A 113337-nucleotide genomic window follows, 5' to 3' on the forward strand; every position below is an offset into this window, starting at 1 on the left:
CTACCTGCGGCTGCGCACCCGATAGCAGTCGACGGAACCGGCTCACGCCCTGCAAAAGCCGATCCGGTTCCGCCGACCTCCACCAACAGCCCCGAAAGGACGTGGCTGCCATGAAGGCTACCCACAACCCCACCACCGCAGCATCGGTCACACCCGCTGACCTGCTGCGGATGGCTGCCCTCTACCTACGCCGGCACGGCTGGCACCAGGGCACCTACTACCCCCACACCACCGACACCCCCACCCCGCCGGCCTGCGCCGTCGGAGCCATCGGCATGGCCTGCACCGGACACCCCGTGCACCACTGGTACGACCTCGACACCGACGAGCGGATCACCTACCTCGCCGCCATCGCCGCGTTCGTCGACTACCTCGACGACTTCGCGCCGGTCTTCCACATCGACGAAGACGGCTACCTGCTCGACGAGCACATCTCCCCCTACTCCTGGAACGACGAGCCCGGCCGCACCGCCGAGCAGGTCATCACCGCCCTTGAGAACGCCGCTGAGGAGTGGGACCGCCTCCACACCGACGGAGGCGAGCCGCGATGAACACCGCCAAGAAGCCCTTGACGCCGCGCATCCCGTCGCAGCGTCGCCGGGACGTCGTCGAGAACGACGCCTTCGCCGCCTTCGCCCGGCGCATCATCCGCGCCCACGGCCGCCGCGTCGCTGACGGCGACGTCGAAGCCCTCCGCGACGTCGTCGCCCTCTCCGCCGACCTGGACCGCGCCATCGGGGAAGCCGTCATCGGCCTACGCCAGTTCGGCTACTCCTGGGCCGAAATCGGTCAGCGTCTCGGCATCTCCCGCCAGGCCGCCCAGCAGCGCTGGGGAGACCAGTCATGACCGACCTGCGCTCCTCGGAGCTGGAGCAGCTAGCCGACCGCACCGGCATCCGGGTCGAGTTCTACGACCCGACCGGCACCCGCTACGGGTTCCCCACCTTCCCCTTCCACACCGCCCCGGCAGGTTTGGCCACCCGCCGACAGTTGCGCGCAGCCGGTCTCCGTCCCGGCGGACACGACCCCGTCGCTCAGATCCTCTGGCGACACCGCACCCACCGCCGGGTCGCCTACCTCTACCGCCTCGACCTCGCCGCGCCCAAACGCATCGCTACCCCCGCGCAGCGGGAGGCGATTGCCAAAGCCCTGCTCGCCCGGCGCACCTGCCGCGACTGCGGCCAGATCAAGCCCTACTACATCCCCCGCCGCTACGGCTGCTGCCTCGACTGCCACGGAGGCCACTGATGACCACCACCGCCGTCAACTTCGCCGCCCATGAGCGGATGACCCCGGACGACTACGTCGTCACCGCCATCGCCCGCGACTTCGCCGCCCGAAGCGAACTGTCCTTCGAACGGTTCCTGTCCGGCTACTACGCCGAAAGCCTGCGCATCATCCACGACGCCCACCTCACCCAGTGCACCGCCGGACCCGAGCAGCACTGCCCCACCTGCAACGGCATCCGCGTTGGCCTCGCCGGACTCGCCGCCGAACAACGCGCCGTCACCACCGGGCAGGTCCCCCATGACCACTGACCGACCCACCACCACCGGATCCCGTGTTGAGGGCCTGGTCCTGGTGCTCATCCTCATCGCGGTCGCCGGGTTCGCCGGGGCCGCCTCCTTCACCCACGTCAAAGACTGGACCCTCGCCAACTCCCCTGCCGGGACGGGCGCGTGGTTCGGCTGGGCCAACGCCGTCATCTCCGAGCTGGTTCCCATTGCCTGTCTGCTGACCATCCGCCGACGCCGCCGCACCGGCGCTCCCATCGGCTACCCGCTGTTCCTGCTCATCGCCGCCGCCAGCCTGTCCCTCGCGGCCCAGTTGGCGGTCGCCAAGCCGGGCATCTCAGGGTGGCTGTTGTCCGCTGTTCCGGCTCTGGCGTTCATGGCCCTGGTGAAGCTTGTCCTTGCCCCGGCCCCGGCACCGGCACCGGCACCGGCACCGGCACAACCCACCACCGCGCCGGCTACTCCGGCCGAACCCATCCGGGTGCAGGTGGCCGAGCAGGTCACCACCGAGCCGGTACCACCGGCTGCCATCACCCCAACCCCGACCCCGGCGGTCGAGCCGGAACCCGTCACCATCCCGGCTGTCGCGCCGGAGTCCGTCGCCGCACCGGCCGAGCCGGTCGACGTTCCCACTCATCTGCTGCCGATGGCGCGTTTCGCGGCGGTGCAGCATGAACAGGCCACCGGCCAGCCCATCACCCCGGCCGAGCTGGCCGACCGTCTCGACGTCACCGCACCCGTCGCCGGGCAACTCCTGGCCAGCATCGGTGGTGGTGCCCGATGAGCATCCACACGGTTGACGTCGTGCAGCTCCTGCACACCTGCCCGGCCGAGCCGGAGCCCCACCCCTACGACATCCGCCGGACCGTCATCGACGTCATCGACGGCGGACCCTGCCGCAACCCGGTCACCATCCGCTGCGGCACCACCACGCAGATCCCCTGCGGGCGGCACGAACCGTCCAAGCGCCAGTGCAGCGCCTGCCGGGTCATCGTCATCGAACGCACCATCACCAACCTGCACCCCACTGCTGGGGTGGCCGGTTGATGGCCTCGACGCTGGACCTCACCCCCCGCGCCTCCACGGCCCGGGGGGTGGGCTCGAACGCCGACACCATTGTCTACGGCTGGACTGCTACCGGGGCCGCGTTCGAACGCGCCACCCGACCCGACTACTACGGCTGGCTCGAACACGTTCGCGCCGCCGCCGGCTGCACCCGGCCCATCCGGCTGTCCGGTCAGATCCTCACCGTCGACGCCTCGACCGGTCGTGTCTTGGATGCTCGGCACACCGACGCGATGCCCGACGCCGCGATCTACACCGCCTGCGGTAACCGCCGCGCCACGGTCTGCCCCGCCTGCGCGCAGACCTACCAACGGGACGCCTTCCAACTCCTCCGCGCCGGCCTCGTCGGCGGCAAGGGCGTGCCGGAGTCGGTCGCGAAGCATCCGGCGGTGTTCGCGACGTTCACCGCGCCGTCGTTCGGCACCGTCCACGCCCGGAAGGTGAAGCGGCACACCTGCCGCAACCGCCGCCGCTGCGACTGCCGCGCCGAACCCTGCCACGCCCGCCGCGACACCGGCCAGTGCGAGCATGGCCGTCCCGCTGTCTGCTGGGCGAGGCACGAGCAGGGTGATGCGGTGCTCGGGCATCCGCTGTGCCTGGACTGCTACGACCACGACCACCAGGTCGTCTGGAACATCTTCTCCGGCGAACTCTGGCACCGCACGAAGCAAGCCGCGGAACGATGGCTGGCGAAACTCGCCCAACGCCGCGGCATCCCTCGGGCCGACATCCGCACCGCCTCTGGCAAGACGCGGAAAGTCGCTCCGGTGCGGCTGTCGCCCGGGAAGGTCGCCGAACTGCAAGCGCGGGGAGCGGTGCACTTCCACGCCATCGCCCGCCTCGACGGCGTCGACCCCACCGACCCCGACAACATCGTCCCCCCACCGCCTGGATTCACCGTCGACGACCTCGTCGACGCGCTGCGCCACGCCGCCCGGCAGATCGCCTTCCACACCCCGCCCCACCCGGACCGGCCCGACGGATGGCCGATCGCCTGGGGTGAGCAGGTCGATCTGGAACCGATCGCCACCGACGGCTCAGGGGAGGTCACCGACGGCATGGTCGCGGGATACCTTGCCAAGTACGCCACCAAAAGCACCGAGGCCACCGGGCACACCTCCACCCGCCTGACCGCCGACAGCATCGGGGACTACGCCGACCCCGACGGCGACCACACCGCCCGCCTCATCGACGCCTGCTGGCGCATCGGCCGACCCGTCCACACCTCGCCCCCACTCTCAAAGCGGTCCCGGGAACCCCGGCCACGGCCCGGCTTCGTCGACCGCTGGGAATGCCCCGACTGCGGCACCCACACCCGCTATGCCGCCTGCCCCGTCTGCGTCGCCGCGCGTCAAGCCGCCCTTGACAGCGAACCGACGAAACCAGCAACCACCAACCCGTACGCCCGGCTACGCCGGTGGGCGCACATGCTCGGCTACGGCGGCCACTTCCTCACCAAAGCCCGGCGTTACTCCGTGACCTTCCGGCACCTGCGCGACACCCGCGTCCAGTACCGGCGCCACGAGCACCAGGACCACCAACACACCGCCGCCGGCGGTCCACCCGCCGAGCAGGTCGATGAGGACACCACGCTCATCGTCGGCACGCTCACCTTCGCCGGAGTCGGCTGGCACACCACCGGAGACGCACTCCTCGCCAACACCGCCGCCGCCATGGCACGCGAGCGACGAACCACCGGCCGCGAAGAACTTGCCCATGCACTCGGCAGCGCCGCCTTCGCCGCTGCCGCCTAACTCCCTCGGACAGAAAGGAAAAGGATGGACAAGCTCTGCTACACCCCGACCGAAGCAGCGGCACTGCTCGGCGTAGGTCGCACGAAGGTCTACGAACTCATGTCCAGCGGCCAGATTGCCTCGATACGGATCGGTCGATCTCGCCGCATCCCCGCCAACGCGCTTCGGGCCTTCGTCGAGGCGTGCCAGCAGGAGGCAGCATGACCGGTAAACGGCGTGGCCACGGTGAAGGCTCCATCTACCAACTGCCGGATGGGCGCTTCCGAGCAGCTATCGACCTCGGATGGAGCAACGGGAAACGACGCCGCAAGTACGTCACGCGACGCACTCGCGCCGAGGTGGTCAAGGCGCTCAAGGAGATGACCGTTCTCGCCGAGACTGGTCGGCTTTCCACCCAGCGGGTGCCCACCCTTGCGCAGTGGATGGATACCTACCTGTCGGAGGTCGCTTCGGCCAAAGTTCGGCCATCGACGCTGCACCGATATCGCGAAGAGGTCGAGCACCACATCGGGCCGATGCTGGGCCGGCACCGACTCGACAAGCTGACTCCGGGGCACCTGACTTCCTTCTACCGAGACCGGACCACGGTGCTGTCCGTCGGCAGCGTCCGACGCATGCACGCCAACCTTCGCCGGGCGCTCAACGTGGCGGTGCGTTGGCAACTGATCCACGTCAACCCGGCCGCTCTGGTGGAGCCTCCCTCGCTGCCCCATGTTGAGGTGCGGCCATACTCGCTCGTCGAAGCGCGACGCTTCCTCAGGGCCGTTGAAGGTCTCCGGCTGGAAGCGCGGTGGCTCATCGGGATCGCGCTCGGGCTCCGCCAAGGTGAAGTCCTTGGATTGCGGTGGGATGACGTCGACCTGGGCTCTGGGACGCTGCGTGTGCGGGGGCAGTTGCAGCGCAATCCCGACACGGGGGACTTGGTCTTTGTGGAGACGAAGACTGCCCGGTCTCGTCGAACTCTCCCGCTGCCGCCTACTGTGCTAGAGGCACTCCGTCGCCACCAGGAACGCCAAGCGGCGGAACGGTTCGACGCTGACAGCTGGGCTGATCCGGCTCTGGTCTTCGCGACAGCCGTTGGCACGCCCATCCACCCTCGCAACGACTACCGGTCGTTCCGGGAGATCATCCGGCGGGCGGGCTTACGGCAGGTTCGTCTTCACGACTTGCGGCACACAGCGGCAAGCGTCCTACTCGCCCAGGGCGTGCCCGCCCGCGTGGTCATGGAGATCCTCGGACACTCGCAGATCAGCGTCACCCTCAACATCTACGCCCACGTGGCTCCGGAGATCGCACGGGAAGCGGCTTCGCGGCTGGAGGGGGCGCTGTGGTCGGGTGAATAGGTTGGCTGCTCGCTTGGCTGCTCAGCCCTGCGACGGTAGGCGAAAGGCCCAGGTCATGATCGGCGATCAAGCCGGTGACCTGGGCCTTTCCGTGGAGCCGCCTGACGGAATCGAACCGTCGACCTACGCATTACGAGTGCGTCGCTCTAGCCGACTGAGCTAAGGCGGCAACGACCGCCAAGTGTACGGCACGCCCGACCGGAAGCCGAACCGGATCCCCCGACTCCGAAGCCGGACACCCGACCACATCCGCCCCGGTACGGGAGAGACTTCGCGCCCGGTCCGGACTACCCTGCGGCGGGTGACCGACGAACCGCCGCGACCACCGGCTCCCGAGGCGCGTCCCGGCGAGCGTGCCACCCGCCGCCCCCGCAGCATCGACCCCCGGGAGCTGGGTTTCACCCCCCGCCGGCCGGTGCCCTGGCTCGCGCCGCTGCTCCTGATCAGCACCGGCCTGCGTACGTTGCTGGCCATGCTGTTCGGGGCGTACCTGGACAAGCGCGAGTTGCAGAACGCGTTCAGCGACGGCACGTTCCGGCAGGTCGGGCCGGACGGTGGGCTCTGGCTCGACTACGTGGCCGACCTGGGTGACGGCTTCGACGCCACGTACTCGGTGGCGTACCTGCTCGCCCAGCCGGAGCTGACAGTGGACGGGCACACCCTTCCCCGCGCGCAGACGCTGGTGATGGGCGGCGACCAGGTCTATCCGGCGGCGGGCTACGAGGCGTACGAGGACCGGTGCAAGGGTCCGTACCAGGCGGCGCTGCCTGTTGCCCCGCCGGAGCAGCCGAAGCTGTTCGCGGTGCCCGGCAACCACGACTGGTACGACGGCCTGACCGCGTTCCTGCGCCTGTTCGTGCGTACCCGGGACCGGCACTTCGGCGGCTGGGGCACCGGCCAGTCCCGCTCGTACTTCGCCGTCGAGCTGCCGGCCGGCTGGTGGCTGCTCGGCCTCGACGACCAGTCCGGGTCGTACCTGGACGACCCGCAGCTCACCTACTTCGACGAGGTGGCCCGCAAGCTCACCCCGGAATCCAAGGTGATCCTGGCGGTGCCGGCGCCGACGTGGGTCAAGGCCGTCGACCACCCCAACGCGTACGACTCGATCGACTACTTCATCCGTACCCTCGTCGCGCCGACCGGGGCGCAGGTACGGGTGCTGGTCTCCGGCGACCTGCACCACTACGCCCGCTATGCCGGGACGGACCGGCAGCTCATCACGTGCGGCGGCGGCGGCGCCTACCTCTACCCCACGCACCGGCTGCCGGAGAAGCTGGAGGTGCCGCCGCGTGACACGCTGACCCGGCGGGCCAGCAACACCCGGGAGTACGACCTGGCTGCGCGCTATCCGGACAAGGCGCGCTCCCGCCGGTACGGCTGGGGGATCTTCGCCCGGCTGCCGTTCCGCAATCCGGGCTTCACGACGCTGCTCGGCACGCTGCACACGCTGCTGATGCTGGCCATGGCCGGGGTGGCGGTGCAGCAGGTGGGCACCACCGAGCAGCGGCTGTTCAGCGTGCCGCTGGCGATCATGCTGGTGGTGGCGATGATGGGCGCGGTGTTCTTCGCCAAGCCGCCCACGGCGGGCGGGAAACGGCACGCCCGGCACTGGATCCTCGGGGTGGCGCACGGGCTGGCCCAGGTGGCGCTCGCCGCCGGGGGCACGTGGGTCTGGTTGCAGCTGCCGTTCTACGACTGGCCGTGGCCGCTGCCGGCGGTCGCCGCGGTGGTGCTCTACGGGCCGCTGAGCGGGCTGGTCGCCAGCCAGCTCGTGGCGCTCTACCTGCTGGTGGCGGGCGCGTTCGGGGTGAACCTGAACGAGTTGTTCGCGGCGCAGGGCATCGAGGACTCGAAGGCGTTCCTGCGGTTCCGGATCGACCCGGACGGCACGCTGACGATCTACCCGATCGCCGTGGACAAGGTGTCGCACGACTGGCAGTTGAACCCCGACCAGTCCCCCACCGCCCCCTGGCTGACCCCGAAGACCCCGCTGACCCCCCGCCTGGCCGAACCCCCCATCGTCATCCGCTGACCCCGGCCCCACCCCGTCGATCATGAAGTTGACGGCGAATTCGATCACCATTTCGACCGCTAACTTCATGATCAACGGGGAAACGGTGGGAGAGGGAGGGAGGGTCAGGGCTGGGGGTAGTGCTGGTCGTGGGCCTGCCTCGGGCCGCACACCGACGCGCGGGAGCACATCGAGCGGGAGCCGTCGGCGTCCAGCCGGACCGTCACCGCGTCGCGCGGGACACTGTGGCCGACCACCTTGCCCTCGCCCTGCGGAGTGGACACCCGGCTGCCGACCGCCGGGGCCGACTCCTGGAACTTCTGGTACAGCGGGTGCTCGTACTTCAGGCAGCACATCAGCCGCCCGCACGCCCCGGAGATGCGCAGCGGGTTGAGCGGCAGGTCCTGGTCCTTCGCCATCCGGATGGTCACCGGCTCGAAGTCGGTCAGGAACGTGGCGCAGCACAGATCGCGCCCGCAGGAGCCGATGCCGCCCTGCACCCGGGCGGAGTCCCGGGCGGACAGCTGCCGCAGCTCGACCCGGCAGTGCAGCGTGGCGCCCAGGTCGCGGACCAGCGAGCGGAAGTCGACGCGGTGCGGCGCGGTGAAATAGATGGTGGTGCGGTCACTGCCGTTCTCCGGCGTGGCCAGGACGTGGTCGACGGCGACCACCTTCATCGGCAGACCGTGTTCGCGGATCAGCCGCTTGGCGGCGACCTTCGCCTCGGCCTTGCGCCGGCGCAGCATCTCGTCGCGGCGCAGGTCGTCGTCGCCGGCGATCCCGGCGAGTTTCGGGAAGCTGTCGGTGTCCTCGCTGACCCACTGCGCGGCCCAGACGCACTCGGCCACCTCGGGCCCCTCGTCGGTGGGCACCAGCACCCGGTCGCCCACCTGCGGGCGCAGCTCGCCCGGGTCCAGGTAGTAGAGGCGCCCGTACCGGTTGAAGCTGACCGCGCAGAGCATGCCCATACGCCACACCCTACGCGGACCGACGCCCGCCGCACGGCGCACCTGTCGCCGCCCGGTCACCCACCGCAGCGATCATCGTCGTCGACCCGGCCGAACCGGCCCCATCGCCTCGCCCGGACGGCTGAATCTCCGGCGGGCCCCTGACAAACACCGCCCGGGCGCGTTGAGTGAAGGCATACCTGCGGGGGGTGCAGGGGAAGGCCACGGCGCCGCCGCCGTCACCCGGCCACGGCCGGTCCGGTGCGCGGCGCCGTGGACCGTCAGTAGCCGATCCGGGTGGTGCCGCCGTAGCGCGGAGCGGTGGTGGCGCGGTCCCGCCACGGCGTCTCGGCCAGGCTCGGCCCCCACTGGCGCAGCAGCGTCTCCGCGCCGTCGTAGGCCACCCCGAGTACACCCAGGACCCTCGTGGCGATCTCGGCCGCGGCCGCCGCCCCGGCCCGTCCGGCCTCGGCGCCGGGCCGCGTCGCCGCGTGCACCGCGACCGCCTCGGCCGAGCCCAGCACCTCGGCCAGCGCCCGGGCCAGCGCCGCCCGGCTGCCCTCCACCCAGCCGGCCAGCGCGTCGGCGTAGCCCGCTGTCGACTCCAGCCGCCCGACCAGGCTGTCCGGCCCCTCGTCCAGGTGCCGCAGCAGGGCGGCACGTGCCTCGTCGTACGCCGACGCGGCAGCGCCGGACCAGGCGACCTGGTCGGCCAGCAGGGCGCAGGTGTCGTCGTACCCCCGGACGAGCCGGCGCACCGCGTGGCCGGCGCCGGTCAGCGGCGCGGGATGCAGGTCGAGGAACTCGCGCACGGCCGCGCCGGGAAGCACCTGCATGCGGCGCAGCAGCGGCCAGAGCCGGTGCCCCTCGGGCGCGCCGGCGGCCAGCAGCGTGTCGACGCGGGCGAGCAGGTCGAGCCCCGGCTCGGCGAGGCGGTCGAGCGCGTCCATCAGGCCTCCCGGGCCAGCCGCCGGGCGACCGCGTCGTCGGCGGCGGCGTAACGGTCGGCGGCGCTGCGCAGCGCCGCCGCGGCGGCGGCCAGCCGGACGGCGGCGGCCTGCGCCTCGCGCGCCCGGTCGGCGGTGGCCACTGTCCACTGGCGGTGCAGCGCACGGCCCACCTCACCGGGGCGGCCGGCGGCGTGCGCGCCGAACGCGGGATGCGGCGGGTCGGTGGCGGTCACCGTGCGGGAGAGGGTGGCGAGGGTCGCGCCGGCCTCGTCGAGACGGGCGGCCAGGGCACGCAGCGTCTCCATGTCAGGCCCCCGCCAGCGGCCGGTACGCCGCGAACGTCTCGTTGTGCAGCTTCTCCCGCGCCCACTGCGCCGCGTCGGCGGCGGCGGTGACGGCGGCCTGCACCGAACCGGCCACGTCGCGCGGGCTGCGGTGGTGCAGCGGGCCGAGGAAACGCACGTCGGTGATGCGCCCGCCGGCGGTCACCACCACCTCGACGAGCCCGTCGGGTGAGCGGACGGTGACCTCGACCGTCGCGACCGCCTGGTCGAACTCGGCCTGCAGGTTCTCGATCCGGCGGTAGCGCCGCACCGCCTCCTCGATCCAGGCCTCGTCGATCTCGCCCCGCGGCATCGGCGGACTCCTCCCGGCCGGTCGGCCCGACCCTCACTGAGCGTGCCGCCTCGGTCACCGCGGCATCACCGGACCGTACCGCACGCCAATCGCGCGTGTCGATGCCCTGTGGACAGTGCGGAAAGCGCCCGGCTCAGCCGCGCCAGAGGGCCAGCATCATCGCCTCCACCGCGATCCGCGGCTTGACGTTGGCCTCGATCGCCGCGCGGCACTCCAGCACCGCCTCCAGGCGGCGCAGCGAGCCCTCGGCGTCCCACTTCTGCGCGCCCGCACCGGCGAGCGACGCGGTGTCGGTGTGCACCGGGGCGACCGGCGCCCGCCACGCCATGGTGAGCGCGTCCCGGTAGAACCCGGCCAGGTCGACCAGGGCGCGGTCGAGTGCGTCCCGCTGGGCACGGGTGGCCCGCGACTTCTGCCGCTTCTCCAGATCCTTGAGCTGACCGGCCGCCCCGCGCATGGCGCCGGCCGCGCCCCGGCCGGTGCCGCCCGCGCCGAGCGCGGTCTGCAACGCCGTACGCTCCGCCTCGTCGATCTCCGCGACGGACGCGGCGGCCTCCGCCTCGGCGGCCTCGATCAGCGCCGAGGCCGCGTCGAACGCCGCGCCCACGCCGGTCAGCCGACGCGGTACGGCGAGCACCGCGTCACGCCGCTGCCGGGCCTCCGGGTCGCGGGCCAGCCGCCGGGCCCGGCCCACGTGCCCCTGCGCCGCCGCGGCGGCCCACTCGGCCACGTCCGGCGCGACGCCGTCGCGGCGGACCAGCACCTCGGCCACCGCTGCCGGCGGCGGCTGCCGCAGGGGTACGACGCGGCAGCGCGACCGGATGGTCACGGAGATGTCGTCCGGGTGGGTGGACGGGGCGCAGAGCAGGAAGACGGTACGCGGCGGCGGCTCCTCGATCGCCTTGAGCAGCGCGTTGCCGGCGGCCTCGGTGAGCCGGTCGGCGTCCTCGATGATCACGATCTGCCACCGGCCGCCGGACGGCGCGCTGGCCGCCCGCAGCACCAGCGCGCGCATCTCGTTGACGCCGATGGACAGGCCCTCGGGCACCACGAGACGGACGTCCGCGTGGGTGCCGGCGAGCGTGGTGTGGCAGCCGGGGCAGGTGCCGCACCCGGTGCCGTGCACGCACTCCAGCGCGGCGGCGAACGCGCGGGCCGCCACCGAGCGGCCCGATCCGGGCGGCCCGGTGAAGATCCAGGCGTGGGTCATGCCGCCGCCCGGGTCGGCCGGCGCAACCGGGCCCGGGTCGCCGTCGTGCTCCTCGGCGAGCGCGTCGAGGTCGTCGTGCCCGCCCGCGGGGGACGTCACCGGCGCGCGCAGCAGGGCGGCGGCCGAGGCGGCGGCCCGCCGCAGCATGGCCACCGCCTCGTCCTGCCCGACCAGATCGCCGAAGACGTCGGTCATCGTCGGGGTTGCTCCATCGTCACCAGCTCCGCGTCGGATAACTCGGGCTGGACCGAGGTGTCCGGGCCCTGCGCCGGACGGGGGTGCACGATGCCGGCCGGGTCGGCGAGCAGCTCGCCCACCCGGCGGGCGACCGCGTCGGCGGTCTCGTCGATCGGGCGGGACGCGTCGAGCACCAGGTAGCGCTTCGGGTCACCGGCGGCGAGGTCGAGGAAGGCGTACCGGACCCGCTCGTGGAACGTCAGCGACTCGGCCTCCAGCCGGTCGGTGCCCTCGGCGCGGTCCTCGACCCGGCTCAGGCCGGTACGCGGCTCGACGTCGAGCAGCACCACCAGGTCGGGCTTGAGGCCGCCGGTGGCCCAGGAGGAGAGCCAGGACACCTCGTCCACCGGAAGCGTCCGGCCGGCGCCCTGGTAGGCGAGCGACGAGTCGACGTACCGGTCGCTGATCACCACAGCGCCGCGCACGAGCGCCGGGCGGACGACGGTGGCTACGTGGTGCGCCCGGTCGGCGGCGTAGAGCAGCGCCTCGGCGCGCGGCGACGGCGCCTCGCCGGGCGTGGTGCCGAGCACCAGGGAGCGGATCCGTTCGCCGACCGGCGTGGCGCCCGGCTCGCGGGTGACCACCACGTCGCGGCCCTGCGCGCGCAGCCGCTCGGCCAGCTCGGCGAGCTGGGTGGACTTGCCGGCCCCCTCACCGCCCTCGAAGACCACGAACAGGCCGCTGGAGACGAACGGCTCGGCCGGCATCAGCGGGCGGCCCCGGATCGAGCCCCACAGGTCGGCGAGGACCGGTACGCCCTTCTTGTCGTCCATCTGGCCGAACGCGCTGATGCCCGCGATGATGCCGGCCGCGCCGGCGGCGAGCAGCAGCAGGCGGGTGGAGGAGATGGAGATGCCCAGGTCGGCGATGGTGAGCTGGCGGGAGCCGCCGACGCCGACCAGGAGGCTGCTGAGCGCGATGGCCAGGATCAGCACCAGCCGGGTGCCGATCTGCACCACCGCGAAGACCCGGCCGCGCACCTCGTCGGCCACCTCGCCGCCGAGCAGCGTGGTGCCGGCCAGGAACGCCATGCCCGCGCCCGCGCCGACCAGGATCGCGCCGAGGATGGCCATGGACAGGTGGATGGCGAACGCGAGCACCAGCACGGAGGCGCTGGCGAGCACGATGCTCATGCCGAACCAGCGGCGGCGGGACATGTCCCGCACGATCATCGGCCCGAGACCGATGCCGAGCGCCAGGCCGACGAAGATCGCGCCGAAGAGCAGCGAGAACGCGGCGTCACCGGCGCCGAGCGAGTTGGCGAAGAACTTGGCCGTGCCGACCACGATGCCGCCGCCGGCGAACGCGCCGAAGATGCCCAGCACGAGGCCGCGGACGAGCGGGGTCTGGCCGATGTATTTCCAGCCCTCGGAGAACTGCCGGAACATGCTCTGCTCGGAGCGCTCGGCCTCGCCGCGCTGGGCGTGACTGATCTCCTTGATCCCGAACGCCACCACGAGCGCGGTGGCCAGCCGGGAGAAGGCGTTGAACCAGAGCGCGAGCTGGGCCGGTTCGGCCCAGCCGGGCAGGTCGCCGCCGACCGCGCCGCGGACGCCGCGGTCCAGCACGGCGAGCGCGACGGCCGCGGCCACCGGCGTGAGGCCGTACGTGGTGATCAGCGTGAGCTGGTTCGCCGCCTCCAGCCGGGTACGCGGGATGAGGTTGGGGACCGCCGCCTCCTTGGCCGGGATCCACATCAACGTGATCGACTCGATCAGGAAGGTGGCGATCAGCGCCCAGCCGACCACCAGCCCGCCCGCGGCGCCGGTGAGCGCGTACAGCGGGATCGAGGCGAACAGCACGAAGCGCAGCAGGTCGCAGATGACCATGGTCCACCGGCGGTCGAACCGGTCGGCGAACACACCGGCCACCGGGCCGAGCACCAGCGCCGGGAGCAGCCGGATCGCCGTCACACCGCCGAACGCGGCACCCTGGGCGGTGCTGCCGGAGACCTGGGACGCGGCGAACAGCGCGGTGGCGAGCAGGCCGAGCCAGTCGCCGAACGAGGCGGCGCTGAGGACGATCCACAGCCTGCGGAACGGCCGGATGCGCAGCACCGAGCGGATGGCGGCGACGCCGGAGTGGTCGGCGGCTGTCCCGGGCGACGACACGCCGGGCGACTCGCCGTTGTTCTGGCTTTCGATGGCCGTACCTCCACGTGCCGGCCCAGGTCTGGGCATCCCCGGTGGAACACTCTAGTCGCGCAGGAAGGGTCGTCCCCCGCGACATTCACCTGCTCGCCGAGCCTAGGCCGCCGGGACCACCGCCCGCAGCCCGGACAGACGCGAGGGTATTTCGCATTGCCGTCCAGACAGTTAGCGTGCAGACGTGGCCATCGACCGTGACAAAACTCGCGATCGTCTCGACCGGGCGACCGCTCACCTCGACCCGCCGTACGCGGTGGTCGACCTCACCGCGTTCGACGCCAACGCCGAGGCGCTCGCCGGCCGGTCCGGCGGCAAGCCGCTGCGCGTGGCGAGCAAGTCGGTACGCGTCCGCGAGCTGCTGACCCGGGCGCTCAAGCGGCCCGGATGGCACGGCGTGATGGCCTTCACGCTGCCCGAGGCGCTGTGGCTGGTCCGCTCCGGGGTCAGCGACGACGTGCTCGTGGCGTACCCGACGGCCCACCGGGGCGGCCTCGCCGAACTGGCCGCCGACCCGGCGCTCGCCGACGCGGTGACCTTGATGATCGACGACACCGCACAGCTCGACCTGATCGACCGGGTGTGCCCGCCCGCACGCCGCCCCGCGCTGCGGATCTGCCTCGACCTGGACGCCTCCTGGCGCCCGCTGGGCGGCCGGGTGCACGTCGGCGTGCGCCGCTCCCCGGTGCACAGCGCCACGGCGGCCGGCGCGCTCGCCGCCGCCGTCGCCGGGCGGCCGGGCTTCCGTCTGGTCGGCCTGATGTCGTACGAGGCACAGATCGCCGGCCTCGGCGACGCGCCGCCCGGACAGGCGATGCTCGGCTCGGCGATCCGGGTCGCGCAGCGCGGCTCGTACCGGGAACTGCTGGCACGCCGCTCGGCCGCGGTCGGTGCGGTACGCGAGCACGCCGACCTGGAGTTCGTCAACGGCGGCGGCACCGGCAGCGTGGCCGCCACCAGCGCGGACCCCGCCGTCACCGAGGTCACCGCGGGCTCCGGCCTGTACGGGCCGACGCTGTTCGACGCGTACCGTGCCTGGCAGCCGACCCCGGCGGCGTTCTTCGCCTGCGCGGTGGTCCGCCGCCCGGCGCCCGGGCTGGCGACGGTGCTCGGCGGCGGCTGGATCGCCTCCGGCCCGGCGGCGGACAGTCGGCTGCCGCGGCCGTGGCTGCCGGACGGGTTGAAGCTGCTCGGCGCGGAGGGCGCCGGCGAGGTGCAGACCCCGCTGGCCGGAAAGGCCGCCGACGGCCTGCGCGTCGGCGACCGGGTGTGGTTCCGCCACGCCAAGGCGGGCGAGCTGTGCGAGCACGTCAACGAGGTGCACCTGGTCGAGGGCGACGCGGTGGTCGCCACCGTGCCGACCTACCGGGGCGAGGGGCACGCCTTCCTCTGAGCCGCCCCGCGGCTCTGCCCCACCGCGTGACGACGGCGGGCCCCGGCGCACTCTCAGAACCCGCCGTTCAACGTGCCGCTCAACCCTGGTGGACGGCCTCCGTGGGGGCGTTCACCTGCCGGTGCAGGTACTCCCGGATGAGCGCCTTCGCCTCGACCAGCACCCGCTCGTCGCCGTCGGTGCGGCGACGGAAGGCCAGCTTGATCAGGGCATCAGCGGCCTCCACCGCGACCTCCAGGTGGAACCGCAGGTCGGGCACCCCGGCCAGGCCGAAACGCTCGGTGAGTACGCGGGCGAGCTGCTCCGCGATGACTCCGTTGTTGTCCCGCTGGTCGTCCAGCAGGTGCAGGTCGACCACGTCGCCGAAGTGCAGGGTACGGAAGCCGGGAACGGTGCGGTGCATCGAGATGTACTCGTCGATCGCCGCGTCGACGCCGTCCCACCAGTGGGTCAGGTCGTCCGAGGAGAACCGCTCGTCGAGCCGCTGGAGGTAGGACTCCATGGTGCGCAGGGTCAGCGCCTGCACGATCGCCCGTTTGTCCGGAAAGAACTGGTAGACCGACCCGATCGCCACCTCGGCACGCTCGGCGAGCAGGGTCGTGGTCAGCCCTTCGTACCCCACCTCGTCGACGAGCTCGGCGCAGGCGTCCAGCATCCGCTGGACCCGCGCGACACTTCGACCCTGCACCGGTACCCGACGCAGCGGCCCGGTCGTGGCGGCTGGTGTGGACACTCGGCGCCACCCCCCTTCGACGGATGAACATATCTGCACGTCACGAGTCTGTGACTACCGGTACAACGAGCCGGGCTCGATTGCGGTATTTACCAGGCACAACGTTCCTGATATGAATTCAGTTCATATTCATGTCGAGGAGTGGCCGCGATGACCGGTACCACCGCCACCTGGTCCAACTGGGCCGGCAACCAGCACAGCACCGCGCTCCTCACCGTGCGCCCGCATAGCGTCTCCGACGTGGCCGAGGCGGTGCGCCAGGCCGCCGCGGCGGGCCGGACCGTCCGGGCCACCGGCAGCGGCCACTCCTTCACCGCCACCGCCGTCGCCGACGGGCACCGGATCGACCTCGCCGCGCTGGAGACGGACGTCACAGTCGATGTGGCGCGCCGCCTGGTCACCGTACCGGCCGGGATGACGTTGCACACGCTCAACGAACTGCTCGCCGGGCACGGCCTCGCCATGCCGAACCTGGGCGACATCGACGCCCAGACCATCGCCGGTGCGCTGTCGACAGGCACCCACGGCACCGGGGCGAAACTGGGCTGCCTGTCCACCTTCGTGGTCGGGCTGACGCTCGTCACCGGCACCGGCGAGGTGCTGCGCTGCTCGGCCGAGGAGAACCGCGACGTATTCGACGCCGCCCGGGTCGGGCTCGGCGCGGTCGGCGTGCTGGTCGAGGTCACGCTGCGCTGCGTGGACGCCTTCGTGCTGCGCGCGCACGAACGCCCGGCCCCGCTCGCCGAGGTACTCGACGACCTGCCCGGCCTGTACGACGCGCACGACCACGCCGAGTTCTACTGGTTCCCGTACACCGACCGGGTGCAGGTCAAGACAAACGACCGGGTACCCGCCGACGACCGGCCGCTGCCACGCTGGCGCGGCTGGCTGGACGACGAGTTCCTCTCCAACACCGTCTTCGCCGGCGCCTGCCGCCTCGGCCGCGCCGTACCCGCCCTCGCACCCCGGATCAGCGCCGTCTCCGCCCGCGCGCTCACCGAACGCACCTACACCGGCCGCTCCGACCGGGTGTTCTGCACACCGCGCCGGGTCCGCTTCGTGGAGATGGAGTACGGCCTGCCACGCGAGGCGCTGCCCACCGCGCTGGCCGAGCTGCGCCGGATCGTGGACCGGCTGCCGTTCAAGGTGCTGTTCCCGGTCGAGGTGCGGTTCACCGCCGCCGACGACATCTGGCTGTCCCACTCGTACGGGCGGGACTCGGCGTACATCGCCGTGCACCAGTACGTGGGCATGCCGTACGAGCCGTACTTCCGCGCGTTCGAGCAGGTGGCGACCGAGTTGGGCGGCCGGCCGCACTGGGGCAAGCTGCACTGGCGCACCGCCGAGTCCCTCGCGAGCGCCTACCCGAGATTCGCCGACTTCCAGTCCGTCCGCGCCCGCCTCGACCCCCACAACCTTTTCCAGAACCCCTACTTGACCCAGGTCCTGGGCGCTTGAGGATCTTGGTACGAGGACGCCCCTTGAGGGGCGTTTCCGTACCAAGATCTCGACGGCTGTCCACAGGGGCAGCAGGGACGACGGGACAGCGGGTGGGATTCATGTGTGGAGATGCCGGGGGATGACGCCGACGAGTTGAGCTGGTTGCTGTTCCATCAGGAACGGGTGCTCGAAGCGACGCAGGCTCGACGGTTCCTGTCCGAGAAGGCGATCCGGCACCGGCTGGGCAGCGGGCGCTGGCGGCAGGCGCACCGGCGCGTCTACGTCACCCACAACGGGCCGGTGGGTCCGAAAGAGTGGCGTTGGGTGGCGGTGCTCGCGGCGGGACCGGCAGCGACGCTGGGTGGACTCACCGCGGCTCAGGCATGGGGCCTACGGCGCTACGAGAGCCGGCTGGTGCATCTGCTGCTGCCGGCCCGGCATCAGACGCGAACCCTGCCACCGGCTGTGCGGATCCATCGCACCACCGCACTTCCGCCGGAGGACGTGCTCACCGTCGGCCGGCCCCGCCGGACCATGCCGGCCCGCTCGCTCGTCGACGCGGCGCAGTGGGCGGCGACGGACGAGGAGGCACGGGCCGTCATCGCGGCGGGCTTCCAGCAACGCCTGGTCTGGGGCGACGACCTGCACCGGGTGCTGGAACGGCTTCCCCGGGCGCGCCGCCGTCGCCTGATCCTGGCAACCGCCACGGACGCGGCGGGCGGAGCCCACTCCCTCGCCGAACTCGACTTCCTCGATCTCGTCCGTCGGGCCGGGCTGCCCGAACCGTCCCTCCAGGTCGTGCGGCGGGACGCCACCGGGCGGCGGCGCTACCTGGACGTCTGGTTCGAGCGGTGGCGTGTGCACGTCGAGATCGACGGCGGGCAGCACCTCGACCCGAGGACCGCCTGGGCGGACATGCAGCGGCAGAACGACGTCTGGGCCACCGGTGACCGGGTGCTCCGCTTCCCCGCCTGGGCGGTCCGCAACGACCCCACCCGCGTCGTGACCCAGTTGCGTGCCGCCCTGCGATCCGCAGGCTGGCCCGGCTGAGATCTTGGTACGGCCCCGCCCCTGGAAGGGCGTTTCCGTACCAAGATCACTCGTTCGGGGTTGAGGTCGCCTTCTTGGGGGCGGCCTTCTTCGCGGGAGCCTTCTTGGCGGCCGTGGTCTTCTTGGCCGCCGTGGTCTTCTTCGCCGCCGTCGTCTTCTTCGCCGGGGCGGCCTTCTTCGCGGCCTTCTTCTTCGGCGCCGGGCCCTTCGCGCGCTTCTCGGCCAGCATCTCCGACGCCTGCTCCAGCGTCAGCTCCTCCGGCGTCTGCCCGCGCCGCAGCGACGCGTTGAACTCGCCGTCGGTCACGTACGGCCCGAAGCGCCCGTCCTTGATCACCAGCGGCTTCTCGGTGAGCGGGTCGTTGCCCATCTCCCGCAGCGGCGGCGCGGCGGCCCGGCGCTGACGCGTCTTCGGGGCGGCGAGCAACGCCAGCGCCTCGTCCAGCGTGACTGTGAACATCTTGTCTTCCGAGTCCAGCGAGCGGAACTCGTCACCGCGCTTGACGTACGGGCCGTAGCGGCCGTTGTTGGCGAACACCTCGACGCCGTCCGGGGCCACGCCGATCAGCCGGGGCAGGCGCAGCAGCTGCAACGCCTGCTCCAGGGTCAGGCTGTCCGGCGTCTGCGAGCGCAGCAGCGACGACTTGCGCTCGCCGCTGGCCACGTACGGGCCGAACCGGCCGGACTTGAGCACGATCGGCTCGCCGGTCGACGGGTCGTCGCCGAGCTTGCGCTCACCGCCGCCGCCGAGGAACAGCTCGTGCACCTTCTCCGGGGTCAGCTCGTCCGGCGCCAGGCCCTCCGGGATCGGTGCCCGGTCGCCCTGCGAGCCGCTCTCCTCGCCCTCACCCGAGGCCGCCGGCGTCGGCGCCTGCTGCTCGCCGGGCAGCGCCCGCTGGAGGTACGGCCCGTACCGGCCGACCCGGACGACGACCTCGCGGCCCTCGTCGTCGGTGAACAGCGGGATGGAGTTGACGCTGCGCGCGTCGATCTCGCTGAGGTTCTCCGTGACCAGCTTCTTGAGCCCGCCCGCGTGGGCGATGGCCTGGTCGCCGGTGCCGTTGGTGCTGCCGAAGTAGAAGGAGGTGAGGAAGTCGACGGCGGCGTGGTCACCACCGGCGATCTCGTCCAGCTCGTTCTCCATGCTGGCGGTGAAGTCGTAGTCGATCAGTCGCGGGTAGTGCCGCTCCATCAGCCCGATCACCGCGAACGCCAGGAACGACGGGATCATGGCCTGGCCGCGCTTCACCACGTACCCGCGGTCCTGGATCGTCTGCATGATCGACGCGTACGTGGAGGGCCGGCCGATGCCCAGCTCTTCGAGGGCCTTGACCAGCGACGCCTCGGTGTAGCGGGCGGGCGGCTGGGTGTGGTGGCCCTGCGCGGCCAGCTCGTCGGCGGTCAGCGGCTGGTCCTTGACCAGCGTGGGCAGCCGCCGCTCGGCGTCCTCGGCCTCGGCGTTCTCGTCGTCGCTCGACTCGACGTACGCGCGCAGGAAGCCCGGGTCGGTGATGGTCTTGCCGGTCGCGCCGAAGTCGGCCTCCTCCTGGGCGGAGGAGACGGCGCGGATGCGCACCGACACGCTGGAGCCGACCGCGTCGGTCATCTGCGAGGCGATGGTGCGCCGCCAGATCAGCTCGTAGAGCTTGAACTCCTCGGCGGACAGCTCCTTGGCCACCTCGCCCGGGGTGCGGAAGTTGTCGCCGGCGGGGCGGATCGCCTCGTGCGCCTCCTGGGCGTTCTTCACCTTGCCGGTGTAGCGGCGCGGCTCCGGCGGCACGCTGCGCTCGCCGTACAGCTCGACGATCTGCCGGCGGGCCGCCGTGATGGCCGTCTCGGACAGGTTCACCGAGTCGGTACGCATGTAGGTGATGTAGCCGTTCTCGTACAGGCGCTGCGCGGTGCGCATCGTCTGCTGCGACGAGAACCGCATCTTGCGGGCCGCCTCCTGCTGGAGCGTGGAGGTGATGAACGGCGCGTACGGGCGGCGGCGGTAGGGCTTCTCCTCGACCCGGGTGACGGTGAACGGCTGGTCGGCCAGGCGGGCCGCCAGCCCTCGGGCCCCGCCCTCGTCGAGGTGGACGACACCCGCACCGGCGCGAACGCGACCCGTGGTCGGCTCGAAGTCCTTGCCGGTGGCGATCCGGTCACCGTTGAGCGCGACGAGCGTGGCGTTGAACGTCCGCGGGCCCTCGCCCGGCTTCGCCACGGCGAGCGTGGCCAGGATGTCCCAGTACTCGGCGGTGCGGAACGCCATCCGCTGGCGCTCCCGCTCGACCACGATCCGCGTCGCCACCGACTGCACCCGGCCCGCCGACAGCTTCGGCATGACCTTCTTCCACAGCACGGGCGAGACCTCGTAGCCGTAGAGGCGGTCGAGGATGCGCCGCGCCTCCTGGGCGTCGACCAGGTCGCGGTCGATCTCCCGGGGGTTCGCCACGGCGGCCTGGATGGCCGGCTTGGTGATCTCGTGGAAGACCATCCGCTTGACCGGCACCTTGGGCTTGAGCGTCTCCACCAGGTGCCAGGCGATGGCCTCGCCCTCGCGGTCCTCATCCGTCGCCAGGAAGATCTCGTCGACCTCCTTGGCCAGCTTCACCAGCTTGCTGATCTGCTGCTTACGGTCGGGCGACACAACGTAGAGGGCGTGGAAGCCGTTGTCGACGTCGACGCCGAGGCGCGCCCAGGGCTCACCCTTGTACTTCGCCGGGACGTCGGCGGCGTTGCGGGGCAGGTCCCGGACGTGGCCGAAGCTGGCCTCCACGACGTACCCCGGGCCGAGGTAGCCCGAGATCGTCTTGGCCTTCGCCGGTGACTCGACGATGACCAGACGGGTGGTTCCAGCGTTGCTCGGCACGTCTCTCCCCGACCTCACTCCTACGCCATGCCCGCTTCGGGCCGTGTTGCGCCACCCGGACCACAGGCGGTCCGGATGTCCAACGTAACGCGCCGTCCGCGTTCCGGGTTTCGTGGGCGGCAAACGGGCCGCCCTCCCGGCGACCGCCGGCCGCACCCTGCCGGACGGCGTCACGGTACACCGTGGGTAGGGCGACAGGCGGGTCACTGTGACGATCGCGTACCCCCGGCGGAGCCCTCCCCGGGTGTCCGGCTTCGGACAGCGGCGGTCAGCCCCGGGAGCCCGGCCAGTCCGCCACCGGCGCCGTCGCCGGCCGTTCCCCCACCAGCTCGGCGAGCCGCGACATCCGCCGCCCGCCGATCCGGAACGCGGGCCCGCCCTCGTCCGGCTCCACGAACGCGGCCGGCAGGCCGACCGCCGCCAGCGCGGCGCGGACCACCGGCCAGGACGGCTCGTCGGCCGGTCCGAGCCGCAGCCGGAATCCGGCCGGCTCGGCCGTGCCGGCGGCGGCCGCCCAGAGCCGCAGCCGCCGCCCGTCCAGGTGGAAACGGGCCGGTGGCCGCTTCACCGGGCCGCGCAGCCAGGCCCGCGCGAGCGGCGCCAGCATGCTCGTGTACGCGGTGCGCACCCGGTGCCGCCCGTCCTCGGTCGGCTCCCAGCTCGCCGGCACACCCCGGGCGCCCAGCTCGGCCACCAGCACGTGCACCCGCCAGGCGGCGTCGACCACCACGGAGATCCGGGCCGTGCCGCCCATCCGCCCCACCTCACCCGGCCCGGCGAGCAGGCCGGCGAGGTCCGCCAGCGCGGGATCGGCCGCCTCGGTGGAGAACAGCGAGGGCTGGCGGGCCGGTTTCGGGGTGGGAGGGGTCAGCGACACTCCGGGACCTCGTCGAAGGCCTCTTTCAGCTCGGTCGAGTTGAGTTTGCTGGTGTCCAGCGCGCTCGCGTCGTACTCCTTGTTGAGCGTGTCCACGGCGGCGCGCACGCCGTCGTAGAACGGACCGGCCTGGGCGGTGTCGAGCCGGTCGATGGCGGACCGGGCCCGGCCGTACGCGTCACGCATCTTGCTCAGCGACCCCAGGAACCCGGCGGACACCTCGGCGCCGCGCTCGGCCTCGGGCACGCCCGCCTCCTCGACCTTGCGCCGGGCCGTCTCACTGGCCTGCTCGGCACCGGCGAAGAGCCGGACCAGGTTCTCCTTGGCCTGCGCCGGGGTGGTCTGCGCGGTCATCTGCTGCTGCGTGCTGCTGGTCAGCTTGGAGATCTCCGCGCGCCACGGGGTGAGCGCCTGGCACACCGACGCGGCCCAGACCCGGGGGTTGGGACCGCCACCGCACCCGGCGACCACGAGGACCAGCGTGGCCAGGACCACCGTGAGCTTTCCGGCGGTTGCCGCCCGGCGCGTACGCATGCGATGCAGCGTACGACCTCCGGACGGAACCGCCACCGGTCAGGTTTGCCGGGCACGGGGTTCCCGGCCGGCCGGGGCCGGCCGGGAACCGTCGCGTGCGATCAGGCGTTCACCGTCTCCGGACGCTGGTCCGGGGTGCCGGCCCCGCTGTCCTCGTCGGTCATCGCCACACCCTTGCGCTTGCTGAACACCACTGCGGCCGCGATGATCAGCGCGGCCACCACGGCGATCGTGATGCGCAGCGCCGGGTTCTTGTCGTCGCCCACGCTCCAGGCCACCACGGCCGGGGCGATCAGCAGCGAGACCAGGTTCATCACCTTGATCAGCGGGTTGATCGCCGGGCCGGCGGTGTCCTTGAACGGGTCACCGACGGTGTCGCCGATGACGGTGGCGGAGTGCGCGTCGGAGCCCTTGCCGCCGTACGCGCCGTCCTCCACCAGCTTCTTGGCGTTGTCCCAGGCGCCACCGGAGTTGGCCAGGAACACCGCCATCAGCGTGCCCGCGCCGATCGCGCCGGCCAGGTACGCGGCCAGCGCGCCCGGGCCGAGGCCGAAGCCGACAGCGATCGGGGCCAGGATGGCCAGCAGGCCGGGGGTCATCAGCTCGCGCTGCGCGTCTCGGGTGCAGATGTCCACGACCTTGCCGTACTCGGGCCGCTGGGTGCGGTCCATGATGCCGGGCAGCTCGCGGAACTGGCGGCGTACCTCCATCACCACGGCGCCGGCCGAGCGGGAGACCGCGTTGATGGCCAGGCCGGAGAAGAGGAAGACCACCGCCGCGCCGATGATCAGGCCGACCAGGTTGCGCGGGTTGGACACGTTGAGCGAGTTGAGGATCTCGGTGCCGACGTCGCCCACGCCCGCGTCCTCGTACGCCGAGCGCAGCGTGTCGGTGTATGAGCCGAACAGCGCGGTGGCGGCCAGTACCGCGGTGGCGATCGCGATGCCCTTGGTGATCGCCTTGGTGGTGTTGCCGACGGCGTCCAGCTCGGTGAGCGTCCGCGCGCCGTGCTCGTCGATGTCGCCGGACATCTCGGCCACGCCCTGCGCGTTGTCGGAGATCGGGCCGAACGTGTCCATCGCGACGATGACGCCGACGGTGGTGAGCAGGCCGGTGCCGGCCAGCGCGACCGCGAACAGCGACAGCGTGATCGAGCTGCCGCCGAGCAGGAACGCGCCGAAGACGCCGGCGCCGATCAGCAGCGCCGAGTAGACGGCCGACTCCAGGCCGACGCTGATGCCGGCGAGGATGACGGTGGCCGGGCCGGTCTGCGAGCTCTTGCCGATGTCCTGCACCGGACGCCGGTTGGTCTCGGTGAAGTAGCCGGTCAGCGCCTGGATCGCGGCGGCCAGCACGATACCGATCACGACCGCGCCGATGGCGACCAGCCGCGGGTTGCGGTCGACGTCGGTCAGCCCGCCCTCCAGCTCGGCGAACGTGGCCGGCAGGTACGCGAACGCGGCGATCGCGACGAGCACCGCGGCGATCAGCGCGGACAGGTAGAAGGCCCGGTTGATCGCGGTCAGGCCGTTGCGGTCGCTGGCGCGCAGCCGGGTGATGAAGACGCCGACGATCGCGACCAGCACGCCGATGGTGGAGATGATCAGCGGGAAGACCAGGCCGGTCTCGCCGAACGCGGCCCGGCCGAGGATCAGCGCCGCGACGAGCGTGACCGCGTACGACTCGAACAGGTCGGCGGCCATGCCGGCGCAGTCGCCGACGTTGTCGCCCACGTTGTCGGCGATGGTGGCGGCGTTGCGCGGGTCGTCCTCCGGGATGCCCTGCTCGACCTTGCCGACCAGGTCGGCGCCGACGTCGGCGGCCTTGGTGAAGATGCCGCCGCCGACCCGCATGAACATGGCGAGCAGCGCGGCGCCGAAGCCGAAGCCCTCCAGCACGGTCGGGGCGTCACCCCGGAAGATCAGCACGACCAGCGCCGCACCGAACAGGCCGAGGCCGACGGTGAGGAAGCCGACCACGCCGCCGGTGCGGAAGGCGATCTTCATGGCGGCCTCGCGGCCACCTTCCCGCTCCCGCGCGGCCGCTGCCACCCGCAGGTTGGCGCGGGTGGCCAGCCACATGCCGGCGCCGCCGATGAACGCGCTGAACAGCGCACCCACCACGAAGAACGCCGAGCGGCCGGCCTTCACGAGCGTTTCGTTGCCGTCGGTGTCGTGCACCGGCAGCAGGAAGAGCAGCACGACGGCGATCACCACGAAGATCGCCAGCGTGCGGAACTGCCGCAGCAGGTACGCCGACGCGCCCTCCTGCACCGCGCCGGAGATCTCCTGCATGTTGGTGGTTCCCTTACCGGCTGCCAGGACCGCCCTGGTGAGGGCGGCCGCGAAGACGAGCGCCACCAGCGCGATGACCGCGGCGATGACGACGTACGTCACGTTGGCTCCGGTAAGGGACAGTGCGCCGCCGTCGGCGGCCAAGGTCCCGGACATCTATGTCCTCCTGTACCGAACAACTCGCGCCGACCTGTGGAGACGCACGGGCCGACGCCTGGATGCGGACTCGCAAGCGCGCGCCGACCCACTCCGGCGGACCAGCGATGAACTCCCGTTCCCGCTGGCTACGGGACGGGATCACTTGCTGACAACCCGCGTACTGTAGCCCTCTGGCGTGGCGGAGGTCACACCGAGGGGGCACCGTGTCTCGATGATCTTCGTAACTGTGTTATGCGAAGAAATCTGATATATGGCGCGGCCAATACGACGAGGCCGCGCTCCCCTTTCGGGGAGCGCGGCCTGCGTGTGCGTTTCGGGTCAGGCGCGGCCGGCCGGCCAGGACATCCGTACCTCGGTGCCGACGCCGTCGTCGACCGGACGGACCTGGAGATCCTCCACGAAACCGGCGAGCAGCGCGAAGCCCACCCCGGTGGTGAGCGCGTCCTCGCTGAGCGACTCCTTGGCCAGCTCGTCCGGGCCGAGCGCGGCCAGGCCGAGGCCCGCCTCGATCGGGGCCCGGTCCACCACCCGGACCGTGTAGCCGCCGCCGTCGGACATCTCCACGTACACCGGGTCGGCCAGGCCGTACTGCCGGTGCAGCGCGACCGCCCGGGTGCACGCTTCACCGATGGCAAGGCGCACCTCGTCCAGCAGGTCCTCGCGTACGCCGGCCCGCCGGGCCACCGCGACGCCGACCAGGCGGGCGGTGCGCACGTGCACCGGGGCCGGAGAGAAGGACAGCTTGACGGTCGCCATCACGCGCCGGTGGAGTCGGCGGCGATGGCCGCGTCGACCGTCGGATGCAGCGGGAAGACCTGGTCCAGGGCGGTGATCCGGAAGATCTTGAGCAGCGGCTCCTTGTCGCAGACCAGCGCGAAGGAGCCACCGGCCGAGCGCAGCCGCTTGAGCGCGCCCACGAGCACACCCAGACCGGTCGAGTCGAGGAAGTCCACCCGGCCGAGGTCGACCACCACGTGGCGGGCCCCGCCGTCGATCAACTCCAGGAGCCTTTCCCGCAGGCGGGGGGCGGTGTAGACATCCACCTCACCACCGACCTCGAGCACCGTGTGCTCCCCCACGGCGCGGGTCGCCAGCGACAGCTCCATCGGTCCCTCCTCGGTAAACTCTCCTGGGCATCTAACCATCTCCCCGTGCGGCCCCCTCGGTCACCGGCCACGCCCTCCCCATACCCCCACCCTGCGGTTCCCAATTCCGAACACCAGTGCGAGAGTGCAGGACGTGACCGACCACAGCCCCGGCCCGCGGCGTGCGCCGGGCGAGCTGCTGCGCCGGCTGCGGCTGCGTCACCCCACCGACCCGGTCACCCACGTCGAACGCGTCCCGGCCCGCGCCGGCGAGCCCGCCGGGTGGCCCGTCTGGGCGCCGGAGGAACTGCGGGCGGCGTTCGCGCGGCGCGGCGTCACCGCCCCGTGGCGGCACCAGGCCGAGGCCGCCGAGCTGGCGTACGCGGGCCGGCACGTGGTGGTCGCCACCGGCACGGCGTCCGGCAAGTCCCTGGCGTACCAGCTTCCCGCACTGAGCACGCTGCTCGCCGACCCGCGCGCCACCGTGCTCTACCTGGCGCCGACCAAGGCGCTCGCCGCCGACCAGCTCCGCGCCGTCGCCGGTCTCGAACTCGACGGGGTACGCCCCGCCACCTACGACGGGGACACCCCGCGCGCCGAACGGGAGTGGATCCGCCGGCACTCCCGGTTCGTGCTGACCAACCCGGACATGCTGCACCACGGCGTCCTGCCCGGGCACGCACACTGGTCCGGGTTCCTGCGCCGGCTCGCGTACGTGGTGGTCGACGAGTGCCACACCTACCGGGGCGTCTTCGGCTCACACGTCGCGCACGTGCTGCGGCGGTTGCGGCGGCAGTGCGCGCGCTTCGGGCGTACACCGGTTTTCCTGCTGGCCTCCGCCACGTCGGGTGATCCGGCGGCGGCGGCCGAGCGGCTCACCGGCCTACCCGTCACCGCCGTCACCGAGGACACGTCGCCGCGCGGCGGGGTGACGTTCGCGCTCTGGGAGCCGCCGCTGCTGCCGCCCACCGACTCGTCCGTCGACGCCGACCTCGTCCAGGTCCGGCGCTCCGCGCTGCGGGAGACCGCGGACCTGCTCGCCGACAGCGTGGTCGAGGGGGTACGCACGCTCGCGTTCGTGCGGTCCCGCCGGGGCGCCGAGGTGGTCGCAGCGAATGCCCGGCGGTCGCTCGACGAGGCCGTACCCGGGCTGGGCGACCGGGTTGCCGCCTACCGGGCCGGCTACCTGCGCGAGGAGCGCCGCGAGCTGGAACGGGCGCTGCTGCACGGCGACCTGCTCGGGCTCGCCTCCACCAACGCGCTCGAACTCGGCGTCGACCTGGTCGGCCTGGACGCGGTGCTGATCTGCGGCTGGCCCGGCACCCGCGCGTCGCTGTGGCAGCAGGCCGGGCGGGCCGGGCGCTCCGGCGACGAGGCGCTCGCCGTGCTGGTGGCCCGGGACGACCCGCTCGACACCTACCTGGTGCACCACCCGGAGGCGCTGTTCGGGCGGCCGGTCGAGGCGACGGTGCTCGACCCGGCCAACCCGTACGTGCTCGCGCCACAGCTCGCCTGCGCCGCCCACGAGTCCCCGCTCACCCCGGCCGACCTGGACCTGTTCGGTGAGGGCGCGAAGGAGGCGGTGGATTCGCTGGTCGAGGCGGGGGCGCTGCGGCAGCGGCCCACCGGCTGGTACTGGCGGCACCGGGAACGCCCCGAGGTCGACCTGCGCGGCGAGGGCGGCGCCCCGGTGTGCGTGGTGGAGGAGTCCACCGGCCGGCTACTCGGCACCGTCGACGGCGGGTCGGCGCACTTCCTGCTGCACACCGGCGCGGTCTACCTGCACCAGGGCGTCTCGTACGTGGTCGACTCGCTCGACCTGGCCGACGGGTGCGCGCTGGTGCACGCCGAGGAGCCGGACTGGTCCACCCACGCCCGCGACGTCACCTCGCTGTCGGTGGTGTCGGTCCGCTCGTACGTGGACGCCGGACCGGTCGGCCTGTTCCTCGGCGAGGTGGACGTGACCAGCCAGGTGGTGTCGTACCAGCGGCGGCGCATCGCCACCGGCGAGGTGATCGACACCCGCCCGCTGGACCTGCCCGCGCGGGAGCTGCGCACCGTCGCGGTGTGGTTCACGCTCTCCCCCGAGTCGCTGACCGCCGCCGGTGTCGAGGCGGCTGACGTGCCGGGCGCGCTGCACGCCGCCGAGCACGCCGCCATCGGCCTGCTGCCGCTGATGGCGACGTGCGACAGGTGGGACATCGGCGGGCTGTCCACCGCCCTGCACCCGGACACCGAGGCGCCGACCGTCTTCGTCTACGACGGCCACCCCGGCGGGGCGGGTTTCGCCGAGCGGGCGTACGGCACCGCCGCCGCCTGGCTGCGCGCCACCCGGGACGCGATCGCCGAGTGCGGGTGCGAGACCGGGTGCCCGTCGTGCGTCCAGTCCCCGAAGTGCGGCAACGGCAACAACCCGCTGGCCAAGGCGGAGGCGGTGAAGGTCCTCGACGTGGTGCTGACCAACCTCGCCACGGCCGGCGGCGAGGCGGCGGTGGCCGGCCCGGAGGCGGTGGCCGGCCCGGAGGCGGTGGCCGGCCCGGAGGCGGTGGCCGGCCCGGACTCGGGCGGCCCGGAGCGCGGCGAGGTGTTGCCCCGGCAGGACGACCGGGCGGCCCGCCCAGCTCAGGCGGCCGGTGCCCCACCCGCCTGACCGCACCGGGCCGGTTGGGGCTGCCCGCCGCCACTTCGGGGAGGTTGCGGTATCGACAGGTGCTGGACCCCGCCACTTCCCCGAACTGGTGTCGATCAAGCTGGGCCGTGCGGCTCCGCGGGTGCCCAGGTGTCTGGTTGGTGGGACGGGTGCATGAGGGTAGGGCCGTCGGGGCATTGATGTATGGGAGCGCTTCCATGCATCATTTCTGGTAGCGCTCAGGTGACCCGAGACCCGTCCCGCCGGAGGTGCCGCCGTGGCCGACACGATCGCCGAGACCGTCGAGCTGCTCTACACCATCGACCAGGAAAACCTCACGCCCGACCAGCAGATAGCGCTGGGCACCGCGATGGCCACGCTCGCCCAGGCGGAACGGCTGGAGCAGATCAACGAGCGTCTGCGCGGCATCCATCAGGTGCTGAACAGCTGGGCGATGAAGGCCACGGTCGACGGCGGCCGCTGACCTTGCGTCCCGCCTCCACTTCCGGCGCGCGGTCGCGCAGTCCCGGCCCGCGCCGGTCACGGCAACGGCGCCATGCTTCGCCTCATGCCACCGTGCGGCTCCTGCGTGCGGGCCCGTCCGTCCAGGCAGCGGTGGGTGCGCTCGGGCGAGCGGTCGTCGGCCCGCTGTGCAAGACTCCGGCGACCCCTCGAAGGAGAGCCCATGTCGCCCGACAACCTGCAGGCCCAGCACCGGTTCATCATCCGTCAGCGACTCCGGATGATGGTCAACCAGTACGAGGTGCACTCGGTGGCGCCCGACGGCTCCGAGGGTGGGCTGCTCGCGTTCGCGCAGCAGAAGCGGCTCGCCTTCAAGGAGCAGGTGACCATCTACACCGACGACTCCAAGCAGTACGCCCTTCTCGGCTTCAAGGCCCGTCAGCGGCTCGACCTCGGCGCCACCTACGACGTGACGGATCACGCGGGCAACCCCATCGGGCTGTTCCGCAAGGACTTCGCCCAGTCGCTGCTGCGCTCGACGTGGCACGTCGAGCAGCCCGGCCTGCCGCCCGCCACCGGGCAGGAGCGCAGCCTGCCGGTGGCGCTGCTGCGCCGGTTCGTCGACTCGCTCTCCTGGCTGCCGTACCACTTCGACTTCATGGCCGGCGGCCAGCCGGTGTTCTCGGTCGACCGGAAGTGGGGTCTGCGGGACCGGTACAACGTGGAGATCCAGCACCCGCAGATCGACCGTCGGCTGGTGATCGCCATGGCGGTCGGACTGGACGCCCTCCAGTCCCGCTGACCTGCGGCACTCGGGCCCGGCCCGGCTCTCGGTTCCGGCACTGGCGTCCGCCCGTCAGGACCGGGCCGGGCCGGCCCGGGACGTCGCGACGGCGTCCCGGGTCAGCCCGGCAGCGGGGCGACGCGTACCTGCGCCGTGACGATCAGGTCCAGTCCGTCGGCCCGGCATCCGGTCATCCGGCCGCCGTTGGCCGAGACCAGGTCGGCGGCGCGAGCGCAGGCGTCGTCGGCTCCGTCGAGCACCCGCACGGCACCGGCCAGCGCCCCGAAGTCCGCCGCGTTGCGGGCCTGATGCCGCGCACACCGGGCCGCCCCGAGCGCGGCGCCGAACACCCCGACCAGCACGAACACCAGCCCGATCGCGAGCAGGCACACGGTCGCGCCGCCCCGGTCGGTCGAGGACGTCCTCACACCAGGCTTCCCGCGCTCCCCTCTCCCCGCAGGCCCGCCCACCCGGGATCTGCTCGCCCCGCGCCTGCTCGGGTCGGCTCGGCCTCCCACGACGACCTGGCGGAAGGACGAGTCGGCCCAGGCACCGCCGGCTCTCACGGCACCGGCCCCGGCGCTCCGGGTTCCACTGCGGCCACCGCCTCCGCCGACACGACCAGCCGGGGCAGCCGCGTACCGAACGTCCGGACCGGTGCCCGGACCGTCGCCGTGACCCGATCGCCTGTCACAGTCACCGACACCTCGGCGCCGTCCGGGGCGTACCGGGTTGCGGCAACCGTGCCGGGCTCGCCCCGGGCCGCCGCGAGCGCCGCCTCCCGGGCCGCGTCGACACACGCGACCCGGGTACCCACAGCGTTCACCGCGGTCAGACCGGCGACGAGGAGCAGCATGAGCGCCGGCAGGCCGGCCGCCAACTCAGCGGTGAAGGAACCCCGCTCGCACGCGACCCACGAGCGCCACCGGCGCCGCACCTCCCCGGCCCGGGTGCCGACGGCGTCCCGGGTCGAGCCGGGCTCGGTCGACACGTCGAGCGGGACTGCTGGTTCGTGGAGCCACCCACCACCACGGCCAGCCCGCCGGCGCCCGATCACTTCAGGGCCCGGTCGATGACGGCGGTCAGCGCGGACTGCACGTTGCCGGAGGTGAGCACCTTCAGCAGGATCCCGGCGAAGGCGACCGCGGCGAGGGTGCCCACCGCGTACTCGGCGGTGTTCATACCGGCGTCACCCCGCAGGCGGGTGAGGAGCTTGCGCATGTCGTACGTCCCTTCTCGATGGTTCACAGCACGTCGCCGAGCACGGCGACGATCACCGGCACCAGACCGGCGAGAATGAAGGCGGGCAGGAAGCACAGCCCGAGCGGCAGCACGATGAGCACGCCCGCGCGGCGGGCCGCCGCCTCGGCCGAGGTCGACCGTTCGGCGCGCAGGTCGTCGGCCAGCCGGGTCAGCGCGCGAGCCAGTGCGGCGCCGCTGTTCGACGAGCGGACCGCCGCCGCGACCACGGGTTCGGCCCCGGTGACGCCTTCCAGGTGCGCCCAGGCCTCGCCGGGGCTGCCTCCGAGCCGTAGCGTCCGGCCGACCCGGCCGAGCCGGTCCGCGAGTGGCCCGCCGAGCGCCTCGGCGACGGCGAGCACCGAGCGGTCGACCGGCGCGCCCGCCCGCAGCGCGGCCGCCAGCAGGTCCGCGGCGAGCGGCAGGTCGGCGGTCTCCCGCAGCCGCCGTTCCCGGGCGGCGCGCGGCTCGATCCGGCGTAGCAGACGGTCGGCGGCGGCACCGGCCAGCAGCCCGAGGAACACGCCCGTGACACCGGCGACCACCACCGCCACCGCGATTCCGGCCAGCGCTGCGCCGAGGCGTACCCGATCCGGCCACCACGCCGGGCGAATGGGCGGCGGCGTCGGAGCGAGCCGGCGCAGCCGCCGTGCCGGGCGGACGACCGGACCGGCGACGACCAGGAGCGACGCGGCGCCGCCGAGACACACGGCGGCCAGTACCTGCCGTGACATCAGGCGGCCCGCCCGGGCGTGACGCCGAGTCGCTCGGCCCAGAGCAACCCGCCGACCTGCAACACGACTGCCGCCACCGCACTGCCGGCACCCACCGGCGTGTGCAGGAGCACCGCCACCGGGTCCACCCCGATGCCGTAGCCGAGACCTATGCCGCCGAGCGGCAGCGCGGCGAGCAGCCACGCGGTCGCCCGAGCCCCGGCGGCCTGGGCGGCGGCAGCGGCAAGGCCCCGGTCGGCGGCGCGGGCGTCGGCCTCGATCCGTTCCAGCAGATCGGCCAGCGGCGCACCCGTCTGGTCGGCCAGCCTCCCGGCGGCCCGGGCCAGCCGCGCGACGCGTCCCGGGCCGTCGTCGACACCGCCGTCGACGGGTAGCCCGGCCCGCAGGTCGGCGGCGACGGCGGCGAGGCGGTCGAGATCGCGGCGATGCGCGAGGGTGGCCGTCCGGTGGGTACGTCGGCGCAGCACCGCCCGGGCCGCGAGCACGCCGTAGGTGGCGAGCACCAGGGCGGCCACCGGACCGCCGAGCAGTGCCCCGGTCACGGCCCCGCACAGCGCCGCCACGGGCAGCACGCGTCCGGCGGAGAGCGGCGGCGCAGGAGCCGACGCCGGAGAGGGCGTCACCGGAGCCGGCACGAGGCCCGTCCATCGCCGTACCTGATGCCCGACACCGGGTCGACGCCGTTCCCGGCCCCGGCCGGGAGGCCGTGCGGACGCCTTCGGCCCGGCGTCGAGCGGACGTCGTCGCAGGTCCGGGAATGCTGGACGTGCGCCCTTCACCCGCTCGACCGGGATGTCCGCACTGCCCAGGACCGCCAGCCGCCGGGCGCGAGCGGCCCGTACCGGCCAGGCGACGGCGACCGCCGCAGCCACCAGGAGCAGGACCGCCGGCCAGAGGTGGCCGGTCACGACGGTTCCGCCGGACCGGGCCACGCCGCCTGGAGGATCGGCGGTACCGGCGCTCCCCGCTCCCGCAGCAGGCCGGCGAGCAGCTGGGCCGCCGGGGCAAGACCCCGGCCGCGCGCCCAGGCCGGAACCACCGTCACCACCCGGTCGGGCCCGTCGGGCAGCAGCAGGCCGATGGAGTCGAGGACGCGCCCCTCGCCGGTACGGCGGAGCTGGAGGACGACCTGCAACGCGGCGGCGACCTGCGCGTGCAACGCGAGCCGGGGCAGGCCGCCGAGCATCCCGAGCGCCTCCAGCCGGGCCGGAACGTCGGCCGGGGCGTTCGCGTGCAGCGTTCCCGCCCCGCCGTCGTGGCCGGTGTTCAACGCGGCGAGCAGATCGACCACCTCGGCGCCCCGGCACTCGCCCACTACCAGCCGGTCCGGCCGCATCCGCAGCGCCTGCCGGACCAGGTCGCCGAGCCCGACGGCTCCGGCGCCCTCGACGTTCGCCGTCCGGGCCTGCAACCCGATCACGTGCGGGTGCACCGGGCGCAGCTCGGCGGCGTCCTCCACCAGCACGATCCGCTCGGTGCCGGGTACCAGCCCGAGCAGCGTGTTGAGCAGCGTCGTCTTGCCGGATCCCGTGCCGCCGCTGACCAGGTACGCGAGGCGGGCCGCCACGAGTGCGGCGAGCAGCGGGGCGATCGGCCGGGGCACCGTGCCCCGCTCGACGAGTTCGTCGAGAGTGAACGGCCGCTGCCGGAAGGTACGCAACGACAGGTAGGGCCCGTCGGTCGCCACCGGAGGCAGCACCGCGTGCAGCCGGGTGCCGTCGGGCAGGCGCGCGTCGGCGTACGGGGAGGCGTCGTCGAGCCGGCGACCGGCCGCCGAGGTGAGGCGCTGCGCCAACCGGCGTACGTCGTCGAGCGTGCCCAGCGGCACGGCGACCTGCCGTAGCCCTCGTCCCCTGTCGACCCAGACCCGCACCCCGTTCACCAGTACGTCGGTGACCTGCGGGTCGGCGAGCAGCGGCGCCAGTGGACCGGCGCCGACCAGGTCGTCGTGCACCCGGTCGGCGATCCGCAGCAGCGTGGTGTCGCCGAGCACCGCCGTCGCCGGTTCGGCGCGTACCGCGGAGACGATCGCCGCGGGCGTGACCGGGGTGGCCTCGGCGGCGAACCGGTGCCGGACCCGGGCGGCCAGCTCCCCCGGGTCGGCCGGCGCGGTCATGCCGCACCCGCAGCCGACGACCCGACCAGCTCGTCCACGATCCGCTGGCACAGCGCGGCGAGCGGCCCCTTCCCGCTCGCGCCCGGCGCCTCGCCCCGCTCCAGCCCACGGCACAGCCCCGGCTCGGGCCGCAGCGTGCCGGCGAGCGGCAGCCCCAGCGCCCGGGACACCTCGGCCGCGCGCAGCCGGCCGGGCGCCGGACCGCGCACGATGACCGACAGGTCGACGCAGTGCGGCGCGGCGACGGCGGCGACCCGGGCCGCGGCGGCCGCCGCCCGCAGCTCGGCCGGTACGACGAGCAGCGCCCGGTCGGCGGCCTGGAGCGCGACCACAGCCGCGTCGTCGAGGTGCCGGGGCAGGTCGAGTACGACCAGGTCCCGCCCGCGTCGGCCGGCGTCGACTGTGGCGGCCATCGCCTCGGCCGGCAGGTGCCGCAGGTCGCCCCGGTCCCAGGAGAGCACCACCAGGTCGCCCCGGCTGGGCAACGCGCGGATCAGCGACGGCGGGTCGACCCGCCCGTCCGTGCCGGCCAACTCCGGCCAGCGCAACCCGTCGAGCTGCTCCCAGCCGAGCACCAGGTCGAGACCGCCACCGAGCGGGTCGGCGTCGACGAGCAGCGTGCGGAGCCGGGACCGGGCCGCGCTGACGGCGAGCCCACCTGCAAGCACGCTGGCTCCGGCGCCGCCTCGGCCGCCGAGCACAGCCACCACCCGGCCCTGACCCGGGCCGGCCGGACCGGCCACGCACTCGGCGAACCGGTCGACCAGCCAGGGCTCGGCCGCCGGCAGCGTCGCGACGTGCTCCGCACCGATGAGTTCGGCCAACTCCGTACCCGGATCGAGCTCTCCGGAGCGACCGACCAGAACCGTGCGGGCGCGGCGGGGAAGGCGCGCCCGCAGGCAGGCCGCCGCCTGGTCGGCGCCGATGAGCACCAGCGGCGCCGGCGCCCAGCGGGCCCGGGCGGCGGCCGGGTCGGCCGCCAGCTCGACCTCGGTGCCGCCAGCCGCCGCGAGTCGCAACAGCTCGTCGAGAAGGTCGCCGTCGGAGGTGACGAGCAGGGGCAGGCGACGGTACGGCGGGAGCGGGGTACGGGGCGGCATGGCGGCCTCCATCGGTCGGACTCGGACGTGCCGCGGTGCAGCCTGCCCGGCCGAGGGATGCGGGACCGGTGCCCTGTGGACAACGGAGGGCGTTGTGGACAGACCTCGGTGGCCCGGTTGATCTGCTATGTGCCGGAGACGGAGGCAACGAGTGGCCCGTCGGCCATTGACGACAGGGATGATCAGTAGCGGATAATCGGGGCCCCTCGCCGCTCGATGAACGGCACCGGCTTGCGGAATCGAGGCCATGACCGATTCACCGCACCCCCTCACGCCCCCCTCGGTACGACCCCATTCACGGTCCGCCCCAACGGCCGGCGGCGAGATCTGGCTCCGCGATCCGTCGCCGACGCTGCTCGCCGCCATCGCAATCGGGCTCGTGGTCGTGGTGCTGGCGAGCATCGTCAGCGTCTTCGCCACGCCGCGTCGCCCCGACCTCCCGCCGCCGCTCGAGGGCCAGGCGATCCTGGCGTCCCCGACGAGGGCGGGGTCGGTGACGGAGACGCCCGCCGAGTCCTACGCGCCGCCGTCGGTGTCGTTCTCCAGCCGCGCCGTCGCGCCCAGCCGCACCGCCGCACCGACCCGCCGCCCCACCCCGAGCAGCCGGCCGACCTCGCCGAAGCCGTCGATCCCCCGGTCGAAGCCGCCGGTGGTCGGCCCGGGGGAACTGGCCCCGCTACCGGCCTCGCGTGAGTCGCGGCTGCGCTCGCACGGCGGTGGCCCGTCGACCTTCATCGACTTCGTCAACAGCCACGGGTCGACAGTCGTGGTCCACTGGATCAACTACGACGGCCGTCGACAGCAGTACGCGGTGCTGCGGCCCGGGCAGTCCTACCGGCAGCAGACGTACGTCGGTCACCCGTGGGTCGTGGCCGACGAGCGGGGCCGAGGCTTGGTGTGCTTCGAGCCGGACCGGCAGACGCTGCGCGCGGTGATCCGGTAACTCCCTTGCCCGGCCCGACCGGCGGCTGCGATGCTCCGCCGGATGATCGACAAGCCGGACATCGACGAGCGGCTGCTGGCGGCCGAGGTCGCCGCCGCCTGGTCGGTGGACGTCGTCGACCTGGCGTTCATGCCGGTCGGCCTCGACGGGCACGCGTGGGCGTACCGGGTGGAGACGTCCGACGGCGGGCGCTGCTTCCTGAAGGTACGCCGCGGCGACTTCACCCCGGCCGCCGTCCTGCTGCCCGGCTTCCTCCGCGCGCGGGGCCTTCGGCAGGTGGTCGCGCCGCTGGACCTTCGCCTCGATGGCGGGGTTGCACGTCGGTTCGGGGACTACCGACTACTGCTCTACCCGTTTCAGGACGGCGACAGCCTGTGGGGCCGCGGTCTCACCGACCGCCAGTGGATCGAGTACGGCGATTTCCTGGGCCGGCTGCACCGGGTCACGCCGAGCGCTGAGGTAGCAGCCGTCCTGCCGGTCGAGACGTACCGATCGAGCGCGGGCGACCGACTGCGGACCCTCGGCGGGCAGGCCGCTGCGAGCGAGACCCTGGGTGCCTTCTGGAAGCGGTACGGTGCCGCGCTGCGCCGGTTGGCGGAGACTGTCGACGACCTGGCGTCGCGCGTGACGCCGGGACAGCACGTCATCTGCCACGCCGACATCCATCCGGGCAATCTCATCGCCGACGGCGACGGGACGCTGCACGTCGTGGACTGGGACGCGCCGATCCTCGCGCCGCGCGAGCGGGATCTGATGTTCGTCCACAGCGCCGACTTCGGCGAGCACCCGATCGACGCGCACCGGGCTGAACTCTTCCGCGAAGGCTACGGGGCGCTGGAGCCGGACCCGGTCCTGCTGAGTTACTACCGCGGCGAACGGCATCTCGACGATGTCGCCGCGTTTCTGGGCAGCATCCTCGGCCCCGAGGCGAGTGCGGAGTCCCGGGCCAACGATCTGCACTGGCTCATTCGCATCGCCGAGGCGGTCGCCGACCCCGGCTACGCGCCCTGAGCTGACGCGGAACGCTCGTCCCGGAAAGGGACGACCCCCGTCGGGGGGATGCGGTTTCAAGCTGTCGGCTGCTGCCAGGCGGTGTCGGCCCGCGTCGAAGAGCAGGTGCCGGACGCCGTCGTTTGACGTTAACGTCCGACCCGCATCAAGGCTCTCGCTGCCTTCTTGCTGCCTCGCTGCCTGACGCCTCGTCTACAAGCCCTGTGCGTCATGTCCGCACGCCGGCGGCTGCGACAACCGTGATGATGGCAAGCGTTGAGACAGCCAGCTGTCGCTGGTGTGGCGGAGGCAACCAAGATCGGCTTCAATAACTCCCGTGCCAACTATCCGTGACCGGTTCGCTGCCGCCCGCGCTGGGTGGGCTTCAGGTGTCTTCGCCGCCCCATCAACGACGCGAAGGCACCGAGCTCTTCGGTCGGACGCAAGTCGTCCTCGGTACAGCCTTCGATCACGCCGACTACAACAGTCCATCCGCCATAGGCCATCACGACTAGAGCTCGCCCCAGTCGCGCCCTTCGATGTGAAGCCGGATCCCTGGCAGCGGCTGATTGCATTGGGCAGCATACTGTCGGTCCTTGTCCTTGCCATAGGGCTCTATATCACCAATAGCGCAAACCGCAGCCAGCAGGACTTAGCTGCGCAGAGTCAAATAACAGAGCGGTTCACCTCAGCAATCGAACAGCTGGGCCAGGCGGGGGGTGACAAGATTGATGTACGGCTTGGGGCAATCTATGCCTTGGAGCGGATCATGCGGGACTCTGCGGCGGATCATCCCGCTGTAGTAGACATTCTTACCGCGTTCCTCCGCGTACACGCTCCAAATAAGGCTGGTAGCCCAGCCATCCAGCCGAGCCCGCGTGAGGCAGAGAACACCTTGTCACCGCCGGTGGACATCCAAGCCGCATTGACGGTCCTCGGGCGCCGAAACCCAGTGAGGGACAGCGGTGACGTCGACCTGAGTTATACCGACCTTCGGGGTGCGAACCTAAGCCATGGAAGGTTCAGTGACGCCGACTTGAGCGGCGCGAATCTCGCGGGATCCAACCTCTTTCTCACAAACCTGAACGATGCGGAATTAAAGGGTGCCGACCTTCGTGGAGCTTGGATTCGTAACGCAAACCTAGTTGACTCGGACCTGTCCGATGCGAACCTGGCTGGAGCGGACTTGGGAGACACGAATCTTCGCTATGCCTGGATTAACGGCGCGAATTTTGCTGGCGCGAATCTGACTAACGCCCGGGTGTCGAGGGGGCAGCTCCGATGCGCATCCGTAGACAAGACAACTCACCTCCCAGAAAAGCTGGAGAAAGACACGTGGAGAGATGAAGTTGACTGCGAGTCGAGCTGAGGCTGCCACCGACCGAATGGTTTCGCCTGATAGGGAATCGGACACTCGGCGGCGGGCAGATTCAGCATCGGCTAATACCAGACCGATCGACATCCGCGGTTCCGGCTGGCTGCGCGTCCAGCAGGAGCGAGATCAACGGAGGACTAATATACGGAGATCACCGTGAACACTTCGGCAGTCGGAGAGTCATGTCATCGGGTTGACCTGGCACCGTCAGTTCGAAGGACATCGAAGCTGGCACTGTGGCCGTTCCTTCAGGCAGGCCGCGCGGGCATGCGAGGGGCATGGCGAGCGGCAGACCCGCCTTATGATGCGGACATGACGGACGACCAGTGGCGCGGCTTGGAGAACGAGACTGATGACCACCTGCGGGCGATCACCGAGATGCTCGGGATCTGGGCACGAGCGACACGAGGGGACGTCAGTGCGTACCGGGAGGCAGCGCAAAACATGCGCAAAGTCGATGACAACATCGAGGCGGGCGGCATGTTCCTCGATCCGGATCGCGAATGGCAATTGGCGTATGAGCGGCTTTGGGTAGCTGGATTCCGGCTAGTGACCTCGGCATTCCAGATGGAGAAGTGGCTGAAGGCACACCGCGCGGAACGCGGCTTGCCTCACGACGAAAGCCAGGCCCTGAGGACCTTGCGCAACACCTTGGAGCACCTAGACGAGGCGCAGTTCGAGTGGGGATATGCCCGCAAGAAGGACGGCCACAAGGGCTTGCCGCCATCGATCGACAAGCTGCCTGGTGGTCGACTCCTTTTAGGCTGGAGCCGCGAGTACAGTGAGCGTGCGTTCGGGCAGATTTCGGTTGAGAAGCTTGACGAGCGAGCGCGCGGCTTCACCTGGTACGACGAAGAACGCGAGTACCTGGAGTTCGAGCCGTCGGACATTGACTACGAGATCATGCAGTATGGCTATGACGACGGGATCAGTTACGACGAGGAGTAGCTTGCGCCGCCCGGCAAGTGCAACCGCCTTGTCGCGGCGGCCTTACTTCTGAGGGCCGCCATGAGTGGGCACAGCAGCGGCATCCAACCGAAACGTTCGGCGCCGCTGCTTGTGTAGCCTTTGATGCTGCAAGCCACCTGCCAACTAGTGTTCGTCAGTTGATACGAACGCGTAGGCGGGCGGCATCAGGGGCGCATCCCTCGTTCGACCGGACGAACATGCAGTCTCCCTCACCATCGCTGAGCGGGCCGAGTCTGACTTTCTGATCCTTCAATCGCACCAGGCGGTCCGCCTCCAGACTTCCTCCCCGAGCGGTCACCGAAAAACCTTGCGACGACCAAAAATCGACAGTCGAGGGGTAGCACACTCCATAAATAGAGGAGATGTCCACCTTTTCCGCCTGCCGCTTGACGACATTAACAAGGGAGCGGCCAATCCCTGAACGTCGATACTCGGGAACGACCGCCAAGGCGTTCAAACACCACCACGGTTCTTCAATTCCATGATCGTGATACATTGCAGCATCTACCCAACAGAAGCCCATGATGGGCGACTCCTCGGTTTCCCGGGCAACGATTAGAAGGTTGTCGCGGGCTGTTTCGCCCACTCCGAACCGCCAGTGCGTCCGCCAACTCTCCGGCTCATGAATCAGCGTCATTTCCGGCAGTTCCCGACGGGCCATTTCAGCCAGCGAAGGAATATCCTTGAATATTGCTGAAACAACAACGTGCTCTATTGTCCTCACCCCTTAATCCGGCCAAGTAGGTGCTAGCTACCGAGGCTCTTGCGTCACTGCTCCCGGCGCGGCCTTGCGCTGCGCAGCGACCTGGCGACGCCGAGCAGCCTGTTCGCGCTCGTCAGCCACCAACGCTTGAGCGCCCTCAGTAGCACCCCAAGCAGCCTTGGCAGTTACCGCCTCCACTACCCCGCGCCTATCGAGCCTGTAGGACTGCAACTCGTCCAGCACATAGACGAGCGCCGCCGCCTGCACCGCAGGAGCCCAGCGGGCAAGCAGATCCATCAACTCGCCAATGTTGTCGACCTTGACGAATGGAGATCCGTGCATGAGGTCCCAGACATCAACGATGTACTCCTCCCGGCCGCCCTTAACGATCCGCCGGTAAGAGCGGATGCGCAGGTCGGATTCTTCGCCACCGATCCCGAAGAACTCAGACCAGCCCTCCTGCTCAAGCCAACGGTCGGAATCGACCTTGTCGGGCCTGTCCTTGAACGGGTCATAGATCTCGTAGGTCATCGCTACATCCTGCCGACTTGTCCTAGCCGGCGACAGCAACCACGCTGCGCCCATCAGGCACCCAACCCTAGCCATCCCGATGCCGTCGACCCGCCCTCCTAAAGAGCGGGCCGCCGCGCGACCTGGCGTGTCAAGTGGACCTTGACGCGGTACGGAGTGCTGGACCTGCCGGAGTCGGCTCTCGTGTCACGGACCGCGCCCCCGGCGGACACCGCCACAGCGGCGCAGTTGACCCAACCTCGCCCAGCACGGACCCGGCTCCCGGGGTCGGAGCTGGCCACCGGCGCCACCCCTCCGCCTCCCAGGTGAGCAGTTGATCTGACCCGGAGCGGCTGCGGAGCCGGCTCCTGGACGACCGGCACGCCGCCGCGCGGACACCACCCCCATGCTTGGGGCTTGCCGCGCGGACCCGGCGCGCGCCCTCCCTGCGCCGCGCTGCTCGGGCGCGGCGCGGCCGGCTGCCGGCGACGAACCTCCACCACTTTCAACTACCCGTCTGCGGCGGCCCCTCCGGGCTTTCCGCTCTCCGCGCCAGCCGCCGGGCGTGTTGCGTGGCCGGAGTCGGAGCGCCAGCGTAGCGACGGACGCGCGCCCAGGCGGCGGCGCGTGCGGCCCGCTCAGGGCCGCCTTGAAGACGTACAGAAACTTTGAACCAACTCGCCGGCAGCCGACGCCAGCAGCCGGTTACCGATTGCCCCGGCTCCGAACCAAAGTGACCGGTCGCGACAAGGTTCAGCGGCGGCTGCACTACGACCAGGTGGTGCGGAGCCGCGCGGGACCGACCTCGGTTGACGATGGCTCGCAATTTCCACAGGATAGGTCGATGGCGCCCGTCGAACCCACAACTCGATACCACGATTTCATTGCTGCGGCCCGCCGCCACACTCCTAGTACGCTCCTGCCAGCCCTCGCGGCAGTCTCGGCCAGTCAGTTCGACGGTGGTGGCTACGGCGGGCGTCGCGACGAGGTCATCTTCCCCTGGGTGATTGCCGCGGCGGCCCGCGAGAACATCGCCTTTGGCAACGAGTACCGGTCGACCGCGCCCGTCAGCAGAAAGGATCTGGGTCGCCTTAGAAATATCTTCATGAACTTGGAAGATCCATTCCTAGACTCGGTGGGAGAACCAGGGGCGTCCGAGTCGTATCTGGTCAGGACCGCATTTGAGCAGTTTCCCTATCAGCACTCCCGGTACGACGAAATGTCCCGAATATTGCTACTATTTGACCGCGATTACACGGGGCTGGACTGTCGAATCCTGTCATCGACTACCTGGACCGAGCTGCTGGGGATTCCCGTGGATGCGTTCATGCGTGCCGCGTTCTTAGTCATGGTGGGGGCCCGCGTCAACGACGGTTGGTTCGACCCTCGCTGGCTAGGCCAGCCTCATTTTCAGCCGGCGCTGAACGCACTGGATGTAACTGGTCCTCAGGTGATGAACATCTTCCGCCGGATCTTTGCCACTGACGTCGAGACGGTACGGCAACGGGTGCTTGCGGAGCGCAAAGGCGACTCACGTCTCTACCGCTATGAGTTCAATCCATTGGTCGATAAACCATTTGTCTTGATGCCGGACGGTCGCTACCTGGCTCCGAACATCTACTTCGTGGCTCAGCGTCTGAGCCCAGCCGCCCTGTACTACGTAGGGTGGGAGTCGCTTGGCAGCGCGTTTCCCAATGATCTGGGAGTGGTTACAGAGGTGTACGTCGGCGAGCAGCTCGCTCTATTAGACACCGTGAACACCCTTCATGACGTCGAGTACGAGAGGGGTCAGCGCGCAGCAGACTACGTTCTCGTGCTGCCCGGCCTGACCGTGGTGATCGAGGTGAAGTCGGCCCGCGTTTCGCCGCCGGGCCGCCTGGATCATCAGGGCTATCTCGACGATCTTAACCGGGATGTCGGAAAGGCGCTCAAGCAAATTAAACGGACTGGAGACATGATCCGCGACGGTCACCCGGCGTTCGCTATGGTGGACTCCACCCAGGACATTCGGGGCATCGTTGTGACCGCCGAACCACACTATCTGCTCAACACCAAAATCTATCGCGATGTAATCCCCGATCCCGGGTATCAGACGGTTATTCTCTCACTCAGCGAACTAGAGCACGCAGTTGCTGCCGCCCACATCGGCGACCCGGTCGGCCTGTTCACAGCGTTGACCACACCTGGCCCCGTGGGTACCTACGACGCGGCGAAAGCCGTAGCGGTGCATGAACGATCCCTCGGGGTTACGCAGGCACGGAACCCGCTACTCGATGACGCCTACAAGCGTGCTTGGGGACCGCTCGACGCCGGCTCGTTAGGGACCCGTTCCTGAGGGCTCTGCCGGTGACGGCATGCTGGTAGGGCGACTGGGTCCGGCGAAAGCTGGCAGGGCGTCAGTGACCGATTGAGACTTGCGCGGCACACGTCCACTCGTACATGCGGTTGTCCCGGTGGAACTCCAGCAGCCCGACATGGTCGAGAGCCACGGTGACCGGTTCGGCCTCGACCGCCGCCAGCGCTCCAACAATCGGCTCCGCGGCTTGCGTGGTATTCGAGTAGGCGACGCTTACATGGGGGCGATACCCCTGGGCATGTTCGGGCGCCAACTCGACGTGGTCCGGCCCGAGGACATCTGCGATGACCGCCCTGACAGCGTCGCGGACCGCTGCCACGGGCTCCGGAGGCGATGCGGGCAGGTACACAGCCTCCGGACGCACCACGGGCCGATGGAACATCACGACTGGTGCAGGAGTTCGCGTCAATTTCGACCGGATAGCACGCTCCATCTCGGCGACCTGGCGGCCATCGAGTTCGTCGAGGAATCCGATGCCCTGCATCGTCAGGTGGAGCCAGGTCGATGGAATGAGGTCAAGGCCAGAGAAGGGGCGGAGCGCCTCCTGGTAGCGGCGCACGAGCTGGACGAGCTCCGCGTTTCCGCTCATGGTGAAGTGGCAAGCGTAGAAGTGGCGTCCCGCTCGCCATCCTGGCCTCCACCACCAGTGGTCTTGCAGGTTGTCTACGTGGTCGATGGGCTCTGACACCCTGCCCCCTTCAGATATCGGAGCGGCCGTCGGCGTCTTCAGGCTGCTGAGTGACGTCGTACTCGTCGATGATCTCGATACGGTCGGCCGGCCAGACCGATTCCGACACCTCAAGAACGGTGTCATCCTCGGCTCGGGCCACGTGTACGACGTGCACCACGCCTGTGCCCGGCGAGATCTGCAGCGCTTCCGCCTCGACCGCTGTGGGCATCCGCCACTGCCAGTGATCTCTGGCTCGGCTGTATCTCTTGCCGCTCAAGTCCTCGATGCACAGGAAGAGGGCCTTGGGCACCACCTGTGGTTGTTCGAGGAAGGTGCCAGCGGCGAAGCCTAACGGGATGTAGCTCGCGCCAACCTCCTGCGGTCGGCCACTTTCGCGGTCAGACAGGACGCGACGCCGGATCACGACTCGCTCTCCTGGGTCCATGCCCGCCGCTTGAGCAACATGCTCTGGCACTGGACCGCGCCCAGCGAAAGGAATCTCATGCCGCAAGTGGGCCGTGAGCAACTTGCCGTCAGTACGGGCTCGTCCGTACCGGTCGCGGGAACGCCGCTGGAGTCGGCGGTTGGCAGTGACGAAGGTGCCCACGCCCTGGCGGGCTTCGACGATGCCCTCTGCCCTGAGTACCCGAATGGCGCTGCGGAGGGTCTCCATCGAAAGGCTGGGGAAGGTTGCGCGAAAGCGCTCAAGTAGTGCGGCCTCGGCAGGCAGCCGCTCCCCTGGCCCATAGTTGCCGTTCTTGATGTCGCGCCGCAGCTCGTCTGCGATGCGCTGATACTTCGGGGCCTTTGCCCCCAGCTCACTAGTCATGTCGACCTCCACTCGAAATTCTAGTCCTCTAGAGGACTTGACGCCGTCAGCCGCATGGACCTACCTTGATTGCACCCACAGTCCTCTAGAGGACTAGAGCAATAGACCTAGGAAGGGGTCACGCTCATGAAGCTGTACGTGGACACCAAGGGCAAGCAGGTGACGGTGTCGAAGGACCCGGAGCCGAAGAACGACCAGAACGGCAATCAGCGGTCGGAGAAGGGAACGGGCCGGCTCATGTGGGCGACCCAGGTCATCGTGCTCGACGAGACCGGCGGTGAGGTCATCAGCATCACGACGGCGGGAGAGAAGCCGGGTGTGATGGTGGGGCAGCTCATCGAGGTCGAGCAGTTGGAGGCCATTCCGTGGGCGACCAACGGGCGCAACGGCGTCGCGTTCCGTGCGATCTCGCTGAAGCCGAAGGCTGGTTCGGCGGCCAAGTAGTCCTTCGCACAGCGTGCTGTGTGAAGCCTGGTGGTGTCTGACCTCCAGCGGCCTGAGGTCCGCTGATCGAGCCAAGTGAACAAGCAGTCCGAGGACGGCTCCGGCGTCCAACGTTCTCGGCCTGGTGACCACGACCGGTGGTCACACCCCCGTGAGAAATGGCGCGGGGTCGGTACCGGCGTCCAAACCTGCCGACCCCGTGCCCTCCAACTCATCCGACCCAACTCGCGATTGGGAGGGATTCGTCGTGTCCAAGTCTAGCCCTCGCCGCTCCTTCGGACGGAAGTCCAGCGGCACCATCACTGTCATCGAGGCCAGAGTTCACCGGTCCTCGGCGCGGAACGCCCGGTTGGCGTTCATCCTCACGGCGGTCATCGTCGGCCTTCTGTCGGCCGTGGTGGCCGCTTCCTCCATCCACCCCATCCTCGCCGTCTTCGTCGGCGCGCTCATCGGGGTTCCGCTCGGCTGCCTGGCCTGGCTGCTCGTCCGGATCTGGCCGGTGCTGCGGCTGCTGTGGTGGTGGACCCCCGAAATCGGGATCACCACGGTTCTCGGCGTCTGCTGGGTGCAGCTGGTCAACCACACCTCGACCCTGGTCACGCTCATCGTGGTCGCCCTGGTCGTGGGTGTCCCGGCCGCTGTGCCGGTGTCCCGCCGGTTCCTGGTCGCCTGGACCTGGTGCCTCGTGGTGCGGCACCGGCTGCGCGTGTGCTTCGCGCAGTTCATCATCGCCAACCAGTCCGGCAGCCTGCCGCTCATCCTGTGGGCCAAGCCCACCCCTGTTGGTGAACGGGTCTGGGTCTACCTGCGGCCCGGCCTGTCCCTGGCCGACCTGGAAGGCCGCCTCGACCGGATCGCGGTCGCCTGTCACGCCTCGACCGCTCTGATCGAGCGGGCCTCGGACCGTAACGCCGCCTATCTGCGGTTCGACATCAAGCGCCGCGAGGTGCTGACCGCTCAGGTCGGTTCCCCGCTCGTCGACGTCATCGACCCCGACACCCCGCCGACCGAGCGGATCCCGGCCACCGTGCCCACCGCCCTGGACCTGTCCGACGTCGACATGCCCACCGTCACCCTGCCCACGCAGGGCAGACCGGCCGTCAAGAAGCCGGCCACGACCGCCAACGGCAGCAAGCCCGCGGCTCCTGCCGCCAGTGACGTCGACGACGTCTCCGACTGGATCTGACCTTCACCCAACCGGTCGCGGAGAGCCCATGCGGCTCGTTCGTGTGGCTCTCCGCGCCCACCAACTGCCCAAGGAGGGCACCTCATGACCACCACACCCGCCCCGACCTCCGGGGTTCCGGTGGGGCCTGGCCTGTCGATGTTCGACCCCATCTTCGTCGGCATCGACGAGTTCGGTCACCCCGTCTACATCACCCTCGCCTACCGCAACCTGCTCGCCGGTGGCGAACCCGGCGGAGGCAAGAGCGGTCTGCTCAACACGATCGCCGCCCACGCCGCCCTGTCCGTCGACAGCCGCCTGGTGCTGCTGGACGGCAAGCTCGTCGAACTCGGCCAGTGGGAGGACTGCGCCGACGCGTTCATCGGCCCCGACATCACCGCCGCCCTCGACATCCTCCGCCGCCTCCAGCTGGTGATGAACAACCGCTACGCCTGGCTGCGCGCCCACGGCCGCCGCAAGCTCACCGCCGCCGACGGCCTGTCCGTCATCACCGTCCTCGTCGACGAAATCGCCTACTACAGCGCGACGGTCGGTTCGAAGCAGGAACAGGAAGAGTTCGTCGCTCTCCTGCGCGACCTGGTCGCACGCGGGCGTGCCGCTGGTATCCCGGTGGTTGCCGCGACTCAGCGGCCCAGCTTCGACATCATCCCCACCTCGCTGCGGGACCTGTTCGGCTACCGGGCCGCGTTCCGCTGCACCACCCCGAACACCTCCAACATCGTGCTCGGGCACGGCTGGGCCGAGCAGGGCTACACCGCCACCGACATCGCCCCCACCAACCAGGGCGCCGCCTACCTCATCGCCGAAGGCGGCACCCCCCAGCGCATCAAAGTCGCCTACCTCACCGACACCCAGATCGCCGGCATCGCGGACTACGCGGCCTGGATCCGCCGGCCCCGCCGGTTACCGACCCTGATCCCGGACCTGACCCGGGTGGATTTCGAGGTGGCCGCATGACCACCCGCGAACACGCCTACACCAAGGCCAACCAGCAGCGTGCCGCCCGGTACGTCGAGATCTGGATCGTCGCCCAACCGGGCGAGATCGCCTCGATGGTCCAGGTCGCCTCGGCCAGCGGCCGACTCGTCTACCTCGGCCCACCCCACCCGGTGGGCGGCGACGACACCCGCCAACGCCGCTACCTGCGGCTCCGCACCCGATAGCAGTCGACGGAACCGGCTCACGCCCTGCAAAAGCCGATCCGGTTCCGCCGACCTCCACCAACAGCCCCGAAAGGACGTGGCTGCCATGAAGGCTACCCACAACCCGACCACCGCAGCTCAGGTCACACCCGCTGACCTGCTGCGAATGGCTGCCCTCTACCTACGCCGACACGGCTGGCACCAGGGCACCTACTACCCCCACACCACCGACACCCCCACCCCGCCGGCCTGCGCCGTCGGAGCCATCGGCATGGCCTGCACCGGACACCCCGTGCACCACTGGTACGACCTCGACACCGACGAGCGGATCACCTACCTCGCCGCCATCGCCGCGTTCGTCGACTACCTCGACGACTTCGCGCCGGTCTTCCACATCGACGAAGACGGCTACCTGCTCGACGAGCACATCTCCCCCTACTCCTGGAACGACGAGCCCGCCCGCACCGCCGAGCAAGTCATCACCGCCCTTGAGGCGGCTGCCGACGAGTGGGACCGCCTCCACACCCAGGAAGGCGGAAACCGGTGAACACCGTCAAGAAGCCCTTGACGCCGCGCATCCCGGTACCGCGTCGCCGGGACGTCGTCGAGAACGACGCCTTCGCCGCCTTCGCCCGGCGCATCATCCGCGCCCACGGCCGCCGCGTCGCCACCGGCGACGTCGAAGCCCTCCGCGACCTCGTCGCCCTCTCCTCCGTCATCGACCAGGCCATCACCGAAGCCGTCATCGGGCTGCGGGCCTTCGGCTACTCCTGGGCCGACATCGGCTCCCGGCTCGGCATCTCCCGCCAAGCCGCCCAGCAGCGCTGGGGAGACCGGCCATGACCACCTACACCTACGACCCGGCCAACCCCGCCGACGAATTCCCCACCTACCCGTTCCTGCTCGCCCCCGACGGCCTGGCCACCCGCCGACAGCTCCGCGCCGCTGGCCTGCGCCCCGGCGGGCATCACGCGGTCGCGCAGATCCTCTGGCGTCGCGGCAAGCGCGTCGCCTACCTCTACCGCCTCGACCTCGCCGCCCCAAACGGACCGCCACCCCGGCGCAGCGGGAGGCGATTGCCAAGGCCCTGCTCGCCCGGCGCACCTGCCGCGACTGCGGCCAGACCAAGCCCTACTACATCCCCCGCCGCTACGGCTGCTGCCTCGACTGCCACGGAGGCCACTGATGGCTGTCCTGATCACCTTCGCCGTCGTCCTGCTCATCGGCATCGCCCTGGCCTACATGGGAGGCATCCGATGACCACCACCACCGCCGTCAACTTCGCCGCCCAGGAGCGGATGACCCCGGACGACTACGTCGTCACCGCCATCGCCCGCGACTTCGCCGCCCGAGGCGAACTGTCCTTCGAACGGTTCCTGTCCGGCTACTACGCCGAAAGCCTGCGCCTCATCCACGACGCCCACCTCACCCAGTGCACCGCCGGACCCGACCAGCACTGCCCCACCTGCAACGGCATCCGCGTCGGACTCGCCGGACTCGCCGCCGAACAACGCGCCGTCACCACCGGGCAGGTGCCCCATGACCAGTGACCGCCCCGCCACCAGCGGCCCGCGTATCGAGGGCCTGGTCCTGGTGCTCATCCTCATCGCCGTCGCCGGGTTCGCCGGTGCCGCTTCCTTCACCCACGTCAAGGACTGGACCCTCGCCAACAGCCCGGCCGGGACGGGCGCGTGGTTCGGCTGGGCCAACGCCGTCATCTCCGAACTGGTCCCTATCGCCTGCCTACTGACCATCCGCCGACGCCGCCGCACCGGCGCACCCATCGGCTACCCGCTGTTCCTGCTCATCGCTGCCGCCAGCCTGTCCCTCGCCGCACAGCTCGCGGTCGCCAAGCCCGGCATCTCCGGGTGGCTCCTGTCCGCTGTTCCGGCTCTGGCCTTCATGGCCCTGGTGAAGCTCGTCCTCGCCCCGGCACCGACACCGGAACAACCCACCACCACCCCGGCGGCTGCCCCGGCTGAACCCATCCGGGTTCAGGTGGCCGAGCAGGTCACCGCCGAGCCGGTACCACCGGCTGCCATCACCCCGGCCGCCGAGCGGGAGCCGGTCACCGCCCCGACCCTCACCCCGGCCACTGAGCCGGTGCCCGTCGCCGCACTCGCCGAGCCGGTCGACGTCCCTGTCCCCTCTCATCTGCTGCCGATGGCCCGGTTCGCGGCCGTGCAGCACGAACAGGCCAACGGCCGCCCCATCACCCCGGCCGAGCTGGCCGACCGCCTCGACGTCACCCCACCCGTCGCCGGACAACTCCTCGCCAGCATCGGCGGTGGTGCCCGATGAGCATCCACACCGTCGACGTCGTGCAGCTCCTGCACACCTGCCCGGCTGAGCCGGAGCCCCATCCCTACGACATCCGCCGGACCGTCATCGACGTCATCGACGGCGGGCCCTGCCGCAACCCGGTCACGATCCGCTGCGGCGACACCGTCACCCAGATCCGCTGCGGCCGGCACGAGCCGGTCAAGCGCCAATGTTCTGCCTGCCGGATCGTTGTCATCGAACGCACCATCACCAACCTGCACCCCACTGGGGTGGCCGGTTGATGGCCTCGACGCTGGACCTCACCCCCCGCGCTTCGGCCCGGGGGGTGGGCTCGAACGCCGATGTCCCACCCGTCTACAGCTGGACCGCTGCCGGGGCCGCGTTCGAACGCGCCACCCGACCCGACTACTTCGGCTGGCTCGAACACGTCCGCGCCGCCGCCGGCTGCACCCGCCCCATCCGCCTCGCCGGACAAATCCTCACCGTCGACGCCTCGACCGGCCGCGTCCTGGACACGCGGCACACCGACGGCATGCCGGACGCCGCGATCTACACCGCCTGTGGCAACCGCCGCGCCACGGTCTGCCCCGCCTGCGCCCAGACCTACCAGCGCGACGCGTTCCAGCTCCTGCGGGCGGGTTTGGTCGGCGGCAAGGGCGTGCCGGAGTCGGTGGCATCACATCCGGCGGTGTTCGCGACCTTCACCGCGCCGTCGTTCGGCACCGTCCACGCCCGGATCGTGAAGCGGCACACCTGCCGCAACCGACGCCGCTGCGACTGCCGCGCCGAACCCTGCCACGCCCGCCGCGACACCGGACTCTGCCCCCACGGCCGACCCGCCGTCTGCTGGGCCCGCCACGAGACCGGTGACGCGGTGCTTGGGCATCCGTTGTGCCTGGACTGCTACGACCACGACCATCAGGTCGTCTGGAACATCTTCGCCGGCGAACTCTGGCACCGCACGAAACAAGCCGCCGAACGATGGCTCGCCAAACTCGCCCAACGCCGCGGCGTCCCTCGGGTCGAGGTGGTCACTGCCTCCGGCAAGACCCGCAAGGTGGCCCCGGTGCGGCTGTCGCCCGGGAAGGTCGCGGAACTGCAAGCGCGGGGAGCGGTGCACTTCCACGCCATCGCCCGCCTCGACGGCGTCGACCCCACCGACCCGCAAGCGATCGTGCCCCCGCCGGCCGGGTTCACCGTCGACGACCTCGTCGACGCGCTGCGTCACGCCGCCCGGCAGATCACCTTCCACACCCCCAGCCACCCCGACCGGCCCGAGGGATGGCCGATCGCCTGGGGCGACCAGCTCGACCTGGAACCCATCGCCACCGACGGCTCGGGGGAGGTCACCGATGGGATGGTCGCGGGCTACCTTGCCAAGTACGCCACCAAAAGCACCGAGGCCACCGGGCACACCTCCACCCGCCTGACCGCCGACACGATCGGGGACTACGCCGACCCCGACGGCGACCACACCGCCCGCCTCATCGACGCCTGCTGGCGCATCGGCCGGCCCGTCCACACACCGGCCCCACTCTCCCAACGGCCCCGGGAACCCCGGCCACGGCCCGGCTTCGTGCAGCGCTGGGAATGCCCCGACTGCGGCACCCACACCCGCTACCCGGCTTGCCCCGTCTGCGTCGCCCACCGTCAAGCCGCCCTTGACAGCGAACCGACGAAACCAGCAACCACCAACCCCTACGCCCGGCTGCGCCGGTGGGCGCACATGCTCGGCTACGGCGGCCACTTCCTCACCAAAGCCCGCCGCTACTCCGTGACCTTCCGGCTCCTGCGCGACACCCGCGTCCAGTACCGGCGCCACGAGCACCAGGACCACCAACACCCGGCCACCGCCGGCCCACCCGCCGACCTGGTCGACGAGGACACCACCCTCATCGTCGGCACCCTCACCTTCGCCGGAGTCGGCTGGCACACCACCGGTGACGCCCTGCTCGCCAACACCGCCGCCGCCCTCGCCCGCGAACGACGAACCACCGGCCGCGAAGAACTCGCTCACGAACTCTCCACCCCGGCCAGCGTCGCGCCGGTCGCCGCTTGAACCCGACAGACCGAGGAGGTCACCCATCATGAGCACCACCGCCCGCCCCAACCCGGTCGTCCGGCTCGTCCCTCGTACCGGGACCGTCGTCGTCGAGCCGGTCACCTACACCGTCCGCGAGGTCGCCAAGCTCCTCGGCCTCTCGCTGGGCAGCACCTACGCCCTCGTCCGCGACGGCACCATCCCGGCGACCCGCCTCGGGGGCCGCTGGCTGATCCCGCGTGCCCGGTTCCACGCCTGGCTCGATGGCGTCACCGAGCAACCCGCCGCCACCGGCACCGAGCATGGCCGGAGGCGCTGATGGGCTTCGTCCGCAAAACTCCGGCCGGCACCTTCCGCGCCTGCTGGCGGGATCCTGCCGGTGGGCAGAAGTCCAAGAGCTTCCGCACGAAGCGGGAGGCCAACGCCTTCCTCGCCGATGTCGAGGGCAGCCTCAACCGGGGCACCTACGTCAACCCACACGCCGGGCGTACCCGTTTCGGTGACTTCGCTCAGCAGTGGCTCGCCACCCGGGCGGTCGAGGCGCGTACGACTGAGCGGACCGTCTCCATGCTCCGCACGCACGTCCTGCCGAAGTGGGGTGACTGGCCGCTCGGGAAGGTCGACTTCATGTCGGTGCAGGAGTGGGTTACCGGCCTCGGTCGGGATCTCGCGCCCGCCACCGTGACCAAGTGCTACCAACTGCTGTCGATGATCCTCAAGACGGCGGTACAGGCGCGGCTGATCGCCACCAATCCCGCTGAGGGGGTGAAGCTGCCGCGTGATCGGTCCCGCGACGTCAGGCCGGTCACGATCAGCCGGGAGGATTTCTTCGGTCGCCTGCTTCCGGCGGTCCCACCTCGGCATCGGGGAATCGTCTCCGCTGCCGCTGGGGCCGGTCTTCGTTGGGGTGAGTGCGCCGGGCTGACGTGGTCGTCGGTGGACCTCGATTGGGCATCGCTGCGCGTTGTCCAGGTGGCCGAGGAGACGCACGGCGGAATCGTGCTCCGCCCGTACCCGAAGAGCCGCGCCGGAGTCCGGACCGTGCCGCTCCCGTCCTTCCTCCTGGCCGCGCTCCGCGAGCTGCACACCGCCGCCGACTATCCGGACCCGCGAGCCCTGGTCTTCCGCGACCGGATCGGCCGGCCACTACGCCGATCGAACTTCCGGCGCCGGGTATGGCTGCCGTCGCTGGTCCGCGCCGGGCTGCTCGGCCAGGTCGCCAACACCGGCCCGCACCGTTACCGCGCGACCTGGCCCGACCGGGAGGGCATCGAGTGGTCGGCCGAGTTCACCACCGAGCGGGAAGCCGTCGCCTGCGTGGCAGCCAAGGCCTCCGGCGGGATGCGGTTCCACGATCTGCGGCACGCCTACGCCACCTGGCTGGTCACCGACGGAGTGCCGATCAACCTGGTGCAGCGGGTCATGGGCCACGAACAGGCGTCGACGACGCTCAACCGCTACACCCACACCCCGGACGACTACGCCGCCCGCGTCCTGGCCGCCTTCGAGGGCTCTGCTGCCTCTCTGCTGCCTCCGACGCTGGAGACGCCGCCGGGAGGCGACCTGGACGACGACGGGGAGGGGCTGTGACCTGCGGCGGAGCGCTCACCGGGCAAAGGGACGACCCCCGTCGGGGGGAGACGGGGGTCGTCTTGTGGTTCGGCTCCGGGGGGGTCGAGCCGAACCGACTCAGCGGTTACGGGGGGTGCAACCGCCGAGGCCCATCGGCGCCGGGTCTGCGAACTCCCGCCGCGAGGACAAGCATGCCGCAGTCGACCCTTATACGTCGAGTGTTGTTCACTCCACGCAAAGCTAAATTCATCGATAGCTGCCTGTGACCGCCGTCACTCCACCGGGTGCTCATCGGCTTTCGCGACCCGGGCGGACGCCTCCGCGCCTTCCGTCGGGCTAGACTTTCGCGCCGTGGGCCGCAGCGCCGCTTTCTTCGATCTCGACAAGACCGTCATCGCCAAGTCGAGCGCCCTGGCGTTCGGTCGGCCGTTCTACCGGGACGGGCTGATCACCCGGCGTGACGTGGTCAAGTCGGCGTACGCGCAGTTGATGTTCCGGCTGGGCGGCACCGACGAGCAGACCATGGCCCGCACCAGGGACTACCTGGCCACGCTCTGCAAGGGCTGGCCGGTGGAACAGGTCCGCCAGATCGTCGCGGAGACACTGCACGAACTGATCAACCCCTACGTGTACGCCGAAGCGGCCGCCCTCATCGAGGAGCACCAGGCCGCCGGGCGCGACGTGGTGCTGGTCTCCGCGTCGGGCGACGAGATGGTCCGGCCGATCGGCGAGCTGCTCGGGATCACCGACGTGATCGCCACCCGGATGGGCGTGGTCGACGGCCGGTACAGCGGCGAGGTCGAGTTCTACGCGGCCGGTCCGAGCAAGGTCGAGGCGGTCAGCGAACTGGCTCTTGAGCGGGACTACGACCTGGCCGACTCGTACGCGTACTCCGACTCGTACTCTGATCGGCCGCTGCTGGAGTGCGTGGGGCATCCGACGGTGGTCAACCCGGACCGGGCGCTGCGCAAGCTGGCGGTGGAGAACGCGTGGCCGGTGCTGGAGTTCCGGCACCCGATCCCGCTGGGCCGCCGGCTGCGCGAGCGACCGGCGGTGCCGGTCGCGGCGGCGGCGCTCGGCGTGGGCGTCGGCGTGGCCATCGGCATCGCCTGGTACGGCCGGCACCGGCGCACCCGCGCCGCAGCACCCACCGCCTGACACCCCGCGCGCGTCAGGACGCGGCGAGGATCTCGTCGCCGATCAGCGTGATCTGGTCGGCGCCGACCTCCACCGCGCTCATGTAGTGCCGCAGCCAGGAGCGCAGGCCGTCGGGCGTGCCGGTGGCGAACGCGCCGGCCGCGCCCACGTACTCCGGTTCGCGCTCGCGGTGCCCGACGTCCACCGCGACCAGCCCGCGGGGGTCGAACCCGGTGGAGATCAGCACCAGCCGGGCGGCGGCGCGGGCCACCACCCCGGACGGGCCCGGGAACGGGCGCAGGTTCAGCAGCTCGCCGTGTACGACGGCGGCCAGCACCAGCGGTGGCACCTTGGTGCCGCCGGCGACGAGGGCGGCCAGGCCGTCGAGGCGGGCCGCGACCACCGGGTCGGCGACCGGGCGGCCCAGTTCCTCCTCGGTCACCACGTCGCGGGCGGCGAGCACGTGCAGCCGGGCCATCACCTGCCGGGGAGCCTTGGACCAGAGGTCGCTCAGCCCGGGCAGCGCCCCGGCGACCCGGAGCGCGCCCTGGAGCACCGGGTCGGTGACGGTGCCGGCGCGTACCTCCTCGCGGTCGTGAACGCGGCCCTCCAGCGCGGCGCTGGCCACTGCCGAGCGGAGGCTGACCTCGGCGGCGACCTGGCCGCCCTGGCGGCGCAGCGCGCGGTGCCGGTGGGCCAGGTCGACCCGCTCGCGGGCCTGCTCGACGGCGGTGGCGACGTCGGCGAGCGCGAGCAGCGGGGCGAGCGGATCGGTGGTCACCCCGTCACGCTAGCGACCGCCGGGCTCCTCCCAAGCCGGGGGTTGTTAATAAGGGGCCCTTCCTCTACCGGAGGCGTTAAGAAGGGGCCCTTCCTTACACCTCGGCGCGAGGGAAGGGCCACTGGGCGCGCGGTGAGGGGCCGGACGGTCGCGAGCGGGGTACGGCGGGACTAACCTTCCCCGGAGTAGGAGACGCAGGTCACGCGACGAAGGAGTCACCGCATGAGCGAGGCATTGGCCAACTTGCTGAACGAGACGCGCCAGTTCCCGCCGCCGGCTGAACTCGCCGCGAACGCCAACGTGACCGCCGAGGCGTACGAGGAGGCGGCCGGGGACCGGCTGGCCTTCTGGGAGCGCCAGGCCGGCCGGCTGGCCTGGGCCCAGCCGTGGGAGCAGGTGCTCGACTGGTCGAACGCCCCGTTCGCGAAGTGGTTCACCGGGGGCAGGCTCAACGTGGCGTACAACTGCCTGGACCGGCACGTCGAGGCGGGCCTCGGCGACAAGGTGGCGATCCACTGGGAGGGCGAGCCGGGCGACACCCGTACCGTCACCTACGCCGACCTGCACAAGCTCACCTGTCAGGCGGCGAACGCGCTGACCGAGCTGGGCGTGACCGCCGGTGACCGGGTGGCGATCTACCTGCCGATGATCCCGGAGGCGGCGGTGGCGATGCTCGCCTGCGCCCGGATCGGCGCCACGCACAGCGTGGTGTTCGGCGGCTTCTCCGCCGACGCGCTGACCAACCGGATCCAGGACGCCAGCGCCAAGGTGGTGATCACCGCGGACGGCGGCTTCCGCCGGGGCAAGCCGTCGGCGCTCAAGCCGACGGTGGACGAGGCGGTGGCGAACTGCCCGTCGGTCGAGCACGTGCTGGTGGTCCGGCGTACCGGTGAGGAGGTCGCCTGGTCGGCGAAGGACCACTGGTGGCACGAGACGGTGGAGACGGCGTCGCCGGAGCACGAGGCGCAGGCGTTCGACGCCGAGCACCCGCTGTTCATCCTCTACACCAGCGGCACGACCGCCCGCCCGAAGGGCATCCTGCACACCACCGGCGGCTACCTGACCCAGACGTCGTACACCACGCACGCGGTGTTCGACCTGAAGCCGGAGACGGACGTCTACTGGTGCACCGCCGACATCGGCTGGGTGACCGGGCACTCCTACATCGTGTACGGCCCGCTCTCCAACGGCGCCACCCAGGTCATGTACGAGGGCACGCCGGACACCCCGCACAAGGGCCGGTTCTGGGAGGTCGTCGACAAGTACAAGGTGACCATCCTGTACACCGCGCCGACGCTGATCCGCACCATGATGAAGTGGGGCGAGGACATCCCGGCCGGATACGACCTGTCGTCGCTGCGCCTGCTCGGCAGCGTCGGTGAGCCGATCAACCCGGAGGCGTGGATCTGGTACCGGCAGCACGTCGGCCGCGGCGAGCTGCCGGTGGTGGACACCTGGTGGCAGACCGAGACCGGCGCCATCATGATCTCGCCGCTGCCCGGCGTGACCGAGGCGAAGCCCGGCTCGGCGATGAGCCCGCTGCCCGGCATCGTCGCCGACGTGGTCGACGACCAGGGCCAGTCGGTGCCGAACGGCGGCGGCGGATACCTCGTACTGAAGGAGCCGTGGCCGTCGATGCTGCGGACGATCTGGGGCGACGACAACCGGTTCCTGGAGACGTACTGGTCCCGGTTCGGCGCCGGTGCGAACACCGGGGACGAGTGGGTCTACTTCGCCGGTGACGGCGCGAAGAAGGACGACGACGGGCACATCTGGCTGCTCGGCCGGGTGGACGACGTGATGCTGGTGTCCGGCCACAACATCTCCACCACGGAGGTGGAGTCGGCGCTGGTCAGCCACCCGTCGGTGGCGGAGGCGGCGGTGGTGGGCGCGACCGACCCGACCACCGGCCAGGCGATCGTCGCGTTCGCCATCCCGCGCGGCAGCGCGGAGATCTCCGGTGACGCGGGCGAACAGCTCATCGCCGAGCTGCGCAACCACGTGGCGAAGACGCTCGGCCCGATCGCCAAACCGCGGCAGATCATGCTGGTGCCGGAGCTGCCGAAGACCCGCTCCGGCAAGATCATGCGCCGGCTGCTGCGGGACGTGGCGGAGAACCGGTCGCTCGGCGACGTGACCACGCTCCAGGACTCCTCGGTCATGGAATTGATCTCGTCGGGGATGAGCGGCGGGAAGTCCGACGAGGACTGACGTCGACCGACGACGAGGGGGCGGGCCGCCGGACGGTCCGCCCCCTCGCCGCATCCGGGATCCGCGCCGGTCGATCGGGGGATCCGGGACTGACCTGATCGGCCAGAGGGCCTGATCAACTCTGTCGATGTCGCTCGTCGTCGGTTACGTTCAGCCAACCGGCGGATTTCGACGAGCGTCACTGAGACGGCCGGTCCCCACCATTCCCTACGAACGGAGTGGCATGCTCCCCATGTCGCAGCACAGGGCACGGCGACGCTTACTCGTCGCACTGCCCGCCATCGCGCTCGCGGCCACGTCGCTGACCGTGACGGGCAGCGCGGCGGCCCAGCCGGCCCGCTCCGCACCGGTCACGATCGGGGCGGACGAGCACTACATCAACTACGCCGAGCCCGAGGTCCAGCCGGACACCGGCGGCAAGGAGGTCAAGGGCCGCGACGGCGTCTTCTCCTCGCCGGCGGACGAGGCCCGCGCCTACGACCGCAAGTACGCCGGGGGCAACCCGATCGCGGCCCGCGAGCTGGCCAAGCTGGAGGCCAAGTCCATCCGGACCGGCCACAGCCCTCGGAAGATCAAGAAGGCCAAGAGCACGCAGACCGCCAAGCTGCTGACGCTGCTCGTCGAGTTCAACGACAAGGCCAACGACGACTTCACCGACGTGATGGTCCCGAAGACGGTGTTCGAGGACCGCACCTGCGTTCCCGGCACCGTGCAGAACGGGCCGCGGCACAACACGATCCCGAACCCGGCCACGCTGCCGCACAAGGACAACAACTCGATGTGGGTGCCGGACTTCTCTCCGGCCCACTACGACAAGATGCTGTACAGCAAGAAGGGCATCACCGAGCGGGTCCGCAAGGACCTGAAGGGGCCGGACGGCAAGCCGGGCATCAGCCTCGCCGGGCGGACCATGCACAACATGTACCTGGAGATGTCCAAGGGCGCGTACACCGTGGACGGGCAGGCCAGCCCGTGGATCACGGTGCCGCACTCGGAGGGCTGGTACGCCGCCTCGCGCTGCTTCCAGGACGAGAACGGCAACTGGGTCGCCGGGCGTGAGCAGTCGATGAACGGCCACCCGGACAACCCGCAGGGCGCCGGCCGGCTCGCCACCGACGCGATCGACGCGCTGGCCGCGGCCGACCCGGACTTCCCCTGGGCCGACTACGACATCGAGGACCAGAGCGACCGCGACGGCGACGGCAACTACCACGAGCCGGACGGCGTGATCGACCACCTCGTGCTGGTGCACGCCAACCAGGGCAAGTCCCGCGGCGGCGGCGACGTCGGCATCTACTCGGTCTGGGCGCACTCGTCGACCGTGACCGGTGGCTACACGATTCCGGGCACCAACCTGAAGGTGTCGAACTACATCGTGCAGCCGGAGGACGCCGGCGTCGGCGTCTTCGCCCACGAGTTCGGGCACGACCTGGGCCTGCCGGACCTCTACGACACCTCCGGCAACGCCGACTCCGACGTGGACTTCTGGGACCTGATGGCGTCCGGCTCGCACTCCGGCGAGATCTTCCAGGCGCTGCCCACCCACATGGGCCTCTGGGACAAGTGGGTGCTCGGCTGGGCCGAGCCGAAGACGTTCGGGCCGGGTGACCGGTCCAAGCTGGTCAAGCTCGGGCAGACGTCGCGTACGCCGGTCGGCACCGAGGACGGCATCAAGATCGACCTGCCGGACAAGGTGATCTCGCTGGCCACGCCGCACAGCGGCTCGAACATGTGGTACTCCGGCGCCGACCAGAACTGGGCCGACGTCAAGCTCAGCCGCACGGTGACCGTCCCGAACGCCGCTGATGCGAAGTTCTGGATGTGGAACAACTACGTCATCGAGGCGGACTGGGACTTCGGCTTCGTCGAGGTCTCCACCGACGGTGGCGCCACCTGGAGCGAGCAGAAGGTGTACGCCGAGGGCGGCGCGCTGGTCTCCACCAACGACGGCTACGCCGACCCGAACGGCCGCATGGTCGACTTCGGCAACAAGAAGTACGGCCTGACCGGCAGCACGAACGGCTGGCGGCACGACTACGTCGACCTGTCGTCGTACGCCGGGCAGACCGTGCAGGTGCGGCTGCGCTACGCCACCGACGAGGCGTTCGTGGAGCGCGGCTGGTTCGCCGACGACTTCTCGGTGACCGGCGGCGGCGCCACCACCTGGAGCGACGACGTGGAGAGCGGCGCGGCGGGCTGGACCCAGACCGGCGGCACCTTCACCGACACCAGCGGCGCGGGTTGGTACATCGACTCGGGCACCCAGGTGAAGTCGCACTACTACCTGGCCGAGTGGCGTAACTTCGACGGCTTCGACAAGGGTCTGAAGTACACCTACGACACCGTCTACTCGCACGAGGCGTGGAAGGTCGACCGGATCGCGTACAACGCGCCGGGCATGCTGGTCTGGTACCGGGACACCCAGCTCGGCGACGTCAACCACGTCACCGCGCAGATGACCGCGCTGCCCAGCTACGGCGCCAAGGGCGGTCTGCTGATCGTCGACTCGCACAACGACCCGCTGCGCCGCAAGGGCGTCGCGGCCGAGAAGGACCCGTCGGTGCTGAAGAACCTGCCCAGCCGGCCGCAGTCCTCCAACGCCGCGTTCGGCCTGAAGCCGACGTACCCGTTCAAGGAGTGCCTGGAGGCGGCGGACGAGCCGTACAGCGAGTACTGCACGAAGTTCGGCCCGCAGGCTCCGGTGCGCGGCTTCACCGACGCCAAGGGCTGGTACCCGGGCATCGAGATCCGTGACGGCGCCGCGTACGCGCGGGACAACGACGCCTCGGTGGTCGTCCCGTCGCGGGGCAACCAGCAGTACACGACCCGGGTGGTGAACCCGGACGGCACCCCGGCGACGGACTACTACGGTTCGACGCTGGGTGGCGGGGCGATCGTGCTCGGCACCGGCAACCCGGGTGACGCGGGCGTCCAGTACGGCGTCTCGATCATCATCAAGCGGGCCGCCAAGGACAACTCGTACGCCACTGTGTACGTGGTTCCGCCGCGGAGCTGAACCGTACGTTCAAACCGGAACCGGAATGACCGAAAAATGAGCTGAACAGGCTCGATGGGGGAAGGGTCGGGAGCGCGAGCGCTCCCGACCCTTCCGCGTTACCGCTTAATCCATGACTGTCACTGCAATCCATGATCCAGGCATCGCTGCTGGTCAACGGCTCGGTGACAGGCAGGCGTGTGACGGTGAAAAGCATCCCCAACAAAAAGTTGCTACAAATCGACGCACACATCTTCCCACCAGTCGCAGCAGTGTCTATGTTCACCCTTGGTCCCACTAGTGGGACGTTCCACCGGCCCGTACCCCCAGTTGGGCCGGTTCCCTCACACCGGAGGTACCACGTGCGCAAAGTCGCAGTGGGTCTGCTCGGGCTTTCGCTGACCGCGACGGGACTGGTGGCAGGCACGTCCGCCAGCGCCGCGCCGACGCCGAAGTTGCCGGCCGCCGCCCCGTCGGTGGCCGAGCCTGCGCAGGCTGAGCACGACCTGCCCAACCCGCTCGAGGAGAAGCGGCGCGCGCTGCGCCAGGAGGGCCTCAGCGAGGTCCTGTCCGGCAGGGCGAAGGCCCAGAAGATCAACGGCAGCACGGTCGTCAAGGTCGGCGAGCGGGCTGCCGAAGGTGCCGCGGCGGGCAGGTCCGCCAAGAGCACCAAGGCCGGCAAGGGTCCGACCAAGGACCAGTACGTCGAACTCTCCCGCGAGCGGACCGACAAGATCTTCGTCATCCTCGCGGAGTTCGGCGACGAGCGGCACCCGAACTACCCGGACCAGGACACCGACCCGGACACCCCGGGCCCGTCCCGGTTCGACGGTCCGCGCGTCAACCAGATCCCGGAGCCCAACCGGGCGGTGGACAACTCCACCGTGTGGCAGGCCGACTACAGCGCCGACCACTTCCGGAAGCTGTACTTCGGCACCGCCCCCGGTGACGAGTCGGTGAAGCAGTACTACGAGGCCCAGTCCTCGGGTCGGTACAGCGTCGACGGCGAGGTCACCAACTGGGTGAGGGTGCGGTACAACGAGGCCCGCTACGGCCGTTCCGACGGCTACCCGTGCGCCTCGAACGTCTGCACCAACACCTGGGCGCTGGTCCGCGACGCCGCCAACCAGTGGGTCGCCGACCAGAAGGCGCAGGGCCGCTCCGACGCGGAGATCGCCGCGGACGTCAAGGCGATGGACGAGTGGGACCGGTACGACTTCGACGGCGACGGCAACTTCAACGAGCCGGACGGCTACATCGACCACTTCCAGATCGTCCACGCCGGCGGCGACCAGGCCGACGGTGACCCGTACCAGGGTGAGGACGCCATCTGGAGCCACCGGTGGTACGCCTTCGCCAGCGACCAGGGCAACACCGGCCCGGAGAACTTCCCGGCCGGCGGCACCCAGATCGGCAACACCGGCGTCTGGATCGGTGACTACACGATCCAGCCGGAGAACGGTGGCCGGAGCGTCTTCTACCACGAGTACGGCCACGACCTCGGTCTGCCGGACGACTACAACGTGGTCAGCGGCGGGGACAACAACAACGAGCACTGGACCCTGATGGCCCAGAGCCGGCTCGGCGCCAAGAACGACGGCGGCATCGGCGAGCGCGGTGGCGACCTCGGCGCCTGGAACAAGCTCCAGCTCGGCTGGCTCGACTACGAGGTCGTCGTGGCCGGGCAGAAGCGCACCCTGGAGCTGGGCCCGCAGGAGTACAACTCCAACAAGGCCCAGGCCGCCGTGGTGGTGCTGCCGCAGCGGGAGTACACGTTCCAGAACGGCAAGCCGTTCGAGGGTACGAAGCAGTTCTTCTCGGGCAACGACGACGACCTGAACAACACGATGACGCGCACTGTCGACCTCACCGGGAAGACCAGCGCCGCGCTGTCGATGAAGGGTCGCTACAGCATCGAGGCGGACTACGACTACCTGTTCTTCGAGGCGTCCACCGACGGTGGCCAGACCTGGACCTCGCTGGCCGGTACGGCCAACGGCACCCCGCTGAAGGAGATCTCCCCCGGGCGCTACGCCCTGGACGGCTCCAGCAACGACCAGTGGGTCGACGTCAACATCCCGATGGACGCGGTCGCCGGCAACGTCGTGCAGTTCCGGCTCCGCTACCAGACGGACGGCGGTGTCTCCGAGGGCGGCTTCTACGGTGACGCGATCACCGTGACCGCCGACGGCCAGACGGTGCTCACCGACGGCGCCGAGGCCGGTGCGAACGGCTGGACCCTCAGCGGCTTCAGCATCGTCGAGGAGACCTACACCCGTAAGTTCGACAACTACTACATCGCCGGCAACCGGTCGTACGTCTCGTACGACAAGTACCTCAAGACCGGCCCGTACTTCTTCGGCTACGCGAACACCCGCCCGGACTACGTGGACCACTACGCGTACCAGGAGGGTCTGCTGATCTCCTACTGGAACCTCCGGTTCGCGGACAACGACACGTTCGCGCACCCGGGTGAGGGTCGGAACATGATCATCGACGCGCACCCGCGGCCGATCTACAACCTGACCGGGCAGCCCTGGCGGGCCCGCGTCCAGGTCTACGACGCGCCGTTCAGCCTGAAGAAGGCCGACTCGTTCACGCTGCACCTCAACAGCCAGCCGCAGTACATCCGCGGCCAGGCGGCGCAGCCGCTGTTCGACGACACCAAGCAGTACTGGTACCCGGAGCTGCCGAACCACGGCGTCAAGCTCCCGGCCACCGGCACCAAGATCAAGGTTCTGGAGCAGAACGGCACCTCGGTGAAGGTCCGCTTCTCCTGATCCACTGATCGACGCACCACGCGATGCCCGGGCGGTTCACCCGCCCGGGCATCGCCCTTTCCGGGGAACCCGGCGTACCCCACCCGCGTCCCATCCGTTCGACACCCGCACCACGCTGCCGGCCGCTCCGCGATGGCGCTGATCGCCGGCGCGGCCGAGACGGAGGATCCGTGTCCGACGACCACCAGCCGGCCGCGAGCGGCCCCGCCTCGCCCGCCGGTCGCCCCACGCCGCTGTCCGCCACCGACCTGCCGACGCTGCGCCGGCCCGCCGGCCCGCCGAAGAGACCGACTGACAACCGGCCCACGGGCGTCGTCGCCGGCTGGATCACCCGGGGCGGTCCCGGGCCGTGCTACGGGCTGATGGACGAGAACGGCACGGAGTACGCGGTGTACGGCCCGAACGCCGGCGAGCTGCGCAAGGGCGACCTGGTCACGCTGCGGCTCACCGCGCGGGACCGCTCCGTCGACTGCGGACCCGGCATCCCGATGCGGATCATCGAGGAGTGACAGGCGGTATCGGTGCCCTCACGCACCCGGTGGACGGCCGGGGATGCGGTTCCGGGTGACCGCCCGGAGAAATCCCTGATCCTGGTCACCTGCGGGGCCGGTGGGTGACCGGCGGCCCTAGGCTGTGCCCCATGACCGACCAGCGCGGCGGACCCGTCGACGAGTCCTGCGTCCTGCCCGAAGGGCCGTGGACGCACCGGTTCGTCGGCGCCAACGGCAGCCGGTTCCACGTCGTCGAGGCGGGCACCGGCCCGATGGTGCTCTTCCTGCACGGCTTCCCCGAGTACTGGTACGCCTGGCGCGAGATGCTGCCGGCGGTCGCCGACGCGGGCTTCCGCGCGGTCGCTGTCGACCTGCGCGGTTACGGTGCGAGCGACAAGCCACCCCGGGGGTACGACGGCTACACGCTCGCCGCCGACGTCGCCGGCCTGATCCGGGCACTCGGTGAGCGGTCGGCCACCGTGGTCGGCACCGGCGCGGGCGGGCTCATCGGCTGGACCGCCGCCTCCTTCCACCCGACCCTGGTCCGGCGGCTCGTGGTGCTCGGCGCGCCGCATCCGCTGCGGCTGCGGGCAGCCATCTTCGCCGACCCGCGCGGCCAGTTCACCTCGGCCACCGCGACGCTGAAGTTCCAGCTCCCCCGCTACGAGCACGTACTGGCCCGGGACGGCGCCGCCGAGGTGGAGGAGATCCTGCGCCGGTGGGGTGGCCCGCGCTGGGTGTCCGGCCCGGACTTCGCCGACTACGCCCACTGCTGCCGGGTGGCGATGCAGATCCCGCAGGCCGCGTTCTGCGCGATGGAGGGCTACCGCTGGGCGTTCCGCTCCGTGCTGCGGCTGCACGGCTACCGCTTCGTGAAGCTGATGCAGAAGCCGCTGGTCACGCCGACCCTGCAACTGCACGGCGCGCTCGACCGGGCCTCGCTCCCCCGTACCGCCCAGGGCTCCGGCCGCTACGTCACCGCCCCGTACGAGTGGCGGCTGCTCGACGACGTGGGCCACTTCCCGCACGTGGAGGCCCGGGACGTGGTGCTCGGCGAGATCCTGCGCTGGGCGAAGTCCTGACTCAGACCCGCTGCTCGCCCAGGTCGGCCACCTCGGCCGCCGGCGCCCAGCCCTGGTAGACGCCGAAGTCGAACGCCTCCAAGCCCATCGCCTCGGCCACCGGCCAGCGCCCGCCGGTGTACTCCAGCCGCAGCCAGCCCTCGTGCTCGGCCAGCACGATGAACGGCTGGCCCTGCCAGGTGCAGGTGGTCCGCACGTACGCCAGATCGTCGACCTCGGCGGCCGGCACCACCCGGACGTACCGGCCGGGGCGCACCTCGGTGAATCCCTCGTCCGGGCCGGGCTGGTACAGGCGGATGTCGTCGCCGTCGGGGCTGGCCTGGTACTCCCGCCCCCGCCAGCGGGCCACGTAGCCGTCGCGGCTCACGCCTCGCCCGCCTTCCGCCACAGCAGCTCGTCGGTGTCCAGGACCGCGACCAGCCTGCTGTCACCGTCCGCGTCGACCCGCCACAGCTCGGCGCCGTGCGGGAGCCGGGCGCTGTCCACCTTGAACTCGGCGATCACGTCGCTGCTCTCCCCCGGCGCGAAGCCGTTGCCGCGGAACGGGGACCGCTCGATCACCCAGCCCTCCATCGCCCGCATCGCCGCCTCGTTCGGGCCGCCGTACGGGATCCGGTAGAGGCTCGGCCGGTAGGCGGGCCAGCGCAGCAGGTAAATCTCGTCGTCGTCCGGGGAGAACGGCGAACCGGGGTGGCCGAGGCCGAGCGCGCGGTACAGCTCCGCCGGGGTACGCAGGTGTGCCAGTTCCCCGGCCCGGTGCACGAATCCGGAGACCCGGTCGTAGCCACGCTCCAGGTAGTACGCGAGCTGGCTCGCCGCGATCGCCTTCTGCATGGTCACCGGCCGGTCCGCAGTGGTCGTGGGCGCCTCCGGACGCTGCCGCTCCGCCGGCTGCGGCGCGGCGGCCGGCTCCGGGTCGTCGCCGAGGCCCACCTCGGCCGCCCAGTTGGCGAGCGCGAGGACCTGCTCCCCCGGGTACGTCGCGCCGACCGGGCTGCCCGGGTTGACCCGGAACGACCACGCCACGTCCGGCCACCTGCGGATGAGCTGGACGAACTTGACCCGTACCGTCTCGATCTGGCCCTCGGTGTGCTCGGCCAGGCGTTCCGGCGAGGTGTAGACCGAGACGCACCTCCCGCCGTCGACCTGGTCGGCGTGCCAGACGAAGCCGGGGTCACCCGGCCGGCTGCCGGTGGCCGAGTCGGGCGCGACCGGCAGCAGCACCCGGGCCAGCAGCAGGGTGGTGAGGAAGCCGTCGGTGCTGCCGCTGCCCGCGGCGGCCAGCAGGTCCTCCTCGACGTCGTTCGCCGGTACGAACTCGGCGGCCGATTCGTCGCCTGACGGCTGATCGTCCGTCGTTTCGGAGGCCGCGGGCCCCGCCGTGTCCGGCGCCTGCGTGGACAGCGCCACGGTCGGCTCACCGGGCGCGAACAGCGACGTGGTGACCGGTTCGTCGCCGGTCGCCGGCTCGAAGAGGGACACGGTCGGCTGTTCCGCCGGCACGGGGTCGGACAGCGACGCGGTCGGCTCGGCCGGCGGGCTGGTCAGTGGCGCAGTGGGGTCGTCCGGCGCGGGGTCCGACAGCGACGTCGTCGACTCGGACGGCACCGGATCGAACAACGACACGGTCGGCTCCGCCGGTGCCCGGTCGAACAGCGGAGCGGTCTGCTCGGTCGGGGCCGGATCGAACAGCGAGACCGTCGGCTCGGCCCCATCCGGACCGGCCAGCGGCGCGGTCGACTCGGTCGAGACCCGATCGAACAACGAGACCGTCGGCTCGGCCGACGACGCCGACGACGACGCGAACAGCGGCGCGGTGGCCTCGCCTGCCGGGGGCGGCGGCTCGAACAGCGACGTCGTGGGCTCGGACTCCGACCCGAGCGACACGGTCGGCTCGTCGGGTGGCGTACTCCGGTCCGTCGCGGCGGTGGCCCCGGTACGGGCCGGCGTCGGCTCGGTGAGGTTCACCGTGTCGTCTGCGACCGGCGGGTCCACGGAGAGCGGCATCGTCGGGTCGGTGGTTCCGGCCCACGGCGTGGCCGCGCCCTCGGCCGGTTCCGCGCGTACCGGACCGGCCGGCTGCGCGGACCAGAGCGGCGCGGGCTCGGTCAGGTCGCGGGCCTCGATGACGGTGCCCTCGATGACGATGGGTGTGAAGTCGCGGCGTGGCGCGGGCGGCGCGGAGACCGGTTCGGCGATCGACGGAGGCAGTTCCTCCGCCGGCTCGTCGATCGTCTCCCACCGCGTGGTCTCGTCCTCGGTGCCGCCCGGCGCGGCCCTCCATCCGTCAGCAGTGGCCGGTCCCGCGTGGGCTGCCACGGCCGGTCCGGCGTGCGTCGCCGCAGCCGTTCCGGCGTCTGCCGGTCCGGCGTGACGGCGGGGCAGCGCCTCGGTGGCGTCCTCGGGCGGGCGGGTCGGCCGGAACGCCTGCGTCGCCTCGTCCGGCCGGGGCACTGGCGGTTCGTCCGGCCGCGCCGCGAACGCGTGGGTCGGACCCTCGCGTACCGGCTCGTTCAGCGGCCGTCGGCGCGGGAACGGCTGCCCGCCGGCGAACCGGGTCGGTGGGGTGGCCCGGTCGCCGGCCCGGCGCGACGGGTCCAGCGGCGACGGGCGCCGGGCCGAACGGCCACCGGACGAGGGCTCGAAGAAGGAGCGGGCCGGCGGCGGAGCGGAGGCGGCCGGCGGCTCGTCGGCCGGTGCAGCCGGGGCGGCGGCGAAGGGGTCCGGCTCGTCCGGGCGGCGGCGCAGGTCGGTGAGCCAGCCGTCGAGGGCGTCCGTATCCGCCTCGGCGCCGGAAGTGGTCCGGCTCGGGACGTCGCTGTCCGCCGCTCGGCGGCGCGGCGGCACGGTGGGCAGTCGCCGTCCCAGGACCGAGGCGGCCCGCATCGGCACCGTGGCCGGCTCGTCGGTCTCCATCAGCCGCTCGTCCCGGCCCGGCGCACCAGCACCAGCACCAGCAAGGGGTGGCACGGCCGGAGGCGGCACCGCGGGTGGCGGCACGACCGGAGGCGGAGCAGCGGCCGGCGGGACGACGGCAGGGGGCACCCGAGCAGGGGTGACGGCGGCCGGCGGGACGGGAACGGCGGGCGGGCGGGGCGCGGCCTCGGGCACCGTGTTCCGGGCTCCCCGGGTGGCGTTCTCCACCCGTTCCAGCCGGGCCCGGGCGCCCATCGTGCGTCCGGGCAGCCGGACGTCGCCCCGGGAGAGCTGAGCCACGTACCAGGCGGGCAGGTAGCCCTCGATCGGCAGCCCGGGGTTGACCGCCAGCCACCACTCGGGGTTCGGCCAGCCGGCCGCCAGGTCCGGGTAGGGGACGCGGCGGGTGGGGCCCGCGTTCTCCCCCAGGCTCGCACGCAGCGCGGCGACGGAGGTGAAGGCCAGCACGTGGGTGCGGCCCCCGGAGGTCCAGGTGCCCCACCCGGCGGTCGGTCCGTTCGCGACCGGAAGCAAGAGATCGACGCGGGTCAGCGCACGGAAGTACTGCTGCTGGTCCTGCGCGCGCAGCGCGTCCCGCATCGCCACCTCGGCCTCGGTGGCCGGCTCCCATCCGGTCACGGCCACCTCTCCTTCCGCGAACAGGCCACAGGCATCGCATACAACCTACAAGGTGGCAGCAAGATCAGGACTTCTGGCCATCGACGGTCGGCCCCGACGTGAGTGAGCCGCTAACATCCCGTTCCGGAGCCGACACGTTACGGAGGTCGTCGATGTCTCGGCCAGTCGCGTACCCCGTCGTGGCCGCCCTGGCGACGCTCCTCGTCGCCGGGGTTCCGGCCGCTCCGGCGACGGCTCGCGCACCCGCCGGCTGCGCCTCGCCGCCCGCGCCGGCCCGCCCGGTGGCGGACCAGCCGTGGCCGCAGCAGCGGTACGCCCCGGAACGGCTCACCCCCCTCGCAACGGGGGCCGGGGTCGTGGTCGCGGTCGTCGACTCGGGAGTGGACCGGTCCCACCCGCAGCTGGCCGGTCGCGTCCTCGACGGCGCCGACTTCCTCGATCGGAGCGGGGACGGCACCCGGGACTGCGCCGGGCACGGCACCGGGGTGGCGAGCATCATCGCCGCCGCGCCGCAGCCCGGCGTCGCGTTCCGCGGCCTCGCGCCGGACGCACGCATCCTGCCGGTACGGGTGAGCGAGCAGCAGGTGGTCGACGGGCGGGAGTCGGGGCGTACCGTCGACGCGGCCGGGTTCGCCCGGGCCATCCGCTGGGCCGTGGACCACGACGCCGACGTGCTCAACCTCTCGGTCGTGCTGTACGCGGACGACCCGGCCGTACGCGCCGCCGTCGCCTACGCGGTGCGGCGGGACGTGGTGGTGGTGGCCGCCGCCGGCAACCTGCACGACAACGGGGATCCCCGGCCCTACCCGGCGGCGTACGACGGGGTGCTCGGCGTCGGCGCGATCGGGCGGGAGGGGACACGGTCGGCGTTCTCCCAGACCGGCTCGTACGTGGACGTGGTCGCCCCTGGTAGCGAGGTGCTGATGGCGGCGCCCAGGTCGGGCCACCAGCGGGCGGAGGGGACCAGCTACGCCACTCCGTTCGTGGCGGGTACTGCCGCGTTGCTGCGCCAGTACCGGCCCCGGCTGAGCGCGGCCGAGGTGGCCGGCCTGATCGTGGCCGCCGCCGACCCGGCGCCCGGGCGGGACGCGGGCTACGGCGCGGGGGTGCTCAACCCGTACCGGGCGGTGACCGAGTCGGCCGGCGCGACCGATTCCCGCACCCGGCCGGGGGCGGCGCTTCCCGCCGAGCGGCCCGATCCGGCCGCGCTGGCCCGCCAGTCCCGCCGGGACACGGCCCGGGACCGGGCGCTGCTGGCCGCCGCCGTCGCGGGCGGGGCGGTGGCACTGGTGGCGGCGCTCGCCCTGGTGCTGCCGCGCGGCGCACGCAGGCGCTGGCGGGCGGCGGACCCGGCAGTTCCGAGCTGATCGCCGGCCACGCGCGACGCCGCGCGGCCCGGGTCACCTGCCCGGGCCGCGCGGCGTCGGTTCACTGGAACAGGTTGGCGTTGCGCTTCTCGGTGTCGAGGTAGTCGGTCGCGGAGTCCTCGACGGCGAGCTTGATGTCACGCAGCATCGCCTGGAGGTCCTGCGAGGCGGCCCGCCACCGGGACTGCCGCACCTCGTACGCCTCGCGGGCCTCGCCGTTCCAGCTCGCCACCAGCGGGGCGGCGTCGCGTTCGAGCTGACCGAGCTGACTCTCCAGCGTGGACAGCGCCCGTTGGATGTCGGCGCCCGCCTGTTGCAGGGCGGCGAAGTTGACGACCAGCACACCGTGCTCCATGGATTCGATCCTTCCGGTTGTCAGAGCGGCAGCTGGATGCCGCGGTTGGTGCCCGCCACCCGGCCGGCGGCCTCGGTGTCGGAGACGTCGTAGTGGCGGCCGGCGCTGCGGATCGCGGTCGCGGTCTCGCGCAGCGCCCGCTGAAGGGCGGCCTGGTCCTGCGCCCACTGCTGCTTGACCTGCGCGAACGAGCGCCCACCGGCACCCCGCCAGGCCTGCTGCAACACCTCCAGCTCGGCCATCAGGCCGCTGAGCATGGTCTGGAGCGACTGATCGACCTGCTCGAACTTCGCGGCGGTCTGCTGCATCACCGCGGCTTCTGCCTGGGTCTGGGACATCCCGGACGTCACCTCGTCTCCTCGGTCGTGGCTGGCCACCGTGTGACCACCGTGGACTCGTCGGCGGGGGTCCGGGGCCGGTGGAGGGGGAAGCCCGGTGGCGGCGGACACGCAACTCGACGATTTCGTCGCTGACGGTAGCCGCCCGACTCCGGTTCTGCTACCCCCTCGGGCTCCCCTGTGGACAACCCGCCCACTACGATGAGCCACGGCAGCGTCACGCGGAGGCCCGGCGAGGAGGTGCGGTGACCGCGAGCACGTCCGAGCGGCCCGCGTCCGTCCCGGTCCGCACGCCACAGTGGACGAGTCGTCCGACCGCTCGACTGCGCGCCGGCCAGATCGTGGCCACCCAGGTCGCGGCGGCAGTGCTGGTCGCAGCCGCCGGGCGGGGTGTCGTGCCGACGGCCGTCGCGCTGCTGTCGGCGGCCCTGCTGCTGCCGGCCGCGTGGGTCCGGGTGCGCGGCCGCTGGCTGCACGAGTGGCTCGTCACCGCTGCCGCGTACGTGACGCGGCGGCGCGCCCTGCCACCGGCGGCCGATCCGGCGGCGCTGCTGGGGCTGCTCCGGCCGGGCTCGGTGGTCGGCGCGACGGAGGCGTCCGGCGGGGCGGCCGTGCTGCACGACGCCGCCGGGCTGACCGCCCTCCTGGAGCTGGGCGACCCGGACGACCTGCTCGGCGACCACGCGCACGAGCTGCCCACGCCGTTCGACCTGCTTCCCCCGGCCGGTCCGGACGCCCCCGCGATCCGGCTGCAACTGGTGTTCTCGTCGTCGCCCGCACCGGTGCCCGCGGTTGCCGGCGGTCCGGCCGGGACGTCGTACCGCCAGCTCACCGACGGGCGGGTGGCCGCGCGGGCACGGGTGGTGCTGGCCGTCCAGGTGCTGCGCGCAGACGGCTGGCCGGACGAGGACCTGTTGCGGGCACTGTCCGGCACCCTGCGGCGACTCGTCCGCCGGCTCGGCCCGCTCACCGCCCGGCCGCTGGGCGGCGACGCGGCGCTGCGGATGATCGCCGAACTTGCCCACCACGAACCCGGAGCCCCGGTACGGGAGACCTGGCCGCTGCTCACTGTCGGTGGCTTGACGCAGGCCACCTGGCGACTGCGCCGGTGGCCGGATCCGCGTGGCGAGGCGGCCCGGGGGCTGGTGGGCCGCCTGCTCGCACTGCCCGCGACCGCCACCACAGTCGCGCTCACAGCCGGTCCGCGCACCGGCACCGCGCCGGTCCCGGCCGAGCTGGCGGTACGGGTGGCGGCCGGGAGCGCGGCCGGGCTGTCGACGGCGGAACGCACGCTGCGCCGGATCGCCGGTGACGTCGGCGGCGAGTTGCGCCGGCTCGACGGTGAGCACCTCGCCGGGCTGGCCGCCACGCTGCCGTTGGCGGTGACCGGTGGGGCCGCGTCCCCGGCCGGGTCGCCTCCGCCCGCGCTGGACCTGCCCTCGGCCACCGCCGGCCTGATGGTGGGCGCGAACCGGCACGGCGCCGCACTCACCGTCCGCCTGTTCCGCCCGGCCACGACCCGGGTGCTGCTCGTGGGCGGCGTGCCCGCGGCGCAACTGCTCGTGCTGCGGGCGCTGGCGCTCGGCGCGCGCGTGGTGGTGCAGACCGGCCGCCCCCGCTTCTGGGAGCCGTTCGTGCGGGGTGTCGGGACGGTCGGCGGCGGCGTACCGCTGCTCCCGCCGGGCCGTCCGGCCGGTGGCGCGCCCGGCTCGCCGCTGCACCCGCTGCTGGTGGTGGTGGACGCCGGCCCGGTGCCGCCGGAGGCCGGACCGGCAGCCGCCTGGCAGTCGGTGCTGGTGGTCCGCGACGAGCTGACCTCGGCCGACACGCCCGCGCTGGCCCGCGCCGACCTGGCGATCCTCCAGCCGCTCGACCCGGACGAGGCCGCGCTGGCGGGCGCGGCGCTGGGCCTGGGCGGTTCCGCCGAGTGGCTCACCCGGATCCGCGACGACATGGTGGCTGTGGTCAACCGGCGGGCCCTGCGCTGGGCGCTGCTCTCGCCCACACCTGTCGAGTCGCAACTGGTCGGTCGCCCGGCCCGGCACTGACGAGCCGCACCGCCGCGTACCAGGTCGAGCCTTCCCCTGGTGGTACGGCCGTGGCACGATCCCGGCCATGGATTTCCTGAAGGGTCTTCTGATTCGCGTGGGTTCGACGGCGGTGGCGTTCTGGCTCGCCACCCTGCTCATCCCGGGCATCTCGCTCGACTCCGACTCGGCCACCGAGACGGTGATCACGCTGGTGCTCGTCGCGGTCATCTTCGGTGTGGTGAACGCGGTGCTCCAGCCGATCATCAAGACCGTGGGGTGCGGCTTCTACCTGCTGACCCTCGGCCTGATCGCGCTCGTGGTGAACGGCCTGCTCTTCCTGCTCACCAGCTGGATCGCCGGTGAGGCCGGACTGCCCTTCCACGTGGACGGGTTCTGGCCGGAGGCGGTGCTGGGCGCGCTCTTCGTCGGCATCGTCACCTGGATCCTCGGCGCCGTCCTCGACCGCGACTGACACCGGCCCCGGCCGGCCGCCTTCGCGGCCGGCCGGGGCCACCAGGCCAGCAGCAGGGAATTGGCTGGCGAGGGCCCCGGCCGGGGGTACTAGCCTCGGCCGGGTGTTCACCCTGACCCGCGCGGACGGCTACGAGATCAGCACCGACCCGGATCGGATCGACCTGGACCGGGTGCACGTCTGGCTCTCCACCGACGCGTACTGGGCGCTGGGGCGGGAGCGGGAGACGGTGGCGCGCGCGTTCACCGGCTCGATCGGCTTCGGCGTCTACCGGCCGGGTGACGGACGGCAGGTCGCTGTCGCCCGGGTGGTCACCGACGGGGCCACGTTCGCCTGGCTCTGCGACGTGTACGTGGACCCGGCCGAGCGGGGTAGCGGGCTGGGCACCTGGCTGGCCGGCGCGGTCCGCGACCACCTGAACGAGCTGGGCGTACGCCGGATCCTGCTGGCCACGCTCGACGCGCACGGGGTCTACGCGAAGATCGGCTTCAAGCCGGTCGCAGCGGATCGGTGGATGGAGCTGGATCAGCGGGTGACGCCGGTCACCGATAAGGACCAAGATAAGGATCCACCACTTACGGTGGAGCGGTGAACCAGCTCCGGCTCGGCTACCTGTACGGCGTCGGCGCGTACCTGATCTGGGGTTTCTTCCCGATCTACCTGAAGCTGCTGCGCCCGGCCGGGCCGGTGGAGATCCTCGCGCACCGGATCCTCTGGTCGGTGGCGTTCGTGGCGTTGCTGCTGGCCGCCACGCGGCACGCCGGCTTCCTGCGCAAGCTGGCCCGGCGACCCCGGGCGCTCGCCGGCATCGGGCTCGCCGCCGCGCTGATCGCGGTCAACTGGGGCACGTACATCTACGGCGTGAACTCCGACCGGGTGGTGGAGACGGCGCTCGGTTACTTCATCAACCCGCTGGTGTCGGTGCTGTTCGGCGTCCTGGTGCTGCGGGAACGGCTGCGCCGCGCCCAGTGGGCGGCGCTCGGCGTGGGTGCGCTCGCGGTCGCGGTGCTCACCGTCGACTACGGCCGCCTGCCCTGGCTGGCGCTCACCCTGGCGTTCAGCTTCGCCGGGTACGGGCTGGTCAAGAAGCAGCTCGCGCTGCCCGCCACGGAAGGGCTGTTCGTCGAGTCAGCGGTGCTGGCGCTGCCCGCACTGGCGTACCTGGGGTGGCTGTCGGCGCGCGGCGACTCGACGTTCGGGCACGTCTCGGCCGGGCACACCGCGCTGCTGGTGCTGGCCGGGACCGCCACCGCGATCCCGCTGCTGCTGTTCGCCGGGGCGGCGAACCGGCTGCCGCTGTCCACTGTCGGCATGCTGCAGTACCTCGCGCCGATCCTCCAGCTCGGCTGCGGCGTGCTGATCTTCCACGAGCCGATGCCGCCGGCCCGGCTGGCCGGCTTCGCCCTGGTCTGGCTCGCCCTGGTGGTCTTCACCGCCGACGCCCTGCGCCACTCCCACCGCACCCGCCAGGCCGCCCGCACCCCGACCGCCCCCACCCCCACCCCCACCCCGTCCCGCTGATCTTGCACTTACCGCCCCGGCGAAAGGGGCGAACCACCCGCACCGAGGGCCACAAGTGCAAGATCAACGGAGAGAGCGGGCGGGGGCGGGGTCAGCGCAGGTCGTAGGCCAGGACGGGGGCGTTTGTTCCTCGGAGCAGCTCCAGGCGGACCAGCTCGCCCTTGGTGAAGCGGGTGACGCCGGAGAAGCGCAGGTCGTCACCGGGGGCGGCGAGCCACGAGCCGATCTGCTCCGTCGCGCCGTCCGGGCCGTGCGCCACCAGCCGGAACGTGTACGCCTCCCGGTGCCCGGCCCGCCTGTCGTACCCGCAGTGCATGGTGACCTCGGTGCCCCACGGCGTCTCGGTCAGCCCCACCTCGGCGTGCACCGGCACCGTCCCGGCCACCGGCCGCATCGAGGCCAGCGCCACCGGCGGCTTCGTCGGCTCGGCGGGCGACTGCACGAGTCCCACGCCGACGCCCGCCAGCACCGCGAGCGCGGCGGCGGCGAGCGCTGTCAGCGCGTACCGTCGGCGGGAGCGGGACCGCTCGCGGCGCTTGCGCTCGCGCGCGGCGTCGAGCAGCGCGGGCACCCGCGACGTCTCCGGCCCGACCTCCAGGAACTGCTCCAGCCCGGCCGGGTCGAGCCGCCCCAGCAGGCCGGGCAGCACGGCGATCTCGGCCACCGCCTCCCGGCACTGCGCGCACCCGGCCAGGTGCCGCTCGTAGGCGACCCGGTCCGCCGGGGCGAGGGCGCCGAGCACGTACGCCCCGTCGTCGTGCGCGAACTCGCAGCGTGTCACCCGGTCACCCCCATCTCGGCCAGCGCCAACCGTAGTGAGCGCAGTGCGTAGTGGGTACGCGACTTCACCGTCCCCGGCGGTACGCCCAGCCGTGCCGCCGCCTCCGCCACCGAACGTCCCTGGTAGAAGCACTCGACGAGCACCTCCCGGTGGGTCGGGCTGAGCCGGTTGAGCGCCTCGGCCACGGTCCACGCCTCCACCGCGCGCTCCGTCTCGTCGACCGTCTCGGCGGTCTCGGGCAGTTCGTCCGTGTAGACCTCGCCGACCCGGGCCGAACGCCGCCGCCAGGCGTCGATCGCCAGGTTCCGCGCGGTGGTGAACAGCCAGGCGCGTACCGAGCCGCGTCGCGGGTCCAGCGACTCGGGGTGCCGCCAGGCGCGCAGGAGCGTCTCCTGCACCAGGTCCTCGGCCCGGGGCCGATCGCCGTTGACCAGCCGCAGGGCGTGCGCGTACAACGCGTCGGCATGCTCGTCGTGCAGCGCGCGCAGCAGTTGGGCGTCGTGGTCGCTGATGGCGGTACCTCGCTTCCGGCGGCGGGGAAACCGGCGATGCGTTCGCCCTTCCATACGTGCCGTGACGCCGAACGGTTCATCCGCAGGTCAACGCGGAGCTGTTCACGTCCGGTTCAGGTCCGGGCCGATCCCCGCTCACCGTGCCCTGGCAGCGTCCGGCGGGTGAGCGCCCGGGCCGTCTCGCCCGCGCGCCTTCCGACGTTGAGATCAGGAGGCTCCACCTCATGAGCGACCGGCCTCGCCTGCTTCCGCTGCTGGGTGGCACCCGCCACGGCAGCCGCGACGCGATGACCTGTCTGTACCGGTGCGGCAACGCGTGTGACCACCCGGTGCCGAACCCGACCGACAACCCGTACTTCGGCGACGTGGTCGACACCGAGATCTCCCGGCGCGGCGTGGTCCGGGCCGGCGCGGTCGGTGCGCTGGTGCTCGGCTTCGGCGGCGCCGCCGCGGGCGCGCTCGCCGGCGCCGCGCCGGCCGCCGCTGCGCCCGCCGCCCCGCCCGTGCCCGGCGGCGGCGAGGTCTCGCCCGCCGGCGCGGGCCGCCCTGGTAGCGGCGCGTTGACGTTCAAGCCGATCCCGCCGAACAAGCTCGACACCCTCGTGGTCCCCAACGGGTACGACCACTCCGTGGTGATCCGCTGGGGTGACGAGGTCGTGCCCGGCGCGCCCGCGTTCAGCCTCGGCCGGCAGACCGCCGCCGCCCAGTCCAAGCAGTTCGGCTACAACAACGACTTCGTCGGCGTGCTCCCGATCGACCGTCGGCGCGCGCTGCTCGTGGTGAACCACGAGTACACCAACGAGGACCTCATGTTCCCCGGCTTCAGCAGCCAGGACGCGCTCACAGTGGAGCAGGTACGGGTGGCGATGGCCGCGCACGGCATGTCCGTGGTGGAGCTGGAGCGGGTGGAGAACACCGGTCAGTGGCAGCCGGTACGGCGTGGCCGGCGGGAGTACAACCGCCGGGTCACGGCGCTGGCGACGAAGTTCGAGCTGACCGGCCCGGCCGCCGGCTCGTCGTGGCTGCGTACCGCCGCCGACCCGAAGGGCCGGACGGTGATCGGCACGCTCAACAACTGCGCCGGTGGCGTCACCCCGTGGGGCACAGTGCTCTCCGGCGAGGAGAACTTCAACCAGTACTTCGTCGGCGGAGACGGCGCGCCGGAGGAGCAGAAGCCGAAGCTGGCCCGGTACGGCATCCCGACCGACGTGCGCCACCCGAGCGGCAGCCGCAAGTGGGAACGGGCGGACGAGCGCTTCGACCTGGCCAAGCACCCCAACGAGGCGAACCGGTTCGGCTGGATCGTCGAGATCGACCCGTTCGACCCGCAGGCCAAGCCGCGCAAGCACACCGCGCTGGGCCGGTTCAAGCACGAGGGCGCGAACGTCATCGTGGCGCGCAACGGCCGGGTGGTCGCGTACATGGGCGACGACGAGCGCTTCGACTACCTCTACAAGTTCGTCTCGGACAAGAAGTTCATGCCGGGGAAGTCCTCGGTGGCGCGGCGGCACAACCTGACGCTGCTGGAGTCGGGCACGCTCTACGTCGCGAAGATCGAGGGCGACAGCCCGGCCGCCGAGATCGACGGTTCCGGCAAGCTCCCGGCCGACGGTGGGTTCGGCGGCCGGGGCCGCTGGATCAAGCTGGTCAGCGGCAACCGCTCGTACGTCGACGGCATGACCGCCGCGGACGTGCTCACCTTCACCCGGCTGGCCGGGGACAAGGTCGGCGCCACCAAGATGGACCGGCCCGAGGACGTCGAGCCGAGCCTGCTCACCGGCAAGGTCTACGTGGCGCTGACGAACAACAGCGACCGCGGCAAGGCCGGCAAGGCGCCCGCCGACGAGGCGAACCCGCGCAACAGCAACAAGCACGGGCAGATCCTGGAGCTGGTCGAGGACCGCGGCGACAACACCGCCGAGACCTTCGCCTGGTCGCTGCCGATCGTCTGCGGCGACCCGGCCGACGCCTCGACCTACTTCGCGGGGTACGACAAGACGAAGGTCTCCCCGATCTCCTGCCCGGACAACGTCGCCTTCGACGCCACCGGCAACCTGTGGATCTCGACCGACGGCAACGCGCTGGGCAGCAACGACGGCCTGTTCGCCACCGCCGTCGAGGGTCCGGAGCGGGGCCACCTGAAGCAGTTCCTCACCGTGCCGCTCGGCGCGGAGACCTGCGGCCCGTTCATCACCGGCGACAACCGTTCGGTCTTCGTGGCCGTGCAGCACCCCGGCGAGGTTTCCGGCGCGTCGGTGGAGAACCCCGCCTCCACCTGGCCGGACGGCGACTTCGCCAAGCCCGGCGTGGTGGTCACCTGGCGCCTCGACGGCGGCCCGGTCGGTAGCTGACCCACCCCGGGGGCGGTCCGGCGCTGGACCGCCCCGCGAGGGGCCGCCGACCCACCAGGTCGGCGGCCCCTCGTCAGTTCTCGGAGGCGGTCCCGGCGGGGATCGGCGCGCGGCGAGTCAGTTCTCGGAGGCGATCCCGTCGGCGATGGCGCGCGCGGCGGTGAGGAGCTTGGCGCGGACCACCCGGGCCGATGTCATCATCTCGCCGGCCGGCAGCGCGCAGGCCAGCACCACCCGGCGCTCGATGTCCTTGTCCGGGCTGACGAGCACCGCGGCGCACGCCACGCCCTGCCGGAACTGCCCCAGCTCCAGCTGCATGCCGCGCCGGTCACCGGCGGCCAGGTCCGCCTCGAACGCCTCGACAGTGGTGAGGGTGGCGGTGGTGAACGGGCGCATGCCGTACTCGCGCAGGTAGCGGAAGCGCTGTTCGGTGGTGAGCGTGGCGAGCAGGCTCTTGCCCAGCGCGGTGGCGTGCGCGCCCTCGTCGAAGCCCGGCACCAGGTCCTCCATGTAGGGCGAGCGCGGCCCCTCGGCGGACGCGGTCACCGCCACCTGCCCGCCGACGAAACGGCCGAGGTAGTGGCTCCAGCCGGTGTCCGACGCCGCGCGGCGCAGCGCCTCGCCCACCGCCGGCGGCCCCCGGAACGCGGTGACCAGCTCGCGGTAGCGGTCGGCCACCTCCAACCCCACGATGTACGTCCCGTCCTCGCGCCGGATCACGTAGCCCTCGTACGCGAGCGTGCGCACCAGGTGGTAGGTGGTGGCGACGGTCAGCTCGCAGCGCCGGGCGATCTGCTTCACGGTGAGCCCTCTCGGCGCACGGCCGACCGACTCGAGCACTCGAAGCGCGCGAGACACGCTACGGATCAGGTCCGAAGGTTCCGCCAAGGGGTCGCGCACAACCACCTCCGCCGCCGGGGACTTACACCATATGAAAAACCGGCCGAGTGCGAAATGCCTGTTCGGATGGAGGATGCCAGAAGACCGGACACAGACCGTGTGTCGACGGACACGATGAGCAGCCAAAACGTCCGGGCGTAAGGTGTGCTCGCGATGACTGAAACAGTTTCGCGAGTCGCCTCTCCGGCGTCCCGCCACGCCGTCACGGTCGGCGCGGGCGCCACCCTCACCACGATCGTGTGCGTCCTGCCCGTCTTCCTGGTCGGTGGGCTCGCCGTCCAGCTCGCTGACGAACTCCGCTTCAGCCCGGCCGGGCTGGGCCTGGCCGTCTCGATCTACTTCGGCGTGAGCGCGCTCGCCTCGGTGCCCTCCGGCGCCCTGGTCGAGCGCTTCGGCTCGGCCCCGGTCGCCCGGGCCGCCATCCTGCTCTCCGCCGCCTCGCTGCTCGCAGTGGCCGGGCTGGCCCGGTCGTACCCGATCCTGGTGGCGCTGCTGGCGCTCAGCGCCGCCGCCAACGCCCTCGGGCAGCTCGCCAGCAACGCCGCGCTGGCCGAGCACGTACCCGCCCACCGGCAGGGCCTCTCGTTCGGCGTGAAGCAGGCCGCCGTACCGGCCGCTACGCTGCTGGCCGGCCTGGCGGTACCCACTGTCGCGCTCACCGCCGGCTGGCGCTGGGCCTTCGTGGCCGCAGCGGTGGCCGCGCTCGCCGTGCTGCCGGCCGTACCCCGGGCCGGACGGGACCGGCAGGCCCGGACCGCCTCCGGTCGCGGTCCCGGCGGCACCGGCCCGCTCGTGGTGATCGGGCTGGCCGCGACGCTCGCGGCAGCCGCGGCGAACGCCCTCGGCACGTTCCTGGTCGACTCGGCTGCGGCGCGAGGGCTCTCCCCCGGCCTGGCCGGCCTGACGCTGACCCTGGGCAGCGTGGTGTGCGTGCTCGCCCGGGTGGGCGTCGGCTGGCTGGCCGACCGGCGCACCAGCGGGCACGTCGGGCTGATCGCCGGGATGCTGCTGACCGGCTCGGTCGGCCTCATCCTGCTCGCGGTGGCCGGATCGGCGCCGCTGGTAGCGGGCGTGGTGCTCGGCTTCGGTCTGGGCTGGGCCTGGCCGGGGCTGATGAACTTCGCCGTGGTCCGGCTCCACCCGCAGGCCCCGGCCGCCGCCACCTCGATCACCCAGACCGGGGTGTACGCGGGCGGCTGCCTGGGTCCGCTCGGCCTGGGCGCGCTGGCCGGCGCGGCGGGCTACCCGGCGATGTGGCTGACTGCTGCCGCGGCGATGCTCCTGGCCGCCCTCCTGATGCTGCTGGGCGCCCGCCTCCTACGCCCCACCCCCACCCTCCCCTGACCGTCCGCGTCGCCCCCGAGCCCCGTCGCGTCGATCATGAAGTTAGCGGCGCGACACGCCGTATGGGCGGCCGTCAACTTCATGATCGACGAGAGCCCGAGCGAGTGAGGGTGGGCGCGCGGGGGGTCAGCGCAGGGGTCAGCTGGTGCGGTCGGCGATGTAGTCGCAGAGGGACTCCAGCGCGCGACGCGCCGGACCCTCGGGCAGCGGAGCCAGCCGGGCGCGTGCGTCCTCGGCGTAGCTGCGCACCGTCTCCCGGGCGCGCTTGAGCGCCGGCGACTCCCGCAGCAGGCCCAGCGCCTCGGCGTGCAACGCGTCGTCCACCAGCGGGCCGGTGGCCAGGATCTCGCGCAGCCGTACGCTCGCCGCGTCCGCGTCGTCGGAGGCCATCGCGTAGAGCACCGGCAGGGTGGGTACGCCCTCGCGCAGGTCGGTGCCGGGCGTCTTGCCGGACTGGACCGACTCACTGGCGATGTCCAGCAGGTCGTCGGAGAGCTGGAACGCGACGCCGATGATCTCGCCGTACTCGGCCAGGGCCTCGACGTGCTCGGGAGCCGCGCCGCCGAACATGCCGCCGAAGCGGGCCGAGGTGGCGATGAGTGAACCGGTCTTCTCGGCGATCACGTGCAGGTAGTGCGCGACCGGGTCGGTGTCGCGCGGGCCGACCGTCTCGGCGATCTGGCCGTGCACCAGCCGGGCGAACGTGCGCGCCTGGAGGCGTACCGCCTCGGGGCCGAGGTCGGCGGCGATGTCCGCGGCCCGGGCGAAGAGGTAGTCGCCGACCAGGATGGCCACCGAGTTGGTCCAGCGGGAGTTGGCGCTCGGGGCGCCACGCCGCACGGCAGCCTCGTCCATCACGTCGTCGTGGTACAGCGTCGCCAGGTGGGTGAGCTCCATCACCACGGCGGCGGGGACGACCTGGTCGGTATCCGGGTCGCCGAACTGGGCGCCCAGCGCCACCAGCAGCGGACGGAACCGCTTGCCGCCGGCCTCGACCAGGTGCCGGGACGCCTCGGTCACCAGCGGATCGGCGCTCGCCACGCTCGCCCGCAGGCTCGTCTCGACCCGGTCGAGCACGCCCAGCACTGAGGCTTCGACGCGCGGGTCGGCGAGATGCAGGCCGAGCGCGCCGAACTGACCTGAACGCTCGCCAGCCGGGTTCGCCACGTCCTCAACCATGCCACACCCGTTCGACCTGCTCGTCGACGGGGATACGCCGGGGGCCGGCACGCCACGGCGTACCGGCCCCCGGTGGGATCACCTCTGTCATCTGACGAATTCGGCGGCACCGGTCGTCAGGTCGAGCAGCGGGCCGGGCACCACGCCGAGGACCAGCGTGGCGAGCACGCCGATGACCAGGGCGGCCGAGGTGAGCGCACCGGGCACGGTCACCGTCGGGGTGGACTCGCCCGGCTCGGACAGCCACATCATGACGACGACCCGCAGGTACGGGAACGCCAGCACCATGCTGGTCAGCACGCCGGCGATCACCAGCCACGCCTGGTTCGCCTCCAGGGCCGGGCCGAAGACCGCGAACTTGCTGGTGAAGCCGCTGGTCAGCGGGATACCGGCGAAGGCCAGCAGGATGAACGTGAAGATCGCCGCGAAGAACGGCGAGCGGCGGCCCAGCCCGGCCCAGCGGGACAGGTGGGTGGCCTCCCCGTCGGCGTCGCGCACCAGCGTCACCACGGCGAACGCGGCGAGCACCGAGAAGCCGTACGCGGCCAGGTAGAACATGGTACCGGAGAGCCCTTCACGGCTCGGTGCCAGCACACCGACGAGCAGGTAACCGGCGTTCGCGATCGACGAGTACGCCAGCAGGCGCTTGATGTCGGTCTGGGTGACCGCCAGCACCGCGCCGACCAGCATGGTCAGCACCGCGATCGCGCCGAGCACCGGGGTGAAGTCCCAGGAGGCCCCGGCGAACGCGACGTGGAAGACGCGCAGCAGCGCCCCGAACGCGGCGACCTTGGTGCAGGCCGCCATGAAGCCGGTGACCGGGGTCGGCGCGCCCTGGTAGACGTCCGGCGTCCAGACGTGGAACGGCGCGGCGGCGGCCTTGAACAGCAGGCCGATGGCGAGCAGCGCCATACCGGCGAACAGCAGCACCGGGCTGGACGGGGAGTCGGTGACCGCGGCGTGCACGGTGGCGAAGTCGACGCCGGCCGTACGGCCCGGGATGCCGGAGGTGAAGCCGTAGATGAGGGCCACACCGAACAGGAAGAACGCCGAGGCGTACGCGCCGAGCATGAAGTACTTCAGCGCCGCCTCCTGGCTCAGCAGACGCCGGCGGCGGGCCAGCGCGCAGAGCAGGTAGAGCGGGAGCGAGAAGACCTCCAGCGCGACGAACATGGTCAGCAGGTCGTTCGCCGCCACGAAGATCAGCATGCCGCCGATCGCGAACGACATCAGCGGGTAGACCTCGGTGGCGCCACCGACGCCCTCGGCCTGCCGCCGGTCCTCCGCCGACTCGGCGGTGACAGCGGCGTGCGCCACGAAGGCGCCGCCCCGCTCCACGGTGCGCTCACCGACGAGCAGCAGGGCCATCACCGCGAGCACCAGGATCGCGCCCTGGAGGAACAGCGTCGGGCCGTCGATCGCGATGGCGCCGCCGATGGTGATCAGCCGGTCGTCGGCGTTGAGAATCACCATGACGATCGCGGCGAGCATCGCCACCAGGGCGAGCCCGAGTTGCACCGCGTTGCGCAGACGACGCGGCACGAACGCCTCGACCAGGACCCCGAGCAGCGCCGCACCCAGCATGATCAGGATGGGAGCGAGCGCCGCGTAGTCGATCGACGGCAGCCTCAGTTCACTCACTTCGCGGCCTCCTGGACGCTGCCGACCTCAGGGGCGGGGTCGGACTTGCCGACGTCCTGCATGGTCGCCTGGACGGCGGGGTTGATGACGTCGGTGACCGGCTTCGGATAGAAGCCGAGCAGCACGATCAGCGCGATCAGCGGCGCGACGACCACCTTCTCGCGCAGGGTGAGGTCACGGCGCATGCCCTCGACCTCGGTCAGCGCCGGGTTCAGCGTGCCCTGCGTGGTGCGCTGCACCATCCACAGCACGTACGCCGCCGCCAGGATGATGCCGAGCGTGGCGATCACGGCGACCGGCTTGTTGACGGTGAACGTGCCGATCAGCACCAGGAACTCGGAGACGAACGGCGCGGTACCCGGCAGCGCCAGTGAGGCGAGACCGGCGAAGAAGAGCACACCGGCCAGCACCGGCACCAGCTTGCCCGCGCCGCCGAAGTCGCTGATCAGCGCCGAGCCGCGCCGGGCGATCAGCATGCCGACCACGAGGAACAGCAGGCCGGTGGCCAGGCCGTGGTTGAGCATGTAGAGCACCGCGCCGGTGCCGGCCTGGGTGGTGAACGCGAAGATGCCGACGCCGATGAACCCGAAGTGCGCGATCGAGGTGTACGACACCAGGCGCTTCAGGTCGTTCTGACCGACCGCCAGCAGCGCGGCGTAGATGATGCCGATGACACCGAGCGCCAGCGCCCACGGTGCGAACCAGCGCGACGCCTCCGGGAACAGCGGGAGGCAGTAGCGCAGGATGCCGAACGTGCCGACCTTGTCCAGCACGCCGACAAGCAGCGCGGCGGCGCCGGCCGGTGCCGCGCCACCGGCGTCCGGCAGCCAGGTGTGGAACGGGAAGAACGGCGCCTTGATCGCGAAGGCGACGAAGAAGCCCAGGAACAGCCAGCGGGCCGTGTCGGTGGCGAACTCCGCCTGGCTCAGTGCCTGCCAGTCGAAGGTCTTCCCGCCGACCACCCAGAGGCCGATCACCGCGGCCAGCATGAACAGACCGCCGACCAGCGAGTAGAGGAAGAACTTCACCGCCGCGTACTGCCGCTGGTGGCCGCCGTAGCTGCCGATCAGGAAGTACATCGGCACCAGCATGACCTCGAAGAACACGTAGAACAGGAAGACGTCGGCGGCGGCGAAGACGCCGATCATCGTGCATTCGAGGACGAGCAGCAGCGCGAAGTACGCGGGCACGGAGCGCTTCGACGCCTCGGCGTCGTGCCAGGACGCCAGGATCACCAGCGGCACCAGGATCGCGATCAGCATCAGCATGACCAGCGCGATGCCGTCCACCTCGAAGGTGAAGTTCACGCCCCAGTTCGGGATCCACGGGTACGACTCGCGGAACTGGAACCGGTCACCGCCGGCGGAGAAGGCGAACCACATCACCACCGAGAGCACCAGCACCAGCAGCGACCAGCCGAACGCCACCAGCTTGGCCAGGTCCGGACGGCTGCGGGGCAGCAGTGCCACCACCAGGGCGCCGACCAGCGGCGCCACGGTCAGCACCGAGAGGAACGGGAAGTTGGACATTATTCGGCCTTACCTCCGTCGTGACTGCGTGGCCCGCCGGCGGGGGCGGCCGCGTTGAGGTCGATCACGCCAGCCACCCCGCCTGCACCGCCAGGAACGCCGCCACCACGAGCAGCGCGCCGGTCAGGATCGAGGTCGCGTACGACCGCACGAAGCCGGTCTGGAGCCGCCGGAGCCGGCCCGAGCCCCCGCCCACGGCGGCGGCCAGGCCGTTGACCAGCCCATCGACGCCCCGGTTGTCGAGGAACACCAGCGCCCGGGTGAGGAAGATGCCCGGCTTCTCGAAGACCGCCTCGTTGAAGGCGTCCGTGTAGAGGTTCCGGCGGGCGGCGGTGACCACCACGCCGGCCGGCTGCGGCTCGGTGGCCGTGCCGGAGCGGAACAGGAACCAGGCCAGCCCGGCGCCCAGCACGGTGAGCAGCAGCGACAGCGCGGTGAGCAGCCAGTGCGCCAGCACGGGTGCGTGCTCCCCGCTCTCGGCGGCGAGCCCGTTGGTGGCGGTGAGCCAGTCCGGCACGGAGGTGGCGAGCAGGAAGCCCGCGCCGACCGAGCCGACCGCCAGCAGGATCAGCGGGACGGTCATCAGCTTCGGCGACTCGTGCGGGTGCTCGATGTCCTCGGTCCAGCGCTTCGGGCCGTGGAACGTGAGCACGAACAGCCGCGTCATGTAGAACGCGGTGAGCCCGGCGCCGAGCAGCGCGGCCATGCCGAACAGCCAGGCCGTCCAGCCCTCCCGCTCGAACGCGGCCACGATGATCGGCTCCTTGGAGAAGTAGCCGGAGAACGGGAACATGCCGATGATGGCGAGCCAGCCCATCATGAACGTCAGCCAGGTGACCTTCATGTACTTGGACAGCCCGCCGAAGCGGCGGATGTCCACCTGGTCGTTCATGCCGTGCATGACCGAGCCGGCGCCGAGGAACATGTTGGCCTTGAAGAAGCCGTGCGCCAGCAGGTGCACAATGGCGAGCGCGTACGCGCCGCCGCCGAGACCGACGCCGAGGAACATGTAGCCGATCTGGCTCACCGTGGACCAGGCCAGCACGCGCTTGATGTCGTCCTTGGCCGCGCCGATGATGCAGCCCATCAGCAGCGTGAGCGCGCCGACGCTGACCACCACGAGCTGGAGCGTCTCGTTGGCCGAGAAGATCGCGTTGGAGCGGGCGATCAGGTAGACGCCCGCGGTGACCATGGTGGCCGCGTGGATGAGCGCGGACACCGGGGTCGGGCCCTCCATCGCGTCCGGCAACCACGCCTGGAGCGGGAACTGACCGGACTTGCCGGCCGCGCCGAGCAGCAGCAGCAGGCCGAGCACCAGCACGGTGGTCGAGGTCATCGAGCCGACCCCGTTGAACACCTCGTCGTACTGGGTGGTGCCGAGCACGGCGAACATGATGAAGATGCCGATGGCCAGGCCGGCGTCGCCGACCCGGTTCATCAGGAACGCCTTCTTGCCGGCGGTGGCCGCGCTGGGCCGGCCGTACCAGAAGGAGATCAGCAGGTACGACGCCAGGCCGACGCCCTCCCAGCCGAAGTAGAGCATCACGTAGTTGTTGCCGAGCACCAGCAGGAGCATGGCGGCGACGAACAGGTTGAAGTACGCGAAGAACAGCCGCCGGCCCGCGTCGTGCGCCATGTACTCCACGGCGTAGAGGTGGATCAGGAAGCCCACCCCGGTGATCAGCAGGACGAAGACCGCGGCCAGCGGGTCGAAGAGCAGACCGAAGTCCACCTTCAGGTTGCCGACCGCCATGAAGTCCCAGAGGCTCAGCTCGACCTGCTTGTTCTCCAGCCCGCGCAACTGGAAGAAGTAGGTGAGCCCGAGCACGAAGGCGGCGCCGATGGCGCCCACTCCCAGCCAGTGGCCCCAGCGGTCGGCCCGCTTGCCGAGCAGCAGCAGGATCGCCGCGCTGACCAGCGGGATCGCCACCAGCAGCCAGACACTGCCCAGCATCCCGTCCGCCGTGGCGAAGGTGACGGCTTCGGCTGGCTCAGACTGGGCGATCGTCAGAATCTGTTCCACCACGAGCCCCTCAGTACTTCAGCAGGTTGGCGTCGTCGACGCTGGCCGAGCGCCGGGTCCGGAAGATCGCCATGATGATCGCGAGCCCGACCACGACCTCGGCCGCCGCGACCACCATCACGAAGAACGCCATGATCTGGCCGTTCAGGTCGCCGTTGATCCGGCTGAACGTGACCAGGGTCAGGTTGGCCGCGTTGAGCATCAGCTCGATGCACATGAACAGCACGATCGCGTTGCGCCGGACCAGCACGCCCACGGCGCCGATGGTGAACAGCACCGCCGCGAGGATGAGGTAGTAGTCCGGGGTCACCGTGCCAGCCTTTCGTTCGCGACTGCGGGGCTCCGCTTCGCTGCACTCCTCGCGCTCACCGATCAGTCCCCTTCGGTGCGGTCTCCTCGGCCGTCAACTCGCGCACCGGCATGATCTCCGGGATGCTGCGGTCGGTCAGCCGGCCGTCGGGCAGACGGGCCGGGGTGGCCACCGAGGAGGACGTGGCGTAGACGCCCGGGCCGGGCTTCGGTCCGGGGTAGTTGCCGGGGCGGAACCGCGCCTTCATGGTGGCGATCTGGTCCATCCGGTCCGCCTTGCGCCGCTCCACGTGCGCCAGCACCATCGCGCCGACGGCGGCGGTGATCAGCAGCGCCGAGGTCAGCTCGAAGGCGAAGACGTACTTGGTGAACAGCAGCCGGGCGATGCCCTGGACGTTGCCCTCGCCGTTCGCCTCGTCGAGCCCGACCGGCTGGACGCCGTCGAGCGCGCGGTAGAGGCCGGTGCCCACCAGGCCGGCGAAGCCGAGCCCGAGGACCACGGCGGCGACCCGCTGGCCGCGCAGCGTCTCGATGAGCGAGTCGGACGCGTCCCGGCCGACGAGCATCAGCACGAACAGGAACAGCATCATGATCGCGCCGGTGTAGACGATGATCTGCACCATGCCGATGAACGGCCCGGCCTGGAGCACGTAGAACACGCCCAGGCAGAGCATGGTCAGCACCAGCCAGAGCGCGGAGTGGACCGCGTTGCGGGCCCACACCATGCCGATCGCCCCGAGCAGGGCCAGCGGCGCGAGGATCCAGAAGGTGACCTCCTCACCCCCGGACACCTGGCCGGCGGCGGCGAGCACCGTAGCCGAGGTCATGCCTTGCCTCCCTTGCCCGCCGCGGCGGCGGACCGCTGCTCGGCCTGCTCGGCGCCGGGGAAGGTCACGCCGGGGTGCTCCTCCACCTGGTACCGGCCGGGGCCCATCGGCGAGCGCTCGGCGCCGGCCGAGGTGCCCGGGTTGGTGAGCGCGCCGACGTAGTAGTCCTTCTCGCTGTCGCCCAGCCGCATCGGGTGCGGCGGCTGCTCCATGCCTTCGAGCAGCGGCGCGAGCAGCTGCTCCTTGGTGAAGATCAGGTCCTGCCGGTTGTCCCGGGCCAGCTCGTACTCGTTGCTCATGGTGAGCGAACGGGTCGGGCAGGCCTCGATGCAGAGCCCGCAGAAGATGCACCGGGCGTAGTTGATCTGGTAGGTGCTGGCGTACCGCTCACCAGGAGAGAAGCGCTGCTCCTCGGTGTTGTCGCCACCCTCCACGTAGATCGCGTCGGCCGGGCAGGCCCAGGCGCACAGCTCGCAGCCGATGCACTTCTCCAGCCCGTCCGGGTGCCGGTTGAGGATGTGCCGCCCGTGGTAGCGCGGCGCCGAGACCGGCGGCTTGAACGGGTAGTCGGTGGTGACGACCTTCTTGAACATGTGCGAGAAGGTGACACCGAAGCCCTTGAACGTTCCGGTGATCGCGCCCACGTCACACCTCCCTGGAGTCCGGGCCGGCGACCACGTTGGCCGGCTCCCGCTCGGCGAGCACGCGCTTCGTACGCGGGCTCGGCGGAACCTGAAGATCCATCGGCGGCAGCGGGAAGCTGCCGTACGGCCGGGTGTCCGCCTGCTCCTGGAGCGACGGCTTCGGCTCCTTCTTCCGCGACGGCCAGAAGAGCGTGGCCAGCAGCAGCACGCCCGCGCCGACGGCGGTGACGAGCAGCCGGTCCCGGGTCTGCCAGTCCTCGATCGAGCGCAGCCCGGCGAGCACCATGATCCAGACCAGGTTCAGCGGCAGCAGCACCTTCCAGCCGAACCGCATGAACTGGTCGTACCGGAGCCGGGGCAGCGTGCCGCGCAGCCAGACGAAGACGAACACCAGCATGATGACCTTGCCGAAGAACCACAGCATCGGCCACCAGCCCTCGTTGGCGCCCGACCAGATCGTGATCGGCCACGGGGCGTGCCAGCCGCCGAGGAACAGCGTCACGGTGAACGCCGACATGGTCACCATCGCGACGTACTCGCTGAGCATGAACAGCGCGAACTTCAGCGAGCTGTACTCGGTCTGGAAACCGGCCACCAGCTCCGACTCCGCCTCGGGCAGGTCGAACGGCGCCCGGTTCGTCTCACCGACGATGGCGATGAAGAACATGATGAAGCTGGGCAGCAGCAGGATCGCGTACCAGCCGGGCGCGGCGAGGTCGAAGCCGCCGATGCTCAGCCGGGTGCCGTCGCCCTGCGCGGCGACGATCCCGCTCGTCGACATGGTGCCCGCGGTCATGAACACCGCGACCACGCTCAGGCCCATGGTGACCTCGTACGAGACCAGCTGGGCCGCCGAGCGGAGGCCGCCGAGCAGCGGGTAGGTGGAGCCGCTGGCCCAGCCGCCGAGCACGATGCCGTACACGGCGAGCGAGGAGAAGGCCAGCACCACCAGCACCGCCACCGACACGTCGGTGACCTGGAGCGGCGTCCGGTGCCCGAAGATGCTCACCATCGGCCCGAACGGGATCACCGACAGCGCGGTGACTGCGCAGACCACCGAGATCACCGGGGCGAAGAAGTAGACGACCTTGTCGGCCTTGCGCGGGAGGATGTCCTCCTTGAAGGCCAGCTTCACGCCGTCGGCGAGCGTCTGGAGCAGACCGAACGGACCGGCCTGGTTGGGGCCGGGCCGCACCGCCATGCGGCCCACGACCCGGCGCTCGAACCAGACGCCGAGCAGCGTGGCCGCCACGGCGACGACGAACGCGAACAGGATCTTGCCGAGGACCAGCCACCACGGGTCCTTGCCGAAGTCGGCAAGCGTCGGGTCCTGCGCCGCGAGGATGACGGGGTTCACTGCACCCACCTTTCGTTCCCGACTGCGGAGACGCTCACCACGTCGCCGGACGTCGCGCCGAGGCCGCGCCGCACGGTGGAGCCGGGTGAGTTGGTCGGCAGCCAGACGACGCCGTCGGGCATCTCGGTGATCGCCGCCGGCAGCGTGATCGCGCCGCGGTCGGTGCCCACCGTGACCGGGTCGCCGTCGGCCACACCCAGCGCCTCGGCGGTGCCCTTGCCGAGCCGGACCACCGGCGGGCGGGCGGTGCCGGCGAGGTGCTCGTCGCCGTCGGTGAGGCTGCCCAGGTCGATCAGCTGGTGCCAGGTGGCGAGGACCGCCTCGCCCGGTCCGGGCTGCCGCACGGCGGCGGGCTCGACCGAGGGCGCCGACGGCCGCTCGACCCGGGTGCGCGGCAGCGCGCCCAGCTCGCGCCGGATGCTCGGCACGTCACCGGTGCCGAGCCGCACGTCGAGCTGCGCGGCGAGCGCGTCGAGGATGCGGGCGTCGGTCATCGCGCCGGTGTCCAGCACCTTCTCGAACGTGCGCAGCCGGCCCTCCCAGTCCAGGAAGCTGCCCGCCTTCTCGACCACCGGCGCGACCGGCAGGACCACGTCGGCGCGGCGGGACACCGCGCTCATCCGCAGTTCCAGGCTGACCAGGAACGGCACCGCGTCCAGTGCGGACTCGGCCAGGCGCGGGTCGGCCAGGTCGGCCGGGTCGACGCCGGCCACCACCAGGGCGCCGATCTGTCCGTTCGCGGCGGCGGTGAGGATGCCGTCGGTGTCGCGGCCGGCCTGGCTGGGGATCACCCCGGCCGGGATGTCCCACGCCTCGCCCAGCTCCGCGCGCGCGGCCGGCTCGGTGACGACCCGGCCGCCGGGGAGCAGGTTGGGCAGGCAGCCCGCGTCGACAGCACCGCGGTCACCCGCGCGCCGCGGCACCCAGACCAGCCGGGCACCGGTACGCCGGGCGACGTCCGCCGCCGCCGACAGGCCGCCCGGCACCTCGGCCAGGCGCTCGCCGACGATCAGGATCGCGCCGGGCTGACCCAGCGCCTCGGCCACCGTGGCGTGCTCGGCCAGCACGCCGGCCTCCTCGCCGGGCACCACCCGGGCCAGCTTGGCCCCGAGCTTCTCCAGGCCGCGCGTGGCGAACGGCGCGAGCGCGTACACGGTGAGCTTCTTCTTCAGGTACGCCTTGCGCAGCCGCAGGAAGAGGATCGGGCACTCCTCCTCCGGCTCCAGGCCGACGAGCACCACAGCGGGCGCGTTCTCCACGTCCGTGTAGGTCACGTCGGTGACCCCGGCGACGCTGCTGGCCAGGAAGTCGGCCTCCTCGCGGGAGACCGGGCGGGCCCGGAAGTCGATGTCGTTCGTGTGCAGCGCGATCCGGGCGAACTTCGCGTACGCGTAGGCGTCCTCGACCGTCAGCCGGCCGCCGGTCAGCACCGCAGTGCCGGTCGCGCCGTCGCGGGCCGCGCGCAGCCCTTCGGCGGCCCGGGTCAGCGCCTCGCTCCAGGACGCCTCGCGCAGCTCACCGGTCTTCTCGTCGCGCACCATCGGCGTGCTGATCCGGTCGAACGCGCGGGTGTACTGGAAGCCCCAGCGGCCCTTGTCGCAGTTCCACTCCTCGTTCACCGCCGGGTCGTCGCCGGCCAGCCGGCGCAGGACCTTGCCGCGCCGCCAGTCGGTGCGCTGGGCGCAGCCGGCCGAGCAGTGCTCGCAGACGCTGGGCGTGGAGACCAGGTCGAACGGGCGGGCCCGGAACCGGTACTGGGTGCCGGTCAGCGCGCCCACCGGGCAGATCTGCACGGTGTTGCCGGAGAAGTACGAGTTGAACGGGACGTCCCCCTCGTCGCCCTCCTCGCCGTACGCGTCGTCCCGGTAGATGTTGATCTCCTCGTGCGAGGAGCGTCCCATCAGGTCGATGAACTTGTCGCCGGCGATCTCCTCGGAGAACCGGGTGCACCGCTGGCAGAGCACGCAGCGCTCGCGGTCGAGCAGCACCTGGGTGCTGATCGGCAGCGGCTTCGGGTACTCCCGCTTGTGCTCGTGGAACCGCGAGTCCGTCCGGCCGGTGGACATCGCCTGGTTCTGCAGCGGGCACTCGCCGCCCTTGTCGCACATCGGGCAGTCCAGGGGGTGGTTGAGGAGCAGCAGCTCCATCACACCCTCCTGGGCCTTCTTGGCGACCGGGGAGGTGAGCTGCGTCCGCACCACCATGCCGTCGGCGACGGTCTGGGTGCAGGAGGCGACCGGCTTGCGCTGGCCCTCCACCTCCACCAGGCACTGCCGGCAGGCGCCGGCCGGGGCCAGCAGCGGGTGGTCGCAGAAGCGCGGGATCTCGGTGCCGAGCTGCTCGGCGACGCGGATCAGCAGCGCGCCCTTGGGCGCGGTGACCTCGACGCCGTCGATGGTCAGCGTGACGGTCTCGGTCTGCTTGGCTACGTCGGTCATCAGTGAGCTCCAACCAGAGACTTGTCGGAGAGCTTCGGAGCGGTACGTCCCTCGATGTAGTCGAGGTAGTCCTGCTTGAAGTACTTCAGCGACGAGGTCACCGAGCTGGTCGCGCCGTCACCGAGACCGCAGAACGAGCGGCCGAGGATGTTGTCGCAGGTGTCGAGCAGGGTGTCCAGGTCCTCGTGGGTGCCCTGGCCGGCCAGGATGCGCCGGTAGACCCGGACCATCCAGTAGTTGCCCTCCCGGCACGGGGTGCACTTGCCGCACGACTCGTGGTGGTAGAACTCCAGCCACCGGTAGGTCGCGTACACCGGGCAGTCCTGGTCGGAGAAGATCTGCGTAGCAGTGGTGCCCAGGATCGAGCCGGCCGCCGCCACCCCCTCGAAGTCCAGCGGCACGTCCAGGTGCTCGGCGGTCAGCAGCGGCGTCGACGAGCCACCCGGGGTCCAGAACTTCAGGTTGTGCCCGGGCTTCATGCCGCCGGCCAGCTCGATCAGCTCGCGCAGCGTGATGCCCATCGAGCACTCGTACTGGCCGGGGTCGGCGATCCGGCCGGACAGCGAGTAGATCATCGGGCCGGACGACTTCTCCGTGCCCATCGTCTTCCACCAGTCCGCGCCACCGAGCACGATGTACGGCACGCTGGCGATGGTGCCGACGTTGTTGACCACGGTCGGGCTGGCGTACAGGCCGTGGGTCGCCGGGAACGGCGGGCGCAGCCGGGGCTGGCCGCGGAAGCCCTCCAGCGAGTCCAGCAGCGCGGTCTCCTCACCGCAGATGTACGCCCCGGCGCCGGAGTGCACCACCAGGTCCAGGTCGAAGCCCGAGCCGAGGACGTTCCGGCCGAGATAACCCTTGGCGTACGCCTCGTCGACGGCGCTGCGCAGCCGCCGGGCGGCGTGCACCGCCTCGCCGCGGATGTAGATGTACGCCCGGTTGGCCCGGATCGCGTACGAGGCGATGATGACGCCCTCGACGAGCGAGTGCGGGTCGTGGGTCATCAGCGGCAGGTCCTTGCAGGTGCCCGGCTCGCCCTCGTCGGCGTTCACCACCAGGTAGTGCGGCTTGCCGTCGCCCTGCGGGATGAACCCCCACTTGAGACCGGTCGGGAAGCCCGCGCCGCCTCGCCCGCGCAGTCCGGAGTCCTTGATCAGCTGGATCAGGTCGTCCGGGTGCGCCTTGAGCGCCTTGCGCAGGGCGGCGTAGCCGTCCAGCTTCTCGTAGGTGCCGAGCCGCCACGCGTCCGGCGAGAGCCAGCGCTTGGTGAGCACCGGCGTGAGCTTGGCCAGCGTCTCCGGCCGAGGAGTGGTCACTTCCGGACCCCCGTTCCGCTCGCGTCCGCCGGGTCGGCGCCGTCCGCGCCCGTACCGGACTCCGCTTCCTTGAGGTTGCGCTCCTGCGCGCCGGCCGCGTCGCCGGCGGGCTTGCCGTCACCGGCCGGCGGGTTCGCCGCCACGCCGGCCGCCTCCGCCGCCCGCGCGTCGCGCGGTGCCGGGGCCGGGCCGTCCACCGGGACCTTGGTGCCGGGCGCGTCCGGCACCGGGGTGCTCGCGTCCGGCTGCCGGGTCTCGGCGGTACGCACCTGCGGCGACTTGTCGTCCGGCGCCTTCACGTCCGGCGCGGTGCTGCCGGTGGCCGCCTCCGGCTCGGCCGGCTCGGGCGCGGGGGCCGGCTTGGCGGCCTCGGCCTTCGCCTTCGCCTCGGCGGCGGCCCGGTCGGCCTCGGCCTTGCTGCGGATCGGGGTCTTCGGGTCGAAGCCCGGCACCGAGACGCCGTGCTGCTCGGCCAGGCGCAGGCCGCGCAGGCTCGGCTCGCCCGGCCCGCCGTCGGCCACCGCGCCGTCGCGCTCGTCGGCGAAACCGGCGAGCTGGACCGCCATCTCCTTGAGCGTGCACAGCCGCGCCCCGCGGGTCGGCATCGGCCGGCCGCCGGCGCGCAGCTCCTCGACCACGTCGAGCGCGGCCTGCGGCTCCACGTTGTCGAAGAAGTCGTAGTTGACTGTCATCACCGGGCCGTAGTCGCACGCCGCCAGGCACTCGGCGTGCTCCAGGGTGATCTTCCCGTCGGCGGTGGTCTCCTCGTGCCCGACGCCGAGGTGCTCGGCCAGGGTGTCGTAGACCTTCTGCCCGCCGAGCACGTCGCACATGGTGTTGGTGCAGACGCTCACCAGGTAGTCACCGGTGGGCTTGCGCTTGTACATGGTGTAGAAGGTGGCGACGGCGCCCACCTGGGCCTTGTTGAGCCCGAGCACCTCGGCGCAGAACTCGACACCGGCCGGGGAGACGTAGCCCTCCTCGGACTGGACCAGGTGCAGCAGCGGCAGCAGCGCCGAGCGGGACCGGTCCGCCGGGTACCGGGCGATGATCTCCCGCGCCCGGGTGCGAGTCGTTTCGGAAAAGCTCATCGGTCACAACCACCCATCACGGGGTCCAGCGAGGCGCCGCCGGCGATCACGTCGGCGATCAGGCCGCCCTCGGCCATCGCCGGGAGGGCCTGGAGGTTGACGAAGCTCGGCTCCCGGTAGTGCACCCGGTAGGGCCGGGTGCCGCCGTCGGACACCGCGTGCACGCCCAGCTCGCCGCGGGGCGACTCGATGCCGACGTACACCTGGCCCGGCGGAACCCGGAAGCCCTCGGTGACGAGCTTGAAGTGGTGGATCAGCGACTCCATCGACTGACCCATGATCTTGGCGACGTGCTCCAGCGAGTTGCCCATGCCGTCCACGCCGATGGCGAGCTGCGCCGGCCACGCGATCTTCTTGTCGGACACCATCACCGGGCCGGGCTTCAGACGGTCCAGCGCCTGCTCGATCAGCTTCAGCGACTCGCGGATCTCCGCCACCCGGACCAGGTAGCGGCCCCACACGTCACCGTCGGTGTGGGTCGGCACGTCGAACTCGTACGTCTCGTAACCGCAGTACGGCATGGTCTTGCGCAGGTCCCAGGCGAGGCCCGCGGACCGCAGCACCGGGCCGGTGACGCCGAGCGCCATGCAGGCGGTCACGTCGAGCACCGCGACGTGCTGCGTACGCTCCAGCCAGATCGGCTGGCCGGACAGCAGGTTCTCGTACTCCTTGAGCCGCTTCGGCATCAGCTGGAGGAAGTCGCGGATCTTGCGGATCGCGTCGTCCGGCACGTCCTGCGCCACACCGCCCGGCCGCACGTACGCGTGGTTCATCCGCAGGCCGGTGATGGTCTCGAAGATGTCGAGGACGTACTCCCGCTCGCGGAAGCCGTACAGCATCATGTTGATCGCGCCCAGCTCCATGGCGGTGGTCGCCAGCCAGACCAGGTGCGACGAGACGCGGTTGAGCTCCATCATCAGCACTCGGATGGTGGTGGCCCGCTCGGTGATGTCGTCGGTGATGCCGAGCAGCTTCTCCACCGCGAGCGCGTACGCCGTCTCGTTGAACAGCGGCGAGAGGTAGTCCATCCGGGTCACGAACGTCGAACCCTGGACCCAGTTGCGGTACTCCAGGTTCTTCTCGATGCCGGTGTGCAGGTAGCCGATGACCGAGCGGGCCTCGCGGACCGTCTCGCCCTCCAGCTCCAGGACCAGCCGGAGCACGCCGTGGGTGGACGGGTGCTGCGGACCCATGTTGACGACGATCCGCTCGTCGTTGATCGGGTCCGTGCCGGAGACGACCTCATCCCAGTCCCCGCCGGTGACGGTGAAGACCTTGCCCTCGGTCGTCTCGCGCTCGGTCGCGTAGTTCGACGTGGTCATTGGTACGACCTCCTACGGTCCGGCGGGGGGATCTCCGCACCCTTGTACTCGACGGGGACGCCGCCCAGCGGGTAGTCCTTGCGCTGCGGGTGCCCCTCCCAGTCGTCCGGCATGAGGATCCGGGTCAGGGCGGGGTGGCCGTCGAAGACGACGCCGAACATGTCGTACGTCTCCCGCTCCTGCCAGTCGGCGGTCGGGTAGACGGCGGTGACGCTCGGGACGTGCGGCTCCTCGACGGAGACCGCCACCTCCAGCCGGACGCTGCGGCGGTAGGTCATCGAGGTCAGGTGGTAGACCACGTGCAGGCGGCGCTCCTGCGCGCCCAGGTAGTCCACACCGGACACCGACGAGAGCAGCTCGAAGCGCAGCGCGAGGTCGTCGCGCATCACCTGGCAGACCTCGGCGATCCGCTCCGGGCGGACGTGCAGGGTCAGCTCGCCCCGGTCGACCACGACCTTCTCGATCGCGTCGCCGAAGTCCGGGTACGCCTCCTCCAGCGCGTCCCGCACCTCGTCGAAGTAGCTCCCGTACGGCCGGGCCGCCTCCTCGATGGGCTTGCGCGGGCGGACCAGGCCGCCGTAGCCGGAGACGTCGCCGGTGCCCTGGTTGCCGAACATGCCCCGGCCGGCCGGGCTGGCCGGCGGGTACTCCGCCGGGGCGGTGGAGCTGGCACCGACCGGGGTGGTGGGTACCGGCACCCCGCCGTCGTTGTTCTTGTCGTTGCTCATTTCGGGCCCCTATGCGACGCCTGAAGGTGGTTCTGCGCCTTCATCCAGTTCTCGATCCGCAGCTGCTCCTCACGCCCCTCGCGGACCGCCTTCGTCCACTCGGCACGCCGGGCCTTGTCGCTGCGGTACGACGAGGGCATCGAGCCGTACGGCACCACCGGCACGTCGCCGCGCGCCTGGCGGGCCTCCAGCATCTTGCGGCCGTTCGGGCCCAGCGGCTCGTGCATGATCTTCTCGCGCAGCTTGAGCACCGCGTCGATGAGCATCTCCGGCCGGGGCGGGCAGCCGGGGAGGTACATGTCGACCGGTACGACGTGGTCGACGCCCTGCACGATGGCGTAGTTGTTGAACATGCCGCCGCTGCTGGCGCAGACGCCCATCGAGATGACCCAGCGGGGCTCGGCCATCTGGTCGTAGATCTGGCGCAGGACCGGGGCCATCTTCTGGCTCACCCGGCCGGCCACGATCATCAGGTCCGCCTGGCGGGGCGAGGCGCGGAAGACCTCCATGCCCCAGCGGCCCATGTCGTAGTGCGGACCGCCTGCCGCCATCATCTCGATGGCGCAGCAGGCCAGACCGAACGTGGCGCCCCAGACCGAGGTCTTCCGCGTCCAGTTGACCAGCTTCTCGACGCTGGTGAGCAGGACGCCGGAGGGGAGCTTCTCCTCGATGCCCATCTGCTACCTCCTCAGTCCCAGTCCAGGCCGCCGCGACGCCAGACATAGGCGTACGCGACGAAGACCGCGACGATGAACAGGACCATCTCCACGAAGCCGAAGATCGGCAGGGCGTCGAAGGAGACCGCCCAGGGGTAGAGGAAGATGATCTCGATGTCGAAGACGATGAAGAGCATCGCCGTCAGGTAGAACTTGATCGGGAACCGGCCGCCGCCGACCGGCTGCGGGCTCGGCTCGATGCCACACTCGTACGCCTCGAGCTTGGCCTTGTTCAGACGCCGCGGGCCGGCGAGTCGGGCAGCGGCCACGGAGAACAGCGCGAACGCCGCAGCGAGGGCGAACAGCCCGATGATGGGTGCGTAAGGAGAGAGCGTCATCGTTGTCCCCTGCTCGTCCTTCCCTGACCTCGGTGGTTGGCCAAAATCACACTATTCACGTCCCTCACGACCTCGGTCGGCGGGGGTCGATCTCTGTCCGGCCCGTGGACGTTCCGCCTCGGGCCGGTCGTCTTCTACACGGCCGGAGCCACCTTCGTCATCGCGTTGATGACCCGGTCCATCGCGTCCCCGCCGCGCGGGTCGGTCAGGTTGGCCAGCAGCTTGAGCACGAAACGCATGAGCATCGGGTGCGGCATGCCGTGCTTGGTCGCCATCCGCATGATCTCGGGGCGGCCGATGAGCTTCACGAAGACGCCGCCGAGCCGGTAGTAGCCGCCGAAGCGGGCCTTCAGCTCCTGCGGGTACGCCATCAGCGCCCGCTCCCGCTCCGCGCCGGCCGGGCGGGCGAGCGCCTGCACCACGACCTCCGCGGCCATCTCGCCCGACTCCATCGCGTACGCGATGCCCTCGCCGTTGAACGGGTTGACCATGCCGCCGGAGTCACCGACGAGCAGCACGCCGCGGGTGTAGTGCGGCACGCGGTTGAAGCCCATCGGCAGCGCGGCGCCGAGGATCGGACCCTCCGCGTTGGACTCGTCGGTCATCCCCCAGTCCTCGGGGGTGTTCGCGAGCCAGTCGGTGAGCAGCTTGCGGTAGTTCGTCTTGCCGAACGCCGAGGAGGAGTTCAGCACGCCGAGGCCGACGTTCACCCGGCCGTCGCCGAGGCCGAAGATCCAGCCGTAGCCGGGCAGCAGCGCGTCGCTGCCCTTGGCCCGCAGCTCCAGCCAGGACTCCAGGTAGTCGTCGTCGTGCTTGGCGGGCGAGCGGTAGTAGCGGCGGACGGCCACGCCGATCGGGCGGTCCTCCCGCTTGGCGAGCCCGAGTGCGAGCGGGAAGCGGCCGGAGACGCCGTCGGCGGCGACCACGAGCGGCGCGTGGAACGTGGCGGGTTCCTTGTCCGGGCCGACCTCGGCCTGCACGCCGATCACCCGGTCGTCGGCGCCGAGCACCGGCCCGAGGACGTTGACGCTGGTCTGCAGCTTCGCCCCGGCGGCGACCGCACGCTGGGCGAGCAGGTCGTCGAAGTCGAGCCGGGTGCGCACCAGGCCGTAGTTGGGGAAGCTGGCCAGGTCGGGCCAGTCCAGTTCCAGGCGTATGCCGCCGCCGATCACCCGCAGGCCCTTGTTGTGCAGCCAGCCCGCCTCGGGCGAGGTGTCCACGCCCATCCGGATCAGCTGCCGTACGGCGCGGGGCGTGAGCCCGTCACCGCAGACCTTCTCCCGGGGAAACTCCGTCTTCTCCAGCAGCAGCACGCGTACGCCGTGCCGCGCCAGGTGGTACGCCGTGGCCGATCCTCCGGGACCGGCGCCCACGACGATGACGTCGGCGTCGTTCTCCACCGCGGTCATCCGCGCCTCCTCCCGCATGCTCGTGAAATGCTTCACAAGCCGATCCGGTTGGAGTCTATGACCGGCGTTACACCAGTACGCGCTGAGGGGGGCCTAACTTCGCGGAAACGCGCCGGTAAGAGCGTCGAGACCGGTCAGGGGCGCGCCTGCGCGGCCGGTCCGAGCCCGGCGTCGAGCCGGATGGCCTCGGGCAGGTGGTCGCGCAACGCGCCACCGGCGGCCCGGTCCAGCGCGGCCAGCACCTCGGCGACGACCTGCCGGACATCGGCGGGATCCGCGCCGGCCAGCTCGCGGAGCTGCGCGATCAGCTCGGCGGCGTCGTCGTCGGTGGCGGCCTGGTCTGGTCCCGTCATGGGGGCGAGCCTACGGGACAAAGTAGACCAAAACCGGATATTCACGAAATGACCAGCGTTCGCTGGCCGGGCGGTCAGTTTCGGACTGCCCGGTGCAGCGCCACGACGCCGCCGGTCAGGTTGCGCCACGCCACCCGGCCCCAGCCGGCCGCGCCGATCCGCGCGGCCAGCGCCGCCTGGTCCGGCCAGGCCCGGATCGACTCCGCCAGGTAGACGTAGGCGTCCGGGTTGCTCGACACCGCGCGGGCCACCGCCGGCAACGAACGCATCAGGTACGACAGGTAGACGGTGCGGAACGCCGGGTTCACCGGAGTGCTGAACTCGCAGACCACGAGCCGCCCGCCCGGTCGGGTCACCCGGGCCAGCTCGGCCAGCGCCGCGTCGGTGTCGTTGACGTTGCGCAGCGCGAAGGAGATGGTCACCGCGTCGAAGCTGGCGTCGGCGAACGGCAGCCGAAGCGCGTCCCCGGCCAGCAGCGGCACCGACGGACGGGTGCGCTTGCCGGCGTGCAGCATGCCCAGCGACAGGTCCGCACCCACCGCGTACGCCCCGGAGTGGGCCAGTTCCTCGGTCGACACACCGGTGCCGGCACCCACGTCCAGCACCCGCTCGCCCGGCCGCAGCCCGAGCGCCGCCCGGGTGGCCCGCCGCCACGACCGGTCCTGGCCGAACGACAGGACGGTATTCGTCAGGTCGTAGCGGGCCGCGACACCGTCGAACATCGCGGCGACCTCGTGCGGCTGCTTGTCCAGGCTGGCGCGCTGGCCCTGCGGGGTACGGCTCACCCCTCCACTCTGCCAGCCGCGTCGCCCCCGCCTCCCTCCGGGTACGCGACAGGGCGGGGTGGTCACCCACCCCGCCCTGGTCGCGTATCGGTTCCCCGGTCAGTCGCCGGTGCGCTCCTCGCCCGGAGCGACAAGGACCACCTTGCGGCGGCGGGACAGCATCATCAGCGCCGCGCCGGCCGCGAGCACGGCCGCGCCGACGCCGCCGATCAGGCCGACCTGCATACCGGTCACCGGCAGGCCACCGTCGCCGCTACCGCCACCCGCGCCACCACCGGCGGTCGGGGTCGGCACCGCCGTCGCGTCGCCGGTCGGCGTCGGCTGGGCGGTCGGCGTCGAGGTCGGCTGGGTGGTCGGCGTCGGGCTCGGGGTCGACGGGCTCTGGTCGACGAAGACGTCGAACACCGCGCTGTTGTCACCGTCGTCGGTCTCGGCGAACGCGCGCCGCTGCGCCGAGCTGGCGACCCGCGGCTCCTCCTCGGGCGCACCGGAAGCGGCGTCCAGGCCCTCGGCCCAGAGGATGCCGGGCCGGAGCAGCTTCTCGGTCACGTCCGCGCCGACAGTCACCCGGACGTCGGCGGTGTAGTACTGGCCGGGCTTGAGCACCGCGCCCAGATCCTCGCAGTACGCGTTGAGGAAACCACCCAGGTTCTGCTCGACGCAACCGTCGGGCAGCTTCGCGAAGGTGACACCGGCCGGCAGCGCGATCCCGTACTTGATGCCGGTGGCGCGCTTGCTGCCGTCGTTGAACACGGCCCAGTCCAGCGGCGCGGTCCCGCCCGGCCGGACCGGGCGCAGGCCGGACTCGTCGGCGTCGTCGCCGTCCACGCGCACGTCGGCGTACACGTCCTGGACCCAGGTCGTGAGGTCGTAGCCCGGCTCGGTGACGGTGATGTCGTGGTCGATCGTGTCCAGCACTCCGGCGCCGTTCGCCGCGCTGATCGAGACCGTGAGCGTGCCGGCCGCGCCCTTGCCGCCGGTGGAGAACAGCGGGAGGCCGAAGTCCTCAGTGGTGCCCGCGGGCAGGTCGCCGAGCAGGCAGGAGAAGGTGGTGCCACGGATGTCGCAGCCGGCCGGGACCAGCACGCCGACCTTGGCGGTCTTGAGGCCCTTCGTCTCGACGGTGACCCGGACGTCCTTCGCGTCGACGGTCCCCAGGGTGTTGTTCACCTGGAACTTGAACGGCTTGGCCTTCGCCTCGCTGACGCCCTTGGCGAGCTGGTAGCTGAGCGGGATGAGCTGGAGGTCGGCCTTGTCGGCGGCCTGTGCCGGGCCGGCGGCGGCGCCGAGACCGGCGGTGGAGAGCAGGGCCACGACGCCGGCGCGGGCCAGCGTGGACCGGTAGCGGAAGGTCATTGTTCCCCCGGGGGTAGGGACACGTGATCACGTACCGAACGAACGGACGGTACCGGAGCGACGCCTCGTCACGCCACCGCGCAGCGGTGGGGATTCCCATCGATCCCGGCAGACAGCAGGGGCGGGATGGTCACCCATCCCGCCCCTGCCGCGGTGCGTTATGTGAACGGCCCTCATGGGCCGATGGAGGACGACGGTCCGACGGACGCCGCCAGCGTAATGGCGTCGTCGGCTCACCGGGCCGTGCTCACCCGGGTCGCCGCCGACCTGTTACCTGCCTGCTCGCGGCCCGGATCGGTGGTGTCGCGCGGGCAGGCTAGCCGCCGGTGATCACGCAGGTGAAGACCCCTGGCCGAAGCTTCACCGGAAACGGGCGGAGCTCCGGCCGCACGACGGACACCGACCGGCCGAACGGCGGAACGGCGGGACCGGGTCAGTTGACCTCGACCAGCGGCAGCGACTTCCCGGCACCGCCGCCGGGCAGGGCGATCGACGAGAAGTGCGAGACGACGCGGTCGTCGCTCGGGTCGTCGGCGGGCGTGTGGTGCACCGCGAGCCGGTTGTAGAGCGTGTCCCGCTGGGCCGGGATCCGGTCGGCCGACCGAATCATGCCGATCAGCTCGTGCAGGTTGGACCGGTGCCGGGCGCCGGCCGAGGAGATGACGTTCTCCTCCAGCATGATCGAGCCGAGGTCGTCCACGCCCATGTGCAACGCGAGCTGCCCGACGTCCTTGCCGGTGGTCAGCCAGGACGCCTGGAGGTGCGGCACCGTCTCGAAGAACAGGCGGGCCACCGCGACCAGGCGCAGATATTCCAGCGTGGTCGCCTGGGTGCGGCCCTTCAGGTGGTTGTTCTCCGGCTGGTACGTCCACGGGATGAAGGCCCGGAAACCACCGGTGCGGTCCTGCACGTCGCGGATCATCCGCAGGTGCTCGATGCGCTCGGCGTTCGTCTCGCCGGTGCCCATCATCATGGTGGCCGTCGACTCCAGGCCCTGCCGGTGCGCCAGCTCCATGACCTCCAGCCAGCGCGCGCCGGACTCCTTCAGCGGCGCGATCGCCTTACGCGGCCGGTCCGGCAGCATCTCGGCGCCGGCGCCGGCGATCGAGTCCAGGCCGGCGGTCTTGATCCGGGCGATGGCCTCGTCCAGGCTCACGCCGGAGACCTTCGCCATGTGCAGGATCTCGCTCGGGCCGATCGAGTGGATGGCGAGCTGCGGGTACGCCTTCTTGACGGAGGAGAACAACTCCTCGTAGTACTCGACGCCGTAGTCCGGGTGGTGCCCGCCCTGGAGCATGACCTGGGTGGCGCCCAGCTCGACCGCCTCGCCGCAGCGGCGCAGGATCTCCTCGGTCGGGTGGGTCCACCCCTCCTTGTGCTTGGGTGCCCGGTAGAACGCGCAGAACTTGCACGCCGTCACGCAGACGTTCGTGTAGTTGATGTTGCGGTCGATCAGGTACGTGACGATGTTGTCCGGGTAGCGGCGCCGCCGTACCGCGTCGGCCGCCTCGCCCAGCGCGTGGAAGGGCGCGTCGGTGTAGAGCAGCAGCGCCTCCTCGGGCGTGATCCGCCCGCCGTCCGCGCCGCGTTGCAGGATGTCGTCGATCTCCCGGTTCGCCGTCACATCCCCGAGCGTACGTCGCGGGCCCGACGGCGGGAAACGCCACTCCTCACCCGGTGACGAGAGACCCACCCGGTCAGGGCATGCCCGGACTGGCCACTGGCAGCCCGATCGCCTTGGCCGCCTCCAGCAGCCGCTTGTCGTACGTGACGAACGCGACGAACTCGGCCGCCGCCTGCCGGGCCAGGATCTCGGCGGTGGCGAGGTGAACGGCGTCCAGGCTGCGCAGCATCGGCTCCGGATACGCGCCCGCTGTCGCCCGGACCGTGGCGTCGATCTCGACCCGGTAGAGACGTCCCAGCACCGAGGGCACACCCACCAGCGCCTGTGGAGCGGCGCGACGCAACGCCCGTGGCACCTCCACCTCGACCAGGGCCGACGACACCAAGGCGGTGCCGGCGCGCTCGTTCAGCCAGCCGAGCAGATCCGCCGTCTCCGCCTCCCGCCGCAGCATCTTGATGACCGCCGCCGAGTCGAGGTAGATCACCAGCGCTCCTCGTCGCGCGCCTCGACCAGCGCGGCCGCCGCGTCCACCGTGGGATCCCCGAGCACCGGCGGCATCGGGACCGGGCCGGTCGTGGTCGGGGCCGTGGCCCGGCCCTCGGCCACCAACCGGCCGAGAAGCGCGTCACCGGCCAGCACCGGGACGAGGCGGGCGATCGGCTCACCCCGATCGGTCACCTCGACCGTCTCACCGGCGCGCACCCGCGCCAGCACCCGGCTGGTGTGCTGATTCAGCTCCCGGACGGCGATCTGCTCCATGAGGCAAGTGTAGGACGTAACGTTCTACGCGTCACGGACGGCGGTCGACCCGAAACGCCACTGCGGGAAGCGGAGCGCTGGCGCCGCCCGCCTACGCTCTCGGCGTGCCAGTCGTATCGCCGCCGCCCACCCCCGTACGCGTGGCCGGCGCCCGCTCCGCCCTCTGGTCCCTCACCATGACCGCCGTGCTCGTCGGCTTCGGCCTCGCCGTGATCGTGGTCAGCGCGGTGGTCGCCCACCTCACCGTGGGACTGCCGATCGCCGTGCCGATCTCCGTCGCCCTGGTCGGGTGCCTCGCCTTCGCGGTCGGCCTGCGCCTGCTGCACCGGGGCTGGTGGCTGACCCTGCTGTCGGTGCTGCCTGCGCTGTTCGTGCTGGTGGGCACCGTGCAGCTCGCCCCGGAGTCGGTGCTTCGGGAGCGTGGCGTCGCCCAGCAGGTGACCATCACCGACGTGCAGACCGTCGGCAAGCGGCACGAGTTCGTCCTCCAGGGCGACACCGGCCGGCTCGACGAGCCACTGGTCTACCGGGGCAGTTCCCCCGGCTACCGGGTCGGCCAGCGACTGACAGTGCTCGTCGACCCGCGGGGCGAGGTGGAGCTGGCCGACGCGCGGGACGTGGACCCGGCCGGTAAGCGGGGCATGCTCGTGCTCGGCGCGGCGGGATGGACCCTGCTCGCGCTGGTCGGCGGGTGGCGCGGGCACGTCAGCCGGGCCCGTGGCCGCGCCGCCACGGCACCGCCCGTGGTGTTCTGACCGGCGGCGCCGCTAGGCGTCGTAGTCGACAGTGAGTTCGTCGGTGACCGGGCTGGACTGGCAGGTCAGCACGTAACCGGCTGCGACCTCGTCGGGCTCCAGCGCGTAGTTGCGCGCCATCGTCACCTCACCGGACGTCACCTTGGCCCGGCAGGTCGAGCACACCCCGCCCTTGCAGGCGTACGGCAACTCGCCGCGCACCCGCAGGGCCGCGTCGAGCACCCGCTCGTCCCGGCCCATCGTGAAACTGGACGAGCGCCCGTCCAGCAGGATCGTCACCTCGGTGCCGGTCCCGGGCCGGTCGGTCTCGCGCCGCACCGGCTCGGGCGGAGCGTCGACGTGGAACAGCTCGGTGTGCACCGCCGCGTCCGGCACGCCGCGACCCGCGAGCACCGCCTTGGCGTCCACCACCATGCCGTACGGGCCGCAGAGGAACCACTCCTCGATCTCGTCACCGGGTACGACGGTGTCGAGCAGCCGGGTCAGCCGGTCGGCGTCGATCCGCCCGGACAGCAGCGCCGACTCGCCCATCTCCCGGGACAGCACGTGCACCAGGTGCAGCCGGGTCGGGTAGCGGTCCTTCAGGTCGGCCAGCTCCTCGGCGAACATCACCGAGTTCGCCGTGCGGTTGCCGTACACGAGCGTGAACGTGCTGCGCGGCTCGGTCGCCAGCGCGGTCGCGGCCAGCCCGAGGACCGGGGTGATGCCGGAACCGGCGACCACCGCGCCGTACCGGCGGGCCCGGTCCGGGGTGAACGCGGAGGTGAAGTGGCCCAGCGGCGGCAGCACCTCGACGGTGTCGCCGCCGCGCAGCGCGCCGCAGGCGTACGCGGAGAACGCCCCACCCGGAACCTCACGCACCCCGACCCGCAACCGGCCGTGCCGGGCCAGCTCGTCGGGGGTGGAGCAGATCGAGTACGACCGCCGCACCTCCTCGCCGTCGCCGTCGGCCGGGCGGCGGACGGTGAGGTGCTGCCCGGCGGAGAACGCGAAGGTCTCGCGCAGCTCCTCCGGTACCGCGAACGTGATCGACACCGAGTCGTCGGTGAGCCGGTCCACGGCGGCGACGGGCAGCGGATGGAAGACCGGCCGGCGGCGCACCGGCCGGGTGATGGTGACAGTCACAGCGCCTTCAGGTGGTCGAAGGGTTCGGAACAGGAGCGGCAGCGCCACAGCGCCTTGCACGCGGTGGAGCCGAAGCGGCTGATCTGGGTGGTCTCCGGCGACCCGCAGCGCGGACAGCGTACGGCGAGGGTCAGCGGCACCACCGTGTCGTCGCCGCGCGGCGCGGGCGGGGCGATGCCGGCGGCGGCGAGCTTGGCCCGGCCGGCCTCGGAGATCCAGTCGGTGCTCCACGCCGGGTGGTAGACGGTGCGGACCTCGGCGTCCGGATACCCGGCGGCGGCCAGCGCCCGGCGGATGTCCTCCCGGATCACGTCCATGGCCGGGCAGCCGGTGTAGGTGGGGGTGATGGTGACGACGACCCGGCCGGTGTCCGGTTCCTCGTCGACCGCGCGCAGGATGCCCAGCTCGTCGATGGTGATGACGCGGATCTCCGGGTCCACCACCGCCGCCGCGGCCGCCCTGGCGTCGGTCACCAGCGCCACCCTCCGTTCGCGACTGCGGGGCTCCGCTCCGCTGCACTCCTCGCGCTCACCAGCTCGCTCCGGGGTGGGCGCGGTGCAGCACCTGCATCTCGGCGAGCAGGTAGGAGAGGTGCTCGGTGTGCAGGCCGTCCCGGCCGCCACCGGGCGCCCAGCCCGTCTCCGGCCGGATCAGCGTGGCCTCGTCCAGCACGGCGGACACGGTGGCGTCGAAGTCGGCCCGAAGGGTGGACGGGTCGACCGGCGCCGCCGGGTCCGGGGCGAACAGCTCGTGGACGTACGGCCACACCTGGTCGACCGCGTCCTGCATGCGCCGGTGCGACTCCTCGGTGCCGTCGCCGAGCCGCTTCACCCACAGCGAGGCGTGGTCCAGGTGGTACGCCGACTCCTTGCGCGCCTTCGCCCCGACCGCGGCCAGCCGCTCGTCAGCGCAGCCGGCCAGCGCCGTGTAGAGCGGCGACTGGTACGCGGCCAGGAAGAACAGCTTCGCCATGGTCACACCGAAGTCGCCGTTCGGCAGCTCGACCAGCAGGCAGTTGCGGAACTCGCGGTCGTCGCGCAGGTAGGCCAGGTCGTCCTCGTCGCGGCCCGCGCCCTCCAGCTCGCCCGCGTACGTGAGCAGCAGCCGCGCCGCGCCGAGCTGGTCGAGGGCGATGTTGGCGAGGGCGATGTCCTCCTCCATCTCGGGCGCGCGGGAGGTCCACTCACCGAGGCGCTGCGCGGCGATGAGCGCGTCGTCGCCGACGGCCAGCGTGAAGTCGAACAGGCTCATAGGTGCGCAGCCCCTTCGGGGACCTCGTAGAACGTCGGGTGGCGGTAGACCTTGTCGGCGGCCGGGTCGAAGAACGCGTCCTTCTCGTCCGGGCTGGACGCGGTGATCGCGCTCGCCGGCACCACCCAGATGGAGACGCCCTCCTGGCGGCGGGTGTAGAGATCCCGGGCGTTGCGCAGGGCCAGCTCGGCGTCGGGGGCGTGCAGGCTGCCGACGTGGGTGTGCGACAGGCCACGGCGGGCCCGCACGAAGACCTCCCACAGGGGAGAGGACGCGCTGTTCATGCCGCTACCGCCTTTCGTTCCGCCCGCTTCGCGGCGTACGCCGCGGCGGCCTCCCGTACCCACGCGCCGTCGGCGTGCGCCTTGCGCCGGTGCGCCATGCGCTCTCGGTTGCACGGCCCGTTGCCCTTGATCACCCGCATCAGCTCGTCGTAGTCGGGCTGGGTGTAGTCGTACGCCTGCCGCTCGTCGTTCCAGCGCAGGTCCGGGTCGGGGAGGGTGAGGCCGAGCACCTCCGCCTGGCCGACGCACATGTCGACGAAGCGCTGGCGCAGCTCGTCGTTGGAGAAACGCTTGATCTTCCAGGCCATGGACTGGGCGCTGTGCGTCGAGTCGCCGTCCGGCGGGCCGAACATGGCCAGTGACGGGTACCACCAGCGGTCCACCGCGTCCTGGGCCATCGCCTTCTGCGCCGGGGTGCCGTGCGCCAGCGTGTGCAGGATCTCGTAGCCCTGCCGCTGGTGGAACGACTCCTCCTTGCAGACCCGGATCATCGCCCGGGCGTACGGGCCGTAGGAGCAGCGGCACAGCGGCACCTGGTTGACGATCGCCGCGCCGTCCACGAGCCAGCCGATCGCACCCACGTCGGCCCAGGTCAGGGTCGGGTAGTTGAAGATCGAGCTGTACTTCTGCCGGCCGTCGAGCAGCAGATCCACCAGTTCGTCGCGGCTGATCCCGAGCGTCTCGGCGGCCGCGTAGAGGTAGAGGCCGTGACCGGCCTCGTCCTGCACCTTGGCCAGCAGGATCGCCTTGCGCTTGAGCGAGGGCGCCCGGCTGATCCAGTTGCCCTCCGGCTGCATACCGATGATCTCGGAGTGGGCGTGCTGGGCGATCTGCCGGATCAGCGTCCTGCGGTACGCCTCGGGCATCCAGTCGCGGGGTTCGATCTTCTGGTCCGCGTTGATGACGTCGGCGAAGTACGCCTCGACGTCCTCGTCCGGGGCCGGACCTCCGCGCCGGGCGCGCGCCGCCGCCTCGCGCAGCGCCGCCTCCGCCGCCTCCACCTCGCCGAGCAGGCCGCCGCCCGGAGCGTCCTCCGGCGGGGCGAAGTCGTTGCCATACATGCAGCCAGTGTTACAGCTCGCCACGAATGACACCAGAGGGTGTAACAGGTTTCGAGGGCCACCTCGCGTCACCGGACGTGCGCACGCCGCCATCGGCCCTGGTGGCTGTGATGTCGATCACTGCGAATCGCAGAAATACCCCAAGGGCGGCAAAGCCGCTCAATATCCCGCCCACCCGGCAAAGTCACGGGTGTCGAGACCTGGCATCCGCGCTGTCCGGAAGTAGACTTCCGACCGGCAAACCGTTCGGCTTCATGATCGTCACCGTTCAGGCCACCGTCCCCCGGCCTAGTGGCGACCGGGCCGAACCCATGCGGAAGCGCCGGTCCCCCCGGCCAGACATCTGGAGCTCACCACTCATGCGACCTCGCGTGACCTTGGTGCTCGCCATCGTGGCGGTCCTCATCGGCGGCGTCATGCTGGTGCCGGCCGCGTACGCGAAGCTCTCCGGCGGAGACGGCGCGGGCGGCCTCGGCGGCGGCGAGCAGGTCCCGGCGCCGGCACCGACCGCGCCGGCGCCCCCGACGCTCGCCGACGCCCCGGTGTCGGTGAACTTCAAGGGTGAGTTCTTCTCCTGGGCCCTGATGGACCGCGAGACCGGCACTGTCACCGGCGCGAAGAACATGAACCAGACCAGCTCCACCGAGTCGATGCTCAAGGCCTGGATCATCGCGGACTACCTTCGCCAGCTCGGCGACAAGCAGCCGAGCGCCGGGCTCAAGAAGGCGGCGATCCTGGCGATCCGGGACAGCGACGACGACGGCGCGAACGCGGTGTACCGGGCGGCGGGCGGTTCCTACAAGCCCCAGCCGGGCGGCCGGCCCGACCCGGTCATCGCGCGGGCGATCCAGATCTGCGGCCTGACCGACACCAGGCCCGGTAGCGTGCCCGACTACAAGGGCTGGTGGAGCTTCACCGAGATGTCCCCCCGGGACGCGGCCCGCCTCGGCGACTGCATCGCCGACGGCCGCGCCGCCGGCCCCAAGTGGACCAAGTGGCTGCTCAGCGAGATGACCAAGGTGGCCGGCAGCGTCAGCAAGCAGGGCGCGCGGTCCGGCGGCGGCCGGTGGGGCATCATCGACGGCCTGCCGGCGACGATCAAGTCGCAGGGCCCGGTGCACATGAAGAACGGCTGGACGCAGCTCGCCTACGACGGCAACTGGCACGTCAGCTGCCTGGCGTTCACCGACAAGTGGAGTCTCTCCGTGATGATGCGGTACCCGGGCAGCTCCGGTCTGCCGTACGGTGCGAAGATGTGCGCCGCCGTCGCCACCCAGCTCGTGGCGCCGCAGCCCGGCGCCGCGCTCAAGGTGCCGCAACAGCCGGTCGGGAAGCTCTGATGGCCGGTGCCCGGCGTCGGCCCGGCAGCTACCGGCGCCCGCTCGCGTTCAGCGCCCTGGCTGCGGCCCTCGTCGGCCTGCTCGGCCTCTCCCTGCGTGTGATCCCCGGCTCCCCGCTGGAGGCCACCGCGAACTCGCATCCCGAGCCGACGAGCGAACGGTCCACGCAGCAGTCCGTCGACCGCAACGCGCCGCGTGTCGCCCCCTCACCGTCGATCGCCCCGCTGCCGTTCCAGGCAAAGAACCTGGACAGCCTCAAGATCAAGGGCTGGTACGCCTGGTCCGTGCTGGACAAGCGCACCGGGAAGATCATCGGCTCGGCGAACATGGGCGAGACGAGCACCACCGCGTCCCTGATCAAGTCCTGGGTGGTGGCCGACTACCTGCGCCTGAGCGCCGCGGAGGGCCGGACGCCGAGCGACGCGAAGCTGGCCGACGCCACGAAGATCATCCGGGACAGCGACAACACCCGGGCGCAGGAGTTCTACGAGAACGTCGGCGGCTCGGACTCGATCGAGCGGCTGATCTCGATCTGCAGGCTGACCGACAGCGAGGTCGCCTCCGACGGCGGCTGGAGCCGCACCGAGCTGTCCCCTCGGGACACCGCGCGCCTCGGTCTCTGCATCGACGACGGCCGGGCGGCCGGGCCGAAGTGGACCAAGTGGCTGCTCAACGAGATGCGCCAGGTACGCGCTCCCGGCGACTTCGGCATCCGCAAGGCGTTCCCGGCGGCCCAGCAGAAGAAGATCGCCATCAAGAACGGGTGGATCGACCGGGACAAGGAAGAGGAGTACCACGTCAACTGCCTCGCCATCGGCGACACCTGGACGATGGGCGTGATGCTGCGCACCCCGTTCGGCGTCGAAGGCGGCTGGGAGTACGGCATGGACGCCTGCGAACGGATCACCAAGGCGCTGCTGCGCCCGGCGACCTGACCCAGGCACGCCCGGCCTGACTCCGCGCGGCCGGCCCTCGCGCGGCCCGCGCGGTCAGCCCTCGCGGTCAGCCCTGGAAGAACTCCGGGCCGCCGGCCGGCAGCGCCGGCACCTCCCCGTGCGCGGCCGCCCGGCGGGCGAACTCGCGCAACCCGGCCACCTGCCGCTCGCCCAGCGAGAAGTCGAGCGCCCGGAAGTACGTGGCGAGCGTGGCCGCGTCGAACGTCTCCCAGCGGGCCGCCGCCTCCGCCACCTGGTCCAGCTCGGCCAGGCACAGGTCGCGCGAGCGCAGGAACGCCTCGTGCACCTCCTTGACCAGGCCCGGGTGGGCGGCGGCGAACTCGCGGCGTACCGCCCAGACGGCGAACACCATCGGCAGGCCGGTCCAGTCGTGCCACGCCTGCCCCAGGTCGGTCACCTCGAGGCCCTTGGCGGGCGCCTCGTAGAGCGCGCGCAGCGCCACGTCGCCGATGAGCACTCCTGCGTCGGCCTCCAGCAGCATCTGGGTCAGGTCCGGCGGGCAGCGGAAGTACTCCGGGCGCACGCCGTGCCGCTCGGCGAGCAGCAGCTGGGCCAGCAGCACCCCGGTACGCGAGGTGGAGCCGAGCGCCACCCGGGCGCCGTCCAGCTCGCCCAGCGGGCGGGTGGACACCACGTTCACCGAGAGCACCGGCCCGTCGCTGCCGACCGCCAGGTCGGGCAGGAGCAGCAGGTCATCGGCGTGCTTGAGGAACTCCACCAGCGTGATCGGGCCGATGTCCAGGTCACCGGCGACCAGGTCGGCGCTCAGCCGGTCCGGCGAGTCCTTGTGCAGGTCGACGTCGATCAGCGCGCCGGACCGCATCAGCCCCCAGTAGATGGGCAGGCAGTTGAGGAACTGGATGTGCCCCACCCGGGGGCGGGCGATGCGGTCGGCCATGACCCGACCGTATCGCCGTGGCTTCCGCCGCGCCGCCGGGGGATCCGATCGAGTGGTGAACTCCGCACCCGGCGGGAAGGAAGGGCCCCTTGTTAACGCCTCCGGTAGAGGAAGGGCCCCTTCTTAACACCAGCGGTCAGACGGACTTCGCCGCTACGGAGACGGCGGCAGGCGTGGCCGAACGGGCGGCGGCGCGCTCGGCGCGTACCGCGCGGCGGACCGGCCCGAGCAGCGCCACCACGACCAGCAGGCCGGCCACGCCGCAGCCGGCGATCAGGACGCGCGGGCCGGCCACCTCCAGCAGCAGGCCCCCGACCAGGTAGCCGCCCATCGCCGCGCCCTGCGCCGCCGCTCCGAAGACCGCGAACGCCCGGCCCCGGGACGCCTCGGGCACCCGCCGGGCCAGCAGCAACTGGTCGAAGACGTTGTTGCCGCCGTTTGCCACGCCGCCCGCCAGCCAGATGGGCACGAGCAGCCAGGCCGAGGGCACCGCGGCCGAGACGAGCACCGCCAGGCAGCAGCCGCCGAGCAGCACCAGCCCGGCCCCGAGCAGCGCGCCGTCGTCGGCGAGCCGGCGGGCGACCCGGGCGAACAGCCACGCGCCGAGCACGATGCCGAGCGTCCAGGAGCCGGTGACCAGGCCGTACACGGTGGTGCTGCTGCCGAGCGTCTCCCGGATGAAGAAGACCTCGATCACGTTCACCGCGCCGACCGCGCCGATCACCGCGGCCACGCTGCCGACCATCACCGTCAGCAGCGGGTCGCGGCGCAGCCGCCACGCGGGCGCGACCGCCGCGGCGACCGCGTCCGGCGTCCGGCGCCCTCCCCTGCGGGTACGGATGAGCAGCCCGGCCGCCACCAGCGCGAGGTAGCTGAACGCGTCGACGAGCAGCGGCACCCGGGTGCCGAACTGCCCGACGAGCAGCCCGGCCAGCGCCGGACCGGCGAGCGCGCCGAGCGTCCCGGCGGTCTGGTTGAGCGCGCCCGCCCGGGGCAGGTCCTCGGGCCGGACCATCACCGGCACCAGCGCGGCGATCGCCGGCTGGGTGACCGCGAGCCCAGTCGCGAGCAGCGCCACGAGTGCGATCACCAGCACCGGATCCCGCGCGTACGCGAGGGCCAGGCAGACCGCGGCCTGCGCGAGACCGGCGGCGACGAGCAGCACCCGGCTGTCCACCCGGTCGGCGAGCCGGCCGGTCAGCGGCGCGAGCACCACGAGCGGCAACGTCGCGGCGAGCAGCAGCCCGGAGACGGCGAGCCCGCCGGCGCCGGCGGACTGGAGGGCGAGCGTGAGCGTGGCGGCGGCGAGGAAGTCCCCGCAACTGGAGATGCCGCGCGCGGTGGCCGCGAGCCAGACGTCCGGCCAGCGCGACTCGTCAGTTGTGAAGGACATACTTCGAAAGTAATCCTTCACAACTGACGCGCGCAACCCCCTCAGTCGACGGGCATCGCCCGGTACTGCGTCGCCACCGGCCGGGCCCCGGCCGGCGGATCGGTCCGGGTCCGCCGCCGGTACGGCTCCATCAGCGCCTGGATCGCCTGGTTCAGCTCGGTCAGCTCCTCGGCGGTCATGAGCAGCATGCTGTCGCTGAACCAGGTCGCCGCGTACCA

Annotated in this window: 112 protein-coding genes, 1 tRNA gene and 1 pseudogene (2 of these 114 only partly in view); 51 read left to right on the plus strand and 63 right to left on the minus strand. The window is 71.5% G+C overall.

The features are described 5' to 3' along the window. The 10 genes from BFV98_RS17100 to BFV98_RS17145 form a co-directional block, all read left to right on the plus strand. Positions 1-25: the final stretch of a hypothetical protein gene (locus BFV98_RS17100; RefSeq protein WP_071097053.1), read on the plus strand. Its footprint begins 185 nt before the window's first position; 25 of the gene's 210 nt are visible here — the last part of the coding sequence; the start codon falls outside the window, past its left edge; the stop codon is at positions 23-25. Positions 26-110: 85 nt separating this feature from the next. Continuing rightward, positions 111-551, plus strand: coding sequence for a hypothetical protein (locus BFV98_RS17105; protein WP_071097054.1), 441 nt, complete (start codon positions 111-113; stop codon positions 549-551). Continuing rightward, positions 548-847 carry a hypothetical protein gene (locus BFV98_RS17110; RefSeq protein WP_071097056.1) on the plus strand — a complete coding sequence of 100 codons (300 nt, stop codon included), beginning with the start codon at positions 548-550 and terminating at the stop codon, positions 845-847. Before BFV98_RS17105 ends, BFV98_RS17110 begins: the two co-directional genes overlap by 4 nt. Continuing rightward, positions 844-1248: an RRQRL motif-containing zinc-binding protein gene (locus BFV98_RS17115; protein WP_071097058.1), complete on the plus strand. Its 405-nt coding sequence runs from the start codon at positions 844-846 to the stop codon at positions 1246-1248. Before BFV98_RS17110 ends, BFV98_RS17115 begins: the two co-directional genes overlap by 4 nt. Beyond that, positions 1248-1538: a hypothetical protein gene (locus BFV98_RS17120; protein ID WP_071097059.1), complete on the plus strand. Its 291-nt coding sequence runs from the start codon at positions 1248-1250 to the stop codon at positions 1536-1538. The genes BFV98_RS17115 and BFV98_RS17120 overlap by 1 nt, the downstream gene beginning before the upstream one ends. Continuing rightward, on the plus strand, positions 1528-2298 hold the full coding sequence (locus BFV98_RS17125) for a hypothetical protein (protein ID WP_071097060.1): 771 nt from the start codon (positions 1528-1530) through the stop codon (positions 2296-2298). Before BFV98_RS17120 ends, BFV98_RS17125 begins: the two co-directional genes overlap by 11 nt. Further along, entirely contained in the window at positions 2295-2561 is a 267-nt protein-coding gene (locus BFV98_RS17130) for a hypothetical protein (protein ID WP_071097062.1), read from the plus strand. The genes BFV98_RS17125 and BFV98_RS17130 overlap by 4 nt, the downstream gene beginning before the upstream one ends. Continuing rightward, positions 2561-4333, plus strand: coding sequence for a replication initiator (locus tag BFV98_RS17135; protein ID WP_071097064.1), 1773 nt, complete (start codon positions 2561-2563; stop codon positions 4331-4333). Before BFV98_RS17130 ends, BFV98_RS17135 begins: the two co-directional genes overlap by 1 nt. A gap of 24 nt (positions 4334-4357) precedes the next feature. Continuing rightward, complete coding sequence (locus BFV98_RS17140) at positions 4358-4537, plus strand: helix-turn-helix domain-containing protein (RefSeq protein ID WP_071097066.1); 180 nt, start codon at positions 4358-4360, stop codon at positions 4535-4537. After that, a complete protein-coding gene (locus BFV98_RS17145; protein WP_071097067.1) occupies positions 4534-5676 on the plus strand; it encodes a tyrosine-type recombinase/integrase in 1143 nt (380 codons plus the stop codon). The genes BFV98_RS17140 and BFV98_RS17145 overlap by 4 nt, the downstream gene beginning before the upstream one ends. Before the next feature lie 92 nt (positions 5677-5768). Here the strand turns inward: BFV98_RS17145 and BFV98_RS17150 are convergent. Next, positions 5769-5845: transfer RNA gene (locus tag BFV98_RS17150), tRNA-Thr, on the minus strand. A 132-nt stretch (positions 5846-5977) separates the two neighbouring features. Here BFV98_RS17150 and BFV98_RS17155 point away from each other — a divergent pair. Then, positions 5978-7708 (plus strand): metallophosphoesterase, encoded by a 1731-nt coding sequence (locus BFV98_RS17155; RefSeq protein WP_071097069.1) that lies wholly within the window; start codon positions 5978-5980, stop codon positions 7706-7708. Positions 7709-7812: 104 nt separating this feature from the next. Here BFV98_RS17155 and BFV98_RS17160 read toward each other — a convergent pair whose 3' ends face one another. From BFV98_RS17160 to tmk, 6 genes are all read right to left on the minus strand, one after another. Beyond that, positions 7813-8655: a regulatory iron-sulfur-containing complex subunit RicT gene (locus BFV98_RS17160; protein WP_013473593.1), complete on the minus strand. Its 843-nt coding sequence runs from the start codon at positions 8653-8655 to the stop codon at positions 7813-7815. A 260-nt stretch (positions 8656-8915) separates the two neighbouring features. Beyond that, a complete protein-coding gene (locus BFV98_RS17165) occupies positions 8916-9584 on the minus strand; it encodes a hypothetical protein (RefSeq protein ID WP_071097071.1) in 669 nt (222 codons plus the stop codon). Beyond that, a complete protein-coding gene (locus BFV98_RS17170; protein WP_013283662.1) occupies positions 9584-9889 on the minus strand; it encodes a hypothetical protein in 306 nt (101 codons plus the stop codon). The genes BFV98_RS17165 and BFV98_RS17170 overlap by 1 nt, the downstream gene beginning before the upstream one ends. Before the next feature lies 1 nt (position 9890). Next, on the minus strand, positions 9891-10220 hold the full coding sequence (locus tag BFV98_RS17175; protein WP_013473591.1) for a YbaB/EbfC family nucleoid-associated protein: 330 nt from the start codon (positions 10218-10220) through the stop codon (positions 9891-9893). A 133-nt stretch (positions 10221-10353) separates the two neighbouring features. Further along, positions 10354-11625 carry a DNA polymerase III subunit delta' gene (locus BFV98_RS17180; RefSeq protein WP_071097073.1) on the minus strand — a complete coding sequence of 424 codons (1272 nt, stop codon included), beginning with the start codon at positions 11623-11625 and terminating at the stop codon, positions 10354-10356. Beyond that, positions 11622-13847 (minus strand): dTMP kinase, encoded by a 2226-nt coding sequence (tmk, locus tag BFV98_RS17185; RefSeq protein ID WP_244879714.1) that lies wholly within the window; start codon positions 13845-13847, stop codon positions 11622-11624. Before tmk ends, BFV98_RS17180 begins: the two co-directional genes overlap by 4 nt. 148 nt (positions 13848-13995) lie before the next feature. On the opposite strand from tmk, the gene BFV98_RS17190 reads away from it, so the two are divergent. Continuing rightward, on the plus strand, positions 13996-15204 hold the full coding sequence (locus tag BFV98_RS17190; RefSeq protein ID WP_071097074.1) for an amino acid deaminase/aldolase: 1209 nt from the start codon (positions 13996-13998) through the stop codon (positions 15202-15204). A gap of 79 nt (positions 15205-15283) precedes the next feature. Here BFV98_RS17190 and BFV98_RS17195 read toward each other — a convergent pair whose 3' ends face one another. Beyond that, positions 15284-15859 carry a TetR family transcriptional regulator gene (locus tag BFV98_RS17195; RefSeq protein WP_030274442.1) on the minus strand — a complete coding sequence of 192 codons (576 nt, stop codon included), beginning with the start codon at positions 15857-15859 and terminating at the stop codon, positions 15284-15286. 219 nt (positions 15860-16078) lie between these two features. Here BFV98_RS17195 and BFV98_RS17200 point away from each other — a divergent pair, with 219 nt between their 5' ends. Both BFV98_RS17200 and BFV98_RS17205 read left to right on the plus strand, forming a co-directional pair. Beyond that, the gene (locus BFV98_RS17200) at positions 16079-17395 is read left to right on the plus strand and encodes a D-arabinono-1,4-lactone oxidase (protein ID WP_041798765.1); all 1317 of its coding nucleotides are present in this window, start codon (positions 16079-16081) and stop codon (positions 17393-17395) included. 111 nt (positions 17396-17506) lie between these two features. Continuing rightward, positions 17507-18427: a DUF559 domain-containing protein gene (locus BFV98_RS17205; protein WP_030274445.1), complete on the plus strand. Its 921-nt coding sequence runs from the start codon at positions 17507-17509 to the stop codon at positions 18425-18427. A 46-nt stretch (positions 18428-18473) separates the two neighbouring features. Here BFV98_RS17205 and topA read toward each other — a convergent pair whose 3' ends face one another. From topA to BFV98_RS17235, 6 genes are all read right to left on the minus strand, one after another. Beyond that, positions 18474-21284 carry a type I DNA topoisomerase gene (topA, locus tag BFV98_RS17210; protein WP_013283654.1) on the minus strand — a complete coding sequence of 937 codons (2811 nt, stop codon included), beginning with the start codon at positions 21282-21284 and terminating at the stop codon, positions 18474-18476. A gap of 268 nt (positions 21285-21552) precedes the next feature. Further along, positions 21553-22161: a hypothetical protein gene (locus BFV98_RS17215; protein WP_071097076.1), complete on the minus strand. Its 609-nt coding sequence runs from the start codon at positions 22159-22161 to the stop codon at positions 21553-21555. Then, a complete protein-coding gene (locus tag BFV98_RS17220; protein WP_013283652.1) occupies positions 22152-22694 on the minus strand; it encodes a hypothetical protein in 543 nt (180 codons plus the stop codon). The genes BFV98_RS17215 and BFV98_RS17220 overlap by 10 nt, the downstream gene beginning before the upstream one ends. A gap of 101 nt (positions 22695-22795) precedes the next feature. Beyond that, the gene (locus tag BFV98_RS17225; RefSeq protein WP_013283651.1) at positions 22796-25144 is read right to left on the minus strand and encodes a sodium-translocating pyrophosphatase; all 2349 of its coding nucleotides are present in this window, start codon (positions 25142-25144) and stop codon (positions 22796-22798) included. Between the two features lie 321 nt (positions 25145-25465). After that, positions 25466-25903, minus strand: coding sequence for an ATP-binding protein (locus BFV98_RS17230; RefSeq protein ID WP_013283650.1), 438 nt, complete (start codon positions 25901-25903; stop codon positions 25466-25468). Further along, the gene (locus tag BFV98_RS17235) at positions 25903-26253 is read right to left on the minus strand and encodes an STAS domain-containing protein (protein WP_013283649.1); all 351 of its coding nucleotides are present in this window, start codon (positions 26251-26253) and stop codon (positions 25903-25905) included. Before BFV98_RS17235 ends, BFV98_RS17230 begins: the two co-directional genes overlap by 1 nt. 91 nt (positions 26254-26344) lie before the next feature. On the opposite strand from BFV98_RS17235, the gene BFV98_RS17240 reads away from it, so the two are divergent. From BFV98_RS17240 to BFV98_RS17250, 3 genes are all read left to right on the plus strand, one after another. Continuing rightward, on the plus strand, positions 26345-28882 hold the full coding sequence (locus BFV98_RS17240) for a DEAD/DEAH box helicase (protein WP_369830084.1): 2538 nt from the start codon (positions 26345-26347) through the stop codon (positions 28880-28882). Positions 28883-29138: 256 nt separating this feature from the next. Continuing rightward, complete coding sequence (locus BFV98_RS17245) at positions 29139-29345, plus strand: hypothetical protein (RefSeq protein ID WP_013283647.1); 207 nt, start codon at positions 29139-29141, stop codon at positions 29343-29345. Positions 29346-29546: 201 nt separating this feature from the next. Next, positions 29547-30125: a hypothetical protein gene (locus tag BFV98_RS17250; RefSeq protein ID WP_071097078.1), complete on the plus strand. Its 579-nt coding sequence runs from the start codon at positions 29547-29549 to the stop codon at positions 30123-30125. 101 nt (positions 30126-30226) lie between these two features. Here the strand turns inward: BFV98_RS17250 and BFV98_RS17255 are convergent, their stop codons facing one another. The 7 genes from BFV98_RS17255 to ssd form a co-directional block, all read right to left on the minus strand. Beyond that, positions 30227-30535 carry an Rv3654c family TadE-like protein gene (locus tag BFV98_RS17255; protein ID WP_083395289.1) on the minus strand — a complete coding sequence of 103 codons (309 nt, stop codon included), beginning with the start codon at positions 30533-30535 and terminating at the stop codon, positions 30227-30229. A 134-nt stretch (positions 30536-30669) separates the two neighbouring features. Then, entirely contained in the window at positions 30670-31098 is a 429-nt protein-coding gene (locus tag BFV98_RS17260) for a TadE family type IV pilus minor pilin (RefSeq protein WP_013473579.1), read from the minus strand. A gap of 62 nt (positions 31099-31160) precedes the next feature. Further along, positions 31161-31328: a DUF4244 domain-containing protein gene (locus tag BFV98_RS17265; RefSeq protein ID WP_013283643.1), complete on the minus strand. Its 168-nt coding sequence runs from the start codon at positions 31326-31328 to the stop codon at positions 31161-31163. A gap of 23 nt (positions 31329-31351) precedes the next feature. After that, the gene (locus tag BFV98_RS17270) at positions 31352-32080 is read right to left on the minus strand and encodes a type II secretion system F family protein (protein WP_071097082.1); all 729 of its coding nucleotides are present in this window, start codon (positions 32078-32080) and stop codon (positions 31352-31354) included. Then, positions 32080-32988 carry a hypothetical protein gene (locus BFV98_RS17275; protein ID WP_041784399.1) on the minus strand — a complete coding sequence of 303 codons (909 nt, stop codon included), beginning with the start codon at positions 32986-32988 and terminating at the stop codon, positions 32080-32082. The genes BFV98_RS17270 and BFV98_RS17275 overlap by 1 nt, the downstream gene beginning before the upstream one ends. After that, a complete protein-coding gene (locus tag BFV98_RS17280) occupies positions 32985-34196 on the minus strand; it encodes a TadA family conjugal transfer-associated ATPase (RefSeq protein ID WP_071097084.1) in 1212 nt (403 codons plus the stop codon). The genes BFV98_RS17275 and BFV98_RS17280 overlap by 4 nt, the downstream gene beginning before the upstream one ends. Further along, complete coding sequence (ssd, locus tag BFV98_RS17285) at positions 34193-35296, minus strand: septum site-determining protein Ssd (RefSeq protein ID WP_071098907.1); 1104 nt, start codon at positions 35294-35296, stop codon at positions 34193-34195. The genes BFV98_RS17280 and ssd overlap by 4 nt, the downstream gene beginning before the upstream one ends. Before the next feature lie 247 nt (positions 35297-35543). Between ssd and BFV98_RS17290 the strand changes: the two genes are divergently transcribed. From BFV98_RS17290 to BFV98_RS17300, 4 genes are all read left to right on the plus strand, one after another. Next, positions 35544-36239, plus strand: coding sequence for a hypothetical protein (locus BFV98_RS17290; protein ID WP_013283638.1), 696 nt, complete (start codon positions 35544-35546; stop codon positions 36237-36239). 42 nt (positions 36240-36281) lie between these two features. Continuing rightward, complete coding sequence (locus tag BFV98_RS17295) at positions 36282-37250, plus strand: phosphotransferase enzyme family protein (RefSeq protein ID WP_071098908.1); 969 nt, start codon at positions 36282-36284, stop codon at positions 37248-37250. A gap of 553 nt (positions 37251-37803) precedes the next feature. Then, a complete protein-coding gene (locus tag BFV98_RS31530) occupies positions 37804-38598 on the plus strand; it encodes a pentapeptide repeat-containing protein (RefSeq protein WP_143025340.1) in 795 nt (264 codons plus the stop codon). A 318-nt stretch (positions 38599-38916) separates the two neighbouring features. Further along, entirely contained in the window at positions 38917-39552 is a 636-nt protein-coding gene (locus BFV98_RS17300) for a hypothetical protein (RefSeq protein ID WP_071097085.1), read from the plus strand. A gap of 154 nt (positions 39553-39706) precedes the next feature. Here the strand turns inward: BFV98_RS17300 and BFV98_RS31535 are convergent, their stop codons facing one another. Both BFV98_RS31535 and BFV98_RS17305 read right to left on the minus strand, forming a co-directional pair. Next, positions 39707-40297 (minus strand): GNAT family N-acetyltransferase, encoded by a 591-nt coding sequence (locus BFV98_RS31535; RefSeq protein WP_143025341.1) that lies wholly within the window; start codon positions 40295-40297, stop codon positions 39707-39709. Between the two features lie 27 nt (positions 40298-40324). Next, positions 40325-40807: a hypothetical protein gene (locus BFV98_RS17305; protein ID WP_071097087.1), complete on the minus strand. Its 483-nt coding sequence runs from the start codon at positions 40805-40807 to the stop codon at positions 40325-40327. An 823-nt stretch (positions 40808-41630) separates the two neighbouring features. Between BFV98_RS17305 and BFV98_RS17310 the strand changes: the two genes are divergently transcribed. After that, a complete protein-coding gene (locus BFV98_RS17310) occupies positions 41631-43121 on the plus strand; it encodes a hypothetical protein (protein ID WP_071097088.1) in 1491 nt (496 codons plus the stop codon). Positions 43122-43182: 61 nt separating this feature from the next. Here the strand turns inward: BFV98_RS17310 and BFV98_RS17315 are convergent, their stop codons facing one another. Further along, positions 43183-43731, minus strand: a complete 549-nt coding sequence (locus tag BFV98_RS17315; protein ID WP_218128565.1) for a 2'-5' RNA ligase family protein — start codon at positions 43729-43731, stop codon at positions 43183-43185. Between the two features lie 109 nt (positions 43732-43840). After that, complete coding sequence (locus BFV98_RS17320; protein WP_143025342.1) at positions 43841-44641, minus strand: GntR family transcriptional regulator; 801 nt, start codon at positions 44639-44641, stop codon at positions 43841-43843. Between the two features lie 126 nt (positions 44642-44767). Between BFV98_RS17320 and BFV98_RS17325 the strand changes: the two genes are divergently transcribed. The 14 genes and pseudogenes from BFV98_RS17325 (at position 44768) to BFV98_RS17385 (ending at position 54467) form a co-directional block, all read left to right on the plus strand. Then, the gene (locus tag BFV98_RS17325; protein ID WP_030274472.1) at positions 44768-45085 is read left to right on the plus strand and encodes a hypothetical protein; all 318 of its coding nucleotides are present in this window, start codon (positions 44768-44770) and stop codon (positions 45083-45085) included. A gap of 247 nt (positions 45086-45332) precedes the next feature. Then, the gene (locus BFV98_RS17330) at positions 45333-46271 is read left to right on the plus strand and encodes a hypothetical protein (protein ID WP_255368143.1); all 939 of its coding nucleotides are present in this window, start codon (positions 45333-45335) and stop codon (positions 46269-46271) included. An 84-nt stretch (positions 46272-46355) separates the two neighbouring features. Then, on the plus strand, positions 46356-47228 hold the full coding sequence (locus BFV98_RS17335; RefSeq protein ID WP_071097092.1) for an FtsK/SpoIIIE domain-containing protein: 873 nt from the start codon (positions 46356-46358) through the stop codon (positions 47226-47228). Continuing rightward, positions 47225-47434 (plus strand): hypothetical protein, encoded by a 210-nt coding sequence (locus BFV98_RS17340; protein ID WP_071097094.1) that lies wholly within the window; start codon positions 47225-47227, stop codon positions 47432-47434. Before BFV98_RS17335 ends, BFV98_RS17340 begins: the two co-directional genes overlap by 4 nt. Positions 47435-47519: 85 nt before the next feature. Beyond that, positions 47520-47960 (plus strand): hypothetical protein, encoded by a 441-nt coding sequence (locus tag BFV98_RS17345; RefSeq protein WP_071097096.1) that lies wholly within the window; start codon positions 47520-47522, stop codon positions 47958-47960. After that, the gene (locus tag BFV98_RS17350) at positions 47957-48256 is read left to right on the plus strand and encodes a hypothetical protein (RefSeq protein ID WP_071097097.1); all 300 of its coding nucleotides are present in this window, start codon (positions 47957-47959) and stop codon (positions 48254-48256) included. The genes BFV98_RS17345 and BFV98_RS17350 overlap by 4 nt, the downstream gene beginning before the upstream one ends. Continuing rightward, positions 48253-48599 (plus strand): annotated as a pseudogene (locus BFV98_RS32740) (RRQRL motif-containing zinc-binding protein). Before BFV98_RS17350 ends, BFV98_RS32740 begins: the two are co-directional and overlap by 4 nt. Before the next feature lie 70 nt (positions 48600-48669). Next, complete coding sequence (locus tag BFV98_RS17355) at positions 48670-48963, plus strand: hypothetical protein (RefSeq protein ID WP_071097099.1); 294 nt, start codon at positions 48670-48672, stop codon at positions 48961-48963. Further along, positions 48953-49714, plus strand: coding sequence for a hypothetical protein (locus tag BFV98_RS17360; protein ID WP_071097101.1), 762 nt, complete (start codon positions 48953-48955; stop codon positions 49712-49714). Before BFV98_RS17355 ends, BFV98_RS17360 begins: the two co-directional genes overlap by 11 nt. Further along, positions 49711-49977, plus strand: coding sequence for a hypothetical protein (locus tag BFV98_RS17365; RefSeq protein ID WP_071097102.1), 267 nt, complete (start codon positions 49711-49713; stop codon positions 49975-49977). Before BFV98_RS17360 ends, BFV98_RS17365 begins: the two co-directional genes overlap by 4 nt. Next, positions 49977-51755, plus strand: coding sequence for a replication initiator (locus tag BFV98_RS17370; RefSeq protein ID WP_071097104.1), 1779 nt, complete (start codon positions 49977-49979; stop codon positions 51753-51755). Before BFV98_RS17365 ends, BFV98_RS17370 begins: the two co-directional genes overlap by 1 nt. 28 nt (positions 51756-51783) lie before the next feature. Next, positions 51784-52056 carry a helix-turn-helix domain-containing protein gene (locus BFV98_RS17375; protein ID WP_052166223.1) on the plus strand — a complete coding sequence of 91 codons (273 nt, stop codon included), beginning with the start codon at positions 51784-51786 and terminating at the stop codon, positions 52054-52056. Then, positions 52056-53327, plus strand: a complete 1272-nt coding sequence (locus tag BFV98_RS31955) for a site-specific integrase (protein WP_071097106.1) — start codon at positions 52056-52058, stop codon at positions 53325-53327. The genes BFV98_RS17375 and BFV98_RS31955 overlap by 1 nt, the downstream gene beginning before the upstream one ends. A 333-nt stretch (positions 53328-53660) precedes the next feature. Then, positions 53661-54467, plus strand: a complete 807-nt coding sequence (locus tag BFV98_RS17385; RefSeq protein WP_013283636.1) for an HAD family phosphatase — start codon at positions 53661-53663, stop codon at positions 54465-54467. Positions 54468-54480: 13 nt separating this feature from the next. Here BFV98_RS17385 and BFV98_RS17390 read toward each other — a convergent pair whose 3' ends face one another. Next, the gene (locus BFV98_RS17390; protein ID WP_071097108.1) at positions 54481-55227 is read right to left on the minus strand and encodes an oxidoreductase; all 747 of its coding nucleotides are present in this window, start codon (positions 55225-55227) and stop codon (positions 54481-54483) included. Between the two features lie 222 nt (positions 55228-55449). Between BFV98_RS17390 and acs the strand changes: the two genes are divergently transcribed. The 5 genes from acs to BFV98_RS17415 all read left to right on the plus strand — a co-directional run bounded on the left by acs (position 55450) and on the right by BFV98_RS17415 (position 64786). Continuing rightward, on the plus strand, positions 55450-57438 hold the full coding sequence (acs, locus tag BFV98_RS17395) for an acetate--CoA ligase (protein ID WP_013473573.1): 1989 nt from the start codon (positions 55450-55452) through the stop codon (positions 57436-57438). Positions 57439-57670: 232 nt separating this feature from the next. Next, positions 57671-60454, plus strand: coding sequence for an immune inhibitor A domain-containing protein (locus BFV98_RS17400; RefSeq protein WP_255368144.1), 2784 nt, complete (start codon positions 57671-57673; stop codon positions 60452-60454). A gap of 356 nt (positions 60455-60810) precedes the next feature. Next, the gene (locus BFV98_RS17405; protein WP_030274498.1) at positions 60811-63213 is read left to right on the plus strand and encodes an immune inhibitor A domain-containing protein; all 2403 of its coding nucleotides are present in this window, start codon (positions 60811-60813) and stop codon (positions 63211-63213) included. 170 nt (positions 63214-63383) lie between these two features. Further along, the gene (locus BFV98_RS17410; protein WP_013283631.1) at positions 63384-63722 is read left to right on the plus strand and encodes a hypothetical protein; all 339 of its coding nucleotides are present in this window, start codon (positions 63384-63386) and stop codon (positions 63720-63722) included. A gap of 131 nt (positions 63723-63853) precedes the next feature. Beyond that, a complete protein-coding gene (locus BFV98_RS17415) occupies positions 63854-64786 on the plus strand; it encodes an alpha/beta fold hydrolase (protein WP_013283630.1) in 933 nt (310 codons plus the stop codon). A 1-nt stretch (position 64787) separates the two neighbouring features. Here the strand turns inward: BFV98_RS17415 and BFV98_RS17420 are convergent, their stop codons facing one another. Then, the gene (locus BFV98_RS17420; RefSeq protein ID WP_013283629.1) at positions 64788-65153 is read right to left on the minus strand and encodes a hypothetical protein; all 366 of its coding nucleotides are present in this window, start codon (positions 65151-65153) and stop codon (positions 64788-64790) included. Continuing rightward, positions 65150-68341: an SseB family protein gene (locus BFV98_RS17425; protein ID WP_071098914.1), complete on the minus strand. Its 3192-nt coding sequence runs from the start codon at positions 68339-68341 to the stop codon at positions 65150-65152. The genes BFV98_RS17420 and BFV98_RS17425 overlap by 4 nt, the downstream gene beginning before the upstream one ends. 152 nt (positions 68342-68493) lie before the next feature. Between BFV98_RS17425 and mycP the strand changes: the two genes are divergently transcribed. After that, complete coding sequence (gene mycP / locus BFV98_RS17430; protein WP_030274502.1) at positions 68494-69708, plus strand: type VII secretion-associated serine protease mycosin; 1215 nt, start codon at positions 68494-68496, stop codon at positions 69706-69708. 61 nt (positions 69709-69769) lie between these two features. Here the strand turns inward: mycP and BFV98_RS17435 are convergent, their stop codons facing one another. Together BFV98_RS17435 and BFV98_RS17440 are read right to left on the minus strand one after the other, a co-directional pair. Then, on the minus strand, positions 69770-70063 hold the full coding sequence (locus tag BFV98_RS17435) for a WXG100 family type VII secretion target (RefSeq protein WP_013473567.1): 294 nt from the start codon (positions 70061-70063) through the stop codon (positions 69770-69772). A 20-nt stretch (positions 70064-70083) separates the two neighbouring features. After that, a complete protein-coding gene (locus BFV98_RS17440; protein WP_018787788.1) occupies positions 70084-70401 on the minus strand; it encodes a WXG100 family type VII secretion target in 318 nt (105 codons plus the stop codon). 245 nt (positions 70402-70646) lie between these two features. On the opposite strand from BFV98_RS17440, the gene eccE reads away from it, so the two are divergent. From eccE to rarD, 4 genes are all read left to right on the plus strand, one after another. Beyond that, on the plus strand, positions 70647-72449 hold the full coding sequence (gene eccE / locus BFV98_RS17445; RefSeq protein WP_030274504.1) for a type VII secretion protein EccE: 1803 nt from the start codon (positions 70647-70649) through the stop codon (positions 72447-72449). Between the two features lie 67 nt (positions 72450-72516). Further along, complete coding sequence (locus tag BFV98_RS17450; protein WP_013283623.1) at positions 72517-72903, plus strand: phage holin family protein; 387 nt, start codon at positions 72517-72519, stop codon at positions 72901-72903. Positions 72904-73006: 103 nt separating this feature from the next. Beyond that, positions 73007-73495, plus strand: a complete 489-nt coding sequence (locus BFV98_RS17455) for a GNAT family N-acetyltransferase (protein WP_013283622.1) — start codon at positions 73007-73009, stop codon at positions 73493-73495. Next, the gene (gene rarD, locus BFV98_RS17460) at positions 73492-74424 is read left to right on the plus strand and encodes an EamA family transporter RarD (protein WP_071097111.1); all 933 of its coding nucleotides are present in this window, start codon (positions 73492-73494) and stop codon (positions 74422-74424) included. The genes BFV98_RS17455 and rarD overlap by 4 nt, the downstream gene beginning before the upstream one ends. Positions 74425-74515: 91 nt before the next feature. Here the strand turns inward: rarD and BFV98_RS17465 are convergent, their stop codons facing one another. Together BFV98_RS17465 and BFV98_RS17470 are read right to left on the minus strand one after the other, a co-directional pair. Next, positions 74516-75205, minus strand: a complete 690-nt coding sequence (locus BFV98_RS17465; protein WP_013283620.1) for an anti-sigma factor — start codon at positions 75203-75205, stop codon at positions 74516-74518. Continuing rightward, positions 75202-75771 carry a sigma-70 family RNA polymerase sigma factor gene (locus BFV98_RS17470; RefSeq protein WP_013283619.1) on the minus strand — a complete coding sequence of 190 codons (570 nt, stop codon included), beginning with the start codon at positions 75769-75771 and terminating at the stop codon, positions 75202-75204. The genes BFV98_RS17465 and BFV98_RS17470 overlap by 4 nt, the downstream gene beginning before the upstream one ends. 170 nt (positions 75772-75941) lie before the next feature. Between BFV98_RS17470 and BFV98_RS17475 the strand changes: the two genes are divergently transcribed. Then, complete coding sequence (locus tag BFV98_RS17475; protein WP_013283618.1) at positions 75942-78068, plus strand: PhoX family phosphatase; 2127 nt, start codon at positions 75942-75944, stop codon at positions 78066-78068. Between the two features lie 117 nt (positions 78069-78185). Here BFV98_RS17475 and BFV98_RS17480 read toward each other — a convergent pair whose 3' ends face one another. Next, entirely contained in the window at positions 78186-78968 is a 783-nt protein-coding gene (locus tag BFV98_RS17480; RefSeq protein ID WP_013283617.1) for an IclR family transcriptional regulator, read from the minus strand. Positions 78969-79121: 153 nt separating this feature from the next. Here BFV98_RS17480 and BFV98_RS17485 point away from each other — a divergent pair, with 153 nt between their 5' ends. After that, positions 79122-80312 (plus strand): MFS transporter, encoded by a 1191-nt coding sequence (locus BFV98_RS17485; RefSeq protein WP_071098916.1) that lies wholly within the window; start codon positions 79122-79124, stop codon positions 80310-80312. Between the two features lie 138 nt (positions 80313-80450). Here the strand turns inward: BFV98_RS17485 and BFV98_RS17490 are convergent, their stop codons facing one another. The 22 genes from BFV98_RS17490 to BFV98_RS17595 form a co-directional block, all read right to left on the minus strand. Further along, complete coding sequence (locus tag BFV98_RS17490) at positions 80451-81491, minus strand: polyprenyl synthetase family protein (RefSeq protein ID WP_013473560.1); 1041 nt, start codon at positions 81489-81491, stop codon at positions 80451-80453. Between the two features lie 87 nt (positions 81492-81578). Continuing rightward, a complete protein-coding gene (gene nuoN / locus BFV98_RS17495) occupies positions 81579-83132 on the minus strand; it encodes an NADH-quinone oxidoreductase subunit NuoN (RefSeq protein WP_013283614.1) in 1554 nt (517 codons plus the stop codon). After that, on the minus strand, positions 83129-84661 hold the full coding sequence (locus BFV98_RS17500) for an NADH-quinone oxidoreductase subunit M (RefSeq protein ID WP_013473559.1): 1533 nt from the start codon (positions 84659-84661) through the stop codon (positions 83129-83131). Before BFV98_RS17500 ends, nuoN begins: the two co-directional genes overlap by 4 nt. A gap of 64 nt (positions 84662-84725) precedes the next feature. Continuing rightward, positions 84726-86687: an NADH-quinone oxidoreductase subunit L gene (gene nuoL / locus BFV98_RS17505; protein WP_013283612.1), complete on the minus strand. Its 1962-nt coding sequence runs from the start codon at positions 86685-86687 to the stop codon at positions 84726-84728. A 7-nt stretch (positions 86688-86694) separates the two neighbouring features. After that, the gene (nuoK, locus tag BFV98_RS17510) at positions 86695-86994 is read right to left on the minus strand and encodes an NADH-quinone oxidoreductase subunit NuoK (RefSeq protein ID WP_013283611.1); all 300 of its coding nucleotides are present in this window, start codon (positions 86992-86994) and stop codon (positions 86695-86697) included. 55 nt (positions 86995-87049) lie between these two features. Further along, entirely contained in the window at positions 87050-87820 is a 771-nt protein-coding gene (locus tag BFV98_RS17515) for an NADH-quinone oxidoreductase subunit J (RefSeq protein WP_013283610.1), read from the minus strand. Continuing rightward, positions 87817-88464, minus strand: a complete 648-nt coding sequence (gene nuoI / locus BFV98_RS17520; protein WP_013283609.1) for an NADH-quinone oxidoreductase subunit NuoI — start codon at positions 88462-88464, stop codon at positions 87817-87819. The genes BFV98_RS17515 and nuoI overlap by 4 nt, the downstream gene beginning before the upstream one ends. A gap of 1 nt (position 88465) precedes the next feature. Then, positions 88466-89821 carry an NADH-quinone oxidoreductase subunit NuoH gene (gene nuoH / locus BFV98_RS17525; RefSeq protein WP_013283608.1) on the minus strand — a complete coding sequence of 452 codons (1356 nt, stop codon included), beginning with the start codon at positions 89819-89821 and terminating at the stop codon, positions 88466-88468. After that, complete coding sequence (locus BFV98_RS17530; protein ID WP_013283607.1) at positions 89818-92259, minus strand: NADH-quinone oxidoreductase subunit G; 2442 nt, start codon at positions 92257-92259, stop codon at positions 89818-89820. Before BFV98_RS17530 ends, nuoH begins: the two co-directional genes overlap by 4 nt. Next, the gene (nuoF, locus tag BFV98_RS17535; RefSeq protein ID WP_047892134.1) at positions 92259-93575 is read right to left on the minus strand and encodes an NADH-quinone oxidoreductase subunit NuoF; all 1317 of its coding nucleotides are present in this window, start codon (positions 93573-93575) and stop codon (positions 92259-92261) included. Before nuoF ends, BFV98_RS17530 begins: the two co-directional genes overlap by 1 nt. Continuing rightward, positions 93572-94666 carry an NADH-quinone oxidoreductase subunit NuoE gene (nuoE, locus tag BFV98_RS17540; RefSeq protein ID WP_013283605.1) on the minus strand — a complete coding sequence of 365 codons (1095 nt, stop codon included), beginning with the start codon at positions 94664-94666 and terminating at the stop codon, positions 93572-93574. The genes nuoF and nuoE overlap by 4 nt, the downstream gene beginning before the upstream one ends. Then, complete coding sequence (locus BFV98_RS17545; protein WP_013283604.1) at positions 94663-95988, minus strand: NADH-quinone oxidoreductase subunit D; 1326 nt, start codon at positions 95986-95988, stop codon at positions 94663-94665. Before BFV98_RS17545 ends, nuoE begins: the two co-directional genes overlap by 4 nt. Continuing rightward, a complete protein-coding gene (locus tag BFV98_RS17550; RefSeq protein ID WP_013473555.1) occupies positions 95985-96716 on the minus strand; it encodes an NADH-quinone oxidoreductase subunit C in 732 nt (243 codons plus the stop codon). Before BFV98_RS17550 ends, BFV98_RS17545 begins: the two co-directional genes overlap by 4 nt. Next, positions 96713-97393 carry an NADH-quinone oxidoreductase subunit B family protein gene (locus tag BFV98_RS17555; RefSeq protein WP_013283602.1) on the minus strand — a complete coding sequence of 227 codons (681 nt, stop codon included), beginning with the start codon at positions 97391-97393 and terminating at the stop codon, positions 96713-96715. The genes BFV98_RS17550 and BFV98_RS17555 overlap by 4 nt, the downstream gene beginning before the upstream one ends. Before the next feature lie 11 nt (positions 97394-97404). Then, positions 97405-97770 (minus strand): NADH-quinone oxidoreductase subunit A, encoded by a 366-nt coding sequence (locus tag BFV98_RS17560; protein WP_013283601.1) that lies wholly within the window; start codon positions 97768-97770, stop codon positions 97405-97407. Between the two features lie 134 nt (positions 97771-97904). Further along, on the minus strand, positions 97905-99179 hold the full coding sequence (locus BFV98_RS17565) for a geranylgeranyl reductase family protein (protein ID WP_030273587.1): 1275 nt from the start codon (positions 99177-99179) through the stop codon (positions 97905-97907). Positions 99180-99313: 134 nt separating this feature from the next. Next, positions 99314-99532 (minus strand): hypothetical protein, encoded by a 219-nt coding sequence (locus BFV98_RS17570; protein ID WP_030273586.1) that lies wholly within the window; start codon positions 99530-99532, stop codon positions 99314-99316. Positions 99533-99606: 74 nt separating this feature from the next. Beyond that, positions 99607-100317 (minus strand): demethylmenaquinone methyltransferase, encoded by a 711-nt coding sequence (locus tag BFV98_RS17575; RefSeq protein ID WP_013283598.1) that lies wholly within the window; start codon positions 100315-100317, stop codon positions 99607-99609. 99 nt (positions 100318-100416) lie between these two features. After that, positions 100417-101673 carry a hypothetical protein gene (locus BFV98_RS17580; RefSeq protein WP_013473552.1) on the minus strand — a complete coding sequence of 419 codons (1257 nt, stop codon included), beginning with the start codon at positions 101671-101673 and terminating at the stop codon, positions 100417-100419. Positions 101674-102106: 433 nt separating this feature from the next. Further along, positions 102107-103297, minus strand: a complete 1191-nt coding sequence (gene mqnC, locus BFV98_RS17585; RefSeq protein ID WP_013283595.1) for a cyclic dehypoxanthinyl futalosine synthase — start codon at positions 103295-103297, stop codon at positions 102107-102109. A 73-nt stretch (positions 103298-103370) separates the two neighbouring features. Then, positions 103371-103781 (minus strand): type II toxin-antitoxin system VapC family toxin, encoded by a 411-nt coding sequence (locus BFV98_RS17590; RefSeq protein WP_030273584.1) that lies wholly within the window; start codon positions 103779-103781, stop codon positions 103371-103373. Continuing rightward, a complete protein-coding gene (locus BFV98_RS17595; protein WP_013283593.1) occupies positions 103778-104056 on the minus strand; it encodes a type II toxin-antitoxin system Phd/YefM family antitoxin in 279 nt (92 codons plus the stop codon). Before BFV98_RS17595 ends, BFV98_RS17590 begins: the two co-directional genes overlap by 4 nt. A gap of 104 nt (positions 104057-104160) precedes the next feature. On the opposite strand from BFV98_RS17595, the gene BFV98_RS17600 reads away from it, so the two are divergent. After that, entirely contained in the window at positions 104161-104811 is a 651-nt protein-coding gene (locus BFV98_RS17600; RefSeq protein ID WP_255368146.1) for a hypothetical protein, read from the plus strand. Between the two features lie 12 nt (positions 104812-104823). Here the strand turns inward: BFV98_RS17600 and paaE are convergent, their stop codons facing one another. The 5 genes from paaE to paaA are packed head-to-tail and all read right to left on the minus strand — an operon-like array spanning position 104824 to position 108532. Further along, positions 104824-105936, minus strand: coding sequence for a 1,2-phenylacetyl-CoA epoxidase subunit PaaE (paaE, locus tag BFV98_RS17605; RefSeq protein ID WP_013283591.1), 1113 nt, complete (start codon positions 105934-105936; stop codon positions 104824-104826). Then, positions 105933-106409, minus strand: a complete 477-nt coding sequence (paaD, locus tag BFV98_RS17610; RefSeq protein ID WP_071098919.1) for a 1,2-phenylacetyl-CoA epoxidase subunit PaaD — start codon at positions 106407-106409, stop codon at positions 105933-105935. Before paaD ends, paaE begins: the two co-directional genes overlap by 4 nt. A 55-nt stretch (positions 106410-106464) precedes the next feature. Next, positions 106465-107187: a 1,2-phenylacetyl-CoA epoxidase subunit PaaC gene (gene paaC / locus BFV98_RS17615; protein WP_013283589.1), complete on the minus strand. Its 723-nt coding sequence runs from the start codon at positions 107185-107187 to the stop codon at positions 106465-106467. Further along, positions 107184-107471, minus strand: a complete 288-nt coding sequence (paaB, locus tag BFV98_RS17620) for a 1,2-phenylacetyl-CoA epoxidase subunit PaaB (protein WP_013283588.1) — start codon at positions 107469-107471, stop codon at positions 107184-107186. The genes paaC and paaB overlap by 4 nt, the downstream gene beginning before the upstream one ends. Further along, positions 107468-108532 (minus strand): 1,2-phenylacetyl-CoA epoxidase subunit PaaA, encoded by a 1065-nt coding sequence (gene paaA / locus BFV98_RS17625; RefSeq protein ID WP_013283587.1) that lies wholly within the window; start codon positions 108530-108532, stop codon positions 107468-107470. Before paaA ends, paaB begins: the two co-directional genes overlap by 4 nt. Before the next feature lie 359 nt (positions 108533-108891). Here paaA and BFV98_RS17630 point away from each other — a divergent pair, with 359 nt between their 5' ends. After that, the gene (locus tag BFV98_RS17630) at positions 108892-109872 is read left to right on the plus strand and encodes a hypothetical protein (protein ID WP_013473547.1); all 981 of its coding nucleotides are present in this window, start codon (positions 108892-108894) and stop codon (positions 109870-109872) included. Further along, positions 109872-110807 carry a hypothetical protein gene (locus BFV98_RS17635; protein WP_013283585.1) on the plus strand — a complete coding sequence of 312 codons (936 nt, stop codon included), beginning with the start codon at positions 109872-109874 and terminating at the stop codon, positions 110805-110807. The genes BFV98_RS17630 and BFV98_RS17635 overlap by 1 nt, the downstream gene beginning before the upstream one ends. A gap of 67 nt (positions 110808-110874) precedes the next feature. Here BFV98_RS17635 and BFV98_RS17640 read toward each other — a convergent pair whose 3' ends face one another. From BFV98_RS17640 to BFV98_RS17650, 3 genes are all read right to left on the minus strand, one after another. Then, complete coding sequence (locus BFV98_RS17640) at positions 110875-111726, minus strand: menaquinone biosynthetic enzyme MqnA/MqnD family protein (protein WP_013283584.1); 852 nt, start codon at positions 111724-111726, stop codon at positions 110875-110877. Positions 111727-111862: 136 nt separating this feature from the next. After that, complete coding sequence (locus BFV98_RS17645; protein WP_013283583.1) at positions 111863-113119, minus strand: MFS transporter; 1257 nt, start codon at positions 113117-113119, stop codon at positions 111863-111865. A gap of 41 nt (positions 113120-113160) precedes the next feature. Beyond that, positions 113161-113337, minus strand: partial view of a helix-turn-helix transcriptional regulator gene (locus BFV98_RS17650; protein WP_013283582.1) — the 3' end only. It continues 405 nt past the right edge of the window; only the last 177 of its 582 coding nucleotides appear in the window; its start codon lies beyond the right edge, outside the window; it ends in the stop codon at positions 113161-113163.

The sequence above is a fragment of the Micromonospora sp. WMMB235 genome (genome assembly GCF_001855515.1).
GTDB classification, from domain to species: Bacteria; Actinomycetota; Actinomycetes; order Mycobacteriales; family Micromonosporaceae; genus Micromonospora; species Micromonospora aurantiaca.

Excerpts from the sequence above, each read along its gene's own strand:
- BFV98_RS17440 (WP_018787788.1), bottom strand. The coding sequence starts at position 70,401 with ATGTCCCAGACCCAGGCAGAAGCCGCGGTGATGCAGCAGACCGCCGCG.
- BFV98_RS17580 (WP_013473552.1), bottom strand. The coding sequence starts at position 101,673 with ATGACCTTCCGCTACCGGTCCACGCTGGCCCGCGCCGGCGTCGTGGCC.
- BFV98_RS17105 (WP_071097054.1), top strand. The coding sequence starts at position 111 with ATGAAGGCTACCCACAACCCCACCACCGCAGCATCGGTCACACCCGCT.
- BFV98_RS17325 (WP_030274472.1), top strand. The coding sequence starts at position 44,768 with ATGAAGCTGTACGTGGACACCAAGGGCAAGCAGGTGACGGTGTCGAAG.
- BFV98_RS17545 (WP_013283604.1), bottom strand. The coding sequence starts at position 95,988 with ATGACCACGTCGAACTACGCGACCGAGCGCGAGACGACCGAGGGCAAG.
- BFV98_RS17295 (WP_071098908.1), top strand. The coding sequence starts at position 36,282 with ATGATCGACAAGCCGGACATCGACGAGCGGCTGCTGGCGGCCGAGGTC.
- BFV98_RS17365 (WP_071097102.1), top strand. The coding sequence starts at position 49,711 with ATGAGCATCCACACCGTCGACGTCGTGCAGCTCCTGCACACCTGCCCG.
- BFV98_RS17345 (WP_071097096.1), top strand. The coding sequence starts at position 47,520 with ATGAAGGCTACCCACAACCCGACCACCGCAGCTCAGGTCACACCCGCT.
- BFV98_RS17415 (WP_013283630.1), top strand. The coding sequence starts at position 63,854 with ATGACCGACCAGCGCGGCGGACCCGTCGACGAGTCCTGCGTCCTGCCC.
- BFV98_RS17300 (WP_071097085.1), top strand. The coding sequence starts at position 38,917 with ATGACGGACGACCAGTGGCGCGGCTTGGAGAACGAGACTGATGACCAC.
- BFV98_RS17220 (WP_013283652.1), bottom strand. The coding sequence starts at position 22,694 with ATGCGTACGCGCCGGGCGGCAACCGCCGGAAAGCTCACGGTGGTCCTG.
- BFV98_RS17205 (WP_030274445.1), top strand. The coding sequence starts at position 17,507 with ATGCCGGGGGATGACGCCGACGAGTTGAGCTGGTTGCTGTTCCATCAG.
- BFV98_RS31955 (WP_071097106.1), top strand. The coding sequence starts at position 52,056 with ATGGGCTTCGTCCGCAAAACTCCGGCCGGCACCTTCCGCGCCTGCTGG.
- BFV98_RS17130 (WP_071097062.1), top strand. The coding sequence starts at position 2,295 with ATGAGCATCCACACGGTTGACGTCGTGCAGCTCCTGCACACCTGCCCG.
- BFV98_RS17175 (WP_013473591.1), bottom strand. The coding sequence starts at position 10,220 with ATGCCGCGGGGCGAGATCGACGAGGCCTGGATCGAGGAGGCGGTGCGG.
- BFV98_RS17290 (WP_013283638.1), top strand. The coding sequence starts at position 35,544 with ATGACCGATTCACCGCACCCCCTCACGCCCCCCTCGGTACGACCCCAT.
- BFV98_RS17500 (WP_013473559.1), bottom strand. The coding sequence starts at position 84,661 with ATGTCCAACTTCCCGTTCCTCTCGGTGCTGACCGTGGCGCCGCTGGTC.
- BFV98_RS17435 (WP_013473567.1), bottom strand. The coding sequence starts at position 70,063 with ATGGAGCACGGTGTGCTGGTCGTCAACTTCGCCGCCCTGCAACAGGCG.
- BFV98_RS17225 (WP_013283651.1), bottom strand. The coding sequence starts at position 25,144 with ATGTCCGGGACCTTGGCCGCCGACGGCGGCGCACTGTCCCTTACCGGA.
- BFV98_RS17250 (WP_071097078.1), top strand. The coding sequence starts at position 29,547 with ATGTCGCCCGACAACCTGCAGGCCCAGCACCGGTTCATCATCCGTCAG.
- BFV98_RS17235 (WP_013283649.1), bottom strand. The coding sequence starts at position 26,253 with ATGGAGCTGTCGCTGGCGACCCGCGCCGTGGGGGAGCACACGGTGCTC.
- ssd (WP_071098907.1), bottom strand. The coding sequence starts at position 35,296 with ATGCCGCCCCGTACCCCGCTCCCGCCGTACCGTCGCCTGCCCCTGCTC.
- BFV98_RS17265 (WP_013283643.1), bottom strand. The coding sequence starts at position 31,328 with ATGCGCAAGCTCCTCACCCGCCTGCGGGGTGACGCCGGTATGAACACC.
- paaA (WP_013283587.1), bottom strand. The coding sequence starts at position 108,532 with ATGTATGGCAACGACTTCGCCCCGCCGGAGGACGCTCCGGGCGGCGGC.
- BFV98_RS17180 (WP_071097073.1), bottom strand. The coding sequence starts at position 11,625 with ATGACCGACGTCTTCGGCGATCTGGTCGGGCAGGACGAGGCGGTGGCC.
- BFV98_RS17135 (WP_071097064.1), top strand. The coding sequence starts at position 2,561 with ATGGCCTCGACGCTGGACCTCACCCCCCGCGCCTCCACGGCCCGGGGG.
- BFV98_RS17110 (WP_071097056.1), top strand. The coding sequence starts at position 548 with ATGAACACCGCCAAGAAGCCCTTGACGCCGCGCATCCCGTCGCAGCGT.
- BFV98_RS17115 (WP_071097058.1), top strand. The coding sequence starts at position 844 with ATGACCGACCTGCGCTCCTCGGAGCTGGAGCAGCTAGCCGACCGCACC.
- paaC (WP_013283589.1), bottom strand. The coding sequence starts at position 107,187 with ATGAGCCTGTTCGACTTCACGCTGGCCGTCGGCGACGACGCGCTCATC.
- nuoE (WP_013283605.1), bottom strand. The coding sequence starts at position 94,666 with ATGAGCTTTTCCGAAACGACTCGCACCCGGGCGCGGGAGATCATCGCC.
- BFV98_RS17340 (WP_071097094.1), top strand. The coding sequence starts at position 47,225 with ATGACCACCCGCGAACACGCCTACACCAAGGCCAACCAGCAGCGTGCC.
- BFV98_RS17565 (WP_030273587.1), bottom strand. The coding sequence starts at position 99,179 with ATGACCGCGGTGGAGAACGACGCCGACGTCATCGTCGTGGGCGCCGGT.
- BFV98_RS17640 (WP_013283584.1), bottom strand. The coding sequence starts at position 111,726 with ATGGCCGACCGCATCGCCCGCCCCCGGGTGGGGCACATCCAGTTCCTC.
- BFV98_RS17470 (WP_013283619.1), bottom strand. The coding sequence starts at position 75,771 with ATGGAAGGGCGAACGCATCGCCGGTTTCCCCGCCGCCGGAAGCGAGGT.
- mycP (WP_030274502.1), top strand. The coding sequence starts at position 68,494 with ATGTCTCGGCCAGTCGCGTACCCCGTCGTGGCCGCCCTGGCGACGCTC.
- BFV98_RS17320 (WP_143025342.1), bottom strand. The coding sequence starts at position 44,641 with ATGACTAGTGAGCTGGGGGCAAAGGCCCCGAAGTATCAGCGCATCGCA.
- BFV98_RS17120 (WP_071097059.1), top strand. The coding sequence starts at position 1,248 with ATGACCACCACCGCCGTCAACTTCGCCGCCCATGAGCGGATGACCCCG.
- BFV98_RS17475 (WP_013283618.1), top strand. The coding sequence starts at position 75,942 with ATGAGCGACCGGCCTCGCCTGCTTCCGCTGCTGGGTGGCACCCGCCAC.
- BFV98_RS17145 (WP_071097067.1), top strand. The coding sequence starts at position 4,534 with ATGACCGGTAAACGGCGTGGCCACGGTGAAGGCTCCATCTACCAACTG.
- BFV98_RS17310 (WP_071097088.1), top strand. The coding sequence starts at position 41,631 with ATGGCGCCCGTCGAACCCACAACTCGATACCACGATTTCATTGCTGCG.
- BFV98_RS17630 (WP_013473547.1), top strand. The coding sequence starts at position 108,892 with ATGCGACCTCGCGTGACCTTGGTGCTCGCCATCGTGGCGGTCCTCATC.
- BFV98_RS17280 (WP_071097084.1), bottom strand. The coding sequence starts at position 34,196 with ATGACCGCGCCGGCCGACCCGGGGGAGCTGGCCGCCCGGGTCCGGCAC.
- BFV98_RS17195 (WP_030274442.1), bottom strand. The coding sequence starts at position 15,859 with ATGCTGGACGCCTGCGCCGAGCTCGTCGACGAGGTGGGGTACGAAGGG.
- paaB (WP_013283588.1), bottom strand. The coding sequence starts at position 107,471 with ATGAACAGCGCGTCCTCTCCCCTGTGGGAGGTCTTCGTGCGGGCCCGC.
- tmk (WP_244879714.1), bottom strand. The coding sequence starts at position 13,847 with ATGCCCAGACCTGGGCCGGCACGTGGAGGTACGGCCATCGAAAGCCAG.
- BFV98_RS17485 (WP_071098916.1), top strand. The coding sequence starts at position 79,122 with ATGACTGAAACAGTTTCGCGAGTCGCCTCTCCGGCGTCCCGCCACGCC.
- BFV98_RS17550 (WP_013473555.1), bottom strand. The coding sequence starts at position 96,716 with ATGAGCAACGACAAGAACAACGACGGCGGGGTGCCGGTACCCACCACC.
- BFV98_RS17270 (WP_071097082.1), bottom strand. The coding sequence starts at position 32,080 with ATGTCACGGCAGGTACTGGCCGCCGTGTGTCTCGGCGGCGCCGCGTCG.
- BFV98_RS17635 (WP_013283585.1), top strand. The coding sequence starts at position 109,872 with ATGGCCGGTGCCCGGCGTCGGCCCGGCAGCTACCGGCGCCCGCTCGCG.
- BFV98_RS17515 (WP_013283610.1), bottom strand. The coding sequence starts at position 87,820 with ATGACCTCGGCTACGGTGCTCGCCGCCGCCGGCCAGGTGTCCGGGGGT.
- BFV98_RS17230 (WP_013283650.1), bottom strand. The coding sequence starts at position 25,903 with ATGGCGACCGTCAAGCTGTCCTTCTCTCCGGCCCCGGTGCACGTGCGC.
- BFV98_RS17355 (WP_071097099.1), top strand. The coding sequence starts at position 48,670 with ATGACCACCACCACCGCCGTCAACTTCGCCGCCCAGGAGCGGATGACC.
- BFV98_RS17335 (WP_071097092.1), top strand. The coding sequence starts at position 46,356 with ATGACCACCACACCCGCCCCGACCTCCGGGGTTCCGGTGGGGCCTGGC.
- BFV98_RS17595 (WP_013283593.1), bottom strand. The coding sequence starts at position 104,056 with ATGGAGCAGATCGCCGTCCGGGAGCTGAATCAGCACACCAGCCGGGTG.
- BFV98_RS17400 (WP_255368144.1), top strand. The coding sequence starts at position 57,671 with ATGTCGCAGCACAGGGCACGGCGACGCTTACTCGTCGCACTGCCCGCC.
- BFV98_RS17490 (WP_013473560.1), bottom strand. The coding sequence starts at position 81,491 with ATGGTTGAGGACGTGGCGAACCCGGCTGGCGAGCGTTCAGGTCAGTTC.
- BFV98_RS17570 (WP_030273586.1), bottom strand. The coding sequence starts at position 99,532 with ATGACGGGACCAGACCAGGCCGCCACCGACGACGACGCCGCCGAGCTG.
- BFV98_RS17450 (WP_013283623.1), top strand. The coding sequence starts at position 72,517 with ATGGATTTCCTGAAGGGTCTTCTGATTCGCGTGGGTTCGACGGCGGTG.
- BFV98_RS17315 (WP_218128565.1), bottom strand. The coding sequence starts at position 43,731 with ATGAGCGGAAACGCGGAGCTCGTCCAGCTCGTGCGCCGCTACCAGGAG.
- acs (WP_013473573.1), top strand. The coding sequence starts at position 55,450 with ATGAGCGAGGCATTGGCCAACTTGCTGAACGAGACGCGCCAGTTCCCG.
- BFV98_RS17125 (WP_071097060.1), top strand. The coding sequence starts at position 1,528 with ATGACCACTGACCGACCCACCACCACCGGATCCCGTGTTGAGGGCCTG.
- BFV98_RS17165 (WP_071097071.1), bottom strand. The coding sequence starts at position 9,584 with ATGGACGCGCTCGACCGCCTCGCCGAGCCGGGGCTCGACCTGCTCGCC.
- BFV98_RS17160 (WP_013473593.1), bottom strand. The coding sequence starts at position 8,655 with ATGGGCATGCTCTGCGCGGTCAGCTTCAACCGGTACGGGCGCCTCTAC.
- BFV98_RS17140 (WP_071097066.1), top strand. The coding sequence starts at position 4,358 with ATGGACAAGCTCTGCTACACCCCGACCGAAGCAGCGGCACTGCTCGGC.
- BFV98_RS17645 (WP_013283583.1), bottom strand. The coding sequence starts at position 113,119 with ATGTCCTTCACAACTGACGAGTCGCGCTGGCCGGACGTCTGGCTCGCG.
- BFV98_RS17560 (WP_013283601.1), bottom strand. The coding sequence starts at position 97,770 with ATGACGCTCTCTCCTTACGCACCCATCATCGGGCTGTTCGCCCTCGCT.
- BFV98_RS17360 (WP_071097101.1), top strand. The coding sequence starts at position 48,953 with ATGACCAGTGACCGCCCCGCCACCAGCGGCCCGCGTATCGAGGGCCTG.
- BFV98_RS17370 (WP_071097104.1), top strand. The coding sequence starts at position 49,977 with ATGGCCTCGACGCTGGACCTCACCCCCCGCGCTTCGGCCCGGGGGGTG.
- BFV98_RS17305 (WP_071097087.1), bottom strand. The coding sequence starts at position 40,807 with ATGACCTACGAGATCTATGACCCGTTCAAGGACAGGCCCGACAAGGTC.
- BFV98_RS17375 (WP_052166223.1), top strand. The coding sequence starts at position 51,784 with ATGAGCACCACCGCCCGCCCCAACCCGGTCGTCCGGCTCGTCCCTCGT.
- BFV98_RS17530 (WP_013283607.1), bottom strand. The coding sequence starts at position 92,259 with ATGACCGACGTAGCCAAGCAGACCGAGACCGTCACGCTGACCATCGAC.
- BFV98_RS17170 (WP_013283662.1), bottom strand. The coding sequence starts at position 9,889 with ATGGAGACGCTGCGTGCCCTGGCCGCCCGTCTCGACGAGGCCGGCGCG.
- BFV98_RS17555 (WP_013283602.1), bottom strand. The coding sequence starts at position 97,393 with ATGGGCATCGAGGAGAAGCTCCCCTCCGGCGTCCTGCTCACCAGCGTC.